Source organism: Mesorhizobium erdmanii USDA 3471 (assembly GCF_000472705.1).
Classification (GTDB): Bacteria; Pseudomonadota; Alphaproteobacteria; order Rhizobiales; family Rhizobiaceae; genus Mesorhizobium; species Mesorhizobium erdmanii.
This window is the reverse complement of the sequence record NZ_AXAE01000015.1, coordinates 54926-167950: the sequence shown is the minus strand read 5'-3', so window position 1 is coordinate 167950 and position 113025 is coordinate 54926. Positions and strand designations below refer to the sequence as shown.

The window sequence follows — 113025 nt, the reverse complement described above, 5'->3', positions numbered from 1 at the left end:
CGGCGCGTTTCATCGTCAATGTCGGCGGCCTGCGCGACGCCTATCGCGCGGTGCCGGACAATGTCTATCTCGACGCCTGGTTCCCGCAGCCCTCGGTGGTGGCGAAGTCGGACCTGTTCATTCATCACGGCGGCAACAACAGCTTTTGCGAAGCGCTGCGCTTTGGCGTGCCGTCGCTGATCATGCCCTATTGCTGGGATGGCCACGACAATGCGCGCCGTGCCGAAGAGACCGGCACCGGCGACCATATCGGCCGTGACGGCTGGACCGAAGGAGTATTGGAGAGAGCCATTCTCGGCCTGCTGGCCGACGACGCCATGCGCGCCCGTCTCAAGGATAATGCAGCCCATATGGCGCTGAACCCGGGAACGGAAATGGCCGCGCAAGCCATACTCTCTCTGATACGGACTTGAACGAAATGCTCGATAAGAACACGAATACAATCACCAACGATCCCAAGGCCTGGCTGGCCCAGCACGGCACCACGGAAGTCGAATGCCTGGTGCCGGACATGAACGGCGTGCTGCGTGGCAAGGCACTCCCGACCGCCAAATTCCTCAAGGCGCTGGAAGACCGTGCGCTCTATCTGCCGAGCAGCGCTTTCCTGGTCAGTATCGACGGCCGCTATTCCGGCTCCATCGACGAGGGTTTTGCCTATTCGGACCCGGACATGCGCATGGTGCCTGACGTCTCGACGTTGTGCCTGGCGCCGGGTGCGGGCGCCGGCAAGGCCTATGTCTTCGCCGACGCTTTCCACATGGACGGCAGGCCATGGATGGCCTCGCCGCGCCACGTGCTGCGCGCCGTGCTCGATCTCTACCGCCAGCGCGGCTGGCGGGCGGTGGTGGCGCCCGAGGTGGAGTTCTACCTAACCGCGCCCAATCCCGATCCGGACAAGCCATTGACTGCGCCGGTCAGCGCCAATGGCCGTGCCGAGGGCTCGCAGCACCCCTATGACATGGTTGCGCTCGAGGAATACGAACCAGTGATCCGGCGCATCTATGATTATGCGGCGGCGGCTGGGCTGCCGCTCGATACGCTGATCCATGAATCCGGACCGGGACAGCTGGAGATCAATCTCCTGCATGGCGAGGCGCTGCCGCTGGCCGACCAGGTGCTTCTGTTCAAGCGGCTGACCCGCCAGGCGGCGCAGCAATGCGGCATGCACGCTACCTTCATGGCCAAGCCGATCGCCGCCCAGGCCGGCAGTTCGATGCACCTGCACATGTCCGTCGTCGATGAAGGCGGCAATGCGCTGTTTGCCAGCGCTGATGACGCCGACACCGAGATGTTCGGCCACTTCATCGGCGGCCTGCAGAAATACGTGCCCGAGATCATGCCGCTGTTCGCGCCCAACGTGAATTCGTTCCGCCGCATCAGGCCGAACCACAGCGCGCCGGCCAACATCGAATGGTCGCATGACAACCGCTCCTGCGGCCTGCGCGTGCCGGCCGGTGGCCGCGCGGCGCGTCGGGTGGAGAACCGCTTGCCGGGCGCCGATTCGAACCCCTATCTGGCGATCGCGGGTTCACTGCTCGCCGGCTATCTCGGCGTCGAGCAGAAGCTGGCGCGCTCGGCCGAGGCGTCCGGCAATGCCTACAAGATCAAGAGCACGCTGCCGAAGACCATGGAGGAGGCACTCGATCGTTTCGAGGCTTGCGACCCGGTGCGCAAACTCCTCGGCGAGGATTTCTTTCAGACCTATCTGCGCGTCAAGAGTGTGGAGCTCGACCTGTTCCAGAGCGTGGTGACGAGTTGGGAACGCGACCATTTGCTGCTGAAGGTGTGATCATGGCATCTTCGACGGGTTTCAATTCCGGTCTCGATATCGGCAAATCCTACTACGTCGCCACCGCCAATCCGGCGCCGGACCATCCGGCGCTTGCCGGCAACGTCGAGGCCGATTTGGTGGTCGTCGGCGGCGGCTGCACCGGCCTGTCCGCCGCCCTTCATGCCGCCGAGCGCGGCCTGAAGGTGGTGCTGCTCGAAGGCGGCAAGATCGGCTGGGGGGCGTCGGGCCGCAATGGCGGCCAGATGATCCCGGGCCTGCGCAAGGGCGCCAAGGGGCTGGTCAAGCTCTACGGCCCGGAAGGGGCCAAGGTGCTGTTCGACCTCGCCTTCGAGGCGCGCGGCCTGGTGCTCGACATCATCGAGCGCCACGCCATCGATTGCGATCTCAGGCTCACCGGTCATCTGGTCGGTGCGGTCAACGGCTCCGATCTCAAGGATCTGGAAGGGGAGGCAAAGTGCCTCGACAGCGTGATGAAATTCCGCGACGTCGAGATCCTCTCGGCGACGGCCGCACGCGCCAAGGTCGACACGCCCTATCACGGTGCGATGTATGAGCCGCTTGGCGGCCATATGCACCCGCTGAACTACACGCTCGGTCTTGCCCGCGCGGCAGTGGCTGCCGGCGTCACCATCCACGAAAATTCAGTGGCGGTGAAACTGGAGCGCGAGCCTTCGATCCGGGTCTCGACAGCGAAGGGTTCGGTCAGGGCCAAGCATGTCGTGCTGGCGGGCGACGCGTTGCTCAATGGGCTGGAGCCGCGCGTCAATAGCCGCATCATGCCGGTCGGCAACTACATCGTCGCCACCGAGCCGCTGGAGGGCAAGCGCAATGTCATCCCGGCCAATGTCGCGGTGTCCGACACGCGCTTCGTCGTCAACTATTACCGCATGTCGGCGGATGGCCGGCTGCTGTTCGGCGGCGGCGAGCGTTACACGCCATCGCCGCCGGCCGACATTGCCGGCTTCGTGCGGCCGCATATGGAAGCGACGTTCCCGCAGCTCAAGGGTTGCCGCATCGATCATGCCTGGGGCGGGCTGGTGTCGGTGACGACATCGAGGCTGCCGCATGTCGGCCACTATGGCGAGGTCTATTTCGCGCATGGCTATTCCGGCAAGGGCGTCATCCTGTCGACGCTGTCGGGCAAGCTGTTGGCCGAAGCGATCACCGGCGATGCCTCGAGGCTCGATCTGTTCTCGACGCTGACGCCGATGCCGTTCCCGGGCGGCACGGCACTGCGCGGCCCGCTCTATGTGCTGGGCATGCTGTGGTACGCGATGCGGGATCGGATCAAGCATTGAGAGAGCTGGGCGCGGCCTAAACCACGAAGAAATCCTCGATCCGCTGCCTGGCCTCAAGCAGCGCCGGCAGGATTTCGCGTTCCATCTCCGCAACCGCAAATCGCGCCGACTGGGTCGAGACATTGATGGCCGCGACCGTGCTTCCCGAGCGGTCGCGGATCGGCACCGCGATGGAGCGCAAGCCGAGTTCCAGTTCCTCGTCGACGATGGCAAAGCCGTCCACCTTCGCCTTGCCGATGGCACCGGCCAACAGCCTGGCGTCGGTGATCGTCTTCGGCGTCCGCTTCTCGATGGTCGCCTGGTGCAGGAATTTGTCGAGTTCCTCCGGCGTCAGGTTGGCGAGCAGCATGCGCCCCATCGAGGTGCAATAGGCCGGCAGCCTGGTGCCGACGTCGAGCGATACACTGAGGATGCGCCGGCCGGGAATGCGGGCGACGTAGACGACATCGTGGCCTGACAGGATCGCGGCAGAACAGGCCTCGTTCAGCTGCGTTGCCACGGCGCGCATGATCGGCGCGGCGAAGCTCCACAGCGAGCCGCCGCCGAGCCACGTGCGGGCAACCGCCAACAGGCGCGGCGACAGCGAGAACACCCGGGCGTCCTGAGTGGCGTAGCCGGTAGCGACGAGCGTCAGCAGAAAGCGGCGCGCGCCGGCGCGGGTCAGGCCGGCCTCCTCGGCCATTTCGGTCAGCGTCATGCCCTCGGGGTGGCGGGCGAGGATTTCCATGACGGCAAGGCCGCGCTCGAGCGAGCCGACATGGTCACGGGAAGGGGCCCCTTCGTCCATCGAACCTCCATGGATGGCGCCGTCCGGATTGACTCGACAGCCTCGGCGCCGTAGAAGTATCGCATATAAAACATATGTTCGCAATGCGAACTTTTGGAGTCCCGATGATGGTGAAGTTCCTGCCGCTCAATCAGGCCGTGGCCGAGAATCTGAACGATGGCGACGCCGTCGCCTTCGAAGGCTTCACCCATCTGATCCCGACCGCCGCCGCGCATGAGGCGATCCGCCAGGGGTTTCGCGATCTGACCCTGATCCGCATGACGCCGGACCTGATCTACGACCAGATGATCGGCATGGGCATGGCGAAGAAGATCGTCTTCTCCTATGTCGGCAATCCCGGCGTCGGCCTGCTGCGGCGCGCCCGCGACGCCATCGAGAACGGTTTTCCCAGGTCGATCGAGGTCGAGGAGCACAGCCATGCCGGCATGGCCAACGCCTATGAGGCGGGCGCGGCCGGCCTGCCCTGCGCGGTGTTTCGCGGCTATCGTGGTGCCGGCCTTGCGATGGTCAACCCGAACATCAAGACGGTCTCTTGCCCGTTCACCGGCGAGGTGCTGGCGGCGGTTCCATCGATCCGGCCCGACGTCACCTTCATCCATGCGCAGAAGGCCGACAAAAAAGGCAATGTGCTGGTCGAAGGCATTATCGGCATCCAGAAGGAAGCGGTGTTGGCGGCCAAACGCGCCGTGGTGACGGTCGAGGAAGTGGTCGACAATTTCGACGATCTCCATCCGAATCTGACCGTGCTGCCGCGCTGGACGATCGCGGCGATATCGGTGGTGCCAGGCGGCTCGCATCCGTCCTATGCGCATGGCTATTATGCGCGTGACAACGCCGCCTATCTCGAATGGGATGAGATCGCCGCCGACCGGGAGAGATTCCAGGTCTGGATGCAGGCGAACGTCCTGGAGAAAAGCGCCGACGATTTCGCGGCCCGGGTCGAGCATCTGAGGAAAGCGGCATGAGCGAGTTCGGCTTTACCCCCAACGAGATGATGACCATTGCCGCCAGCCGGGCGCTGGGCAATGACGATGTCTGCTTTGTCGGCATCGGCGCCCCTTCCGCCGCCTGCAACGTGGCGCGGCTGACGCACGCGCCCGATATCACCCTGATTTATGAGAGCGGCACGATCGGCACGGCTCCCGACGTGCTGCCGCTGTCGATCGGCGATGGCGAACTGTGCGAGACCGCGGTCACCACCGTCGCGGTGCCGGAAATGTTCCGCTACTGGCTGCAGGGCGGCCGCATCTCGATCGGTTTCCTCGGTGCGGCGCAGCTCGACAAGTTCGGCAACATCAACACCACGGTCATCGGCGACTATTTCCACCCCAAGACCAGGCTTCCGGGTGGCGGTGGCGCGCCGGAGATCGCGACCTCGTCGAAGGAGGTCTACATCACCATGGCGCAGTCGAAGCGCGGCATGGTCGAAAAGATCGATTTCTTCACCTCCTTCGGTCATGGCGAAGGCGGCGATCATCGCCAGCGGCTGGGCATCGACACAGCTGGACCGACACTGCTGATCACCGACCTCGCCATCTGGAGGCCGGACCCGGCAACCAAGGAATTCACCGTCGTGTCGCTGCATCCTGGCGTGACGCGCCAGCAGGTGCAGGAGAGCTGTGGCTGGGTGGTCAAGTTCGCCGAGGCGCTTGACGAAACGCCGGCGCCAAGCGAACTCGAGCTCAAGACATTGCGCGACCTGCAGGCCCGCACCAAGGCGGCGCACGAGGGTGCCGGAAAAGGGAAAGCTGCCTGACATGGCCGAGGCCTATATTTGCGACTATATCCGCACGCCGATCGGCCGCTTTGGCGGGGCGCTGTCCTCGGTACGCGCGGACGATCTTGGCGCCATTCCGCTGAAGGCGCTGGTCGAGCGCAATGCCGGCATCGACTGGCAGGCGGTCGACGACGTCGTCTATGGCTGCGCCAACCAGGCCGGCGAGGACAACCGCAACGTGGCGCGCATGGCGCTGCTGCTGGCCGGCCTGCCCAAGGAAATCCCCGGTTCGACCGTCAATCGCCTGTGCGGCTCGGGCATGGATGCGCTGACCATCGCCGCGCGTGCCATCAAGGCCGGCGAGGCGGAATTGATGATCGCGGGCGGCGTCGAATCGATGAGCCGTGCGCCTTTCGTCATGCCCAAGGCCGACACGGCGTTTTCGCGCAATGCGGAAATCTATGACACCACCATCGGCTGGCGCTTCGTCAATCCGCTGATGAAAAAGCAATATGGCGTCGATTCGATGCCCGAGACCGGCGAGAACGTCGCCGAGGATTTTTCCGTGTCACGCGCGGACCAGGATGCCTTTGCCGCGCGCAGCCAGGACAAGGCGGTCGCGGCGCAGGCCAATGGGCGGCTGGCCAAGGAAATCACTGAGGTGACAATCCCGCAGCGCAAGGGCGATCCGATCGTCGTGTCAAAAGACGAGCATCCCCGCGCGGTAACCACGGTCGAGGCGCTGGCCAAACTGCCGACGCCGTTCCGGCAAGGCGGAACGGTGACCGCCGGCAATGCGTCGGGCGTCAATGACGGGGCGGCGGCGCTGATCGTCGCCTCGGAAGCGGCGATGAAGACATACGGCCTGACGCCGATCGCGCGCATCCTCGGTGGCGCCACTGCCGGCGTCGCGCCGCGCATCATGGGTATCGGCCCGGCGCCGGCGACGCAGAAGCTTTGCGCGCGGCTCGGCCTGACGCCGCAGCAATTCGATGTCATCGAGCTCAACGAGGCCTTTGCCTCGCAAGGCATTGCGGTGCTGCGCCAGCTTGGCATCGCCGAGGATGCAGCGCACGTCAACCCGAATGGCGGCGCCATCGCGCTCGGCCATCCGCTGGGCATGTCGGGCGCGCGCATCTCGGGCACGGCGGCGCTGGAGCTGCGTGAACGCGGCGGCCGCTACGCCCTGGCCACCATGTGCATCGGCGTCGGCCAGGGCATCGCCATCGCGCTCGAACGGGCCTGACCGCGGCTTCCGGCTGGCAGGCGAGAAACAGGGCCGAATTCGGCGTCTCGCCAAATTTGACCATGTGGACAAAAGTCCGCACCCGTTCCATAGTTCCTTGTCTTTTAGAACGGCCGGCTCGACACGGCTGTCAAACAGAGGGGTACGCGATGGAAGACCGGAAGAACAAATCCCATTCGACACGCGAAGGGCTTTCGCGGCGCAATGTGCTGGAGCTGGGCGCCCTTGGCCTTGCGGCGGTGATGCTGCCCGGTGCGGCGTTCGCCGCGGGTAAAAAACTGAAGGTGGCGGCGATCTTCGCCACGCCGATCGAGGAGCCGTGGGACAACCAGATCCATGTCGCCCTGCAGAAGGCGGAAAAGGAACTCGGCATCGAATACAAATGGTCCGAGAAGGTGCAGACCGCCGACTTCAGCCGCGTCATGCGCGAATATGCGCAGGGCGGCTACCAGCTGGTGCTAGGCGACGCCTTCGCCGCGGAGCGCGAGTCGCGCCGCACGGCCAAGCAGTTCCCGAAGACCGCCTGGCTGTTCGGTTCGGGTGCCGGACCGGCGGAACCGAATTTCGGCGTCTTCGACAACTGGATCCACGAGCCCGCTTATCTCTCCGGTATCATCGCCGGCAAGATGTCGAAATCGGGCACGGTCGGCGCCGTGGCGGCGATGGGCATTCCGGAAGTGAACCGGCTGGTCAACGCCTTCTTCGCCGGCGCCAAGGAGGTCAATCCCAACATCAAGAAGAAGGTCGCCTTCATCGGCTCCTTCTTCGATCCGCCCAAGGCCAAGGAAGCCGCGATCGCCCAGATCGATGCCGGCGTCGACGTCATCTATGCCGAGCGCTTCGGCGTCATCGAAGCGGCGGTGGAGAAAAAGGTGTTCGCCATCTCCAACATGTCCGACCAGTCGAGTCTCGGCCCCGACACGGTGATCACCGGTCCGGTCTGGGACATGTACCCGACGGTCGAACAGGCGATCAAACTGGTCAAGGCCGGCGTCTACACGGCGCAGGACTATGGCGACTTCTCGCGCATGGCCAAGGGCGGGTCGTTCCTGGCGCCCTACCACAAGTTCGACAAGACGCTGCCGGCCGAAGTCAAGGACTTGGTCGAGAAGAAGAAGGCCGAGATTCTGGAAGGCAATTTCCGGGTGGATGTCGACGAGAACACGCCGGTTTCGGATTAAGCGCTTCGTCTCGAGGTTAGCGCCAAGCCCCCCTCTCTGCCCTGCCGGGCATCTCCCCCTCAAGGGACCCTCAAGGGGGAGATTGGCGGCTTCGATCTTGGCGCTTCCTGCAATGTAGAAGATTGGCGAAAGCCTACGTGACATCTGATCTCCCCCTTTGAGGGGGAGATGGCCGGCAGGCCAGAGAGGGGGGCCTCGCGCTGCCCTCGGGATGCAAATCCAAGGAGCACTCTTGTCGCCCGCCCCACTCATCGAAATGCGCGGCATTACCAAGAGCTTTGGCGCGGTCAAGGCGAACGAGGCTGTCGACCTCAGCGTGGCACCCGGCGAAATCCTCGGGCTGCTGGGCGAGAACGGCGCAGGCAAGACGACGCTGATGAACGTGCTGTTCGGGGCCTATGCGCCGGATGCGGGCGAGATCCTGATCCAGGGCAGGCCAGTGCGGATCATCAGTTCGGCCGATGCGCTGGCCGCCGGCATCGGCATGGTGCATCAGCATTTTCATCTGGCGCCAAGGCTGACGGTGCTGGAAAACCTGCTCATCGGCATCCCGGGCAAATCGGGACGGATCGACCGCGCTGGCGGGCTGGCGCGGCTGGCCGAAATCGGCCGCCAGCACGGGCTGACGCTCGATCCAGACCTGCCGGTCTCGACGCTGTCGGTCGGCGAGCAGCAGCGGCTCGAAATCGTCAAGGCGCTGTTTCGTGGCGCCAGGCTCCTGATTCTCGACGAGCCGACGGCGGTGCTGGCGCCGAGCGAGGTCGACGGGCTGTTTTCGGCATTGCGGTCGATGGCGGCGCAGGGCCTAGGTATCATCTTCATCTCGCACAAGCTCAACGAGGTGCGGGCGCTCACCCATCGCTGCACGGTGCTGCGGCATGGCCGCGTCGCCGGGCGCGTCGACGATCCGGCCAACACCACGTCGGCCGCCATGGCGCAGCTGATGTGCGGCCACGAGATCGTGCCGCCGGCGAGGGGACCGTCGACGCCCGGTGCTGCTGTGCTGACGCTCGACGGCATTTCCACCTCGAAGCATGCGGGCACCGTGCTGCGCGATGTCTCGCTTGCCGTTCGCGCCGGCGAGATCCTCGGCATTGCCGGCGTTTCGGGCAATGGCCAGCGCGCGCTCGCCGAAGTGATCTCCGGCGTGCGCGCACCCGACGCCGGCCGGATGACGATCGCCGGCCAGAAAGTGTCGCGGTTTTCGCCGCGCGAGGTGCAGGCGCTCGGCCTTGGCCGCATCCCGGAAGACCGCATGACGACGGGTCTGGTCACCAACCTGCCGCTCGCCGATTCCATGGTGCTGCCGCGCATCGGCACGGCGGCATTCTCCGCCAAGGGCCTGCTCAAGCCTGATGCGATCCGCGCCTTCGCGGAAGAGCAGATCAAGGCCTATGATATCAGATGCCCCGGACCGATGACGCGCGCCGGCGCGCTGTCGGGCGGCAATCTGCAGAAGGCGCTGCTGGCGCGCGAGCTCGCTTTCGATCCGAAGGTTTTGATCGTCTCGCAGCCGACGCGCGGCCTCGACATCGGCGCGGCGCGGTTCATCCACGAAAAGTTCCTCGACATGCGCGCCAAGGGCTGCGGCATCATCGTCATCGGCGAGGACCTCGAAGAACTGCTCGTGCTCTGCGACCACATCGCGGTGATGTATGAGGGCCGCATCGTCGGCACGCTCGACAGCGCCGATGCCACAATCGGGCGATTGGGGCTGCTGATGACCGGAGCGGAGGGGCACGGCTGATGTTTCGCCTGGAAGTCCGCACGTCGACACCTGCCTGGTTCAATCTGGTTCTGCCGCTGCTGGCGATCGGCGCCACGCTCATCCTGTGCAGTGGCCTGATCGCGCTGGCCGGCGCCGGTGTGCTCGAATCGTACGGCGTGATGTTCACCGCGTCGCTCGGCGACAGCTACGCGATCACCGAAACGCTGGTGCGCGCCGCCCCGATGATCTTCACCGGGCTGGCGGTGGCCGTCGCCTTTCGCGCCAAATTCTGGAACATCGGTGCCGAAGGGCAATTGCTGGCCGGTGCGGTGGCGAGCTGTTTTGTCGGCGCGATCCCGATGCCGGGGCCGCTCGCCATGCTGCTGATGGCAATCGCGGGTGCTGCCGCTGGTGCCGTGGTCGCATTGGTGCCGGCGACACTGCGGGTGAAATTCAAGGTCGACGACGTCGTGAGCTCGCTGCTGCTCAACTCGGTCATCTACTACGCGCTGATGGCGCTGATCGAAGGGCCGTGGAAGGACAGTTTCAGCGGCTATCCGATCTCGCCGCCGATCGAGGATTCGGCCAATTTTCCGGTGCTGATCGAAGGCACGCGGCTGCATCTCGGCGTTATCGTGGCGCTGATCACGGCACCTTCGATCTGGTTCCTCATTGCGCGCACGACGCTCGGTTTCCGCATCAGGGTCACGGGCGAAAACCCGGAAGCGGCCAGATATGGCGGCATCCATGTCGAGCGCGTGCTGCTCTCGACCGCGCTGCTGTCAGGCGCTCTCGCGGGTCTCGCCGGCGTCGGCGAGGTCGGTGGCGTGCATTTCCAGGTGATGAGCGACATCTCGCCGGGCTATGGTTATTCCGGCATCGTCGTCGCCATGCTGGCGCGGCTCAATCCGCTTGGCGTCGTGCCGGCGGCGATCTTCCTGGCCGCCGTGATGACCGGCGCCGAGGCAATGTCGCGCGCAACCGGCGTGCCGGCCTTCCTTAGCGACGTCATCCAGGGGACCGCGCTGCTCGCCATGCTGGTGGCGCTGCTGTTCACCGCCTATCGCATCCGCCGCGTCGGAGCTTCCCGATGAGCGTGGTGCTGGAACAGATCTTTCAGGTCGGCTTTCTGGCGGCCATCATCCGCATCGCCACGCCTTTGGCCTTTGCCACGCTCGGCGAGATGTTTTCCGAGCGGGCCGGCGTGCTCAATCTCGGCATTGAAGGCATCATGCTGCTTTGCGCCATGACCGGCTTCACAGAGACAAGCCTCAGCGGCAATCTGTGGCTCGGTGTTATGGTGGCGGTGCTGACCGGCATGCTGATGGGCGCGCTGCACGCGCTGTTCACGGTGGTGCTGGGCTTGAGCCAGCACGTCTGCGGCATCGGCGTGACCTTGTTCTCGTCGGGCCTTGCCTATTTCCTCTACCGGCTGATCTTCGGGCAGCAATCGGTGCCGCCCAGCATCAAGGGTTTCCAGACGCTGCCGATCCCGGTGCTGTCAGATATTCCCGTGCTCGGGCCGGCGGTGTTCAACCAGTTCACGCTGGTCTACATGGCAATCATCGCCATACCGCTCGCCGCCTTTGTGCTCTACCGTACGCCATGGGGCCTGTCGGTGCGCATGGTCGGCGAGAACCCGCGCGCGGCCGATTCCGCCGGCGTCAGCGTCATTGCCACGCGCTTCCAGGCGGTCATTCTCGGCGGTGCGCTGATGGGGCTTGCCGGAGCCTTCCTGTCGATGGCGCAGTTCAACGCCTTCACCTTCGGCGTCGTCTCCGGGCGCGGCTGGGTGGCGATCGCGCTGGTCGTGTTCGGCCGTTGGGATCCGTGGCGCTCGGCGGGCGCGGCGCTTCTGTTTGCCTTTGTCGATGCCCTGCAACTGCGCATGCAGGCGAGCGGGCTCGGGCATATCCCCTACGAGGCGTTCCTGATGCTGCCCTTCATCTTCACCATCGTTGCCATGGCTTTCATGTCGCGCAACGCGGTGGCGCCGTCAGCGCTGCTGAAGCCGTTCCGAAGGGAAGAGCGTTAGACCTGGTTCCTCGCCGCGAAGCGGTCGGAGAGGGCGCTGCACCGTGACCGGCCTGAGCTTTTCGGCCGCGGCCTTCGCCGCAGCCTCGACCTGGGCTACGCGAACAGTTCCGAGGCCGAAGGTCCATTCGGACGCCTGCAGCGATGTGAACAGCCTTGCCGACCGGTTTGTTCCGCTGGCCGCCGCAGCAAATGGATACTAATTTTGCGCCATAAATGAGAAAATTATTCTGCCGCCAGCCGAAAAATAGCAATCGACAAAGTCTACAAGTTTTATAGATTAACCGGTGAGACGGAGGTCGATATGTCCTATATCCAGAACGCTCAGACCGACAGCAGCGGCCAGAGGCTGGCCAATGCCCAGACCTTTCGCCCGGCCTATGCCGGAGCTTTCGCCTATCTCGTCTTTGCCCTTGCATTCGTGTTCACCGGGGCCGTCGTTCTGGGACTCATTCCCTAAGTCACCGGATCGGCAGGGGCAGGTTGCCCCACTGTATCAAGTCAATCGGAGTTGAATGAACCGGATCCCGGTGCGTTTGCGCGCGGCCGTGGTTCGAATCTCACCGCATCCATGATTCCAGCGATGGAGGAGATGACAATGCCGGTCGAATTCACCCATGTCCCAGGCAAGTCCTCGGACGACGCCGTTCCCTTCTTCTACGACCTCGCCGAGACCGCCACCAAGCTCGGGCTGATCGAGGATGGCGGCTTCCGGAAGATCGTCGTCGACGATCCGGCCGGGCTCTTGACCAATATGGATATTGCCGCCCAGGTGCTGGACCGCACGGCGTCGCTGGAAGTGGTGTTGACTCACTGGGCCGGCGTGATCGAACCGACCGTGGCGGCGCGCCAGCTGGCATCGATCGATAGCAAAAGCGGCGGGCGGCTGGCGCTTCGGATGATCAGCGAGCCGCTGAATGACGACGATGCCGAGTCGCGGCCGGTCGGGCATACGGTCATCTGGCAGCGCATCGACGAATATCTGGTGCTGTTGAAGCGGCTGTGGTCGAACGAGCGGCCCTTCGACCACGAAGGCGCCTTCTACAGCATCAGGGGCGGCTATATCGAGCGCAAGGGTCCGCACGGCGCCGACCTGACCATCCGCATGGGCGGACAGTCCGGAACGGCGCTGAAGGTGGCCGGCCGGCACGCCGATGTCTTCGAACTAGCGCCGGGCTCGATCGACGAGGTCCGGCAGCTGATGGAGCGGGTGCGCGGTGCGGCCGCCGAACATGGCCGGGCCGGCAGACTGCGCTTCGCGCTTCCGGTGCGGATTCACCGGGGCGCTGCCGCCACCGGCCACAAGGCGGTCGACCTGTCCGGGCCGCCGGCACAGGTCGCCCTGTCGCTGCTTGCCTATGCCGGGCTCGGGATCGACGAATTCATGATCGTCGGCGTCGACACGCCGCGCGAGATCGCGACAGCCGGCCGGGAAACGATCGCCCTGCTGCGCAACTCGCTAGCACGCCGCGAGCATGACGCCTTCCAGCCGGGAGCCTATGCGCCTCGCGACGGGGCGGAGACGCGGGCAGCGGGCTGAGGCCCCTCGGTCGTTTCGGGCCTATCGCCAAGCCGCGACAGGCCTTCGACCACGGCGTATGAATCCGCGAGGACACCGAAGACACCGTCCTCGACCGTCACCATGTGCAACGCGGCTTCGTGGGCATATTTGTCGCCGCTGGCGCAGGCATCCGGAATCGTCAGGCACTGGAAGTTGCGGTCGCAGGCCTCGCGCAGCGTGGTGTGGACGCATACATCGGTCGTGCAGCCGGAAAACATCAGATGCGTGATGCCCCGGGCGCGCAGCACGAGCTCGAAATCCGTATAGGTGAAGGCGCTGTTGCAGGTCTTGTCGACGATGATGTCATGCGGCGCGACATCGATTTCCGGAACGATCTGGAATCCCGCGCCCGAGCGCAGCAGGACGTCGGTGCCGTCGAGACCGGAACGCTTGCGGCGCCATTTTTCGTAAGGCGTCATGTCGGCCATGTCGGCGCGATAGCCCTGCCTGGTGTGGATAATCGCGACGCCGGCTTTGCGCGCGGCCGATATCAGCCGGTTCACCGCAGGCAGGATCGCCCGCAGCGGCGAGGGGTCATATCCCTTCCTGGCGAAGTAGCCCGTCGTCGACAGGAAATCCTGCTGCAGGTCGATGACCACAAGCGCTGTGTTTCCAGCTACCAGCCTACCGTCATAGGGGAAGTCGAACGGCGTTGCCTTGATCATTGGTGGCTCCCTGCTTTCGACCAAGCATAATCGTTCAATGCGCCGACACCAGATGCTAGAGCGGTTCAGCGATTTATGGAATCGTCGAACCGCTCTAACTCTTTGTTTTTACGCAATTCCGAACGGAAAACCGTTACACACTTTTCCTGGAATTGCTCTAGACATGCGGGCGATCGCTCGCCGCCGGGCGTGTGGCGCCCGACACCAGATTGGTTGTCATCCGATGGCCGCCGCAGCCCTGTCTTGCGAATTTCGCGGCGATCCTGACGGTCACGACGATTTGTTGACTGTTGAAGTCGTCTTCAATGTTGACTAGAAATGTCATGTTTTATAATCAGCCGGGCATCGGACTGCCGAGGCCAGAAATCGGGAATCCGACGGCCGCATTGGAGAAAAAGCCGTGACCGTGGCTGGAGCCGAGACTGCCTTTCAAATCGACGCCGTGCGGTTTGCCGTCGGCGAGCGAACGCTGCTCGGTCCTGTCTCGTTCGAGCTGCGGCGTTCGCGCGTTTACGGGCTGATCGGCCACAATGGCTCCGGCAAGTCGACGCTGGTCAAGCTTTTGGCCCGCCAGCAACCGGCAAGCTCGGGCGCCATCACTTTCGCCAAACGGCCGTTGCCGCAATGGGGTGCCCGCGAACTCGCGCGAGCGCTCGCCTATCTGCCGCAGACGACGCCGGCGGCAACGGGCCTCAGCGTGCGCGAACTGGCAAGACTCGGGCGCTATCCCTGGCATGGCGCGCTTGGCCGCTTCAGCGCGGAAGACAGGCGGCATGTCGAGGAGGCGCTTGCGCTGACCGACATGGACGGCTTCGCCGACCGGCTGGTCGACGAATTGTCCGGCGGCGAACGGCAGCGCGCCTGGCTCGCCATGCTGGTAGCGCAAAATGCCGGCGTCATGTTGCTCGACGAGCCGATCTCGGCGCTCGACATCGCCCATCAGGTCGAGGTGCTGGGGCTGGTCAGGGAACTCAGCCGCAAACGCGACCTCTGCGTCGTCGTGGTGCTGCACGACCCCAACATGGCGGCGCGCTATTGCGACGAATTGATCGCGCTCAAGGACGGCAAGCTGCTGACCCGCGGCACGCCGGGCGAAATCATGCGGGGCGACGTGCTCAAGGGCATTTTCGGCGTGGAGATGGGCGTGTTCGCGCATCCGGTCACCGGCCAGCCGGTTGGCTATTTGCAATGACGATCGCGGCGGGGAGCGGCTGGCCGCTGTGACAACAAGGAAGAAGCTCTTGTCTAGACATGGTTTGTTCGCGGCGTTGGTCGCATCGGTGATCCTGGCGGGCGGCAGCGCCGTGGCCCAGGAGCAACCGGCCGGCGCCCCCCCTGCCGCGACGCCCGTGGCTCCGGCCGCACCCGCACCCATGGCACCCGCCGCACCAGCGCCCGCGACACCTAAGCTCACCACCCCTGCGGCGGCGGAACCACCGACGATGGCCCCAGCGCAGCCGGTCGCGGCGGCGCGCGCGGGGGCGATGGAGTTCACCTTGCCGCACGATTTGTCGCCATGGGGCATGTTCATGGCCGCCGATATCATCGTGAAGGCGGTGATGATCGGACTGGCCTTCGCATCGCTGGTCACCTGGACGATATGGCTCGCCAAATCGCTGGAGATCCTCGGCGGCAAGCTGCGCATCGGCCGTGCCGTGCGCGCGATCGGCGATGCCGCGACGCTGAAGCAGGCGAGCCGCGCGCTCGACCGCAGCGGCGGCCCCGGCGCGCTTCTGGTGCGGGCGGCGGAGGAAGAGACCGCACTCTCGGCCGGCGCGGTCGACCATGTCGGCGGCGACGGGCTGAAGGAAAGGGTAACCTCGCGCCTGTCGCGCATCGAGGCGGCGGCGTCGCGGCGCATGTCGCGCGGCACCGGCGTGCTGGCAACGATCGGCTCCACCGCGCCTTTCGTCGGCCTGTTAGGCACCGTCTGGGGCATCATGAACGCCTTCATCGGCATTTCGCAGGCGCAGACCACCAATCTCGCCGTGGTCGCGCCGGGCATCGCCGAGGCGCTGCTGGCCACCGCCATGGGCCTTGTCGCGGCGATACCGGCGGTCGTCATGTACAACGTCTTTGCCCGCTCGATAGCCGGCTATCGGCAGATCCTCGCCGATGCGTCGGCGGGCGTCGAACGGCTGGTCAGCCGCGACCTGGATTTCCGCTCGGTCGCGCCAGCGACGGCGAAGTAGCGGGAGCAACGCCATGGGAAGCAGGATCCGACAGACCATGGACGACGATCTCGAGGAGAGCCACGAGATCAACGTCACGCCCTTCATCGACGTCATCCTGGTGCTGCTGATCATTTTCATGGTCGCCGCGCCGCTGGCGACCGTGGACGTCAATGTCGATTTGCCGGGCTCGACGGCGACGCCCGCGCCGCGGCCCGAGACGCCGCTTTTCCTGACATTGAAGGATGATCTGACGCTGGCGATCGGCAACGACACCGTGCCGCGTCCGGCTTTCGCCGCCACGCTGGACAGCAGGACCAAGGCCGACAAGCAGACGCGCATCTTTCTGCGTGCCGACAAGGCGGTCGCCTATGGCGACCTGATGGAAGCAATGAACCTGTTGCGGGGCGCCGGCTATCTGAAGATCGCGCTCGTCGGTCTGGAGACGGCGCCCGCGGCTGACGCGCCGGCACTGGCTCCGGCGGGAACGGCCGTGCCATGACACGGTCCGCCGCCTTGCCCACGATACAGCTGTCGCGCTTCGGCTGGCGCGATCTCGGCTTGTGGACAGGTGCGGCGGTGCTGGTGCTCGGCGCCCATGTCGCGGTCGCTTATGCGGTGCAAAGCTTCGGCCCGATCGAGATGGACGGCGGGCCGCCGCCGGTCCCGGTGATCGAAATGGCGCCGATGGTGGTGACGCCGGCGGTGCCGGAACAGGCCACGATGCTGGATGCGGCGATGCCCGATCAGACCGAGCCTGTCGAGCAGACCGAAAAGGTCACCGAGGCCGAGCCCGAGAAAGTGGCCGACCAAGCCGAAGCGACCTCCGAGCAACCGGAAACGGTGCCGCCTGACGAGATCGTGCCGACCGAGATGACCGAGGCCGAACCGGTCGATCAGCCGCCACCGGATGAGGTCATTCCCGACGTCGTCCATGCGGCGACGCCGGAGGTCGTCGTTCCGCTGCCACAGCCGAAGCCCGCCGAGGAGCCCAAGGAAAAGAAACCGGTCCAGGCCAAGGCGAAAAAACCGGTCGAAAAGCCCAAGCCTAAGCCAAAGAAGGAAAAGGCCGAGCCGGCGAAGACCGTCGCCACCGCAAGCCCGGAGACAAAGCCGGCGGCCAGGGCGGCCGCGCCGAAATCGGCGGCCGGCGTTTCAGGCATCAGCCAGGCCAAGTGGGAATCACGGCTGACGGCATGGATCAATCGGCACAAGCGCTATCCCGGCGCCGCGAAATCCAGGGGCGCGCAGGGCAATGTGAACGTGACCTTCACGGTGGATTCGTCCGGCCGGGTGATGTCGGCGCGCGTGGCCCGTTCGTCAGGCGATCCCGACCTCGACCGCGCCGCCCTCGTCGTGCTGCAGGGCGCCACGGTGCCGGCGCCGCCGCCGGAACTCGGCTCGCGCGTCAGCCGCACGGCGCCGTTCGTGTTCAACTTGCGGAATTAGAGCAATTCCAGGAAAAGTGTGTAACGGTTTTCCGTCCGGAATTGCGTAAAAACAAAGAGTTAGAGCGGTTCGGCGTTTCCATCAAACGCTGAACCGCTCTAGAGCAAGGGCTCGGCCGGCCAAATACAGGTACTGTACGACCTTCGCGAGAAATCGCAGTCAGTGGCTCATCGACCGACACAGGGCTTCGACTTGCTCCAGGTAGAAGCGGCATTTCGTGCGCAGCGTCCTGAGGTTCGGATCGTCGGCGCCGTTGATCTCGATGGTCTGCATCATGAAGTCGAAATGGGCGTGAAAGGCGTCCGCCGCGCCCCACAGGCTGTCGGCCTGCCAGGTTTCGGCCATCGCCACTGAAATCAGTCGTCGGGCCTCGGCACGCGCGGCATCCGACGATGCCGGCCGGCCGGCGATCAGGGCATGGAGCCGGCTGAAGACACTGTCTCTGGCGTCGGCACTTCTGATGGGTGCGATCATGTTCATCGGCGGGTCCCCCTCAATCTCTATCTATGAATGTTCATTTTGCCGGCTGCTGGCGATCAAGGCGGGGATCGCGGCGGCGTCGGAAGGTCGGCCCCTGATGATGTTGGCGATCTCCGCGTCGGCCTGGTCGAACCAGTAGACCATATCGATGCGGCCGAGGTCGGCGGCGTTCTTTCTCAGGAGCGGCAGAAGGCCCTGCAGCGCGCAGAGCGTCTCCCATCGGTTCGGCTGCGAGCCGCCCGCCCCGCATACGGCTGACATTTGCATCGGGTTACGCTGTCCTTGGCTGCGCGCGGTTCTCCTTCGCGTGCACTTTGGCATGCATCGGATTGCCGCTGAGCTGCGCATGCCGGGTCGGCCGTGCGCCGCGCAGCACATCGAAGGCCTCGGCATAGGCCATGCCCAGCAGGTATGAAATCATGGGAAAGCGGCCTGCTTCGGCCATCTGCACCAGTTCATTGGTCATTGATGCGATATATTGAAGGCTATCGAGCTCTGATTGGCGTAAAGACTGATTTGGCACCGTGTTGCTCCTGTAGTCGAAGTGAAATTATTTGAATGGTTATTGGCTACAATGGACATAGCGGCTAGTTAATCGACTGGCCCGCCGGATGTGGGCTTGGTTGCGGGGTCGAGAGGGTCAAGCCATAGATCGGTGCATCGGTCAGGCGGTCGAGGCCAAGAAGACGCTTGATTGCCGAATGGCTGAGCGCCGCCGTGGGGCAGGCCGACAGCCTATGCCTGGTCGCCGCCAGCATCATGTTCTGGCCGATATGGCCGGCCTCGATCAGCACGACGCGGTAGGCGTTCGCGTCCTCATATTTCCACATGGTGCGGTCGAGCCTGGCGCAAAGCAGAATCAAGCAAGGCATGGCATCCGCCCATTCCTGCCCGCCGACCAATTCGGAGATCTTCGGCAGATGGTTGGCCGAGATCCTGCCAAGATCGTGATCGGCGGCGGAATAGTGATAGACACCGGGCTCCAGGCCCTCGACGCCAAGCGCAACAACATAGGCCTCGTAGGGGTTCCGAGCGCCGCCAGAAGGGGTCATGCCCAGGGGCAGGGCGCCGACGCAATTGCTGGTCTCGCCGGTAATGCCCATGCCCGCGAACAGGCAGTCGGAAAGCTGCTGCGCGGTGATGGTGGGCGCGGCCGCGGTGCGGTTGGTGCGGCGCCGTGCCATCAGGCTCAGAAGTTCGTTGTCGTCGAGTGCGTTCGGCAGCCGAATGGCGCCCGTGGCATTCTTGAGCAGAAGGTCGGGTTGCGCGACGTGACCGGCGCGTTCGATCTGGCGTGCCTCGGCCTGTTCAATGGTCATGAACTCGGCGTCCTGGACGCAGAAATGCATCAGCGCGGTCGGGATACCCCAACTCCACTGTCCGGAAAATTCTGTTTCCTGTTCGGCCAGCGGCGAGCCGGCGGCGACCAGGGCAGAAAAATCAAGCAATTGCGGGACGACGGCGTTGAGGTCTGATTTCGACCATCCGTGGGCGCGTGCGATTTCCGCCGTGGAGGCCCATTCGCCCCAGGATGCAAGAAGGCCGAGCACCTCGGGGCTGCATTCGAAGACGCTTCTGGTCAGGAAGTTGCAGGCCGTGATCTTGTTGGTCCCGTGATAGAAGACAAGGGTTTTTGCAGAGCGCATTTTCATGATGCTGAATGCTGTTTTTGTGGATGTGAGACGCCGACAGGCGAAAGCCCATCGGCGCCGAACGACTTCAGCGCTTGTTGTAGTGCATGCCCTGCGAGAAGAAGACGGTCTGCGTGCCCGCGACAACCGTCAGCTTCGGGGCGCTGTTCACTTTCTTGGCCATTCTTATCCCTTCCCCGCCCCCCCCAATGGGGGCTGTTGAAAGATCCTCACCGTGGGATCCGCAAGAAGAAAGGTAAGTTCGAAAGAGTTAATGATTTATTAAAATTGCAGTAAAGCCAACGTGATCTAAAATATCTTTCTTGGCGCTAAAGTCTAAAAAATCGATTTTGCTCAGATATGGAGTAGGCAATCGCTAGCATACGCTCTTTCGGGATATTCTTATTCTTATTTAGCGTAAGCGGTCGGCCGATGCATGTCGCCCGGACGTAGCAAGGGCCTAAGGCGCGTCACATAAATCCGTTCAAACGCGACGCGCTTCAGGCCAGCCCGTCCCGGGCGAGGCTGACGACGAGTTGATCGACGCCCGGATCGTCAAGACCGATGACATGCGCCATGCGGATCGCATGCCGTGGCCGGATACCGGACACATCCTGCCGCATGATGACCGATACGAACGCCGGTCCGGCCTCGGTCAAAAGCATGGCCTTGCCCGTCAGCACCGGTTCGGAGATTGGGGCCCATTGCACGGAGATCAACGACGGTTCGCCGGTCTGGCGACGGTTGATGCCGCTGAGATAAATCCAGTTCAGGCGCGAGATCGCCACGCCATAGTGGTTGCCGCGCGCCCGCGCCCATGTCGAGCCACGGCGTTCCGACCATCCGGTGACCCTGCGGAATGTGACCAGTTCGGCCTCGCGACGCACGAAGGTCACCGAGCGCATCAAGAGGTCGGAACGGCCCGGAATTGAAAAGTAGGTGAAATAGGTGCCGCCCGCTATCGATGGGGCGGGTGGGCGGATCATCTGGTTGAACAGGCTTTCGGAAATCGGCAGCAGGCCGGGATCCCTGGGCTCGGGAATGCCAGGGTCCTGGTACAATTCGGCTTCGTTGACGTGGAAATAGTCACAGATCAGCTTGGCAGTGGCCTTGTTGGGAACGCTCTGCCCCTGCAGGTAACGTTCGAACTGCGTACGGTTGATACCCAACTCACGGCATACCGCGCTAACGGAGGCATGGTCCTTGCAGAGCCGTCTGAGATTTGCGCCGAGATTCTCGCGAATGGACACTTTTTTGCTTTCGCAGGCGGATGCTTCATTTCGACTCGAAATCCATATAGCGCCTTCGGTCGCCCCCGCCGAAACGCCTCGCTACAACACACAGAAAAAACTGATTTGATAGCGCCAGTCTAATGAGGCAGTTTCCAAAAAAAACAGCGCCAAGCAGACAGTCGGTATCGCCATAAGTCCAATTGACAACCGCATCGCCTGCCGAATCGCGAAAATCGTGTACGGCCATTTTTGGGGAGATCGGCGCTGCACGCGCATGGCGTCGCGGCGGATGATGCCTGGACCTTGCCAGTGCCGCAAAAATGGAAGACAGATTATTCCGATGGTGGAGCTGAGGAGGATCGAACTCCTGACCTCGTCATTGCGAACGACGCGCTCTCCCAGCTGAGCTACAGCCCCGTCCAACGGATGGCGCATTTATCGGGCGCGACGGATTTCTGTCAAGGCGGCGTTTTGCCGAAATCCATGCTGCATGGCGCATGGCAGCCGGCTCTTGCCGGTTTGGCGTGCAATGGCTACATGTCGGCAACAATTGGAGACCGGCATGCTCGCCCTCATTCAAACCATCGTCATGGCGCTTGACCTCTACTGGTGGATCATCATCGCCTCGGCGATCTTTTCCTGGCTCTATGCCTTCAACGTGGTCAATTCGCGCAACCAGTTTGTCGGCAGCATCGGCAACATGCTCTACCGGCTGACCGAGCCGGCGCTGCGGCCGATCCGGCGTTTCATGCCCGATCTCGGCGGCATCGACATTTCGCCGATCATCCTGCTCTTGATCCTGTTCTTCATCAGGCAGTTCATCCTCACCACGATTGCGCCGCTGGTGCTGTGAGCCCCGCGACCGCATGAGCGCGCCGTTCCGTGTTCGCGAGAACGGCATCGAGCTGTTCGTGCGGCTGACGCCAAAATCGTCCTCGGATCGGCTCGAAGGCGTCGAAACATCGGCCGACGGGCGAAGCCATTTGAAGGCGCGTGTCCGCGCCGTGCCGGAAAACGGTGCCGCCAATCAAGCGCTGGAGAAGCTGGTCGCCAGGATGCTGGGGGTGCCGGCATCGGCTGTTTCAGTTGTTGCCGGCGGCACGGCGCGGCTGAAGACGCTGCGCGTCGTTGGCGAACCGGAAATGCTGACGAAGAGCATCGAGGCGTTCGGCGTATAGTCCATCGCCTCGCCGCGCGGCGCCCGGGTCAATCGCCTAGGGGCAGCCTTGGGTCGTCGACCTTCAGTGTGTTCACGCTCTGCTTGATGCGGCGCAAATTCTCCAGCACTTTCGGGCCGCGCGTCTCAGCCACCGATGTCACGATCATGTCGACGATCGCCAGCAGCGCGTAGCGCGACGATGTCGGCTTGTAGATGTTGCCATCCTCGAGCGGCTGCAGATGAATGACCGTGTCGGCAGCCTTGGCCAGTGCCGAATCGGGCGCGGTGATAGCGACCGTGGTGGCGCCATATTGCTGGGCGACTTGCACCGCCTCGATGACCGAGCGCGCATAGCCCGACACCGAAAAGGCGACCAGCGTGGTCTCCGGCGTGGCAACGGCAGCGTACATGCGCTGCAACTGGCCGTCGATCTGCGCCAGCACCGGCAGGCCGAGCCGGAACAGCCGGTTCTGCATTTCGGTCGCCATCATCGAGGAGATGCCGCCGGAGCCAATGCACAGCACGTTGCCCGACGTCGCCAGCCGCGCGGCGACGGCGACCAGCGTCGTCATGTCGAGGTTCTCGCTGGCGCGCTGGATGGCCGTAACGGCCGCTTCGGTGATGGCCGTGGCGATGCGCTGCTCGCGGGCGTCCCGGCTCAACGGCTCGGGTGACAGATACTGGCCGCCTATGGCAATGGCCTGCGCCAGATAGAATTTGAAATCACGCAAGCCCTCGCAGCCGAGATTGCGGCAGAAACGGGTTACCGTCGGTTCGCTGACGCCGACGCGCGCGGCAATTTCGGAGATCGCCGCCTTGGAGGCGAAATCGAGATCGGAGAGCACAAGGCCAGCCAGCCGGCGGTCCGATTTGGTGCCGTCCTGCGACATCAGCTGCAGCCGCGTGATGATGTCGGCCGGCGTCTTCATGCCCGTGTCTTCGTCATCACGTTGGTCGCTTCGTCTTCATGCCATTGCCTTCGCAGGGGTGGCGTTATAGCGGCAGGCCGGTCGCCTTGTCGAACAGATGGATGTTGCCGGGATCGACCGAGACCGGCAGCAGATCGCCTGGCCTGACCGGCACCCTGTCGCGGAACACGGCCCGCACGGTGTCGGCGCCGATGGCGCCATAGACATGGGTCTCGGAACCGGTCGGCTCCACGACATCCACCTTGAGCGCCATGGCGTCGGTCGCCTCGCCGATGACGAAATGCTCGGGCCGGATGCCTGCCTCCACGGCGCTGTCCGCCGGCACAGCCTTGCCGGCCAGGACAAGCCGGCCGCCGCCGGCCGACTCGAACCAGGTCTTTTCAGGCGTTGCCTTGAGGGCTCCGGAGACAAAGCTCATCGAGGGCGAGCCGAGGAAGCCGGCGACGAATTTGTTGGCCGGCCTGTCATAGAGCTCCAGCGGCGCGCCGACCTGCTGTATCCGGCCACGGTCCATCACGACGATGCGATCGGCCATGGTCATGGCCTCGATCTGGTCGTGGGTGACATAGACGATGGTCGATTTCAGCCGCTGGTGCAGCGCCTTGATCTCGGTGCGCATCTGCACGCGCAATTGCGCGTCGAGATTGCTGAGCGGCTCGTCGAACAGGAACACCGAGGGTTCGCGCACGATGGCACGGCCCATGGCGACGCGCTGGCGCTGGCCGCCCGAGAGCTGGCGAGGATAGCGGTCGAGATAGGAATAGAGGTTGAGGACGCCGGATGCCTTCTTGACCTTGTCGTCGATCGCGGCGCGGCTCTCACCGCGGATTTTCGGGCCGAAGCCGATATTGTCCGAGGCCTTCAGGTGCGGGAACAGCGCATAGGACTGGAATACCATGGCGATGTTGCGCTGCTGCGGCGGCAGGTCGTTGGCGCGGACGCCGCCGATCAGCAGGTCGCCGGAACTAATCGTCTCCAGCCCGGCCAGCATGCGCAGCAAGGTCGACTTGCCGCAGCCGGAGGGGCCGACCAGCACCACGAACTCGCCGCTCTTGATATCGAGGCTGATGTCCTCGAGGATCCTGTGCTGGCCGAAGGATTTCGACAGGTTGCGGAACTGGACGTCGGTCATGGTCACGCTCCCAATATGTCGTCGATGAACGGCAGGCAGCCGGCGGTCAGCCCGGCGTCGACGGGCATCACCACGCCTGTTACGCCCGACGCGCGGTCCGATGCAAGGAAGGCAACCGCTTCCGCCACTTCCGAGGCATTGACGATGCGGCCGAGCGGATAGAGCCGCTTGAGCTTGCCCAGGATCTCCGGGTCCTTGGCGAGGCGGTGGTCCCAGGCCGCGGTGCGGATCGATCCGGGACAGACGACATTCGCGCGCACGCCGCTGCGGCCAAGTTCGACGGCGACCGATTTGGCATAGGCGTTGATGCCGGCCTTGGCGGCGGCGTAGGCCGGGTTGCCGAAATGCGCGATGGCATTGACCGACGAGATGAAGACGATGCTGCCTGAACCGCGCGCGGCCATCGCCTTCGCAAGTGGGTCGGCGAAGGTCATCACCCCGGTCAGGTTGAGATCGAGCTCGTGCTCAATTCTGTCGGTGTCGAGCGCATAAATCGTCTCGGCGCGCGTCCAGCCGGCATTGTTGATCAGGATGTCGGGCACACCATCCTGGCCCAGCACGGCGGCGATCCCCGCCTCGATCGAAGCCCGGTCGAGAAGATTGAAGACATGGCGCGAGGCCAGCCGCGGGCTTGCCAGCGCCTCCTCTGTGTGGTCGCAGCCGACCACGCGTGCGCCCCTGTCTGCCAGCAATGCGACGATCGCCGAGCCAAGACCGCCACCGGCCCCGGTGACGACGGCAGTCCTGCCTTCGAATTCGGCTTTCGAAACCACGGCGCTCGCTCCTTCCGCAGATCAGGCAGATGCCCCGCAGGCTATTGAAAGGAATGTAATTAAGCAACATAATAATCCGCTTTCATGCCGCAAATTCATCGATAATGTAGGAAAGTCACATAAATCTTGTGCCAGCCCATCGGCACAGGGAGCGCAAATGCGCGGAGCAAATGGGAGAGATGAGATGAGCCTTGCCAAATCGACTGCCGGCCTGATGGCCGGAATGAGCATGCTGGCCTTCGCGGCGCAGGCGAATGCGGGTGAAGTGCGCGTCACCGTCGCCGAATACAGCGCCAAGACCGGCCCCTATTTCGAGGAAGTGAAGAAGGAATTCGAGGCGAAGAACCCCGGCATCACCGTCAAGTTCGAAGTGGTGCCGTGGGATGTGTTGTTGCAGAAGCTGACCACCGACATCACCGCCGGCACCAATGCGGATCTGTCGATCATCGGCACGCGCTGGCTGATCGATTTCGTCCAGCAGGATGTCGCCGAGCCGCTCGACGGCTACATCACGCCCGAATTCAAGGGCCGATTCATCGACACGTTCCTGTCGCCGTCGATCATGGGTGGCAAGACCTACGGCCTGCCGATCGCCGCCTCGGCGCGCGCCATGTATTACAACAAAGAGCTGTTCGAGAAGGCCGGCATCGCCAAGCCGCCGGCAACCTGGACCGAGCTGCAGGACGATGCGCGCAAGATCAAGGCGCTCGGCTCCGGCACGTTCGGTTTCGGCCTGCAGGGCAAGGAGATCGAAACCGACGTCTATTACTACTATGCGATGTGGTCGCTGGGCACCGAGATCCTCAACAAGGACGGCACGTCGGGCCTCGGCACCCCGGGCGCGCTCGAGGCCGCCAAGCTCTACAAGTCAATGATCGACGAAGGGCTGACGGAGCCGGGCGTCACCTCCAACAACCGCGAGGACGTGCAGAACCTCTTCAAGCAGGGCAAGGTCGGCATGATGATCACCGCGCCCTTCCTCTCCAACCAGATCAAGGACGAGGCGCCGAGCCTGAAATATGGCGTCGCCGCCATTCCGGCCGGCCCGACCGGCGCACGCGGCACCTATGGCGTCACCGATTCCATGATCATGTTCAAGAACTCCAAGAACAAGGATGAAGCCTGGAAGCTGATGGACTTCCTGTTCACCACGGAGCAGCGCGCCAAGTTCACGCAAGGCGAAGGCTTCCTGCCGGTGAACAAGGAAGAGGCCAAGATGGACTATTACGTCCACAACGCGGACCTCGCCGCCTTCACCGCGCTCTTGCCCGACGCACGCTTCGCGCCGGTCATCCCGGGCTGGGAAGAAGTCGCCCAGATCACGTCCGACGCGATGCAGAAGATCTATCTCGGCGGCGACCCCGAGGCAGGCCTGAAGGATGCGGCGGCCAAGGCCAACGCCGTGTTGAAGAAATAGGGGCAGTGCCGAAGACATAAGGGCGTATCTCCCTGCGCCCGTGGCGCGCCCCAGACTCAGGCGGGGCGCGCCACATCTTGCCGATGCGAATTCTGAATTCGCCAGCCAGGCCAGCCGATGCAAAATCGTTTCCTGCCCTATCTCCTGACCTTGCCCAGCCTGTTCCTGGCGGCAGTCGTCATCTTCTGGCCGGTCTGGGACCTGATCCAGATCTCGACCCATGATGTCAGCCGCTTCGGCCAGCTGCGCGACTTCAGCGGCCTGACCAATTTCGCGGCGCTCATCGGCGATCCCGACTTCGTCGCGGCACTCTGGCGCACCGGTCTATGGACCGTGCTGGTGGTCGGTGGCGCGCTGCTGCTGTCGGTGCCGGTGGCGATGATCCTCAACACCGACTTCTATGGCCGCGGCGTCGCCCGTGTCATCATCATGCTGCCCTGGGCGGTGTCGCTGACCATGACCGCCGTGGTCTGGCGCTGGGCGCTGAGCGGTGAAAGCGGCATGCTGAATTCGGCACTGCTCGGCCTCGGCCTGATCGATCACAACATCCAATGGCTGGCCCAGGCGGAAACCGCCTTCCCGATGCAGGTGATGATCGGCATATTGGTGACGGTGCCGTTCACCACGACGATCTTCCTCGGCGGCTTGTCGTCGATCCCGGACGATCTTTACGAGGCGGCGGCGCTGGAAGGGGCCACGCCGCTGCAGCAGTTCCGCGAGATCACCTTTCCGCTCTTAAAACCGTTCATCAACATCGCCATCGTGCTCAACACCATCTATGTCTTCAACTCGTTCCCGATCATCTGGGTGATGACGCAGGGCGGGCCGGCCAACTCGACCGACATCCTGGTCACCCACCTCTACAAGCTTGCCTTCCGCATCGGCAAACTGGGCGAGGCCTCGGCGGTGTCGCTGGTGATGTTCGCCATATTGCTGGTCTTCACCATGATCTATGTACGCCTCGCCATGCGGGAGCAGCGCGCATGAGCAGCAAGCTGAAGCGGACCGTTATCGCCTGGCTGCTCCTGGCACCGCTGATCGTGGTGACGTTGTTTCCCTTCGCGGTAATGTTCCTGACCGCGGTCAAGCCGCGGCAGGAAGTGCTGTCACCGACATGGTGGCCGAGCGAGTTCCGCTGGTCGAATTTCTCCGACATGTGGGTGGCGACCGGCTTCGGCCAGGCGCTGGCCAATTCGCTCTACGTGTCCGTTATCGCCACTGTCGGCGCCATCCTCATCTCGGTTCCCGCCGCCTACGCCATGTCGCGCTTTCGCTTTGCCGGCTATGGCGCCTTCCGCCAGTTCCTGCTGATCTCGCAGATGATTTCGCCGATCGTGCTGGTGCTTGGCTTGTTCCGGCTGATGGCCGCCTGGGGGCTGGTGGAATCGACCACGGCGCTTGGCTTCATCTACATGGCCTTCAACGTCGCCTTCACGGTGTGGATGCTGCAGAGTTATTTCGACACCATCCCACGCGATCTCGAGGAAGCCGCCTGGATGGAGGGCGCCGGCCGCTGGCTGACCCTGCGCAAAGTGTTCCTGCCGCTCTGCCTGCCGGCGATCGCGGTGACGGCGATCTTCACCTTCATCAACGCCTGGAACGAGTTTGTCGTGGCGCTGACCATGCTGCGCAGCCAAGAGAGCTACACGCTGCCGATCCAGGTCTTTTCCCTCGTTGCGGGCCGCTACACGATCGAGTGGCACCACGTCATGGCGGCGACGCTGCTGGCGACCTTGCCGGTGGCGATCCTGTTTATCTGGCTGCAGCGCTACCTGGTCAGGGGACTGGCGCTCGGGGCGGTCAAATAGCCGCCATTCATCACGGAGTCTACATGCGTATCTTCACCGCCTCACTGGCGACGGAAACCAACACCTTCTCGCCGGTGCCGACCGACCGGGCCTCGTTCGAGATGGCGTTTTATGCCGGGCCGGGCAAGCATCCCGAGACGCCGACACTGTGTTCCTCGCCAATCGTCGCCTTGCGCCGGCGCGCGGCGAAAGAAGGGCTGACCGTGATCGAAGGCACCGCCACCTGGGCCGAGCCCGGCGGTCTGGTGCAGCGGCAGACCTTCGAGGCGCTGCGCGACGAGATTCTTGGTCAGCTACAGGCTGCGCTGCCGGTCGATGCGGTTATCCTGGGGCTGCACGGCGCCATGGTGGCGCAGGGCTATGACGATTGCGAGGGCGACCTGCTCGAGCGCGTGCGGGCAATCGTCGGGCCTGACGTGGTGATCGCCTCGGAGTTCGATCCGCACAGCCATCTGACGCCGAAGCGCGTGGCGGCCTCCGACATCATGGCCTATTTCCTCGAATTCCCGCACACCGATTTCTACGAGCGCGGCGAGCATGTCGTCGAGCTTGGGCTGGCGGCGGCGCGGGGCGAGATCAAGCCCGTCATTTCGACCTTCGACTGCCGCATGATCCAGGTGCTGCCGACCAGCCGCGAGCCGATGCGCTCCTTCGTCGACCGCATCAAGGCGCTGCATGGCAGGGACGGCGTGCTGTCGGTCTCGGTCGTCCACGGCTTCATGGCGGCCGACGTGCCGGAAATGGGCACGCGGATCCTTGTCGTCACCGACAATGACAAGGCCAAGGGCGACGCGCTGGCGGAGCGGCTGGGGCGCGAGCTCTACGGCTTACGCGAAAAGACGGCGATGACGATGCTGAACACCGATGATGGCATCGACCGGGCGCTAGCGGTTCGCGCCGAGAATCCCGGCAAACCGGTGGTTATTGCCGACGTCTGGGACAATCCCGGCGGCGGCGTTCCCGGCGACGGCACGTTCGTGCTGCGCCGAATGCTGGCGCGTGGGCTGGACAATGTCGGCGTGGCAACGATCTGGGACCCGATCGCCGTCACCTTCTGCCTGGCCGCCGGCGAAGGCGCGCTCATCGACCTGCGTTTCGGCGGCAAGGCCGGTCCGCAGGCCGGTGAGCCGATCGACGCGCGCGTCAAGGTGCTGAAGGCCGTTGCCGAGGGCTGGCAGAGTTTCGGACCAAGCCGGGTGACGCTCGGGCCGACCGCGCTGGTCCGCATCGAAGGCACCGAGGTCGACATCATCCTCAACACCAACCGCACGCAAACCTTCGAGCCGGATATCTTCTCCAATATCGGCGTCGATCCGCTGGGCAAGGGTATCCTGCTGATCAAGTCGACCAACCATTTCTACGCCGGCTTCGAGCCGATCGCCGCCGAGATCATCTATGTCACGGCGCCGAGTTCGTATCCCAGCAACCCGGCGGTGACGGACTACAAGAAGCTGACGCGGCCGGTGTGGCCACGGGTGAAGGATCCTTGGGAGAGCCGCTGATCTCCCCCCTTGAGGGGGAGATGTCGCCGAAGGCGACAGAGGGGGTCGCCTCACGTGAAGCGCCAACCTTCATCCGCCGCAGCAGGTCGCGCCCTGTCGGACCGACCCCCTCTGGCCGCTTTGCGGCCATCTCCCCCTCGAGGGGGGTGATCGGCGCTACACCAATCCCCGCTTCACCATCATCGCTTCGGGCGACGGCATCTTGCCGCGAAACGCGGTGTAGAGTTCTTCCGGGTCCTTCGAACCGCCGGCGGCGTAGATGTTCTTGCGCAGCCGTTCGGCCAACGCCGGGTTGAAGGGATCGCCAGTCTCCTCGAAGGCGGCGAAGGCATCGGCGTCGAGCACTTCCGACCACATGTAGGAGTAGTAGCCGGCGGAGTAGCCGTCGCCCGAGAAGACATGGCCGAAATGCGGGGTGCGGTGGCGCATCGCGATCGTGTCGGGCATGTCGAGTTTTTCAAGCGTTTCGGTTTCGAAACGAAGTGGTTCCGCCGGGGCATCCGACCGCGCGTGATAGGCCATGTCCATCAAGGCGGAAGACGTGAATTCGACCGTGGCGAAGCCGGCGCCGAAGGTGCGCGTGGCCAGCATCTTGTCGAGCAGCGCTTTCGGCATCGGCTTGCCGGTCTTGACGTGCAGCGCGTGCTTTTCCAGCACCGCCGGCACCGTCAGCCAATGCTCGTAGAGCTGGGAGGGCAGTTCGACGAAATCGCGGCTGACGGAAGTGCCTGACACCGACGGCCAGGTGACGTCGGTCAGCATGCCGTGCAGCGCGTGGCCGAACTCATGGAACAGCGTTTTCGCCTCGTCGACCGACAGCAACGCCGGTTCTCCCGCAGGCGGCTTGGCGAAGTTCATGATGTTGTAGATCACCGGCTTCGAGCCGTGGCCAAGCTTGTAACCGGACTTCAGCGCACTCATCCAGGCGCCGGAACGCTTCGAGGGCCGCGCGAAATAGTCGGCGAGGAACAGGCCGCGCTCGCTGCCGTCGGCATTCTTCACGACGAAGACGCGCGCGTCCGGATGCCAGGCGACAATGCCCTTTCTCTCCTCGAAAGTGATGCCGAACAGTCTTGTCGCGACATCGAAGCAGGCGTCGATGACGCGGTCGAGCTGCAGATAAGGCTTCAGTTCCGCCTCGTCGAAGGCGAATTTTTCCGCGCGCAGCTTCTCCTGGTAGAAGCGCCAGTCCCAGGCGGCGAATTTTTCGTTGCTGCCGGCTTCCGCCGCCAGCCGTTCCAACTCCTTCTGGTCGGCTGCGGCCTTTTCCAGCGCCTTTTCCCAGACCGGGTCGAGCAGGTCGTGCACCGCCTTTGGCGTCTTGGCCATGGTGTCGTCGAGCTTCAGCGCGGCGAAGGAGGCGTAGCCGAGCAGCTTCGCCTTTTCGGCGCGCAACTTCAGCATGTCGCGTACCACGGACGTGTTGTCGGAGGCGCCGCCATTCTGGCCGCGCATGGTGAAGGCGCGGAAGGCGATCTCGCGCAGATCGCGGCGTTCCGAGAAGGTCGAGAACGGCTCGTAGATCGAGCGCGAGAGGGTGACGGCGTAGCGGCCCTTCTGGCCGCGCATCTCGGCGGCCTCGGCCATCGAACTTTTCAGGAAATCCGGCAGGCCGACGAGATCGGCCTCGTCGAGAAACAGCGCCCAGTCGCGTTCGTCGGCCAGCACGTTCTGGCCGAAAGTCGTGCCGAGCGACGACAGTTCCTCATTGATCCTGGCCAGCCGCTTCTTGCCCTCGGCATCGAGCTTGGCGCCGGAGCGGACAAAACCTTTCCAGGTCTTCTCCAGCACCCGCAGGGTTTCGGCGTCGAGGCCGAGGCTCTCGCGGCGCTGGTAGAGGTCGTCAATGCGGGCGAAAAGTTTCTCGTTCATCGAGATCGCCGAGAAATGCCTGGACATTTTCGGCGAGATGTCGCGCTCCAGCGCCTGAATAACATCGTTGGTGTGGGCGCCGGCGCGGCACCAGAAGATCGACGAGACGTGATCGAGCGCCTCGCCGCCGAGTTCCAGCGCGGCAAGCGTGTTGTCGATGGTCGCCGCATCCTTGTTGCCGGCGATCGCATCGATCTCCGCCTCATGCGCCTTCAGCGCCGCGTCGAAGACCGGGGAGAAATCGCCGTCGCCGATCTGGGCAAAATCAGGTAGGCCGAGCGGCCCTTGCCAGGCGGTCAGCGGATGGGCGGCGAGGTCGACGGCTTTCGGAGAGGGCATGGAGGGTCTTTCGCTGGCATCAAGGAGGAGGGTGTCTCGGATGTAGGGCGCGGCCCACGAGCCCGCAATATGGCAGCTGGCCGGTCCGGCTCAATAGCCCTCGCAGTTTTCGGCGATGGCCGCTTGCGAGCTGGCGGTGATGTGGTTGTCGGTCACCGCGAAGGTTTCCCGCGTCAACACGTCATTGTCGGGGAAGTCGTAGCAGGCGATCACCGTTGTGACGCCGCCTTCGCTCTTTGCGATCCGATGGCGGATCGCGGCGCCCGCGACGGCACCCTTCCATTCATCGAGCGCGGCAATGAATTCCTGCTTGCTCTGAACGATGCCAAGGTCGTCAAGTTTGATCCGGACGTCGTCGGCAAGCAGGTCGGCGAGTTCGGTGCGGTCTGCGACCAGCAGCGCCGAATACCAGCGGCTGATGATGGCGCCGTCATCGGCGCGCGCGGCAATAATCGCTATAAGCAATGCGACGAAAGTGAAAACGGCCGAGCGCACATTCGTCACCCGCCGTGCCGTGCCGGTCATTACAGCACCGGCCGCTCGAAGTCGCCGGTTTCCTTGTTCATCACCCAGAGCTCGCCAGTCGAAATGTCGAACCAGGCCCCGTGCAGCGACAGCCGCCCCTTGCCTTCGAGGATCGAGACACAGGGAAAAGTCCTGAGGTTGGCGATGGAATAGCGGATCGAGATGCGTTCGAGCGCGGTCTGGCGCTCGGTCGCCGTCATCAACGTGCTGGAAGCGACGGTCTCGGCGGCCGGCGCGATCAGGCTCATCCATTTGCCGATGAAGTCGCCTGGAGACAGCGGCGCCGATGTGGTGTCGAGCGCGGCGCGGATGCCGCCGCAGCGGCCGTGACCCATGACGACGATGTTCTTGACCTTGAGGCTCTGCACAGCGAATTCGAGCGCGGCCGAGGTCGAATGGAACTCGCCGTCCGGCTCGTAAGGCGGCACCAGATTGCCGACATTGCGCAGCACGAAGAGTTCACCCGGCCCGGCATCGAAGATCGCTTCGGGGGCGGAGCGGGAATCGCAGCAGGCGACGATCATCGTCTCGGGGGCCTGTCCCTCACGCGCGAGGTCGCGATAGCGGCCGCTCTCGGTGAGGTAGCGGCCATTCATGAAATTGCGGTAGCCGGCGACGAGGTGGTCAGGAAGATGAGGCATGGGCGGCTAAGGCCTTTCCGGGGTTGGAGGCGGCAGCTCTGCTATTGTGCTTTACTCATGGTGCGATCGTGAAAGGCTCTAACGGCAAAAGCCCGTCACGAGCAATGCAGAATTGTGGGGGCTGGGCAGAAATGCGATGCGTCAAAGCGCGACATCCGCCGATACTGTCACGCCCAGATGGCGACCGGTATGCCAAAACCGTCAGAGTGTGGCGGGTCAGGCAGCGGCCTGGCCGTGCCGCCGGCGATGCGGCCGGCGATCAGCATCATGACGGCGGCATCGAGAAAATCATCGGCTGCCGCACCGCGCGGCGGCAGGCGGTCGAGGAAGTCCATGGCATAGCCGTGTCGGCAGAGCAGCGCCTTGCGCTCCGCCATGCCGGCCGGATTGACGCTGCCCTTGATCTTCTTCGGCAATTGCATGGCCTCACCGCCATTCAGGCGACGGAAGGCGACTTCCGGATGCGATTCGAAGATGCGGCCACGCAGATCGGGCCGTGCGATCAGCAAGGTGTCGATCTCGCGGATTTTCGAGAAGATGCCGAAGGCCTGGATGGAAACGCCGCGTGGCGGGTCGGATGTGGCCCTTGCCACCTCGCTTGCCCTGCGATGCGCGGCGTACCAGGCTTCGACGGTGGTGAAATCGCTGGTGTCGGCATAGAGCGCCGACCGCGAAGGGATCGAAAACACGCTGGATTGGCGTGGCCCGAGCAGCGGCCGCACCAGCGCCTCCGGTCCACGCCCGCCTTTGCCCGAAAACTCCGGCAGGCCGATCGGCATGTCGACGGCGACCACCGCGTCGTCGGGAACTGCCTTGAGCAACGCGCTGAAGCTGGCGAAGACATTGACCGAAGGTGCCATGCCGGGCTCGCGCCGCACGGCGATCCAGCCGGCCTTGCAGCCATCGGCGCCGACAAGCACAACCTCCGTCGAAGTCACGCCCGGCGGTCCCGACCCGGATGCGTGAGGTGGCGCAGCTGCACCATGGCCATCGGGTGCGACAGGCTTTGCGCATCGGTTTCGAGCTGCAATTCGTCGCCGCCGCGTTTTGAGGTGCGCGCCAGGATTTCGTAGACCGCCGCCGTGGTCGATTGCAGCGCCCTGATCGGCGGCTGGCCGGAGAGGATGCGGGCGAGGTACACGGCCGCCGTCAGGTCCCCCGGGCCGTTTGGCGGCTTGTCGATCAGGCGGTGTTCGGCGAGCAGTGCCTGGGTGCCGTCGAGCAGCAGGTTGCCGGTGCCGCCTGAAATCATCGACTGTGCCGAGGTGACCAGCATGGTCGACGGTCCGGCGTGAAGTGCGGCCGAGATCACCGATTTTAAATCAGGCAGCGGCGCGCCGGCCATCCATTCCAGTTCGAAACGGTTGGGGGTGGCGATGTCGGCGATCGGCATCAGCCGGTCGCGCATGGCGGCGGCGGTGGGCTCGGGCACATAAAGGCCGCCGGAATCGCCCATCACCGGGTCGCAGATATAGACGGCGTCAGGCGTCCTGGCCTTGACCGCGGCAACCAGCGAGGCGACGGCCTCGGCCTGGCCGGCTTCGCCCAGATAGCCTGACAGCACGGCGCCGACCTCGCCCAGCCATGGCGCGCGCTCGAGATCAGCCATCAGCGCCTTGAACTGGTCGAGAGGTGGAACGATGCGCGTCGCCCGGCCGTGGCCTGGATGCCAGGGCAGAATAATGGTCGGCACCGCCCAGACCGGAAAGCCCAGCGTCTCCAGCGCGAAGACGGCGGCACGGTTGCCGACCGAACCGCGGGCGACATGGCTCGAAATGACGATAACCGCACGCGGCGCGTCGGGTTTTTCGGCGCTCATTGTTTTTTGATCCTAGCTGCCCCGGGTGAGGAAAAGCACGAGCCAGACCATCAGGCCCAGCGCCAGAAGCAGGCCGAGTATCCTGCCAATGCGCGTGCCCCAGACTTCGATCGGATCGGTGCGGTCGGCGTCGGTGGCGGCGACATGGTCGCGCATGCCTTTCGTCGTCCGCGCCACGAAGGAGGTGCCGGCCGGATCGGTCTCTTGCGCGACGCGCTCGAGGATACGGCGCGCTTCCCTGTCGCTGTCCTGGCGTTGCGCCATCATGATATCCCGTTTTGACCGGACCTTATCGCGTTCGCGCGGCCAATCACAGGGCCTTGCGAGGCGTGGAGCGTTCCGGGCCGGGAGTAGCGGCCGGTGGCCGTTTTCTTGCGCGCCGATTGTGGTAATGCTTCGCATGCAACTTCTACCGAGGGAACCATCATGCTTGCCCAGCGCCTTGCTCGACCATCGACATTCCGTACGCTGCCCGCCTTCCTGATGATGGCAATCGTGCTGCCGCTGCTTGCCGGCTGCGGTTACAATACGATCCCGACGGCGGAGGAAAACGCCAAGGCGGCCTGGAGCGAGGTGCTGAACCAGTATCAGCGCCGCGCGGACCTCATTCCCAACCTGGTCGAAACGGTCAAAGGCTATGCCTCGCATGAAAAGGACACGCTCGACGCAGTTGTCGAAGCGCGCGCCAAGGCAACGCAGATCACGGTGACGCCGGAAACGCTGAAGGATCCAGAGGCCCTCAAGAAGTTCCAGGACGCACAAGCCGGGCTGACCAGCGCGCTGTCGCGGCTGATCGCGGTGTCGGAGGCGTATCCCGATCTCAAGGCCAACCAGAATTTCCTCGCTCTGCAGGCGCAGCTCGAAGGCACCGAGAACCGTATCGCGGTGGCGCGGCGCGACTACATCCAGGCGGTCAGGGACTATAATCTGACACTGAAGACCTTCCCGTCGGTGCTTTGGGCGACTTTCTGGTTCCGCGGCAATGAGCCCTTCGCCAATTTCACCGTCGACGAAGACAAGATGCAGCCGCCGAAGGTCGATTTCGGCACCAAGCAGGGCGGCTGAGCGGCGGCTGTCATTGGAATAAATTCCGCGAAAACGACGGACCGCTGGCGTGCAACCACCCCCCTCTGCCCTGCCGGACATCTCCCCCTCAACGGGGGGGATTAGCGTTGGGGCGCCTCGCAGTTACATCGCTATTCTTGGGTTTCTTCTCGGGTTCCTTCTCTTTCCCCTGACCGCCTTTGCCGCCGACCTGCCGGCGCTCACCGGCCGCGTCGTCGACAATGCCGGCATCATCGATGCCGGCACAAAGGCGGCGTTGTCGCAGAAGCTGGCCGACTTCGAGACCAAGGGTTCCGACCAGATCGTCGTCGCCACCATTTCCAGCCTCGCCGGCGAGGAGATCGAACCCTACGCCAACCGGCTGTTCCGCTTCTGGAAGCTCGGCCAGGCCAAGGAGAACAATGGCGTGCTGCTGCTAGTCGCGCCGAACGACCGCAAGATGCGCATCGAGGTCGGCTATGGGCTGGAAGGCACGCTGACGGATCTGCACACCAAGCTGATCATCGAGAACGACATGGTACCGGCTTTCCGCGCCGGTGATTTCTCCGGCGGCATATCCAAGGCCGTCGACGACATAGTCATGGTGCTGGAGGGCAATCCCGAAGAGCTGGTAGCGCGCGGCAAGCGCAACGAGCAAGCGCCGTTCAATACCGATAATCTGTTCTTTGCCGTCTTCGTCAGCATCTGGCTGATCATCGTGTTCGGCAGCATCGCGGCATCGATCCTGCCGCCGATCTTCGGCCAGAAGCTCGGACCCGGCCGTTATCGCTGGCTCGGCATGACGTTCGAGCCTGGACGGCGCTCCTCATCCGGGGGTGGCTGGTCCTCGGGCAGTTCCGGTGGTGGCTGGTCTTCGGGTGGGGGTGGCTTTTCCGGCGGCGGCGGCTCGTCTGGCGGTGGCGGCTCTTCGGGAAGCTGGTGAGGGCGTGATGACACCCACCATCAGCCTGCCGCAGCCTGGCCATTCCAATCCGGCCATCCGTACTCTCACGGTCGCGCTGGCTCTGCTTTTGTCCTGCTTCGCTGGTTTTGCCGGTGAGTTGCCGGCGCTCACCGGCCGCGTCGTCGACAATGCCGGCATCATCGATGCCGGCACAAAGGCGGCGTTGACGCGGAAGCTGGCCGACTTCGAGACCAAGGGTTCCGACCAGATCGTCGTCGCCACCATTCCCAGCCTCGCTGGCGAGGAGATCGAACCCTACGCCAACCGGCTGTTCCGCTTCTGGAAGCTCGGCCAGGCCAAGGAGAACAATGGCGTGCTGCTGCTGGTCGCGCCGAACGACCGCAAGATGCGCATCGAGGTCGGCTATGGGCTGGAAGGCACGCTGACGGACCTGCACACCAAGCTGATCATCGAAAACGACATGGTGCCGGCTTTCCGCGCCGGTGATTTCTCCGGCGGCATATCCAAGGCCGTCGACGACATGATCATGGTGCTGGAGGGCAATCCCGAGGAGCTGGTAGCGCGCGGCAAGCGTAATCCCGCCGACAGCAGCACGCCCATCGACCCGATCGTCGCGGTGTTCCTGATCCTGTGGGCGACGATGTTCTTCGGCGGCCTGGCGATGGCATTCCTGCCGCCGATGTTCGGCACCAAGCTGTCGCCGGGCGTGTATAGATGGCTGGGCATGACATTTCGCTACGGCCGTGGGCCAAGCGGATCGTCCTCGGGCTCCAGCGGCTGGACAACGGGCTCGTCGGGCGGCGGCTGGTCGTCCGGGTCAAGCAGCAGTGGCGGCGGATTTTCGGGCGGCGGCGGCTCGTCCGGTGGTGGCGGTTCTTCAGGAAGCTGGTGAGACAATGGCAACACGACCGATCAGCCCCCAGGATCATGAGCGCATCGCCGACGCGATCCGCGCTGCCGAGGCCAAAACCGATGGCGAGATCTACTGCGTCGTCGCGCATGACAGCGACGGCTATTTCGCTCCCGCCGCCGTGATGGCGACGCTTGGCATGCTGGTCATGAGCCTCGCCGTTGCCTATGGGCTGGAGGCCTGGTGGCTCACAATCCGGCTGCCGCATTTCGTCATCGCTCAATTGCTGGCGCTGGCCTGTGTGCTGGCCTTGTTGGGGGCGGTGCCCGGCCTGCGCATCCATATGGTGCCACGGCGGCTGCGCTATCAGGCGGCGCACGCCAATGCGATCAAGCAGTTCCTCGCCCGCAACGTCCACCGCACCGCGGCGCGCACCGGCGTGCTGGTCTTCGTCTCGATCGCAGAACGCTATGCCGAGGTGGTCGCCGATTCGGGTATCGACGCCAAGGTCGGCCAGCATGTCTGGGACGGCGTGGTGCGCGATCTCACGGCGCACGCCGGCGACGACCGGCTCGCCGACGGTTTCGTCAAGGCGATCGAGCAGGTGGGGGCGGTGCTGGCCGAGCATTTCCCGGTCACGGCGGGCGACGCCAACGAGCTTGATGACCATCTGGTCGAAATCTGAAAGCCTTCGGGTAGCACCACTTTACTCATCCGGCCTGTTTTCGGACGGGCTTTTGCCCCCTGCCGGTAATGTCAGGCCCGGCTGTGAGAAAGCGGTATGCGGGCCGCCCGGACTCTTGCAATCGGCCGATGCGGGTTTATGGTTAACAAATCATGAATACGCTGACGATCGACATCCGGAAAGCCGACCCGCGCGATGCAGGCGCCATCGCCGAAGTGCACCTGGAAGCCTGGCGCGGCGCCTATTCCGGCATCATTCCGCACCGCACACTGACATCGATGATCAACCGGCGCGGCGCCGACTGGTGGGCGAACGCGATTCGCCGCGCCGCGACCGTTCTGGTCGTGGAAATCGGCGGCACCATCGCCGGCTATGCGACGATCGGCAAGAACCGCGCCCGGGAGCTCAAACAGCAAGGCGAGATCTACGAATTGTATCTGCGTCCCGAATATCAGGGCATCGGTCTCGGCCGGCGCCTGTTTTCGGCAGCCAAAGCGCGTCTTGCCGACCACGGCTTGAAGGGCATGGTGGTGTGGGCACTGGAAGACAATCAGAATGCGCTTGCCTTCTATGCCGGCGCCGGCGGTCGCGATGTCGCCGAGGGTGTCGAGATCTTCGAACAAAAAGCGCTGAAGAAGGTCGCCTTCGTCTGGGAATGACCGACGGGGACTGATCGCCGAGAGCAAAGCCGGCATGTCCGAGCATATCCCCGTGAAATCACGACGCTGAAACATCCTGTGCCGATGATTGAACGCGTCTGCTACCATCGGGTCTCGACTGACGCCGTTGAATGCGATTCGCCGCATTGCACCATTCCGCGCCGCCCGCTATCTCCTCCCCAACCGAGAGAGGGACAAAGCCATGCGCATCGAAGCCATCGCCACCGGAAAGAATCCGCCTGAGGACATCAACGTCATCATCGAAGTGCCGATCGGCGGCGAGCCGATCAAGTACGAGATGGACAAGGAGGCTGGCACGCTGTTCGTCGACCGCTTCCTGCACACCTCGATGCGTTATCCCGGCAATTACGGCTTCGTGCCGCACACGCTGTCGGGGGATGGCGATCCGATCGACGTGCTGGTCTGCAACACGCGCGCGCTGGTGCCGGGCTGCGTCATCAATGTCAGGCCGATCGGCGTGCTGATCATGGAAGACAATGCCGGCCAGGACGAGAAGATTATCGCCGTGCCGTCGCCCAAGCTGACGCTGCGCTACGAAAACGTCACCGAATACACGCATCTGCCCGAGATCACGCGCCAGCAGGTGCAACACTTCTTCGAGCACTACAAGGATCTCGAACCCGGCAAATGGGTCAAGATCGAAGGCTGGCACGATTCCAAATATGCCAAGAAGATGATCGTCGACGCGATCGCGCGGGCGAAGGCAGCCAAGTAGGCGCCGCGCCTGTGCGTGCCCTTCACCTCGCTGGCGAAGGGCACGGCGGAACGGAATTCCGCACCGTTGCGGCAACGTTGAGATCGCGGCATGGATCCCTGGGTCTGCGCCGCGTCGCTTCGCTCCTTGCTCCGCCCAAGGATGACAAATTACGGGCGTTCCAGCGAACGGCCAACGTTGTCAGTTATCCACCCGCCCAAAAGCCGGCACGTCGCCGATGACGGTGTGCCGGTCCTTGCCGCAGGCGAAGGTGCGCGCCTTCTCGTCGGCGAGTTTTCGCGCCTGGTCGTTTGCCTGTGGATTGCCGGTCGCCAGCACGAGGCCGACGGTACAGCTGTCGCGGCCGTCCATCTGGCCGACCTTGGCGACGAGCAGCACGTCCGTCGACTTGGTCCCGTCCTCGCCATTACTGATCGTGCGGCGGTGGATGACCGCGAAGGGCACGGCCTTGTCGCCTGTGGTTTCGATGCGCCATTCGACCTTGGCTCCCGACGAATTGAAACCGGAAAAACTTTCCCAGGCCGACGTCATGTCGCCGCCCGGCGGAAAACCGTAGAACAGCGATTCGCGGGCATCGTCATAGGCGATCAGCACGGGATAGCCGCGATAGCCGGAGCAGGCGAGATCGGCCCAGTCGCCTTCCCCTTCTCCAGCTTGCGCGTAGGTTACGCAATCCTTCTTCCAGTCGAGGTCGGTGTAGGCGCTGGAAATGTCGCCGGCATGGGCCGCCTGGCAGAGACCGGCGAAGGCAAGCGGGATCAGAACGGCACGCATGACGGACACCTCCGGTTCGGGCCGGGGCAGCGTACCGCCAATCGCTATTTCTTCAAGCTCGCTTCGATCAGCAGGTCGGCGTTGCGGGCGACCGACTGCGCCGGCCCGCCGAGGCCGAATAGCTGGCCGCTGATATAGGCCCCTTCGATCAGAAGCAGCAGTCCATCGCCAAGCGTGTCGGCATCCTGCGCACCCATGGCGGCGGCCATGGCGCGCAGCCGGCGGCGCAGTTCCTGCTTGTTGGCTTCGCTGACCACACGGGCCGGATGGCTGTGATCGGGATACTCGACGGCCGCGTTGGTCATGCCGCAGCCACGATATTCCGCCACTTGCGTGCGCTTGCCGATGCGGGTCAGGAAAGCCTTGATCTGCGCTCGCGGGTCGCCGGGATGGGCTTCGACCGCTTCGTCGAAACGCTCCCAGTATTCAAGATCGTACTGCCTGAGATAGGAGGCCGCGAGCTCATCCTTGGAGGGGAAGCTGCGGTAGAGGCTGGGCTTGGTGACACCGGCGCGCCTGACGATCTCGTCGACACCGATCGCGCGGATGCCGCGCCGGTAGAACAGGTCGTAGGCGACGTCGAGTATCTTCTTAGCGGCCTTGGGTGGTGCCGACGCATGATCGTCGCTGATGGCAAGTTCAATATTTTTGTCGGCTGGCATCATGCGGCTCGATTGACAATGTTACTGATCGGTACGTATACATGATCGTGTCTGCAACGTACCGGTCAGTAACATGATAATTCAATCCCGTCCGTTTGGCCAGCGCTACGCTTTCGTGGTGGTCGGCGTCATCTTCCTCTGCCTGCTGGTCGCGGCCGGGCTTCGCTCCGCACCCTCGGTGATGATGCTGCCGCTCGAAAACAGCTTCGGCTGGCGGCGCGACGTGATCTCGCTGGCCGCCGGCGTCGGCATCCTGCTCTACGGTCTGACCGGTCCGTTCGCCGCCGCGCTGATGGAGAAGATCGGGTTGCGCCGCACGCTGCTTGCCTCGCTGGTGATCATGTCAGGCTCGACCGCGCTCAGCCTGCTGATGACCAAGCCATGGCATCTCTTCATCACCTGGGGCGTCTTCTCCGGCATCGGTTCGGGCGCTGTCGCCAGTGTGCTTGGCGCCACCATCGTCAATCGCTGGTTCAAGACCAATCGCGGTCTCGTCATGGGGCTGATGTCGGCCTCCAGCGCGTCAGGCATGCTGGTGTTCCTGCCGCTGATCGCCGCCTTGGCGCAATCGGGTGGCTGGCAGCCGGTTGTCATCGCGGTCGCTGTCGCGACGGCGGCCATGATACCGCTGGTCTGGCTGCTGGTGCCGGAGCGTCCGGCCTCGATCGGCATGGTGCGTTTTGGCGCCGAGGCCGACGACGTGCCGCCGGTATCGCCGGCATCGCAAGGCAATTTCCTGGCGCATACGCTCAATACGCTGCGCCGCGCCGCCGGCACCCGGGTGTTCTGGTACCTGTTCGCCACCTTCTTCGTCTGCGGCTTCACCACCAACGGGCTGGTCGGCACCCATCTCATCGCCTTCTGCGGCGACATGGGCATCGGCGAGGTGCAGGCCGCCGGCCTGTTGTCGATGATGGGCATTTTCGACCTCATCGGCACGACGCTGTCGGGCTGGCTCACCGACCGCTTCGATCCGCGCAAGTTGCTCGGCGTCTACTATGCGGTGCGTGGCCTGTCGCTGATCTACCTGCCCTATTCCGGTTTCTCGGCAATCAGCCTGATCATCTTCGCCGTGCTCTACGGCCTCGACTGGATCGCCACCGTGCCGCCGACGCTCAGGCTTGCCAACGAGGCGTTCGGCGACCGCAGCGGCCCGATCGTGTTCGGCTGGATAGTCGCCGGGCATCAGGTTGGCGCCGCCACGGCAGCGGCCTTCGGCGGCACCATGCGCGAGCTGCAGGGCAATTACGAACTGGCGTTCCTGATCGCCGGCATGACCGCGATTGCCGCAGCCTGTATCTCGCTGCTGATCAACACCAGCAAGCCGGCGTTCGATCCGGAACCGCAGCCAGCTTGAGGTGTGAGCTCTGTAATCTCCCCCCTCGAGGGGGAGATGTCGCCGAAGGCGACAGAGGGGGTCCTCGCGCGTGAAGCGCTGGCGTCCGGCGCCTGCGATAATGAGTTTAGCCCGGTCGAACCGACCCCCTCTGGCCTGCCGGCCATCTCCCCCTCGAGGAGGGAGATTAGCAGCTTCGCCCTCTAATCCGGGTAGCAAACCATCGGAATGTTTGGCCACACCGCGCTGTCGCAGTTGGCGGCGGCCTGGCGCTGCTTGAAGGCGGCGCTGACCGGGCCGGTGACCACGGGATCGACTCCATCGGGCGCGTCGGCGAAGATCTGTTCGGCCGGCGCATTGGACGGCAGCGCCGGGGCCGTCTCTTTCAGTGTCGCGGCCGACTGCGCGGCGTTGGCCGCCAGCAGCATGGCAAAGGCCACGGAGGCGATGAGGGGCCAAAATCGGTTGAGTTTGTCGGTCATGATGGTCGAACTGCCCGGGCCTGAAAAGGTTCCCGCCTTGGTTAACGAAATCATTTCGCACGCAGATGCTTAAGATTTGATGAGTATTTGGTGTCGCGCTTCCCCTTTCGCAACTGCGAAAAACCCTGTATGAGCCGCGCAACCGAAAGAGGCAGCGCCTTTGGCCTGCTGCCTGCAACGCTTCCGAGACCAGAACATGAAACTCCGTAATATCGCGATCATCGCGCACGTCGACCATGGAAAGACCACCCTAGTCGACCAGCTTTTGAAGCAGTCCGGCTCGTTCCGCGACAACCAGCGCGTCGCCGAGCGCGCCATGGATTCCAACGACCTCGAAAAGGAACGCGGCATCACCATCCTGGCCAAGGCGACCTCGGTCGACTGGAAGGATACGCGCATCAACATCGTCGATACCCCCGGCCACGCCGATTTCGGCGGTGAGGTCGAGCGCATCCTGTCGATGGTGGATTCGGCCATCGTGCTGGTAGACGCCGCCGAAGGCCCGATGCCGCAGACCAAGTTCGTCGTCGGTAAGGCGCTCAAGGTCGGCCTGAAGCCGATCGTCGTCATCAACAAGATCGACCGGCCGGACGCCAGGCATGTCGAGGTGGTCAACGAGGTGTTCGACCTGTTCGCCGCGCTCGACGCCACCGACGAGCAGCTCGATTTCCCGATCCTCTACGGTTCGGGCCGTGACGGCTGGGTTTCGGAAAATCCGGAAGGCCCGAAGGACCAGCAGCTGGCGCCGCTGTTCGACCTCATCGTCAGGCATGTGCCGGCGCCGACGGTTCATCCCGGCCCGTTCCGCATGATCGGCACCATCCTGGAAGCCAACCCCTTCCTCGGCCGCATCATCACCGGCCGTATCGAATCCGGCACGCTGAAGGCCAACCAGGCGGTCAAGGTGCTGCACCATGACGGCACCCAGATCGAAACCGGCCGCATCTCGAAGATCCTGGCTTTCCGTGGCCTCGAGCGCCAGCCGATCGAGGAGGCCCAGGCGGGCGACATCGTTGCCATCGCCGGGCTGTCGAAGGGTACCGTCGCCGACACGTTCTGCGACCTGGCGGTAACCGAGGCGCTGCATGCGCAGCCGATCGATCCGCCGACCGTGACCATGTCGTTCCTGGTCAATGACAGCCCGCTCGCCGGCACCGAAGGCGACAAGGTGACCAGCCGCGTCATCCGCGACCGCCTGCTGCGCGAGGCCGAAGGCAATGTCGCGCTGAAGATCGAGGAATCGCCGGACAAGGATTCCTTCTTCGTCTCCGGCCGTGGCGAATTGCAGCTCGCCGTGCTGATCGAGACGATGCGCCGCGAAGGCTTCGAAATCGCCGTGTCGCGTCCGCGCGTCGTCATGCAGAAGGGCGAGAACGGCGAATTGCTCGAACCGGTCGAGGAAGTCGTCATCGACGTCGACGAGGAGCATGCCGGCGTCGTCGTGCAGAAAATGTCGGAGCGCAAGGCCGAGATGGTCGAACTGCGCCCATCCGGCGGCAACCGCCAGCGCATCGTTTTCCATGCGCCGACGCGCGGCCTGATCGGCTACCAGTCGGAACTTCTGACCGATACGCGCGGCACCGCCGTGATGAACCGGCTGTTCCATGCCTACGAGCCCTACAAGGGCGAACTGCCGGGCCGCACCAATGGCGTGCTGATCTCCAACGAGCAGGGCGAATCGGTCGCCTACGCCATGTGGAACCTGGAAGACCGCGGCCCGATGGTCATCGACCCGGGCGTCAAGGTCTATCAGGGCATGATCATCGGCATCCATAGCCGTGACAACGACCTCGAAGTGAACGTGCTGAAGGGCAAGAAGCTGACCAACATCCGCGCCGCCGGCAAGGACGAGGCGGTCAAGCTCACCCCGCCGATCCGCATGACGCTGGAACGCGCGCTTGCCTGGATCCAGGACGACGAACTGGTCGAGGTGACGCCGAAGACCATCCGTCTGCGCAAGCTCTATCTCGATCCGAACGAGCGCAAGCGTTTCGAGAAGTCGGCCAAGGCGGTCGGCGCGGCGTAATTTTCTTACTTCTGACTATTCACAAGAGGGGCGAAGCATCGGTGCTTCGCCCCTCTCTCGTTCAGCCGCCGGCCGCGCGGATGATGGCTTCCCGATCCGGCTCGCCGGCAAGGTCGATCCGGATCGTCATTCCCTGACGGGCCGGCTTACGCAAGGCCTTGGCTCCGTCCGGATCGACGGCCAGCAGGCGCCGTTCCTCCAGCACCTGTAGCCGCGAGCGCGAAATGCCGAGTTCGTTGGCAAGCAGACGGTCGAGCCGGAGCGATGTCGGCATGTCCAGCCCAAGCTGGAGTTCCAGGGCGGCCGCGCTTTCCCTGGCGCCGCCGACCAACCGCTTATGCACGGCGACATCGGCAAACGGCTCGACACGCCCCACCTGGTTGCGCAAGGCGACGATGTCGAAGGCATGGCGCCGGGCAAGCGCCGGGTCGTTGCTTTCGAGGGCCCGCAGCAGCGCGGGGTCGATGTCGCGGCGATTGCGGCGTTCGAAAATGCTGAAATTCCAGGAATTGTCGCAGTCGACGCAGCGATAGACCAGCCAGACGTCGATGCGCTTGCCGTTGGCGTTGACGCGGAATTTTCCGCTGCTGCGATAGGCCTTCACGTCGCCGCAGCGGTTGCAGTTGATCAGCGGTTGGGGTGCGATTGCAGGCGTGATCGCCCAGTGGATGCGCAGAGTCGAAAACATGCCGATAAGGCCTTCCCGTCGGGAAGTTCATCAGGTCGGCAATGTCGAGATGCCCATGCGGGCGCGGCGTGGCGGTAGGCTGCGGAGATGGTGAAGTCAGGTGTCGCCGGCGGAAAGCGCGCGACAGCGGTTCAGCAGTGCCAAACCGGTCTCGAACCGCCGCCTGAGGAACACTTGAAAATGAAGCGGACACCGCTGACGCGGCGCCCTGCCAAGCGTGATCAGGGGAGTTGGCGAGACCGGCGGTTACTGAGGCAAAATGAAGCTCGAAATTGTTTCGCGGCGGGTCTTCTAGCGGCCTGCAAGGGACTTCGCAACCCAGGCATTGGTATGTCAGCGCCAATGGTCGGTATCGGGGTTGCCTTTGCCAGAGCCGCGGCTGTCGAGTACTTATGGTCGATCGAGCCCTGACGCGGAGATCCTCGCCATGCATCTCGCCTCGTTGCTGATTTTCGCCGCCGCCTTGTTCGTTGCAGCCGGGTCGCCTGGTCCGTCGATCGCGGCCCTCGTCGCACGCGTCATCTCGAAGGGCTTTCGGGACGTGTTTCCGTTCCTGCTCGCCATGTGGATCGGCGAGGGCATCTGGCTGTCGCTGGCGGTATTCGGGCTGGCCGTGGTGGCGCAGACCTTCCACTTTGCGTTTGTCGTGGTGAAGTGGGTGGGCGTCGCCTATCTCGCTTACCTTGCCTGGAAGATGTGGACGGCGCCGGTCGATGCCAAAGAGGGCGAGATGCCGCGCGAGGATTCCCCGGCGAAACTGTTCTTCGCCGGCATGGCGGTGACGCTCGGCAACCCCAAGATCATGATGTTCTACCTGGCGCTGCTGCCGACCATCATCGACCTCGCGTCGGTGAGCATCGTCGGCTGGGTCGAGCTGACGGCGACCATGGCGGTGGTGCTGATCGCCATCGATCTCGCCTGGGTGCTCGCCGCCTCGCAGGCGCGCAAGCTGTTGAAGAGCAAGCGCGCCATGAAGATCGCCAACCGTATCAGCGCCACGACGATGGCCGGTGCCGCGGCCGCGATCGCGGCACGTTCCTGAGGCGAGGCGTCAGCCCATCATATTGATGATGGGTGCGATCTCGACATTGCAGTTCGGCATGGCCAGCATCGGGCAGCCCTTGGCCTTCTCGGCGGCATCGTCGATATCCCTGGCCTCGATGATCGAGTAGCCGCCGGTCGGGTTGCTGCCACCGTTGTTTTCTATCTTGCCACCGGGCATTACCGTCTTCGACATGCCGACCGGATTGCCTGGGTCGACAACAGCCGAACCGAGTTTTCCAAACCAGCCTGTCCAGGCGTCGGTCATCGCCTTTCGCTCGGCGTCGCTCGTCGGCATCTTGCCGGAGCCGTGATAGACGTAGAGAAACTTCGCCATGTTCTCCTCTCTTGATGAGCGGCATCGAACCGGCATGCGGTCATGCCGCCTGCCGATCATCGGACCAAACCGGCGAACAAGCAATTGGAATGAGCAATGTCTAATATTAGGCGCGGTTGGCCTCCTGCCGCGCCTCACCGCGCCATGGCATGGTATTCGTGGTTCGGCCGCATGTCGATTGCGGCGGCCACCCGGTTCGACATGTTGAAGAACGCCGCCGTCGAGGCGATGTCCCAGATGTCGCGATCGGTGAAGCCGGCCTGGCGCAACGCAACCCGATCGGCCTCGACGATCCTTGCCGGCTCCTCGGTCAGCTTGACGGCGAATTCAAGCATGGCGGCCTGCCTCGGCGACAACGCGGCGGCGCGGAAATTCATGACCATCATTTCGCCCAGCGCCGGGTCGCCGGACAGCTGGCGCACCGCCGCGCCATGCGCGGTCAGACAATAATAGCAATGGTTGATCGAGGAGACGGCGACCGCGATCATCTCGCGCTCAAGCTTCGACAGGCCCGACTCGCCCAGCATCAAATCGTTGTACATGTCGGTGAAGGCGCGCAGCTTCTTGTCATCGAAGGCATAGGCCTTGAGCACGTTGGGAACCAGGCCGAGCTTTTCCTGGCATTTGGCGAAATAGGCTTTCGTCGCCTCGCTCAGCTCTCCTGAAGCCAGATCAAGCGCCGATATTTTGCCGGTCATGAGTCATTTTCTCCTCTTGGATGATGGCTTGCCGCCGAATTCGGATAATTCTTGGCAAGCCGTCAAACCTTTGTCGCCAAACAGCGGTCATCTGCTACGATAGTCGTAAAAGCATTCGACGGGAGGGAATAGCGTCATGGCCAGCGTGAAATCCGCAGCGAAGCCGAAGAAAAAACCAACATCGGCGGCCAAGACCGAGGAAAGGCCAGCCCGGCTCGCCGATTACCTGCTCGCGCGCGCGCCGGCCGAAGACATCGCCGCCTATGACGCGGCCGACCTCGAACGCGCCGCCGACCTCGCAGGCCAGGCGGTTGCCGGCCACAAGAAGGGCGCGTGCGTCGTCGCCGTCGAGGCCGATTCGGGCGTTGTTCGCGAAGGCCGGCCGGTGACGGTCATCACCGTCGTCAACGACAACATGCCGTTCCTGTTCGATTCCATCCTCGGCGAGATCACCGAGACATCAGGCGAACCGACGCTCGTCACCCATCCGGTCATCACCGTTCGCCACGGCAAGCGCGGGGTCGAGGAAATCCTCGGCGACGGCAATTTCGCCAAGGACGATGGCAATCACGACCGGCTGAGCGTCATCCACGTCCATATACCGCGGTTGACGGCGGAGGCGGCAAACGGCTTGACCGAACGGCTGCGCAAGATGCTCGGCCAGGTGCATGCCGCCGTCAACGACTGGCGGCCGATGCTGGCCCGGCTCGACCAGGCGATCTCGGAATTCCGCTATTCGGCGGTGCCGCTCGACAAGAAGAGCGTCGCCGAGGCGATCGCTTTCCTGGAGTGGCTGCGCGACGACAATTTCACCTTCCTAGGCATGCGCGAGTTCAAATACACCGGTGGCGAGGAAAGCGGCAATCTGGAGCGCGCCGACAAGCCCGGCCTCGGCATCCTCAGCGATCCCGACGTGCTGGTGCTGCGGCGCGGCACCGAAGCGGTGACGACGACGCCCGAAATCCGCGCGTTCCTGCATGGGCCGGAGCCGCTGATCGTCACCAAGGCCAATGCCAAGTCGTCCGTGCACCGGCGCATCTATCTCGACTATATCGGCATCAAGACCTACACCGCCAAGGGCGCGCTTTCAGGTGAACTGCGCATCGTCGGCCTGTTCACCTCGACCGCCTACACGCGTTCGGTGATGAAGATCCCGTATCTGCGGTCCAAGGCCGAAACCATCATCGCCAAGTCCGGTTTTGACCGGCACGACCATTCCGGCAAGGCGCTGATCAACGTGCTGGAAAGCTATCCGCGCGACGAATTGTTCCAGGTGCCGGTGCCGATCCTGAGGAAGCATGCCGCAGCCATTCTCGGCCTCATCGAGCGGCCGCGGGTACGGGCGCTGGTGCGCGCCGACCAGTTCGACCGCTTCGTCTCGATTCTCGTCTTCGTGCCGCGCGACCGCTACGACAGCGTCGTGCGCGAGAAGATCGGCGCCTATCTGAAAACCGTGTTCGAAGGCCGGCTGTCGGCCTATTACCCGGCCTTCCCCGAAGGCGGGCTGGCGCGCGTGCATTTCATCATCGGCCGCTCCGGCGGCAAGACGCCGAAGATCGAGCCGGCGACGATCGAGGCGGCGATCCGCGACATCGTACGGACCTGGGAAGACGCGCTTTCGGACGCGGCGGATGCCGATGGCGGCGACCAGGCATTGAAGGCCATCGCCGCGAGGCTGCCGGAAAGCTACCGCGACTCGTTCAGCGCCGCGGTGGCGCTGGTCGACGCCGGACGCATCGCCAAGATCAGTGCCGATAATCCGATCGCCATCGACTATTACCGTCATGCCGAGCAGAAGCCGCAGCAGGCGGCGCTGAAAATCTATCATCATGGCAGCCCGGTGGCGCTGTCGCGGCGGGTGCCGGTGCTTGAAAACATCGGCTTCCGGGTCATCAGCGAGCGCACTTTCGAGGTCGGCGACGAGCAATCCGGGATGGTCTTCATCCACGACATGGAGTTGGAGAACAGCTACGGCAAGCCGATCGATCTCGCCGATGGCGGTGCGCTGTTCGAGGATGCGTTCCTGTCGGTGTGGCGCGGCGACGTCGACAATGACGGCTATAACGGCCTCGCGCAGACCGCCGGCCTGTGGTCCGGCGAAATCACCATCCTGCGTGCCTATGGCCGCTATCTGCAGCAGGTCGGCATTCCGCAAAGCCAGGATTTCATCGCTGCGGCACTGAACCGTTATCCCGAGATCGCGCGCGGCCTGCATGACCTGTTCGTCGCCCGGCTTGGGCCGACGGCCGAGGGCGAAGGCGTGGTGGCGGCAAAGCATCTCAAGGCAAAAATCAAGGATGCGCTGGAGGATGTGCCCAACATCGATGACGACACCATCATCCGTCGCTACCTCAATCTGATCGAAGCCTCGCTGCGCACCAATCATTTCGTTGCCGATACGAAGCAGAAGGGTCAGTCGCTGGCGATCAAGCTCGAATCGCAGGCGGTCGAGGGACTGCCGGCACCACGGCCGTGGCGCGAGATTTTCGTCTACGGCTCAGAGGTCGAAGGCCTGCATTTGCGCTTCGGCCCGGTGGCGCGTGGCGGCCTGCGCTGGTCGGACCGCGCCCAGGACTACCGCACCGAGGTGCTCGGCCTGGTCAAGGCGCAACAGGTCAAGAACGCCGTCATCGTGCCGGTCGGCGCCAAGGGCGGCTTCTTCCCCAAGCGCCTGCCGGCCGGCGGCAGCCGCGACGCGATCTTCGAGGCCGGCACCTCGGCCTACAAGAACTTCGTCTCCAGCCTGCTGTCCATCACCGACAATATCGGGCTGGACGGTGTCATCCCGCCCGCCGGCGTCATCAGGCGCGACCAGGACGATCCCTATTTCGTCGTCGCCGCCGACAAGGGCACGGCGACCTTCTCCGACACCGCCAACGCCATCTCCGAGAAGCATGGCTTCTGGCTCGACGACGCCTTCGCCAGCGGCGGCTCGGCCGGCTATGACCACAAGAAGATGGGCATCACCGCCAAAGGCGCCTGGGAAGCGGTGAAGCGACATTTCCGCGAGATCAACCGCGACATCCAGACCTCGCCCTTCACCGTGGTCGGTGTCGGCGACATGTCGGGCGACGTGTTCGGCAACGGGATGTTGCTGTCGCCGAAGACCAGGCTGATCGCCGCCTTCGACCATCGCGACATCTTCATCGATCCAGATCCGGACATGGCGGCGTCGATGGCGGAGCGCGAGCGCATGTTCGCTCTCGCCCGTTCGAGCTGGCAGGACTACGACAAGTCGAAGCTGTCGGAAGGCGGCGTCATCGTCTTGCGCAGCCAGAAGTCGATCACACTGCCGGCGGCGGCGGCGGCGGCGATCGGCCTCGGCAAGACCACTGCAACGCCCGTCGAGATCATGACCGCCATCCTCAAGGCGCCGGTCGACCTTCTGTGGTTCGGCGGTATCGGCACTTATCTGAGGGCGTCCGCCGAAACCAATGCCGAGGTCGGAGACCGCGCCAATGACGCCATCCGCATCACCGCGCTCGACGTGCGTGCCAAGGTGATCGGCGAGGGCGCCAATCTCGGCGTCACGCAGCGGGCGCGCATCGAGTTCGGCATGAATGGCGGCCGCTGCAATTCCGACGCCATCGACAATTCGGGCGGCGTCAACTGCTCCGACGTCGAGGTCAACATCAAGATCGCGCTGGCATCGGCGATGCGCAAGGGATCGCTGACGCGCCCGGCCCGCAACAAACTGCTGGCCGAGATGACCGCCGAGGTCGGCGCTCTGGTGCTGTCCAACAACTACCAGCAGACGCTGGCGCTTTCGATCGCCCGCAAGCGCGGCCTTGCCGACATCGCGCACCAGGCCCGCTTCATGTCGGCCCTCGAAGCGCGCGGCCTGCTCGACCGCGTCGTCGAAACACTGCCGTCGCCGGCGGCGCTTGCCGAGCGCGAGGCGCGCGGCGAGCCACTGACCAGGGCTGAACTCGGCGTGCTGCTCGCCTATGCCAAGATCGTGCTGTTTTCCGATATCGTCGCCAGCGATGTGCCTGATGACGCGCATTTCGACCGCGACCTGATGGGCTATTTCCCCGACCGGATGGCGAAGAAATACGGCTCGGAAATCCATGGCCACAGGCTGCGCCGCGAGATCATCGCCCGCGTCGTCGCCAACGACCTGGTCAATCGCGGCGGCCCGTCCTTCGTCAACCGGCTGCAGGAAGCCACCGGGCGCGCGGCCGCCGATGTGGTGCGCACCTTCGCCGTGGTGCGTGACGGCTTTGCCCTGCCGGAGCTCTATCGCGAGATCGACGCGCTCGACAACCAGATCGACGGCCAGGTGCAGCTCGATCTCTACCAGATGGTGAGCCGGCTGATCTACGTGACCAGCGGCTGGTATCTCAAGAACGATACCGGCACGGCGCCGCTCAGCCAGCGCATCGCCGAACTGCAGGAAGCGCGAAAGGCGCTGGAGCCGAAGCTCGTTCCGCTGCTGCCGGCCTTTTCGCGCGAGCGGATCGAGGAGAAGCGGCACGGGCTGTTCAAGGCTGGTGCGCCGGAAAAGCTGGCCGAACAGCTGGCGCTGAGCGAGGTGGCGGAGCTGATCCCCGACATCGCGCTGACGGCGCGCACGGCCGGCGCCGACATCGTCGCCGCGGCAAGGGCGTTCTTTGCGGTGAGCGATGCCTTCCGTATTCCGCGGGTCGAGGACGCCGCGCGCTCGATCACGCCTTCGGACTATTATGACCAACTCGCCCTATCGCGCGCCACCGACACGATCGGCGCTGCACGGCGCGGCATCGCGGTCGCGGCACTCACCAGTCATGCCAAGGCGGCCGACCCCGTGACGGCCTGGCTGGAGGCTGGCGGCGAACGCGTCGCACGCATCCGCGAGCGGCTGCAGGCGTTGACCGAAGGCGGTGACATCACCGTGTCGCGGCTGTCGGTGGCATCGGGGCTGATGAGCGACCTGACGGGGATGTGAGTGCGATTTTGAGGGTTGGCGCTCTCGCCGATCCGGCCGCTGATGGAACGAATTGAGGATCGCCGCACGCATCAGCTGATGTGTGCGGCGCTTTTTCCAGCGCTATCCGCGCGTGGCGTTCAGCATGCTCACCAGGAGTATTTGAGCGTGCTGACGACCTTCAGCCGGTCGCCGTAAAATTCGGTCCCGTAATAGCTGGTTGTCACATATTTCCGGTCGAACAGGTTGGTTGCGTTCACGGCTAACGTCACGTCCTTCGTCACCTTGTAGTCTATGGCGGCGTCAACGACCGCGTAGCCGCCAACCGAAACCGTGTTCGCGTCATCGCCATAGGTCTGTCCAATATAGCGCAGCCCGCCGCCAATGGTCAGGTCGCCACGCCGTCCTTCCCCGCGAAGCGTATAGTCGAGCCAGGCCGATGCCAGATGGCGAGGAACGCGCTGCGGCCGGTTGCCGATGTTCCCGCCAATGCCGTTCTCCAGGATTTCGGCATCCCAGTAGGAATAGGCAAGTGTCAAATTGAGGTCGTCCGTGACGGCGGCCTTGCCTTCGAGTTCGATGCCGCGGACGCCGACCTTGCCGATTTGCTGCTGGATCACGGGCGTGACATAGGTCGGCACATTGGTTTGGGTCAGGTCGAAGATCGCGGCCGTGAACAGACCCTCAAAGCCGTCGGGCTTGTACTTGATGCCCGCCTCATACTGCTTGCCCTCCTGAGGCTTCAGCGAACCCGAGACCGCGTATCCGTTGGCGCTTGGGGCCACGAGCGGCTGGAAACTTTCCGAATAGTTGGCGTAGACCGCGAGATTCGGCGTGAACTTGTAGGTCAGGCCGGCACGCTTGGTGAAGGCGGATGCCGTATCGTCGTCCTGCGTTCCCGAGTCGAGATAGTCGGCGATCGTATGGACACGGTCCCAGCGCCCGCCGAGGGTGACGATCCAGCGGTCGTCAAAGGTCAATTGCTCCTGGGCATAGATGCCCACCGCCTGCTGCTTGACCCGCCAGTTCACGTAGGGGCCAAGATTGATGCAGGACAGACCGCAATAGGTCGGATTGTCGATGTCGATGGGACCGGCGGTGCCGAACAGGATCTTTTCACGGGTGTTGTCGTCGGCGTAGTCGAGGCCGACGAGCGTCTTGCTGTCGATCCCGTCCCAGCCTGTATCGTATTGCAGCTGATTGTCGGCGGCAAAGCGGTTGGACATGCCGTCGACGGAAAATGACGTGCGGTCCGCGGTGGGATCAAGCGACGCGCCGTAGACCTCGGCATAGTCGAGGCTCAAATGCGTGTAGCGGGCATTGGAGCGGAATGTCAGGTTCTCGTTGAACTCATGCTCGAACTGGTAGCCGAGATCGGCCTGCTCGGTGTTGAAGCGGTTGAAATCCGGCTCGCCCATGAATGTGTTGATGTCGATATTGGCACCGGTCGGAAAGCCGCGTGCGCCTGTGCCGTCTCGCTTGTAGTAGTCGGTCAGGATGGTGAGCGACGTTCCTTCCTCGGGTTTGATGGTCAAGGCAGGCGCGATGTAAAGTCGATCATCGTTGGAATAATCCCATCCCTGATCGCCATCCTTGGCTAGTCCGGTGAGCCGATAGGTCCACACACCATCGGGATCGATCGGCCCGCCAAAATCGACACCCACCTCTTTGGTGCCGTCACCATAAGATGTGTAAATCTCCCCCTGCTTCTGATCCGGCGGCCGCTTGGTGATTGCATTGACCAGTCCGCCAGGGCCGTTCAGACCAAAAAGCGTCGATGTCGATCCCTTCAGAACCTCGACGCGCTGAAGCCCATAGGGTTCGAGCCGGCTGGCGGTGAACCAGGCAGGAATGCGCGCCGCCAAACCATCACGATAGGTACCGAGTGATGTCTGGTCGAAACCGCGGATACGAATATAGTCGTACCGGTCGTCGCTGCCGAATTCGTCGGTGAGGACGCTGGACGTGTAGGCCACCGCCTGCTGAAGGCTTTCCACATGGCGCGCCTCCAGCTCCTTCTGGGTGACAACTGAAACCGAGGCGGGAACATCGACAATTGGGGTGTCGGTCTTGGTGCCGGTCGCGGTGTCCCTGGCGACGATGGTCGGATCAGGCCCGACAACACGATCCGACTTGCCGTCGATGATGATCGTTTGCAATTCGGTCGCATCGCCTGTCGAATTGTCCTGGGCCCAGCCGGTTCCCGCCAAGCCAAACGACACCGTCAGCAGTGCGCTGCTTGTAATCAATAATCTTGCCCGCGTGTGCAAAAATGCTTGCCGACCAACTGTCATCTCTTATCCCCTGTCAGACCAAAATCGAGCGGCTTGACGGACCTCCCTTCCGGTTCCGCTCGAACGCAATTAGTCAAACTGGATAAAAATAGTCAACTTAATAATCAGGAATTCGTGGCGATCCCGTCATTGATGGCCAGGACCTGAAACGCGCCGCATCTGAAGGGCGCCCGTGCTCTCGTCCACGCGGAAATGAAGGTGCCAAAGCGATGAACGGCGGCTCAAGCGCCTGTCCGTTTGCACGGTCATGAAAAACATGCAGACATGGCGCCGGTCGCGGGCGGAGCCGAGGAATCAGCATGGCGGTAGAGACAGTGCAGCGGGCGTCCGGGCGTGGCATCTGGGGGTGGATGTTCTTCGACTGGGCGGCGCAGCCGTTCTTCACGGTCGTCACCACCTTCATCTTCGGCCCCTATTTCGTTTCGCGCATGGCAGGCGATCCCAATACCGGCCAGGCGGTCTGGGGCTATGGCATCGCCGCCGCCGGGCTGGTCATCGCCGTGCTGTCGCCGATCCTCGGCTCGATCGCCGACCAGACCGGGCCGCGCAAGCCGTGGATCGCCTTCTTCGCGGCGATCAAGATCACCAGCCTCACCCTGCTCTGGTTCGCGGCGCCCGGCTCGAACCTGTTCCTGATCGTGGCGCTGTTTTCGCTGGCCTCGGTGGCGGCGGAGTTCTCCACCGTGTTCAACGATTCGATGATGCCGCGGCTGGTGCCGAAGAGCGAGATAGGCCGTATCTCCAACATGGCCTGGGGCCTTGGCTATCTCGGCGGCATGATCGCGCTGATCTTCGTCGTCACTTGCCTCGCCGGCTCGCCGGAGACCGGCAAGACCATCATCGGCATCACCCCGCTGTTCGGGCTCGATCCGCAGTTGGGCGAGGATGCGCGCGCCACCGGGCCGCTGTCGGCCGGCTGGTACTTCCTGTTCATCCTGCCGATGTTCTTCTTCACCCCGGACGCCATCAAGGGCATTCCGATCGGGCCGGCGGTGCGGGAAGGCCTGTCGGAACTGAAATCCACACTGGCCGAGGTGCGCAAGCGCGGCGGCATCTTCCGCTTCCTCGTCGCCCGCATGATCTACCAGGATGGCGTCAACGCCCTGCTGGCGCTCGGCGGCACCTTCGCGGCGGGCATGTTCCACTGGTCGATCACCGAGATCGGCATGTTCGGCATCATCCTCAATGTCGTCGCCATCTTCGGCTGCTGGATCGCCGCCCGCCTCGACACCGCGCTCGGCTCCAAGGCGGTGGTGATGATTTCGCTGGTCATGCTGTCCGTCGCCACCGTCGGCGTCGTCTCGACCGGCCCAGGCTTCACGCTGCTCGGCCTGATCCAGCTTTCGACCACCGATTCAGGCGGGCTGTTCGGCACGGCGGCCGAGAAGGCCTACATCCTGTACGGCCTGCTGATCGGCCTGGCTTTCGGCCCCGTGCAGGCGTCGTCGCGCTCCTACATGGCGCGCAGCGTCACGGCGGCGGAATCCGGCCGCTATTTCGGAATCTATGCGCTGGCCGGCCGCGCGACCAGCTTCCTGGCGCCGTTCATGGTGGCAACCATCACCGCGACCAGCGGCTCGGCACGGCTCGGCATGGCGGCGATTATTCTGTTCCTAGGCATCGGCATGGCGATTTTGGTCAGGACGCCATATCCGGCGGACCGGCCGGTGGAGTAGCGTTTCTGCCTTCTCCCACAACGGGAGAAGGCAAGAGATGCTCAGTGCCGGAAATGCCTGACGCCCGTAAACACCATGGCGATGCCATGCTCGTCGGCCGCAGCGATGACGTCCTTGTCGTTCATCGAACCGCCGGGCTGGATCACGGCGGTGGCGCCGGCCGCGACGGCGGCTAGCAGGCCGTCGGCGAAGGGGAAGAAGGCGTCGGAGGCAACCACCGAGCCCTTGGTCAGTGGCTCCGCCATGCCGGCCGCTTCCGCCGCGTCGAGCGCCTTGCGGGCGGCGATGCGTGAGGAATCGACCCGGCTCATCTGGCCGGCGCCGATGCCGACGGTGGCGCCGTCCCTTGCGTAGACGATGGCGTTCGACTTGACGTGCTTGGCGACGCGGAAAGCGAATTTGAGATCGGCCATCTCCTGCGGCGTCGGCGCGCGCTTGGTCACCACCTTCAGTTCGAGGTCGTCGATGACGGCGTTGTCGCGGCCTTGGACAAGCAGCCCGCCGGCAACCGACTTGACCGTCGTGCCTGGCGAACGCGGATCCGGCAGGCCGCCGGCGATCAGCAGACGCAGGTTCTTCTTCGCCGCGACGATTGCCGCCGCCTCGTCGGTCGCGTCGGGCGCGATGATGACCTCGGTGAAGGTTTTCACGATGTCCTCCGCCGCGTCGGCGTCGAGGGTGCGGTTCACTGCGACGATGCCGCCGAAGGCCGAGACCGGGTCGCAGGCGAGCGCCTTGGCATAGGCTGCTTTAAGCGAGGTGCCCTCGGCGACGCCGCAGGGGTTGGCGTGTTTGATGATGGCGACGGCGGCCGAGCGGGCAGGATCGAACTCGCCGGCCAGTTCGAAGGCGGCGTCGGTGTCGTTGATGTTGTTGTAGGACAGCTGCTTGCCCTGCAGTTGCCGTGCTGTCGCGACGCCCGGGCGCTTGTCGCCATTGACGTAGAAGCCGGCGCCCTGGTGCGGGTTTTCTCCGTAGCGCATCACCTCGGTCAGCCTGCCGCCGAAGGCGCGCCAGGTCGGATGCTCGATCTCCAGCGCCTCGGCGAACCAGCCGGAAATCGCCGCGTCGTAGCTCGCGGTGCGGGCGAAGGCCTTTGCGGCCAGCTTCTTGCGGAAGTCCAGCGACAGCGAGCCGATGTTCATCTCCAGCGCGTTCAGCACCGAGGCGTAGTCGCTCGGGTCGGTGACGATGGCGACATAGGCGTGGTTCTTGGCCGAGGCGCGGATCATCGCCGGGCCGCCAATGTCGATGTTTTCGACGATCGCGGCATAGTCGGCGCCGGAGCGGCGGACTTCCTCGAACGGATAGAGGTTGGAGACGAGCAGATCGATCGGTTCGATGCGGTGTTTCCGCATCGCCGCCGCATGCTCAGGGTCGTCACGCACGCCAAGTAGCGCGCCGTGCACGGACGGATGCAGCGTCTTGACGCGGCCATCCATGATCTCGGGAAAGTCGGTGAGCTCGGAGACGTCGCGCACCGGCAGGCCAGCCTCGGCGATCGCCTTGGCTGTGCCGCCGGTCGAGACCAGTTCGACGCCGGCGGCGGCCAAGCCCTTGGCGAAGTCGATGAGGCCGGTCTTGTCGAAAACGGAGAGCAAGGCACGGCGGACGGGAACTAGGTCCGGTGCGGGAATGTTCTTGGCGGCGACGGCCATGGCTGGCGGCCTTTCACGGCTGGAGGGGCAAGCCCGCGCCGTAGCACATGACATCGGGAAATCAAACCGGAAGCGCCGCCGCGGCCGATACGATCAGTTGTTTTCCGGATAGCCCGCGACTTTGGTGCGTGTCAGTTGCCAATGGACCTCCGACACATCCGAGGCCTTGAAGGCCAGCACGATCTGCCGGCTGCGGCGTGGGCCGCCGAGACCGGCGAAATAGATCGATTCCTCCACCTCGGGCACCACTTCATTCGCCGTGAACACCCAGCTGTCGGCCTGGTCGGCGGTCAGCACCAGGCGGTCGTGTTCATCCTGCAAAAGATCGATGTCAGGGTGAAGGTGGAAGCGCACGGTGATGAAGTCCCGGCCATTGTTGCGGATCGCGGCATTGCCGGGGCGCAGGAAGCGGTCCCTGCCGGCCAGCACGTTGCCGTTCGTCGACAGTTTCAGTTCGCGCTCATGCAGGAAGCCGAAGCGCGGGACATAGCCATCATGGCGGGCGATGAAGCCGTGAACGCCCTTCTGGTCGATGCGTTTGCACTGAACATGCTGCGGGCCGCCGATCAGCGGCGAGCCAAGCAGGTCGTTGACCCGTATCGAATGGCTGAAGCGTGCCGAGGACGTGTCGTTGATGGTGGCGGTCGAGTGCGCGGCGGTGGCGCGGGCGAGGGGCCGGAATTCGGCGGCGCCATAGGTGTCGATGCCGGCGTTGACGATATAGTGCTGGCGGCCGGACGACAGTTCGAAGGCGAGGCAGCCGGCATGCGCGGCGTTGGAAACGTCGATCGGCGGCGGCAGGCCGGTGTCGGCAATGACGGTGACCCCACCCATCGACAGCCGCTCATAACCCGAATGCGGCGCGTGCAGCAGCGGCGCGCCGGCGGTGTCGTCATGGCGCAATATGGTGGCGATGCGGTCATGGATGGTGGCGCCCATGCCGTTGAAGCGGGCGAGGCTGCCGTCCTGATGGCGGAAGAAGCGCAGCGCCGGCAACATGCGGTCGATGGCACCGATCAGCGCCTGCGGCGGGGTTTCCGCCTGGTTGGCATAGGTCTGTCGCAGCGGCAAAAGGTCGGCGAGGATTTCCAGCACCGCCATCGGATTGCGTGAGATATGGCCGCCATCGGCAAGGATCTGACGGTTGAGTTCCTCGGCGAGATTGCGGGTGGCGCCGCGTAGCGCCGAAGCCGGCGCCGGCAGGGAGAGCGCGGCGAAGGCCAGCGCGATGCGGGCGCGCAGCCTGTCCTTGCCGTCGGGCATTTCGCGCGCCATCGACCTGAGGTAGCGGATCTGGACGGCCAGTGACTTCAGGAAGGCGCGATAGAAAGGGAATTCGGCGCCCTGCAGCACCACCGAGGAATGCTGCAGCCAGGCAATGATGCGCTTTGCCGTCGTCCCGGGTTCCCAGGCGATACCGGCAATGTTGTTTCCGTGCATGGTGATCCAGTCGGACACAAGCGCGCGGGCGTTGGCGGCGGCAAGTTCGGTGCCGGCGGCGCGCATGTGGCGCAGCCAGCGAAAACCATGCAGCGTCTTCTGCCAGCCACGATTGGGGACGTTGATCTGGAACGGCGACTTGCCACCGGTTTCGACCAGATGTCCTGACAAGGGATAGCGGCCGTAATAGATCTCGAGCGCGATCTGCGGGTCGGCGAGGCGCAGGTCCGGTGGCGCGATCAGCACGCGTTCGGGCGTACGGCCGGAATAGCGCCAGCGATAGATCGGACCGGCACGCAGGCGCCGGCGCGTCTTGCGCCAGAACTCCTTCGCGACCAGCGTCCACAGACGCGTCGTGTTGCTGGCAGCCAGTGCCAAAAGCCCTCCTGGTCGTCCTCTACCCCGGCGCGGAGTTTACATGATTGAACGAGTCGTGCGAAGGCGAATTCCTGGGAATGGGTCCGATGCCCCATACCCTCCCTAAAAAAGTCAGCAAATTCTGCCGGTTAAGTCAAATGGCGCCGCACCGGCCGGTCGGATGCGACGCGATTTGTTTTTGCTCTATACAGGTCGTTATCCCCAAAACCGCTACACACTTTTGGGCGACATGCATTAGCCGGCTCGCCGCATGCGCGCCGCGAAGAAGCCGTCCAGGCCCGAGCGTTGCGGTGCACCGAGGTCAAGATCGGCGGGCGTGGTGCGCAGCGTGCCTTGCGCCGTGAGGAACGAATCGATGCCGGCAACCTCGCCTTGTCTCAACGGATCATCGATGACATCAGGCGTCCCTTCGAGGAAAGCGCGATAAAGATCCTCGCCTTCGCGAGGGTCGAGCGAACAGTTGGAAAAGACGATCCGGCCGCCGGGCTTGACCAGCGTGACGGCGCGGGCAAGCAATCGCCTTTGCAGGTCGGCGAGTTTTTCGACATCGGCCGCCGTCTTGGTCCATGGCACATCGGGATGCCGGCGTACCGTGCCGGTCGACGAGCACGGCGCGTCGAGAAGCACGGCGTCGAACAGCTCTTCCGGCTGGTATTTGAGGAGGTCGGCGTGGACGATGTCGGCCGACAAGCCGAGACGGCCGAGATTCTGCGCCAGCCGTGCCAGCCGGTTCTTCGAGGTGTCGACGGCGGTAACCCTGGCACCGGCGAGAATGAGCTGCGCGGTCTTGCCGCCGGGCGCGGCGCAGAGATCGGCGATGCGCATTCCGCCGACATCGCCGAACAGCCGTGCCGGCAAGCTGGCCGCCGCATCCTGAACCCACCAGGCACCTTCCGCGAAGCCGGGCAATTCGGTGACGGCCCCGACAAGGTTTTCCACGCGCACCGTGCCGGTCGGCAGCACGATGCCGCCGAGCTTTTCGGCCCAGAGCTCGGGATCGGCCTTGACCGAAAAGTCCACCGGCACTTCGTAACGGTGCGCGGCGAGGATTTGCCTGGCTTTATCCTCGCCATAGGCCGTCTTCAGCCGGTCGGAAAACCATTTTGGCGCTTCGTCGGTGGCGGCAAGGGCGGCCGGCAATTCGGTTTCCTTGGCCCGCGCCAGCGTGCGCAGCACGCCGTTGACGAGACCTGAAAAACGCTGGGTGCGGGGATCGGACTTGGCGTGCGTCACCGCGAGGTCTACGGCGGCGCTGTCGGGAATGTCTAGGAACAGGATCTGTGCGGCCGCCACATGCAGTATGTGCGACAAAGCGGTGGCGTTGGGCGGCAGCGGCTTTTCCAGACGCCGCGCCAAAAGCCCGGTGATGGTCATGCGGAAGCGCAGCGCGGTGACCAGGATGGCGCGCACCAGGCCACGGTCACGCAAATCGAGCGCCTTGTATTGCGGGTGGCCGTTCTCGTGGTCGGTCAGGCCGTCGAGCGGCGTCCTTGCATCGATGACGGCGGCAAGCAGGCGTGCCGCCGCCTTGCGCGCGGCGAGGCCGGCAACGAATTCGTGTTCCTGATCGCCCGAGGCTGGACGTCTTGGTGCCGCCACGCTCACGACCACCGGCCCTTGGGCCCGGTCGGGTTGCGACCCCACGGATTGGATTTGGGTTCGGCCGGCTGATCGGGTGGCGAGGCCTCGCCCCACGGGCCCGAGGGCCGCTGCTCCTCGTCCGTCTGCTGGAGCGTCGTGTTCCGAGTGGGGGCGGGCCTGACGTCACCCTCACCCATCTGCCGTGCCATCTCCTGCAAGGCGGCAATGCGGTTGTCGGTGCTCGGGTGGGTGGAGAAGAGGCTGTCCATGCGCTCGCCGTGCAAGGGATTGATGATGAAGAGATGCGCCATTGCGGGATTGCGCTCGGCATCAGGGTTGGGAATGCGTTCTGCCCCGCGTGCGATCTTGTCAAGGGCGGATGCCAGCCAAAGGGGGTGTCCACAGATTTCGGCGCCGCGCCGGTCGGCCTCGTATTCGCGGGTGCGGCTGACCGCCATCTGCACGATCATGGCGGCAAAAGGCGCCACGATCATCGCCGCCAGCACGCCGACAAAGCCGAACGGGCTGTTGTTGTTACGGTTGCCGCCCAGGAAAAAGGCGAAATTACCGAGCATCGAAATAGCGCCGGCAAAGGTAGCGACGATGGTCATGGTCAGCGTATCGCGGTGCTGGACGTGGGCGAGCTCGTGCGCCATCACGGCCGCGACCTCTTCATGTGTCAGCCGCTGCAGCAGGCCGGTGGAGGCGGCGACCGCCGCGTTCTGCGGGTTGCGGCCGGTGGCGAAGGCATTCGGCTGCGGGTTGTCGATCAGATAGGTCCTGGGCATCGGCAGGCCGGCCTGCTTGGCCAGCGCCTGGACGATGGCGTAGTATTCCGGCGCATTCTTCTCGTCGACCTCGACGGCGCGGTTCATCGACAGCACCATCTTGTCGGCGTTCCAGTAGCTGAACAGGTTGGTGCCGGCGGCGATCACCAGCGCGATCATCATGCCGCCCGAACCGCCGATCAGGAAGCCAACGCCCATGAACAGCGCCGTCATCGCGGCCAGAAGCATGGCGGTGCGCAATGTGTTCATCGTCTGCTCCTGTCCAGATCGCGGTGAAAGGGGGTCGATCGTCTCGGGTTCATGGCTATATGATGGGAAACGCTCGCCCCTGTTTCAATCTTCGGGGAACATCGCATGACCGACGAACTCAATAAAACGCCTGCCGAAACTGATGGCGACACCTCGCCGAAGGAGCTTCCGCCCGCCGCCCGCCGCGCGCTGGCCGAGGCGGACGCACGGCGGACCGAGTATAGCAAGTCGGAGGCCGCCCTGCCGAAAGAGATCGGCGGGCGCGGCGGCAAGGAACCCGGCCGCTATGGCGACTGGGAGGTCAAAGGCCTGACCACCGACTTTTAGGGTGCGTCGATGGAAGCCACCATTTTCTGCTCGGCCTGACCTGAACCTCGGTACCCTGGCCAGTGCTGCTCAGGCGGCGTTGCGCTGTGGCTCGATCGCTAGCCAGCCGCGCTCGTCGAGGGTGATGCCGACATTTTCATAGCCGGCAATCGCAACATGCGGCGTTTGCATCGGGTGCGCGTGGGTTGCGTTGATGACCATGACCGATGCCTGCGCCGCCTCGGCCGCGGCGATACCGGCCGGAGCGTCCTCGAACACCAGGCAGTCGCGCGCGTCGAAGCCCAGGCGTGTTGCGCCAAGCTGAAAACAGTCGGGCGCGGGCTTGCCACGGGAAACGTCTTCCGCGGCGACGATGACCGCAGGGACAGGAATGCCTGCGGCCTTCATGCGTGCAAGCGCCAACGAACGTGGCGCCGAGGTGACGATCGCCCAGCTTTCGCCTGGCAGCGCCTCGAGAAACGCGACGGCGCCGGGGATCGGGAGAATGCCATCCAGATCGGCGGCCTCGGCCTTCAACAGCAAGTCAGCCTCATGCGCCGGGTCGACGCCTGGAAGCGCGAGGTTGGTGATGGTTTCGATCGCTCGTACGCCGTGGATCGTCGGCAGGAAGGCGGCGACGTCCAGGCCGTGGCGGCGCGCCCAATCGCTCCACACCCGCTCCGCCGAGGCGATGGAATTGATGAGGGTGCCGTCCATATCGAAAAGGAAGGCGGCGAATTTTCTGCCAACAAACATGATTTTCCTTGGAATCCGGGGAGCGTGTCGAGGGAGGGTGCAACCGTAACGTCAAGGCGCGGACATGGAAAGGCGCAGGGCGTATTTTGCGGCGATACAGGGAACCACCGCCACCTTGCGACGTTTGACCGGACCACCCCAATCCCATGAACCAAGGGACGCCGCCAATGCTGATCCGCCTCGGCTACGAAATCGCCATTGAATGTACCGAGGCCACTCCGGTGATCTCGCTGCTCGAGATCCACAAGGACAGGCAGGCCGATATCAAGCGCCAGACTCGTGTTCTCACATCGCCTTCGGTGCCGACCAAGCTCTACCATGACCTGCACGGCAATGGCTGCCGCCGCTTCACCGCGCCTGCCGGTACCTTTCGCATCCTCTACGACGCTGTCGTCGAGGACAGCGGCGAGACGGACGAGGTCAATACGCTGGCCAGGGAAATGCCGGTGGCGGAATTGCCGGACGAGGTGCTCGGCTATCTCCTCGGCAGCCGCTACTGCGAGACGGATCATCTCAGCAGTCTCGCCTGGCAGCTGTTCGGCCATCTTCCGTCCGGCTGGGCGCGGGTGCAGGCAATCGTCGATTACGTCCACAACCGGCTGTCGTTCGGCTACGGCTATGCCCGTTCGACCCGCACGGCGGCACAGGCGCATGAAGAAAGGGTCGGCGTCTGCCGGGACTTCGCCCATCTGGCGATCACGCTGTGCCGCTGCATGAACATCCCGGCTCGCTATGTGAACGGCTATCTCGGCGACATCGGCGTGCCGGCAGATCCGGCGCCGATGGACTTCTCCGCCTGGATGGAGGTGTTCCTCGACGGCAAGTGGTACACGTTCGATCCACGCCACAACACGCCCAGAATAGGCCGTGTCGTCATCGCGCGCGGCCGCGACGCCACCGACGTGCCCCTTCTGCACAGTTTCGGCCCGCATAGGCTCGCCCTGTTCAAGGTGTGGACCTATGAACAGGAAGGCCGGGTGTTCAATCCGCCCCATCACGGCATCGACAGGACGGTCAGTGCACAGATGCTGGCTTGATGCATGTCGCCCAAAAGCGATCTCGGTTTCGGGGGAACGACATGCATAAGAAGGCTGTGCCGATATTAGAGTGAGAAGATTCTGGCCAGGAGCTGGATCGGCACTCACAGAAGCAAATCCTGCTTCGCTCTGGCACAGGTTGCGATGTGCCGTCCCGGGACGTGTCGCGTATCCTGTGCCGCAGGACGCGACGTCTTGGTAAGTGCTTCGTAAACGACAGACTCGCATTGTGACGGCATTTACCGATCGTTCACCTTCCGAAGACAAGAAAATAAAGCAAAAACAATAGTTTGATGTTTTGTGGCCAATCAGCCATCGCATCCGGCTGGAATCCTGCATTGCCCTCATCGCGGCGACGTGGCCGAGGCGAGCGGAGGCTGTAGGATGCGAAATTATGGGGGTCTTGTTCATGCGTTCGGCGGATTCGCCAGACACAGCGGTGGAAATTTCGCGGTCCTGTTCGGCTTTGCTGCCTCGGTCTTGGCGCTAGCCGCTGGCATCTCGGTCAACATCTCGCAGCTCTACAACGCCAGATCGAGCCTGCAGGGCATCGTCGACGCCGCGGTGACATCGACGGCGCGTGACCTGACGACCGGGGTCATCAAGGAAGCCGATGCCAACAAGGCGGTGCAGGCCTTTCTCGTGGCCAACGAGACTGCCGGAATCCTGCTGCCGGGCCAGATCGTGCTCGACAAGCTCACCGTCGACAGGACCGCGAACACCGTGCAGGCGGACGTGCATGTCGATGTCAGCCTTTATTTTCCGCTGTTCAGCACCAGCGACATGCGGCGCGTCGGTGCTTCCACCACAGCACTCTATTCGGACAAGCAGGTCGAGGTCGCCATGATGCTCGACATCACGGGATCGATGGCGAAACGAGGCAATGTCGACAAGATCGGCGATCTGAAGGCAGCTGCGAGAAACGCCGTCCAGACGATGCTCCAGATCCAGGATCCGAAGAACCCCCGCATCCGGGTCGCGATTGTGCCTTACGCATCCGGCGTGAACGCCGGCAAGTTGGCGGAAAATGTCTACGCCGAGAAACAGGGGAGCTCTGATCTGCCACCGGTCGCCGGCAGTTCGCTACTCGTCGCAAAGACGGGCAAGACGACATTACCCTCCTTCAGCGACTACATATCAATTATTGGTGCGGCAATGCCAAAGCCCGACAATTGCACGACCGAAAGGAAGGACAAGAACGGCAATGCGGATTTGAGTGCCGACGGCCCGGACACGGTTCGCACCGACAAGAACGGCAAGAATTACTATGCCTTGGTCAACCGGGACGATCATCTGGGTGTTGGGAGCATGAACAGATGCCCTGACGCGGAGGTGATCCCGCTGACGGCTGATTCTGGCGCATTGCTTGATTCGATCGATGTCTTCCGGGCCAATGGTTATACGGCCGGCGCGATCGCCATCCAGTGGACCTATTATATGCTGTCGCCGCAATGGCGGGCTGCGATCAAGAATGCCGGTCTCGGCAACGGCGCCTCGGATACCAATGCGAAGAAGATTGCCAAGGTCGCGATCCTGATGACTGATGGCCAGTTCAATACCGCCTTCGCCGGAGCCGGGGGGAACTACAACAGCCAGGGCAACCTTGCACGTGGCAACGCCGAAACGCTGTGCGGCAACATGAAAAGTGACGGCATCGAGATTTTCACCATCGGCTTCGATCTGAACGACAAGGACATGTCGCCGACCGAGCGGGACCAGGCAAAGGCGGTGCTGAAGGGCTGTTCGTCGAAAGACGCCTCCGCTTCGGAGAGGCATTATTTCGAGGTGTCCACCGGAGTGGAATTGGACGCCGCCTTCCAGGAAATCATCCGCAACACCGAAAAGGTCGCACTGACCCAGTAATTCGCCAAAAGGAAAAGGCCGCCGCTTCTTTCGAAGCCGGCGGCCTTCCGTGTTTCCGTCCATGGCGCGGCCTGTGGCGGCAACCCCTTCGGGTTACCTACCGCGCATCTCGCGCCTTAACGGGAAGACTGCTTCCCGAAAGTGCAATCCGCTGAGGCCACGTTCTGGAAAACGAAATCACTCGACATCGGATCACCTCCTTTCGATTTGTTGAACACATCCTCATGATGGGGTGCGTCGCAGCAAATGACAAGGTGCCGTGCTGAAAAAGGCAACTGCGCCGGAAAATGCGGTCCAGCCGGAATCGCCCGCACGACTTGCGATCCACGGCTCAACCGGACAAGATCGTCGCATCGGGCCGTGGGGGAACGAGCATGGATGCCACCGAGAGAGCCGCACGCATCGTTCGCACCGTGATCGGAGCGCTGAAGCCGGGCTTTGCCGTCCGGCTGTGGACCGGGGAACGGATCGGTCCCGCCAGCGGTCCCGTGCTTGCCATCAACGATCAGGACATCGTCTGGCAACTGGCCCGCCGGCCGAATTTCTCGACGCTGCTCGAAATGTGGATTTCCAGGACGATCGACGTCGAGGACGGGTCGCTGTTCGACCTCTACGCCCTGCCGTCGCAGGGCAAGCTGAGGCTTAAGGCGCTGCCGAAGCTGGCGATCCTGCGCGACCTCCCCGCCGTCCTGTTCTCGCGGCGACAGATGACGAAACGGGCCGATCTTGCCGGCCGCAACCCCTTCGTCAGCGGCTCGAACAAGCAGGCGATCGAACATCACTACGATATCTCGAACGCCTTCTACCGGCTCTTCCTAGATGAGCGCATGGTCTACACCTGCGCCTATTTCACCGATTTCGCCAATGGCATCGACCAGGCGCAGAAAGACAAGCTCGACCATATCTGCCGCAAGCTCCGGCTGAAGCCGGGCGACCGGCTGCTCGACATAGGCTGCGGCTGGGGAGCGATGCTGATCCATGCCGCCAAGCATTATGGCGCCATCGGTCACGGCGTCTCGCTTTCCGAGGAGCAGACCCGGCTGGCGCGTGAGCGCATCCGCACTGAGGGGCTGGAGGACAAGATCACCATCGACATCAAATCCTACACCGAGCTCGACGGCAGCTATGACAAGATCTCGTCGATCGGCATGTTCGAGGCGGTCGGTCTCGCCAACCACGCCACCTATTTCTCGACCGTCCACCGGCTGTTGAAGCCTGGCGGCATCTATCTGCACCATGCCATCACCAGGCGGGGCAAGGGCGGCACGCGCAAGACGCTGCGCAAGGGCGCCGAATACAAGGCGCTGATCAAATACATCTTCCCCGGCGGCGAGGTCGACACGATCGGCATGACGCTGGGCAATCTCGAGGCGCACGGCTTTCTCGTCGCCGACGTCGAGAACCTGCGCGAGCATTATGCCCGCACCTGCAGGCTGTGGGCCGAGCGCCTGCAGGCCCGCTTCGACGAGGCCATCGCCGAAGTCGGCGAGCCCAAGGCACGGCTGTGGCTGCTTTACCTCACCGGCTGCTCGATCACCTTCGATCGCGGTTCAGCGCAGATCTTCCAGACCGTCGCCACCAAGCGCGCGCGCGGGCCGAGCGGCCTGCCGCCAACTCGGGCGGACCTTTACCGGTAGCTACAGCAAACGCATCGAGTCGCCGACCTTGATGCCGGCCGGGTGGTCGACCGTACAGTAGACACCGAGGTTGTGCGCGTTGTGGCGGACCAGATTGCGCAGGATAGCGGGATCGTGCGCGAAGCCGTCCTGGCCGATGATGGTGAAGCCGCAGCGGCGGCATGGTTCGGAAATCGTCAGCAGCAATTCGCCGATGGCGAGCTTGCGGCCGATCCATTCCGTCTCCGGAAACGAGCCTTCGACCTCAGCGATGTCGACCACGATGCTGGGGCGGAAGCGGCGCGGGTCGGCCGCCCCATCCGGATGCAGCGCCTTCAGACGTGTCAGCGATGCCGTGGTCAACAGATGGATCGGCGCCTTGCTGTAGCGGGCGGCGGTGACCGGGCCGGCATAGGCCGGCGGCGCGTTCTCCCGGCCGAACGGCCGGATCGAGGCCGCGAAGCCAAGATAGGCCGATAGGGCGCGATCGCATTCGGCGCCGGGTGCGCTCAGCCAGTCGCCGTCAGGGACGGCGACCTCAAGGTCGCGATCATTGGTCAGCCGGGTGCGAATGCGCGGCACCTTGTGCCATTTCGCCTCGCGGTCGGGCCGCGCGATCTCGTTGTCGCAGATGTCGACGAGGCCGAACATGCGGTCGCCTTCGATGCCCGCCGGTCCGACCAGGATGGCGTCCTGGCGCTCGCCGGCGAGCGAACTCGCCGGATAGCGCCAGAGCTGGCTGACGGTGCCCAATGCCGTGTCGTCCCGCATCAGCCCTTCTTGTTCTGCCGGTTGGCGATGAGGTCGTCGACGACGGCCGGATCCGCGAGTGTCGAGGTGTCGCCGAGGGCGGCAAAATCGTCCTCGGCGATCTTGCGCAGGATGCGGCGCATGATCTTGCCGGAACGGGTCTTGGGCAAGCCCGGCGCGAACTGGATCTTGTCGGGCGAGGCGATGGCGCCGATCTCCTTGCGGACATGGGCGATGAGTTCCTTGCGCAGTTCCTCGGTCGGCTCGTGGCCCTTCATCAAGGTGACGTAGCTATAGATGCCCTGGCCCTTGATGTCGTGGGGATAGCCGACGACGGCGGCCTCGGAAACCTTCTCGTGGCTGACCAGCGCCGATTCGACTTCGGCCGTGCCCATGCGATGGCCGGAGACGTTGATGACGTCGTCGACGCGGCCGGTGATCCAGTAATAGCCGTCGGCGTCGCGGCGGCAGCCGTCACCGGTGAAGTACTTGCCCTTGTAGGTCGAAAAATAGGTCTGCACGAAGCGGTCGTGATCGCCATAGACGGTGCGCATCTGGCCTGGCCAGGAATCGGTGATGCAGAGATTGCCGTCCGCCGCCCCTTCCAGCACCTTGCCCTCACCGTCGACCAGCTGCGGCTGGACGCCGAAGAAGGGCCGCGTCGCCGAACCCGCTTTGAGGTCGGTGGCGCCCGGCAGCGGCGTGATCAGGATGCCGCCTGTCTCGGTCTGCCACCAGGTGTCGACGATCGGCACCTTGCCATTGCCGACGACGTTGAAATACCACTCCCAGGCTTCCGGATTGATCGGCTCGCCGACCGAACCCAGCACGCGCAGCGACTTGCGGGACGTCTTCTTCACGGGATCATTGCCGGCGCCCATCAGCGCGCGCAATGCAGTCGGCGCGGTATAGAAGATGTTGACCTTGTGCTTGTCGATGACTTCCCAGAAGCGCGACTGCGACGGGTAGTTCGGCACGCCCTCGAACATCAGCGTGGTGGCGCCGTTGGCGAGCGGCCCGTAGACGATGTAGCTGTGGCCGGTGACCCAGCCGACATCGGCGGTGCACCAGTAGATGTCGCCGTCATGGTAGTCGAAGACATATTGGTGGGTCATCGAGGCGTAGACGAGATAGCCGGCGGTGGTGTGCAGCACGCCCTTCGGCTTGCCGGTCGAGCCCGAGGTGTAAAGGATGAACAGCGGATCCTCCGCCTTCATCTTCTCCGGCTTGCACTCGGCCTTAACCGTCGCGACCTCGTCGTGGTACCAGAGATCGCGGCCAGGCGCCCAGCCGATCTTGCCGCCGGTGCGACGCACGACGACGACATTCTTGACCATGACGTGGTGCCTGGCGGCGATATCGATGGCCTTGTCGGTGTTTTCCTTAAGCGGGATCGGCTTGCCGCCGCGCAGGCCCTCGTCAGCGGTGATGACGAAGGTCGATTCGCAGTCGACGATGCGGCCGGCCAGCGCGTCCGGCGAAAAGCCGCCGAAGACGATCGAATGGATGGCGCCGATACGCGTGCAGGCGAGCATCGCATAGGCGGCTTCCGGGATCATCGGCATGTAGATGGTGACGCGGTCGCCCTTCTTGACGCCGTGCTTCTTCATCACATTGGCGAGCCGGCAGACTTGCTCGTGGAGCTCGTTATAGGTGATCTTCTTGTCGTCGTAGGGGTTGTCGCCTTCCCAGATGATGGCGGTCTGGTCGCCGCGCTTCTTCAGGTGGCGGTCGATGCAGTTGTAGGAAACGTTGGTCAGCCCGTCCTCGAACCACCTGATCGAGACCTTGCCGTCGAAAGAGGTGTTCTTGACCTTGCTGAAAGGCTTGAACCAGTCGATGCGCTTGCCGTGCTTGCCCCAGAACTTGTCTGGGTTCTTGATGCTGTCGGCATACCATTTCAGGTAGGTGTCATTGTCGATCAGCGCATTCTTCTTCCACGCCGGCTGGACGCGATGGACATGAACCTCGGACATTCCTGATTTTCCTCCCGAAGAAATCCGCAGGCTTGAAACGCCGGCGGGATCGCGGCGAAGCGGCCGCGAATTCGGCGGCATTATTACCAGTTCCGGCGTGACGGCAACATTAGACGTTGGATTCGCGCGGCGGGATGCCGCAGGGAGCTAATCCACGGCTGTCAGCACTCGAATGGGTTCGCTGCTAAGCGCATGTTTTCTCATGCTAAAGCCGGTTTTGATGAAGAAAAAATCAATAGACGGTTAATCAACGGCGCGCACAATAACCCATGGGAGGAAAGGAGAATCAACCGAGGGACCGCCAAGGGGACCGCAATGCGCGACCATGCCGAAATGGACCTGATGCTTAAGGGCTATGGCTTGACCACGGCCAAGATTCTTTATCATTTCCCCGACCATCCGCATCTCCTGCAGAGCTTCATCTGGCAGGACTACGATATCGCTCCGAAGTTTCCGGTGCTGATCAAATTCATCGAATTCTGGAAAGCCAAGCTCGACGGGCCGCTGCACTCGGTCTGCTACACGCATCAGAAGCTGATCGCGCCGAATGAATGGCGCAAGGTCGATGGAGAGTTCGTGCTGCATTAAATGCCGGTTGTTGACAGCCTGTTTCCATTCTCTGGCGAAGACAGGCGCGTCCGCGTCGACTAGCTTTTGAGGTACGACGTTGGCGAGGCAATGGGCCAGAAGCCGCGTCCGATCTGGAGACCGGTGATGACCTCGTTCGACTATGCCGCACTGCTGCTTCGTCTCAGTGTCGGTGGATTGTTTCTTGCGCACGCCTACCTGAAATACTTCGTCTTCACGCCCAAGGGCACCACCGACTATTTCCAGTCGCTCGGCGTGCCCGGTTATTTCGGATTGATCGCCATTGCCGCCGAAACGGCGGGAGGGCTTGGCCTGATCTTCGGCGTCGCCACGCGTCTGGCGGCCATCCTGCTCATTCCTCTCATGGCCGGCACGATCGTGCTCGTTCATGGCAAGAACGGGTTCTGGTTCACAAATGCGGGCGGTGGCTGGGAATATCCGGCGCTGTGGATCGTCTGCCTTGTCGCCATCGCCCTGATCGGCAGCGGCTCGGCGGCGCTTTGGCCGATCTGGGGATAGATCCTCAGGTTGGCAGGAATGCTCAGGCCGCGAAGGCACGGCCTGAGCTGGGTGGCAATCACACGGCCGGCGGGTTGAGCCGGGCGAAGCCTTCCTGGCGACGATAGGGGAAATACGGATAGGGCGCGGTGACCTCGCTTGCCGCGTCGAGTTTTTTCACCTGATCCGGCGTCAGTGACCAGCCGACGGCACCGAGGTTCTGGCGCAACTGTTCCTCGTTGCGGGCACCGATGATGACAGAGGAAACGGTCGGGCGCTGCAACAGCCAGTTGATGGCGATCTGCGGCACGGTCTTGCCGGTTTCCTGCGCCACCACGTCCAGCGCATCCATCACCCGGTAGAGATGTTCGTCCTCGACCGGCGGACCGAAGCTTGCGGTGTCATGCAACCGGCTCTTTTCCGGCAGAGGCTGGCCGCGGCGGATCTTGCCGGTCAGCCGGCCCCAGCCGAGCGGGCTCCACACCAGCGCGCCGACACCCTGGTCGAGGCCGAGCGGCATCAACTCCCATTCATAGTCGCGGCCGACCAGCGAATAGTAGACCTGATGGGCGGCGTAGCGCGGATAGCCATGCTTGTCGGCCTCGGCCAGCGACTTCATCACTTGCCAGCCGGAGAAGTTGGATACGCCGACATAGCGCAGCTTGCCCGCGCGGATAAGATCGTCCAGCGTCGACAGCACCTCCTCGATCGGCGTGCCTGCGTCGAAGGCGTGCAGTTGCAAAAGGTCGATGTAATCGGTGCCGAGGCGCTTCAGCGCGGCGTCCACGGACTTGATCAGCCGCGAGCGCGAAGAACCGTAATCGGCTGGTGCGTCGCCCATCGGCAAGGACGTCTTGGTCGAGATCAGCACCGCGTCGCGGCGGCCCTTGATGGCTTCACCGAGCACTTCTTCCGAAGCGCCGTTCGAATAGACATCCGCCGTGTCGAACAGATTGACGCCGGCTTCGAGGCAGATGTCGACCAGCCGGCGCGCCTCTTGCGCGTCGCTGTTGCCCCATGCGCCGAACAGTGGCCCGGAACCGCCAAAGGTTCCCGCTCCAAACGAAAGTGCGGGAACTTTCAGGCCCGATGCGCCGAGACGCCGATAGTCCATTCTTCTTCTCCTTAATGATGTGGAAAGCGGAGTTGCGAGTGATGCCTACGACTGGACGCAAGCCGGCGTATCGAGCACCGGGGTGCGATCGAGGCGCAGTGCCAATCCAGCCACGCCGAGCGCCGCGACCGGCAGCAGAGCGGCGACCCAGGTGAGGGAGCCGAGGCCGAGGCCATGGGCAATGACGGCGCCGCCGAGCCAGGCGCCGGCGGCGTTGCCGAGGTTGAAGGCGGCGATGTTGAAGGACGAGGCAAGGCTCTGGCCGGCGCCTTGCGCCTTGTCCAGCACCCACATCTGCAGCGGCGCCACGGTGGCGAAGGCGGCGGCGCCGAGCAGGCCGACATAGATCACGGCCATGACCTGGCTGTGGAGGGCGAAGCTCATGGTGGCGAGCACAAGGGCGAGCACCGCGAGACTGCCGAGCACGGCCGGCACCAGCCAGCGGTCGGCCACCTTGCCGCCGGCGAGATTGCCGGCGATGAGACCGCCGCCGAAGACGAGCAGGATCGGCGACACGGCCGCTTCCTTGAAACCGCTGATTTCGGTCAGCAGGGGCGCGATGTAGGTGAAGACGGCGAAGACGCCGGCATAGCCGAGCACGGTGATGGCGAGGCCGAGCAGGACGGGCGTGCGGCGCAGCACGGCAAGATCGGCGCGCAGGTCGCTTTTTTCGGGAGCGGCCTGGCCGCGCGGTACCAGAGCCAGGATGACGGCGAAGGCGGCAAGGCCGACAGCGGTCACCGCCCAGAAGGTCGCGCGCCAGCCGAAGGCCTGGCCGAGCCAGGTGCCGAAGGGCACGCCGAGGATGTTGGCGATGGTGAGCCCGGTGAACATCAAGGCGATCGCCGAGGCCTTCTTGTTGGGCGCGACAAGGCCGGTGGCGACCACCGAGCCGACACCGAAGAAGGTGCCATGGGCGAAGGCCGTGACGATGCGGGCGCCCATCAGCGTCCAGTAGTCGGGCGCCAGCGCACAGGCGAGATTGCCGATCGTGAAGATCGCCATCAATGCCAGCAGCACGGTCTTGCGCGGCCAGTTGCCGGTGGCGATGGTCAACAAGGGAGCGCCGACGACGACGCCGAGCGCATAGCCCGAAATGAGCTGGCCGGTGGCCGAGATCGAGACGCCGAGGTCCTTGCTGACATCGATGAGCAGACCCATGATGACGAATTCGGTGACACCGATGCCGAAGGCACCGGCGGCGAGGGCGTAGAGAGCAAGAGGCATGGCGGCGGTCCGATCGGTTGATGAAGGGACGCTCCAGTCCCCCGTCACTTTGTGTTGTTGGGGCATGATCTCTTCCGAAAACCGGTTTCCACTTTTCGGGATCATGCCCCGACCCGCAAGATCGTCATCCCCTGACCTGTGAACCAGACTTGCAGTAGGCACATTTTCTGTGAAATAAATTCACGAATGGCGCGACCCGAGATCAACCGTTCCGGCGAAATAGAAGTGTTCCTGCGTGTCGTCGAGGCTGGCAGCTTCTCATCCGCGGCGCGGCGGCTCAGAATGACGCCGTCGGCGGTCAGCAAGCTGATCGCCCGCCTGGAGACGCGACTTGGCGCGCGGCTGCTCGCCCGCTCGACGCGCAAGCTGCAATTGACGCCGGAAGGTGCGGCTTTCCATGACAGCGGCACGCGCATTCTCGCCGACCTCGATGCGGCGGAGCGCGAAGCGGCGGCAGGGGCGACGCCACGCGGCAGGTTGAGGGTCAACAGCTATGTGCCTTTCGGCCAGCACCGGCTGATGCCGCTCCTGCCGCGTTTCCTGGAGCGCTATCCCGAGATTTCCATCGAGGCGGTGCTGACGGACAACGTGATCGATCTCCTGGAGGAACGCGCCGATGTCGCCATACGCGCTGGGCCGCTGCGCGAATCACGACTGGTGGCGCGCAAGCTGGGCGAAGGCCGGATGGTGCTGATCGCGGCACCGTCCTACCTCGAAGCGCGCGGCACGCCGCATACGCTGGCCGATCTTGCGGGCCACAACATGCTGGCCTTTGGGTTCGCGCGGCACATTGACGGCTGGCCCTTTGTCGACGCGGCGGGCGCGCCGATCATCGTCCCGATCGTCGGAAACCTGATGCTGACCGATGGCGAGGCGATGCGCCTGGCAGCGATTGCTGGAGCCGGCATTGCCAGGCTGGCGCATTGGCATGTCGAGGCGGACATCGCCGCCGGTCGCCTGGTTCCGTTGCTGGAGGCGTTCAACCCCCGCGATCTGGAACCGACACACGCCGTTTATGTCGGTCAGGGCAAGCATCTGCCGGCCCGGGTGCGCGCCTTTCTCGATTTTCTCGCGGAAACCGTCCGCCTCTGAACGAAGTCAAAAAGCCGCACGCCGTTTGGCGCGCGGCTTTTGAGGTCAGGTGCGAAGGGGATTACGCCTTCGGCGTGAACGGCGCCGGGCGCCGGCCGGCGGCCTGACGCTCCAGCATCCAGCCGGGGTATTCGGCGGGCAGTGCGCTGACTTCGTCGAGACGGGTAAGATCGTCGCTATCGAGCTTCAGCTGGGTGGCGGCAAGGTTCTGTTCGAGCTGGTCCATGCGGCTGGCACCGATGATGACGCTCATCACGAAGGGCTTGGCCAGGACATAGCCGAGCGCCACCGTAGCGACGCTGACATCGTGCTTCTTGGCGACTTCGCGCATGATGGCGACGGCCGCCCAGGCACGGTCCTCGTTGACCGGCGGGAAGTTGAAGGAGGCGCGGCGGCCCTCGCCATTGCCGGGGGCGCCGGGGCCGTATTTACCCGACAGCAGGCCGCCGGCCATCGGCGACCACACCATCAGGCCGAGTTTCTCCTCGTTGATGAGCGGCACGATCTCGCGTTCGAGATCGCGGCCGGCGATGGAATAATAGGACTGGATGGTTTCGAAACGGGCAAAGCCCTTGCGGTCGGCGATGCCGAGCGCCTTGGCGATGCGCCAGGCTGCCCAGTTCGACACGCCGACATAGCGGACCTTGCCGCTGGCGACGAGATCGTCGAGTGCCCGCAGCGTCTCGTCGATCGGCGTTACCGCATCGGTGCCGTGCAGCTGATAGAGATCAATATGGTCGACCTGCAGCCGTTCGAGGCTGGCATCGACCGAATCCATGATGTGGCCGCGCGACGAGCCGCGGTCGTTCGGTCCGTTGCCCATGGCGCCATGGACTTTGGTGGCGATGACGACGTCCGAACGTTTGACGCTGAGGTCCTTGAGGGACTGGCCGAGCAGCCGCTCGGACTCACCGAAGGAGTAGACGTCGGCCGTGTCGAAGAAGGTGACGCCGGCGGCGATCGAACGGCCGACGATCTCGTTGACGCCCTTCTGGTCGAGGCTGGCAATCAGGCCCCATTGGGCATTCTGGCCGGCTGCGCCGAAGGTCATGGTGCCGAGGCACAGTTCGGAGACGAATAGGCCGGTATTTCCAAGCTGGTTGTAACGCATGGCGAAGGCTCCAGGAAAATGTGTGGTGGCACAAAGCAAATAGGAACGGAACGTTTCGTTTCCAGCGTTGGCATAATGGCCCTTTCAAGGTGGACCATCCTCGGTCGACCGTCGCTACTGCCGCGAAAACTTATTAGAGATCGACCAGTCGTTCATAGGCCTCGACGGCCAGCACGACGGCAACTGGCTTTCCCCGCGTGGTGATGGTTTGCGGCCCTTTTTTGCGCGACTGACTTACCAGCTTCGAGAGATTGTTCTTTGCGCTCTGAATATCCCAGTTCATGAGGCTGCTCGGTGAATGGTTTGGCAAGCATATACCAGACGCTGCAGAGGCCTAACGACTGCCGAAAATCGCCGAACCGACCCGAACGCTGGTGGCGCCAAAGGCGATCGCTGTCTCGTAGTCGCCGGACATGCCCATCGAGAGCTTTTCGACACCTGCCTCGCGGCCGAGCTTTTCCAGCAGGGCGAAGTGCGGGCCGGGGTTCTCCTCGGCCGGCGGAATGCACATCAGGCCTTCAATGGCGAGGCCGTGGACATCGCGGCAGTGGGCGATGAAGGCCACGGCGTCGCGGGGCTCGATGCCGGCCTTCTGCGGCTCGGAGCCGGTGTTGACTTGGACATAGAGTTTTGGCGCCCGGCCTTGCCTGGCGATTTCCTTCGCCAATTCGGCGGCGATCTTGTCGCGGTCGACCGTTTCGATGACGTCGAACAGCGCCACCGCCTCCTTGGCCTTGTTCGATTGCAACGGACCGATCAAATGCAATTCGATATCCGCGAAAGCCTGCTTCAGCGCGGGCCATTTGCCTTGCGCTTCCTGGACGCGGTTTTCGCCGAAGACGCGCTGGCCGGCCTCGATGACGGGTTGGATGTCGGCGGCCTCAAAAGTCTTGGAGACAGCCACCAAGGTCACGGCACCCGCCTTGCGGTCGGCCTCCTGCTCGGCGGCGGCGATCTTCGCCTTGACCGCGAAAAACTGCTGAACGGTGTCACCCATATGCAAATCCCGCTGTTTTGACCCGCGTTTTTAGCCGCCGCGATGCCCATATGGTTGACGGGTTTGCCAAACCATGGTGAACACCCGGACCACATTCCCTGAACCGCCGGACCAGTCATCGGCGGTTCGTGCCTGCTTTTAAGTGAAAAACGTCCCATGGCAACCGAACGATACAATCCGCGCGCGTCAGAGCCCAAATGGCAGAAGGCCTGGGCCGAAAAGAAGCTGTTCGAAGCGCACAATGACGATCCGAAGCCGAAATACTACGTGCTGGAAATGTTTCCCTATCCGTCGGGGCGCATCCATATCGGCCACACCCGCAATTATACGATGGGCGACGTGGTGGCGCGCTACAAGCGGGCCAAGGGTTTCAACGTGCTGCATCCGATGGGCTGGGACGCCTTCGGCATGCCGGCCGAGAACGCGGCGATGCAGAACAAGGTCCACCCCAAGGAATGGACCTACCAGAACATCGCCACCATGCGCGAGCAGCTCAAGGTCATGGGCCTGTCGCTGGATTGGGCACGTGAATTCGCCACCTGCGACGTCGACTACTACCACCGCCAGCAGATGCTGTTCCTCGATTTCGTCGAGAAGGGGCTGGTGACGCGCAAATCCTCCAAGGTCAACTGGGACCCGGAGGACATGACCGTGCTTGCCAACGAGCAGGTCATCGACGGGCGCGGCTGGCGCTCTGGCGCGCTGGTCGAACAGCGCGAACTGACGCAGTGGTTCTTCAAGATCACCGATTTCGCGCAGGACCTGCTGGATTCGCTCGACGGGCTCGACGAATGGCCTGAAAAAGTGAAGCTGATGCAGCAGAACTGGATCGGCCGTTCGGAAGGCCTGCTGATCCGCTGGCCGCTGGCCTCCGACGTTGCCGGTGAACACGAGCTGGAAGTCTATACGACGCGGCCCGACACTATTTTCGGTGCCTCGTTCATGGCCGTCGCCGCCGACCATCCGCTGGCGAAGAAAGCCGCCGAGACCAATCCGGCGCTGGCGAAGTTCATCGACGAAGTGCGCCATATGGGCACTTCGGTGGCAGCGCTGGAGACAGCCGAGAAAAAGGGCTTCGACACCGGCATCCGCGTCGTCCATCCCTTCGACGACAACTGGACGCTGCCGGTCTATGTCGCCAATTTCGTGCTGATGGAATACGGAACCGGCGCCATCTTCGGCTGCCCGTCCGGCGACCAGCGCGACCTCGACTTCGCCAACAAATACGGACTGCCGGTCATCCCGGTGGTGATGCCGGAAGGCGCCGACGCGAAAACCTTCCAGGTCATCGAAGAGGCCTATGTCGATGACGGTGTGATGATCAATTCGCGCTTCCTCGACGGCATGAAGCCGGACCGCGCCTTCGACGAGGTGGCGAACCTCCTGGAGCAGAAGACGATCGGCAACCGGCCGATGGCCGAGCGCAAGGTGAATTTCCGCCTGCGCGACTGGGGCATTTCGCGCCAGCGCTACTGGGGCTGCCCGATCCCGATGATCCATTGCGAGGATTGCGGCGTGGTGCCGGTGCCGAAGGCCGACCTGCCGGTCAAGCTGCCCGACGATGTCGATTTCGACCGGCCAGGCAATCCGCTCGACCGGCATCCGACCTGGCGGCATGTGAAGTGCCCGCAATGCGGCAAGGACGCGCGCCGCGAGACCGACACGATGGACACGTTCGTCGATTCGTCGTGGTATTTTGCCCGCTTCACCGCGCCCTGGGCGCATGAACCGACCGATCCCAAGGCGGCCAATCAATGGCTGCCGGTGGACCAGTATATCGGCGGCATCGAGCACGCGATCCTGCATCTGCTCTATTCGCGCTTCTTCACACGCGCGATGCGCGAGACCGGCCATGTCGATCTGGCCGAGCCGTTCAAGGGCCTCTTCACGCAAGGCATGGTGGTGCACGAGACATACCGCGTCGGTTCGGCGTCGAACGGCCGCTGGCTGGCGCCGACAGAGGTGCGGCTGGAGGGCGTCGACGGCGAGCGCCGCGCCTTCGACATCGCCACCGGCGAGGCTGTCACCATCGGCCCGCTGGAGAAGATGTCGAAGTCGAAGAAGAACACGGTCAGCCCGGAAGACATCACCGACGGCTACGGCGCCGACACGGCGCGCTGGTTCATGCTGTCGGATTCGCCGCCCGAGCGCGATGTCGAGTGGACCGACGACGGCGCCGCCGGTGCGCATCGCTTCATGCAGCGCATCTGGCGGCTGGTGTCGACGGCGGCCGAGACGCTGGCGGGAATCAAGCCCGCCGCCGCCGATGCCGGCGAGGCCGGAGCGGTTTCCAAGGCCGCGCACAAGATCCTGAAAGCGGTCGGCGAGGACATCGAGAAGCTCGGCTTCAACCGCGCCATCGCCCGCATCTATGAACTGGCTAATGCGCTGACCGGCCCGCTCAACGAAGTGGCGGAAGGCAAGGCCGATCCGGCACTGCAAGGGGCCTGCCGCCAGGCGGTGGAGATCCTGGTGCATCTGATCGCGCCAGTCATGCCGCATCTGGCCGAGGAGTGCTGGGAGACGCTGGGCGGCACAGATCTGGTCGCCGAACGGCCATGGCCGGTCTTCGATCCGGCACTGGTCGTCGACAATGAAGTGACCTATCCGGTGCAGGTCAACGGCAAGAAGCGGGGGGATTTGACAATTGCCCGCGACGCGGACCAAGGTGCGGTCGAAAAAGCGGTATTGGCTCTCGACTTCGTGCAGAAAGCACTCGAAGGTAAGGCTCCGCGCAAGGTGATCATCGTGCCGCAGAGGATCGTCAATGTCGTTGCCTGATCGGGAAAAGACAGAGCTGAGCCGTTTGCTGCGCCGCGTAGCGCTTGCCGGCCTTGTCGGCTCGCTGGCGCTGGTTTCGGCCTGCACGGTGCGGCCGCTCTATTCCAACGCGCCGTTGTCGACGGGCGCGAGTGCCAATGCCGAACTGGCGTCGATCGCCGTCAAGCCGGTCAAGACGCGCTATGCCCAGCAGGTGCGCAACAATCTGATCTTCGGCTTTGGGCGCGGGGCCGGTGAACCGGCCTCGCCGCTTTATTCGCTCGATCTCACTGTGACCGAGGCCGTGGAATCCTCGGCCCTCGTGCAGGTCCAAACCGATCAGGACGAGCCGACCGCCGGTTCGGTGACGCTGACCGCCAGCTATACGCTGACCGATATGAAGACCGGTGCCGTCATCACGGTCGGCAAGCGCGCGATCACCTCGTCCTTCGACCGGCCGCGGCAGGAATTTGCCTCGTACCGGGCGCAGATCGACGCCGAGAACCGCGCCGCGCGCGAACTGGCCGAGGCCCTGCAGCTGTCCATCGCCCAGGATCTGGCCCGGCACGGCAAGGCAGCTGCATAGCCATCGCAACAATGGCTTCCAGCGGCCTGGCAGCGGCCGGGCGCACCATCGTTTCACCTCATCTTCTTAGCTCGACGCCTTGGCTGCGCGGGTGTTCGCCGAATGACGATCGGCTGCCCGAATCCGGATCCCGCGCGTCGCTGCGAAAATACATTTCGATCGCTCCAACGGTGCCGACGGGAAGCAACTGTTAACCACTCGCTCCCTATTGCTCAGCAGACGTTTCAGAGTGAGTCTTGAGCATGGAATCCAAGCGTTTTCCTCGGGTCAATTCATTGAATGCAGCTTCACCCGATGATCCCGAGGGAAAGCGTTTCAACCGCATCGGCGGCAAGGTGGATGGCCGGCAGCCCGGTGCGGTCAGGGCCGGCAATTCCCCGCCACCGGTGGATCTCGGCGGCAATGAGAGCCCCGCCTGGCAAGACTATTTCTTCCTGGCGCCCAATGTGCGGTTCACGCGCACGCCGGATTACGAGGCCAACGCGCGCCGTCCGGAGCGCGACCAGGTCGCTGTCGAGCAAAGTCAGCCACTGACGCCACCAGCGCCACAGGCAATCGCACGATCCAGCGAGGCTTCGGCAGCGCCGATGAGAAGCCGGCATCCTGCCCTGGAGGCGGCCCGGCCACTCGCAGGTAACAGGGCCCCCACGCATGAAAGGCAGCCTGCCTCTCCCACACCATCCGCCTCAGCCGGGAATGCCGGAGAACAGGCGCGGATTGTCGCACCGGCAGGGGCGAGGACAGCCGTGACCGCAAGTGCATCCGCCTCAACGACGCCGGTTCAGGGAATGGCTGCACCGGTCAGGAAAGGTCGCGAAACCGCGCGCTGGCCCTATCTGTCGGATCACGTCTTCTTCGAACTCATGGCGCCCTACATGATCGAAGCGCCGTCACCGGCGCCACGAGCGGTACCGATTGTGCGCGCGGCCGGGCCTGTCGGTATCCAATTGGTCGATATTCGTGACGCGTCCGCGTCCGATCCCACTGCGTTGTTCCGTGTCATCGACTGTCTTCCAGGCCTGCAGGCCCCGCCCGTCCTGCCGGATGTCCGTCCAGCCAACTCGAATGAGGCCGCGGCTCAGCCGGCGGCGAAAAGCACACGGCAAAGGGTCCAGCCGGCGGCTGCTGCAATTCCCGCTGTTGCCAGCAACGCCGCTTCGGCGCGGGTCGCGCAAGGCACGGAGGAGAGCGGGCAGGCTCCGGCTGGGCGCGTGTCCGCGCCGCTGCCCATGGCGGGCAAGATCGTGCCGGCCACGACAGGCGAGGCCTACGAACTTCCCTCGGAAGAGCTGCTGCAGCAGCCGCCGGAAGGACAGGGCTTCTACATGTCGCAGGAACGGCTGGAGCAGAATGCCGATCTTCTGGAAAGCGTGCTCGAGGATTTCGGCGTGCGCGGCGAGATCATCCACGTCCGCCCCGGTCCGGTCGTCACCCTCTATGAGTTCGAGCCGGCGCCCGGCGTCAAATCGTCCCGGGTCATCGGCCTTGCCGATGACATCGCCCGCTCCATGTCGGCAATTTCGGCGCGCGTCGCCGTGGTGCCGGGCCGCAACGTCATCGGCATCGAGCTGCCGAACGAGACCCGCGAGACCGTCTATTTCCGCGAGCTGATCGAATCGCAGGGTTTCCGCAAGACCAGCTGCAAGCTGGCGCTTTGCCTCGGCAAGACGATCGGCGGCGAACCTGTCATCGCTGAGCTGGCGAAGATGCCGCATCTGCTGGTCGCCGGCACCACGGGCTCAGGCAAGTCGGTCGCCATCAACACGATGATCCTGTCGCTGCTCTACCGGCTGAAGCCGGAAGAGTGCCGGCTGATCATGGTCGATCCGAAGATGCTGGAACTCTCCGTCTATGACGGCATCCCGCATCTTCTGACGCCCGTCGTCACCGATCCCAAGAAAGCGGTCACCGCGCTCAAATGGGCGGTGCGCGAGATGGAGGACCGCTATCGCAAGATGGCGCGGCTCGGCGTGCGCAACATCGATGGCTACAATGAGCGCGCCGCCCAAGCCCGCGACAAGGGCGAGGCCGTCGTCATGACGGTGCAAACCGGCTTCGAAAAAGGCACCGGTGAGCCGCTGTTCGAGCAGCAGGAAATCGATCTGGCGCCGATGCCATACATCGTCGTCATCGTCGACGAGATGGCCGACCTGATGATGGTCGCCGGCAAGGAGATCGAAGGTGCCATCCAGCGCCTGGCGCAGATGGCCCGCGCGGCCGGCATCCATCTGATCATGGCCACGCAGCGCCCTTCGGTCGACGTCATCACCGGCACGATCAAGGCCAACTTCCCGACCCGCATCTCCTTCCAGGTCACCTCCAAGATCGACAGCCGCACCATTCTGGGCGAACAGGGCGCCGAACAACTGCTCGGCCAGGGCGACATGCTGCACATGATGGGTGGAGGACGCATTTCACGTGTGCACGGCCCCTTTGTCTCCGATGCGGAAGTCGAACATGTCGTGGCGCATCTGAAGGCGCAGGGCCGGCCGGAATATCTGGAAACCGTGACCGCCGACGAGGATGACGAAGAGATTGACGGCGACCAGGGCGCCGTCTTCGACAAGGGATCCGTCGCGGCCGAGGATGGCGATGCCAGCTATGACGAAGCGGTCAAGGTGGTCGTGCGCGACAAGAAGTGTTCGACGTCCTACATCCAGCGCCGCCTCGGGATCGGCTACAACCGCGCCGCATCGCTGGTCGAACGGATGGAAAAGGAAGGGCTGGTCGGCGCGCCCAACCATGTCGGCAAGCGCGAGATCATCATGGGCCGGCGCCCGCCGGTAGCCACGCCTGACGAAGACGGCGCGGAATGATTGGCGACCGCTTCGGCGATCGGGCTTCGTCGGACGCATAACAAAAAAGGCCGGTTGCCCGGCCTTTTTTCATTGAAGCAGCGCGACCTCAGCCGATCTTCTGGCCGGTCTTTGCCCAATCGGCGGCGAACTGGTCCAGGCCCTTGTCGGTCAGCGGGTGCTTGACCAGCGCCTTCAGCGTCGCCGGCGGTGCGGTCACGACGTCGGCGCCGATGAGGGCGGCCTGCTTGACGTGGTTCACCGTGCGCACCGAGGCGACGAGGATCTCGGTCTGGAAATCGTAATTGTCGTAGATCTGCCGGATCTCCTGGATCAGCTCCATGCCGTCCGAGCCGGTGTCATCGACGCGGCCGACGAAGGGCGAGATGAAGGACGCGCCGGCCTTGGCGGCGAGCAGCGCCTGGTTGGCCGAGAAGCACAGCGTGACGTTGACCATGCGGTTCATCTGGGTGCGAATGGTCTTGCAGGCCCTCAGGCCGTCCAGCGTCAGCGGCACCTTGATGCAGACATTGGGCGCGATCTTGGCCAGCACTTCCGCCTCCGCCAGCATGTCCTTGTACTCGCTCGCCACGACTTCGGCCGAGACCGGGCCGGCGACGATATCGCAAATCTGCTTGGTGACGTCGGCGATCTTGCCGCCGGATTTGAGAATCAGCGACGGATTGGTGGTGACGCCGTCGAGCAGCCCCAGATCGTTGAGTTCACGGATATCCTTGATGTCGGCGGTGTCGACGAAAAATTTCATGGTGGGTCTCCTGACGAATTCGTCGTGCTTGGGAAGGCACGTTCAGCGTTGCTCTTTGATCTAGACCAAAGTCGGGGCAAGGTCACGCCTCATGATCGAAGATTCGCCCTTTGTCGCGGCCGCACCGGTGCTGGTGCCGATGCCTGCCGAACGCCCCTACACCTATGCCGTGCCGGCCGGCATGCGCGTCGTGCCGGGGTCGATCGTGCGCGTGCCGCTCGGGCCGCGCCAGGTGGCCGGCATCGTCTGGGACGGTGCGGTCGAGACTGTCGACGCGAAAAAACTGCGCCCGATCGAACAGGTTTTCGACTGTCCGCCGATCGACCGCGCCATGCGCCGGTTCGTCGACTGGGTGGCGCAATACACGCTGTCGGCGCCGGGCATGGTGGCGCGCATGCTCCTCAGAGCGCCGGAGGCCTTTGACCCGGAACCCTGGATCGAGGGGCTGCAGCGGACGCTTGTCATGCCCGATCGAATGACCGATGCGCGATCGCGCGTGCTGGAGACGGCCGAGGGCGGCCTAGCCTGGACACGCTCGGGTCTCGCCCACGCGGCAGGCGTGTCGTCGACGGTGATCGAGGGGCTCAAGGCGCAAGGTGTGTTCGAGAGGGTGATGATCCCGCCGCGGCCGGTCGTGGCCGCGCCCGACCCGAGCTATGCCGTGCCGGAATTGATGCCGGATCAGAATGACGCCGCATCGATGCTGCGGGGCAATGTCGCGGCCGGCGCTTTCAACGTCGCGCTGCTCGATGGCGTCACCGGTTCGGGCAAGACGGAAGTCTATTTCGAGGCGGTGGCGGCAGCACTCGACCAGGGCAAGCAGGTGCTGATCCTGCTTCCGGAAATCGCGCTGACCCATGCTTTCCTCGAACGCTTCCAGCAGCGCTTCGGCGCCAAGCCGGGCGAATGGCATTCCGACCTGCCGCCAAGGATGCGCGAAAAGGTTTGGCGGCAAGTGGCGGAAGGCGGCGTGCGCGTCGTCGCCGGCGCCCGTTCGGCGCTGTTCCTGCCGTTCAGGGAGCTCGGCCTGATCGTCGTCGACGAGGAGCATGACCCCGCCTACAAGCAGGAGGACCGCGTCTTCTACAATGCGCGCGACATGGCGGTGGTGCGCGGCCATATCGGCGGCTTCCCGGTGGTGCTGGCGTCGGCGACGCCCTCGGTCGAAAGCCGGGTCAATGCGAGCCAGGGCAAATACAACAGGGCCATTCTCTCCGCCCGTTTCGCCGAGGCGGCGCTGCCTTTGCTGAAGTCGATCGACATGCGCCGCGCGCCGCCGGCGCGCGGCGGCTTCCTGTCGCCAGTGCTGATCGACCATATGCGCAAGACGCTGGAGAAGAAGGAGCAGTCGCTCTTGTTCCTCAACCGGCGCGGTTATGCGCCGCTGACGCTGTGCCGGGTCTGCGGCCATCGCTTCGGCTGCCCGGTGTGCTCGGCATGGCTGGTCGAGCATCGTTTTCGCGGCCAGTTGGTCTGCCATCATTGCGGGCACAATGAACGCCGCCCCGAGGCCTGCCCCGAATGCGGCACGCTCGACCATCTGGTCGCCTGCGGGCCAGGCGTCGAGCGCATCGCCGAGGAGGTCGTCACGCATTTTCCCGACGCGCGCACCATCGTATTGTCGTCCGACCTGATGGGCGGTGTGCGGCGGCTGCGGCTGGAACTGGAGGCGATCGCCGATGGCGAGGCCGACATCGTCATCGGCACGCAGTTGGTCGCCAAGGGGCACAATTTTCCCAACATGACGCTGGTCGGCGTCGTCGATGCAGACCTTGGCCTCGCCAATGGCGATCCGCGCGCCGCCGAGCGTACTTTCCAGCTGCTCAGCCAGGTGACCGGCCGCGCCGGCCGCACCGGCAAGAAGAGCCTCGGCCTGCTGCAGACTTTCCAGCCTGACCATCCGGTGATGCGGGCGATCGTCTCCGGCGATGCCGAGGCTTTTTATGAGCGCGAGATCGCCGAGCGCGAGCGGGCGGCCTTGCCGCCCTTCGGCCGGCTGGCCGGCGTCATCGTCAGCGCGGTGACGCGGGCCGAGGCCGAAGGCCATGCACGCGGCCTGCGTCGCGCCGCGCCCGAGGCCAGCGATCTGTTCGTGCTCGGGCCCGCCGAAGCGCCGCTGTCGCTGCTCGGCGGCCGCCACCGCTTCCGCCTGCTGATCCAGGGCGAACGGCGCGCCGACATGCAAGGTTTTATCAGGGCCATGCTGGCCAATGGGCCGAAACAGCGCGGTTCGGTGAGGGTCCAGGTGGATATCGATCCGCAGAGCTTTTTGTGACTTGGTGCTGCCAGCGATAGGCTGAGTCCAGCGAGAAACGGAAGATCACATGAAAACCCTTGGCCTCATCGGCGGCATGAGCTGGGAATCGAGCGCCATCTATTATCGCCTGCTCAACGAGATCGTACGCGAGCGGCTTGGCGGGCTGCACTCGGCGAAACTGCTGCTGTGGTCGTTCGACTTTGCCGAGATCGCCGAGCGGCAGCATCATGGCGATTGGGACGGTGCCGGCGTGCTCCTCGTCGAAGCGGCGCGAAAGCTCGAGGCGGGCGGCGCGGAAGGGCTGCTTTTGTGCACCAACACCATGCACAAACTTGCCGATCAGGTGCAGGCGTCCGTATCGATCCCGCTGATCCATATCGCCGATGCCACGGCGGCCGCGATCAAGCGCGCCGGCATGCAGCGCCCGGCGCTACTGGCGACCCGCTTCACCATGGAGCAGGACTTCTACAAGGGACGGCTCACCGGCAGATACGGACTGTCGCCCGTGGTGCCCGATGCCGCCGGGCGCGACATGGTGCATCGCGTCATCTATGACGAGCTCTGCCAGGGCATCGTCACCGACGCCTCGAAAAGGGCCTATATTGAAGAGGCCGAACGTCTGCGCCGTGAAGAGGCCGTCGACAGTATCATCATGGGTTGTACCGAGATCACCATGCTGATCGGACAGCGCGACTTCGACGTTCCGGTCTTCGATACGACGCGTATCCATGCCGAGGCGGCGGTGGAATTCGCGCTCGGTTGATGCGCTTGCGCTAAACTGCCGCGCGCCATCTGGCGCAGCGCTTTTCCTCCGCTAGAATGCCTGCAATTCAAAAACAGGCATTTCGAGGGGATACTATGGATTATGCGCTTCCCTGGCCGACGAGCCAGGGCGAATGGCTTGCGTGGTCGAGCGCCGTGGTCACCGTGCTGCTCGGCCTGTTGTTCTTCCTGGCGCCGGGCCTCGCTTTTCGCATCCTGCGCCTACAGGCCAGGCCGGAGAAGGCAGCGGCGATCGCCGAGGGGCGGGGCAGGATGTCGGGCTTCTATCTCGGCGTCGGCCTGTGCTGTATCCTCCTGGCGCAGCCGCTGGTCTACATGGCGCTCGGCTTCTCCTGGCTGTTCACCGCCTTCGGCCGATTGCTGTCGATGATGTCGGATGGCGCCAACACACCTTTCAATTGGGTTTCCATTGTGGTGGAATTGGCTTTGGCGGCGTTACCGCTCGCCTTTGCCTTCGGCTTTGTCCCATGAATCCGGGGGTATTGCGGCGCACGGGACGCTGATCTTTCGCCAGATGCGACAATAGTGCCTGAAAAGCATGCGGAACGACGCATTGCGGTCTTAAAATGCCTGTGCTAGACGGCAATCGACTTTCGGCCGGGGATAGCGGAAGCCGCGCCTCCGTGCTTGAAAAAATGCAGTAAGGTCAAAGATTTAGCCAGAGTTTTTGCTCGCGCCAACAATCTGCGGCCTGTCAGACAAGAGAAAAGACGGTCCGTGGCTCAATCGTCATCGCCAATCTCAGGTGTCGCAGAACGCTATGCGGGTTCGCTGTTTGAACTCGCCCTGCAGGCAAATTCCGTGGCCAAGGTCGAGGCCGACCTCACCCGTTTCGAGGCGATGCTCGCGGGCAGCGCCGACCTGACCCGGCTGATCAACAGCCCGGTCTTCACCAGTGAGGACCAGGCCAAGGCCATCGCGGCGGTCGCCGACAAGGCAGGCATCACCGGTCTCGCCGGTAATTTCCTGCGCGTCGTCGCCCAGAACCGTCGGTTGTTCGCCGTTCCCGGCATGATCAAGGCGTTCCGCCAGATCGCGGCCGAAGCCCGGGGCGAGACCGCTGCCGAGGTGACGTCGGCTCACGAGCTGACGGCTGCCCAGCAGGCCGAACTCAAGGCGGCGCTGAAAAGCGTTGCCGGCAAGGACGTGGCCATCTCCGTCACCGTCGATCCGTCGTTGCTCGGCGGGCTGGTGGTCAAGATGGGCTCGCGCCAGATCGATACGTCGCTCAAAACCAAACTCAATTCGCTCAAGCTTGCACTGAAAGAGGTCGGCTGATGGACATCCGCGCCGCGGAAATTTCCGCAATTCTGAAAGACCAGATCAAGAATTTCGGCAAGGAGGCCGAGGTCTCCGAAGTCGGACAGGTGCTGTCCGTCGGTGACGGTATCGCCCGCGTCTATGGGCTCGACAATGTCCAGGCCGGCGAGATGGTCGAGTTCCCCGGCGGTATCCGCGGCATGGCGCTCAACCTCGAAGCCGACAATGTCGGCGTCGTCATCTTCGGCGCCGACCGCGACATCAAGGAAGGCGACATCGTCAAGCGCACAGGCGCCATCGTCGACGTTCCGGTCGGTCCGGGCCTGCTCGGCCGCGTCGTCGACGCGCTCGGCAATCCGATCGACGGCAAGGGCCCGATCAAGGCGACCGAACGCAAGCGCGTCGACGTCAAGGCGCCCGGCATCATTCCGCGCAAATCGGTGAACGAGCCGATGTCGACCGGCCTCAAGGCCATCGATGCGCTGATCCCGGTCGGCCGCGGCCAGCGCGAGCTGGTCATCGGCGATCGCCAGACCGGCAAGACGGCCATCATCCTCGACACGATGCTCAACCAGAAGTCGGTGCACGACAACGGTCCCGAGAAGGAAAAGCTGTACTGCGTCTACGTCGCCGTCGGCCAGAAGCGCTCGACCGTCGCGCAGTTCGTCAAGGTTCTGGAAGAGCGCGGCGCGCTCGAATATTCGATCATCGTCGCCGCAACTGCCTCCGATCCGGCGCCGATGCAGTTCCTGGCGCCGTTCGCCGGCGCCACCATGGGCGAATATTTCCGCGACAACGGCATGCACGCGCTGATCAGCTACGACGATCTGTCGAAGCAGGCCGTCGCCTATCGCCAGATGTCGCTGCTGTTGCGCCGCCCGCCGGGCCGCGAAGCCTATCCGGGCGACGTGTTCTATCTGCACTCGCGCCTGCTCGAGCGCGCCGCCAAGCTCAACGACGATCTGGGCGGCGGCTCGCTGACCGCGCTGCCGGTCATCGAGACGCAGGCCAACGACGTGTCGGCCTACATCCCGACCAACGTGATCTCGATCACCGACGGCCAGATCTTCCTCGAAACCAACCTGTTCTTCCAGGGCATCCGTCCGGCCGTCAACGTCGGCCTGTCGGTGTCGCGCGTCGGTTCGGCTGCGCAGATCAAGGCGATGAAGCAGGTTGCCGGCTCGATCAAGGGCGAGCTCGCGCAGTACCGCGAAATGGCTGCTTTCGCGCAGTTCGGCTCGGATCTCGATGCCGCCACGCAGCGCCTGCTCAACCGCGGTTCGCGCCTGACCGAGCTCCTGAAGCAGCCGCAGTTCTCGCCGCTGAAGACGGAAGAGCAGGTCGCGGTGATCTTCGCCGGCGTCAATGGCTATCTCGACAAGCTGCCGGTCAACCAGGTCGGCAAGTTCGAGCAGGGTCTGCTCAGCCACATGCGTGCGGCGGGCAAGGACGTTCTCGACGCCATCCGCAAGGAAAAGGCGCTGTCGGACGATCTGCGCGCCAAGCTGAAGGCCGAGATCGACGCTTTCGCCAAGACCTTCGCCTGAGCGAAGCGACAAGACGGGATCAGGTTTGAAGCATGCCTTCATTAAAAGACCTTCGTAACCGTATCGCCTCGGTCAAGGCGACGCAGAAGATCACCAAGGCGATGCAGATGGTCGCCGCGGCGAAGCTGCGCCGTGCGCAAGAGGCCGCGGAAGCGGCGCGTCCTTATTCGGAGCGCATGGGTTCCGTCCTGGCCAACATCACCCAGGCGATCGGCGGCGGCGGCGATGCCCCGGCGCTGATGACCGGCACCGGCAAGGACAACGTGCATCTGCTCGTCGTCTGCACCGCCGAGCGCGGCCTGTGCGGCGGCTTCAATTCGCAGATCGCCCGTCATGCCCGCGACCATATCCGCCGGCTTCTGGCCGACGGCAAGCAGGTCAAGATCATCTGCGTCGGCAAGAAGGGTTTCGACATACTGCGCCGCGACTATGCATCGATGATCCTCGATCGTGTCGACCTGCGCGAGGTCAAGACGCTCGGCTTCGCCAATGCCGATGCCATCGCCCGCAAGGTCATCCATCTGTTCAACGAGGGTGCCTTCGACGTCTGCACGCTGTTCTATTCACAGTTCAAGTCGGTGATCAGCCAGGTTCCGACCGCGCAGCAGATCATTCCGGCAGCGGTCGCTTCGTCTGCTCCGGCAGCGTCGGCGGATGGCGCCAGCGCGGTCTATGAATACGAGCCGGAGCCGGGCGAGATTCTCTCCGACCTCATCCCGCGCAACATCTCGGTGCAGGTTTTCCGGGCGCTGCTCGAAAACGCGGCCGGCGAAATGGGCGCCAAGATGAGCGCCATGGACAATGCGACGCGCAACGCAGGCGAGATGATCAACAAGCTGTCGATCACCTACAACCGCCAGCGGCAGGCGCAGATCACCAAGGAACTGATCGAAATCATTTCGGGCGCCGAGGCGCTCTAGGCGCGGTCCGCGGGTCAATCTGCCCGCGACCGGACCGCGTTAGAAACAAAGGACGAAAAGGGTAAAGACGATGGCGAAAGCAGCGACCCCCAAGACGGCGGCCCCCAAGGCAGCAGCGCCCGCGAAGGCGGCAAAGGCACCGGCAGCAGCAGCCAAGGCGGCTCCGGCCAAAGCGGCGGCAGCCCCCGCAAAGGCAGCAGCGGCCAAGACATCGGCAGTGGCCACCAAGGCAACGGGCGTAGTCGGCAAGGTCCGCCAGGTCATCGGCGCCGTCGTCGACGTGCAGTTCGGCGATCATCTGCCGCCAATCCTGAATGCGATCGAGACCACCAATGTCGGGAACCGCCTGGTGCTCGAAGTTGCCCAGCACCTGGGCGAAAACACCGTGCGCTGCATCGCCATGGACTCGACCGAAGGTCTGGTGCGTGGCCAGGAAGTGCGCGACACCGGCGCGCCGATCACCGTGCCGGTCGGCCCGGGCATGCTCGGCCGCATCATCAACGTCATCGGCGAGCCGGTCGACGAAGAAGGCCCGGTCGACGCGATCGAAATGCGCTCCATCCACCAGCCGGCTCCGACCTATGTCGAGCAGTCGACGGAAGCGCAGATCCTGATCACCGGCATCAAGGTGCTCGATCTGCTCGCACCCTACGCCAAGGGCGGCAAGATCGGCCTGTTCGGCGGCGCCGGCGTCGGCAAGACCGTGCTGATCCAGGAACTGATCAACAACATCGCCAAGGCGCATGGCGGCTATTCGGTGTTCGCCGGCGTCGGCGAGCGCACCCGCGAAGGCAACGATCTCTATCACGAGTTCATCGAATCCGGCGTCAACAAGAAGGGCGGCGGCGAAGGCTCCAAGGCGGCCCTCGTCTATGGCCAGATGAACGAGCCGCCGGGCGCGCGCGCCCGCGTCGGCCTGACCGGCCTGACGGTTGCTGAATATTTCCGCGACCAGGGCCAGGACGTGCTGTTCTTCGTCGACAACATCTTCCGCTTCACGCAGGCGGGTTCGGAAGTGTCGGCTCTGCTCGGCCGTATCCCGTCGGCCGTGGGTTACCAGCCGACGCTCGCCACCGACATGGGCGCGTTGCAGGAACGCATCACCACCACCACCAAGGGTTCGATCACGTCGGTGCAGGCGATCTACGTGCCGGCCGACGACTTGACCGACCCGGCACCGGCGACCTCGTTCGCCCACCTTGACGCGACGACGACGCTCAACCGCGCCATCGCCGAAAAGGGCATCTACCCGGCGGTCGATCCGCTGGACTCGACCTCGCGCATGCTCGACCCGCTGGTCGTCGGCGACGAGCACTATGGCGTCGCGCGCCAGGTGCAGTCGATCCTCCAGCGCTACAAGTCGCTGCAGGACATCATCGCCATCCTGGGCATGGACGAGCTGTCGGAAGAGGACAAGCAGACGGTGGCTCGCGCCCGCAAGATCGAGCGCTTCCTGTCGCAGCCCTTCTTTGTCGCCGAAGTGTTCACCGGCGCGCCGGGCAAGCTGGTCGACCTCGCCGACACCATCAAGGGCTTCAAGGGCCTCTGCAACGGCGACTACGATCACCTGCCCGAGGCTGCCTTCTACATGGTCGGCGGCATCGACGAGGCAGTCGAGAAGGCACAGCGCCTCGCGGCTGAAGCGGCGTAAACAAGCGAATAGCGAATAGGGAGTAGCGAATAGGGATCAGTGGGCCGGCCGAGTTTCTTTATTACTCGCTACTCGCTATTCCCTACTCGCTAGGTTGACATGGCTGAAGCTTTCAAATTCGAACTGGTCTCGCCGGAGCGCTTGCTGGTTTCCGAGCAGGTCGAATCCGTCGTCATCCCCGGCGCCGAAGGCGAGATGACGGTGATGGCGCACCACGCGCCGGTGATGACCACGATCAAGCCCGGTGTCGTCACGGTGAAGAACGCCTCGGGCGGCGAAGAACGCTATGTCGTGTTCGGCGGTTTCGCCGATATCGTCCCGGCCGGCTGCACGCTGCTGGCGGAATCGGCTGTCGCGGTCAAGGATGTCGACCGTGCGGATCTCGCCCGCCGTATCCAGGAAGCCAAGGAAGATGCCGCTGATGCGAAAGACGATCAGTCGCGCAGCAAGGCCGAGCAGTTCCTCAGCCAGCTCACCACGCTGGAAGGCGCATTGCTGCCAGCCTGAGGTCGTTTCCCGATAGACGGATTGCGAAAGCGGGGCATTGCCCCGCTTTTTTGTTTAGATGCCCAAGGCGGCGAAGGCCAGTGTCGGACCATCCCGCCGCAGGTGGACGAGATGCACCGCCACAAGCTCGATCAACGTCTGGCGCTCGGCATGATCCCCGGCAAAACCGGCCAGGTCGAACACGGCCGTCACGGTCTCGTTCGCGGGCAGCTCTTGGCTCAAAAGCGCCGTCAGTGCCGCGTCGAGCGGATCGGTGAAATGGTTCTCAGGCAAGGTCTTCCCGCGCGCGGCGCAGGCAGCGATCCAGGCCGCCACGACCAGCGTCAGATGCACGAACTCGGTACCGGCTTCGAGGCACTCGATGGCGGACGCGATGATGCGCTGCGGCAGTTTCTGCGAGCCGTCATTGGCGATCTGCGCCGTGCGGTGGGCGAGCGCGGTGTTGGAGAAGCGCTCGGCGAGCTCGGCCGTATAGGCCGATGTATCGAGCCCGGCGTCCTCCGGCAATGTCGGAATGGCCTCCTGCCAGAGCGCGTCGACGAATTGCCGGATCGCCGGATCGGCGAAGGCGCGGTCGACGGTAGCATGACCGCTGAGCAGGCCGAGATAGGCGATGCCCGAATGCGCGCCGTTGAGGAGCCTCAGCTTCATGTCCTCGAACGGGCCGACATCCCTGACCATGGTGACGCCGAATTTCTCCCACGCCGGCCTGCCTCCGGGAAAATCGTCTTCGATGACCCACTGGCAGAACGGTTCGGTCATGACGGGCCAGGCATCCTCGACGCCAAGCTCGGTGGCAATCCGCGCCCGATCGGCGTCCGTGGTCGCCGGCACGATACGGTCGACCATGCTGGAGGCAAAGGCGACCTGGTCTGCGATGTGGTTGGCAATTCCGATGCTGCCGGCCGTGGCATCGCGCAACGCGGCGAATTCGGTCAGCAGCCGGTGCAGGGTGGCGCCGTTGGCCGGCAGATTGTCACAACACAGCACTGTGAAAGTCGCCGTGCCGGCGGCGCGTCGCCGGGCAAGGGCTTCGGTCAGGAAGCCATGCGCCGTCCTTGGCATCTGTGGATTTGCCAGATCGTGGACAATGTCGGGGTGGGCGGTGTCGAGCCCGCCGCCGGCAGCCCTGAGATAGGCCTTCTCGGTGATGGTCAGCGTGACGATGCGGGTGTGTGGATCGGTCAATGCGGCCAGTACCGCGCCTGGGTCTTCCGGCGCCACCAGCATCGAGCCGATGGAGCCGATGACGCGAAGCTGTTCCCCGCCGCTGCTGCGGATCGCCAGCGTGTAGAGCCCGTCCTGCGGCGCCAGTGCGTCGCGCGTGTCGGGGCTGCGCAGCGAGACGCCTGTTATGCCCCACTCCGTTTCGCCCGCCGCCAGGCACTCGTCGACATAGGCGGCCTGGTGGGCGCGGTGGAAGGCGCCGACGCCCAGATGCACGATGCCCGGTATGACCTTGCCGCGATCATAGGCGGGGAACCTGGTCCCGGCGGGCAGCGTCTGGAGCGTGGAGTTGGATAGATGGCTTCTGGTCATCACCATACCGGGGCTGGGGAGGCGGTGGATCACAGGCGGCGTAACACCTGTTCGCGCCTGCCGCAAGGATGCCGCTTTGCCAGCGCACGTTGACATCGCCTTTGTCCAAACGTACCGGTTTATCCAGACTGGGAGGAGCCGCTTTCCCATGGTCGCGCTGACCGATCCGGACCTGCTGTTTCCGTCCGAAGCGCATTCGCGCTCACTGGCCCGCGACCTCTACGCCGGCATCAAGGCCCTGCCCATCGTCAGCCCGCACGGCCACACCGATCCGCGCTGGTATGCGCAAAACGAGCCTTTCCCGGATCCGGCGCAACTGCTCATCGTGCCCGACCACTACATTTTCCGCATGCTGTTCAGCCAGGGCGTGCCGCTGGAGGATCTCGGCGTGCCGACGCTCGATGGCGCCCCGGTCGAGAGCGACGGCAGGATGATCTGGCGGCGCTTTGCCGAGCATTACTATCTGTTTCGCGGCACGCCGACGCGGCTGTGGCTCGACCATGTGCTGGCGCATCTGTTCGGCATCGAGGAGCCACTGAACGCCGAGACGGCCGACCGCCACTACGACACGATCGCGACGCTGCTGCAGTGGGAGAATTTCCGCCCCCGCGCTCTGTTCGAGCGCTTTAACATCGAGGTCATCGCCACGACCGAAGGCGCGCTCGACGATCTCAAATGGCACAAGATGATCCGCGACAGCGGCTGGGAGGGCCGTGTCGTCACCACCTATCGGCCGGACGCCGTCGTCGATCCCGATTTCGAAGGGTTTTCAACCAATCTCGACCGGCTCGGCGAGATCACCGGCTGCGATACCGGCAACTGGGCAGGCTATCTCGACGCGCACCGCCAGCGGCGTGCCTTCTTCAAGAGCTTTGGCGCGACCGCGTCCGACCACGGCCATCCGACGGCCGAGACCGCCAATCTTTCCGACGCAGCGGCGCAGGAGCTGTTCAATCGCATCCGCCATGGCTCGGAGGACGAACGCGAGCGCAAGTTGTTCCGCGCCCAGATGCTGACCGAGATGGCCAAGATGAGCCGGGATGACGGGCTGGTGCTGCAGATCCATCCCGGCTCCTGGCGCAATCATTCACCTGGTATTTTCCAGAGATTCGGTCGCGACAAGGGCTTCGATATTCCAACGCGCACCGACTATGTGACGGCGCTGAAACCCTTGCTCGACTGTGTCGGCCTGGAACGCGACCTGTCCGTCATCGTCTTTACGCTCGACGAGAGCAGCTATGCGCGCGAACTGGCGCCGCTGGCCGGCGTCTATCCGGCGCTCAGGCTCGGGCCGGCCTGGTGGTTCCATGACAGTCCGGAAGGCATGCGCCGCTTCCGCGAGATGACGACGGAAACGGCCGGCTTCTACAACACGGTCGGCTTCAATGACGACACACGCGCCTTTCCCTCGATCCCGGCCCGGCACGATATAGCGCGGCGGGTCGACTGCGCCTTCCTGGCACGGCTCGTTTGCGAGCATCGCCTGCGCGAAGACGAGGCGCATGAACTGGCCAAGGACCTTGCCTATACGCTTGCCAAGAAAGCGTACCGGCTCTGAACCAGGGCGGTGCGGTGAGCGTTGGCCAGGTATCCGCGATGGGGGAGCAGACGATGAGTAAGCCGAAGATTTTCGCGCATGCCGGTGAGGCCGCGTGGACGCCGACACCCGACGGCAACAGGCGGCGCGTCCTCCTCCATACCGACCAGTTGATGATGGTCGAATTCGGCTTCGACAAGGGCGGTGTCGGCGTCCTGCATTCGCATCCGCATGTCCAGGCAAGCTACGTCGCCGAAGGGCGCTTCGAGGTGACCATAGACGGCCAAACCGAAATCATCGGGATGGGCGGCAGCTTCATCGTGCCATCCGGCCTGGTGCATGGCGTCAAGGCGCTGGAAGCGGGGCGGCTGGTCGACAGTTTTACCCCGCACCGGGCTGATTTCCTCGCCTGAGGCAATTTCGCGACCATCTCCGCGCCGCCGCCCGCCTCTTCATTCGGCACTGAAGCCGCGAATTTGGTCAGGTTATGTGCCGGAGCAGGCCGAAAAGCCGGTCGAACGTCTTGCCATAGGGCGGGCGCAGCATGGCGCCGGCGCTCAGGCGCGACTGCAGGAAGACCGGCTTCTCCTTGCTGAAGGCACGGAACCCCCATTCGCCGTGATAGGCGCCCATGCCGCTGGCACCGACACCGCCGAAAGGCTGGTTCTCCTGCACCAGATGCAGCATGCAGTCGTTGATGGTGACGCCTCCGGCGATGGTCTCGCGCAGGATGCGCTGGCGGTTGCCGCTGTCGTTGCCGAACCAGTAGAGCGCCAGTGGTCGGTCGGCCTGGTTCACATGGCTGATCGCCTCGTCGACGGTGGCGTATTCGACGATCGGCAGCACCGGGCCGAAAATCTCTTCGCGCATCAGCCGCAGATCGGGGCCGGCATTGCTGACCAGGGTCGGCAAAAGCTTGCGGCTCGTGGTGCCGAACTCTTCGCCGGCCGGATTGATTTCGACAATTTCGGCGCCGGCATCGCGGGCTTCCGCGATCATGGCGCGCAGGCGCTGAAAGTGCCGGTCGCTGATGATGGCGGTATAGTCGGGGTTGTCGCGCAGCGTGGGGTAGAGCCGCGCCACCGCGTCCGCGAATTTGGCTGCGACGGTGCCGGCCTGTCCCTTCGGCACCAGCAGATAGTCCGGCGCGATGCAGGTCTGCCCGGCATTGAGCAGTTTGCCATAGGCGATGCTGGCCGTTGCCGCATCAAGATCGCAGGAGGGGTCGAAAATCGCCGGCGACTTGCCGCCGAGTTCGAGCGTGACCGGGGTCAGGTTGGCGGCAGCGGCGACCGCGACCTGGCGGCCGACCGCCGTCGAGCCGGTGAACAGCAAATGATCGAACGGCATCGACACGAAGGCCTTGCCCATCTCGGCATCGCCGGTGATGACGCTCAACTCGTCGGGCGAAAAATGCTCGCCGGCGAGTTTTGCAAGCAGTTCCGAGAAAGCCGGTGTCAGTTCGGATGGCTTGACCAGCACACGGTTGCCGGCGGCAAGCGCCGCCGTGACCGGCGCGACGGCAAGCTGGAACGGGTAATTCCAGGGCGAGACGATGCCGACGACACCGAGCGGCTGCGGCAAGAGACGATTTTTGCCCGGCAGGAACGGCAAGGTGGTGGCGACGCGCCGCTCGCGCATCCAGCCTTTCAGATGTGACAGCGTGTGGCGGATGCCTGCGCGCACGACGAACAGCTCGGCAAGGCGCGTTTCATGCATTGAGCGGCCGCCAAAGTCGGCATCGATCGCGGCGCAAATCTCAGCCTCGTGCCGCTCGGTCAGGGCCAGCAGGCGCTTCAGCCGGTCTTTCCGCACGCCGAGGTCCGGAAAGGGCTGCTTCTCGAAGGCGGCGCGTTGCAAGCTGAACCGTTCGCCGAGGACGCCCTGTCTCACCTGCAGCATCGCGCCCTCCCTGGCTTGGCTGGCCAAGCTTACATCCTGGCGCGGAGGAATCCAGCAGGGGTGCGGATGTCGCTGGGGAAGGCACTCTGGCCTGCGCCTCCGATCGCCAACCAGTTGTGATTGGAGGGCAGCTGCGCTACTCCAGTGCGTCACGCGGAGAGTCTCTTTGATCGGTTTCCACATCCTCTCCAATCCCCGAAAAATCGCCTCCAATCCGGTGTCCGACTGATGTCGGCACAGGCGGCGGGTATCCGGGCCGAGGATCCCAAGCGGCGCGTCCTCAAGGACGTGTTCGGTTTCGACGATTTCCGCCCCGGCCAGGCCGACATCATGGAGGCGCTGCTCAGCGGGCGCCATGTGCTGGCCGTGATGCCGACGGGTGCGGGCAAATCGCTCTGCTACCAGGTGCCGGCGCTGGTTATGGGCGGCCTCACCCTCGTCGTGTCCCCGCTGGTGGCGCTGATGCAGGACCAGGTCGCCGCCTTGCGGCTGGCGGGCGTCGGCGCCGATACGATCAATTCCTCGCTGGACCGCGAAGCCAATGTCGCCGCCTGGCGCCGTGTCGCCTCCGGCCAGACACGGCTGCTCTATCTGGCGCCGGAGCGGCTGATGACCGAGCGCATGCTCGATGCGCTTTCGAGGCTCGACGTCAGCCTGATCGCCATCGACGAGGCGCATTGCATCTCGCAATGGGGACCGGCGTTCCGGCCCGAATATGAGGACCTGTCGCGGTTGCGGCACATTTTCCCCAACGTGCCGATCATCGCGGTGACGGCGACGGCCGACGAGAGCACGCGCAGCGATATCGAGGCACGGCTGTTTGCCGAGCGGGTCGAGACCCTGGTGCTTGGCTTCGACCGGCCCAACATCAAGCTGGCGATTGAATCCAAGCAGGACAGCAAGCGGCAATTGCTGCGGTTCATCGAGCGTCACCCAGGCAAGAGCGGCATCGTCTACTGCCTGTCGCGCAAGAAGACGGAAGAGATGGCGGCCTTTCTCGAGAAGAACGGCGTCACCGCGCTCGCCTATCATGCGGGCATGAGCAAGGACGCGCGCGAGGCCAATCAGAACGCCTTCATGACGCTGTCCGGCGTCGTCATGGTGGCGACCATCGCTTTCGGCATGGGTATAGACAAGCCCGACGTCGCCTATGTCTTCCACACCGACATGCCCGGCAGCCTGGAGGCCTACTACCAGGAGATCGGCCGCGCCGGCCGTGACGGGCGCAAGGCCGAGGCGCACATGCTCTACGGGCTTGGCGATATCCGCATGCGCAGGCTGTTCATCGATGACGAGGACGCATCGGTGGAGCACAAGAGGCGCGCCCATCGCCGGCTCGATACGCTGATCGGCTATTGCGAGACGGCGCAGTGCCGGCGCCAGGTGCTGCTCGGCTATTTCGGCGAGCAAGCCGAGCCTTGCGGCAATTGCGACAATTGCGTCGACCAGGTGCCGCGCGCTGATGGCGCTGCCGAGGCGCGCCTCATCCTGACAGTGGTCGCGCAGAGCGGCCAGCGTTTCGGCGCCGCCCATGTCATCGATATCCTGACCGGCCATGAGACCGAAAAGGTGCAGGCCAGGGGCCATCACAGGCTCACCAGCTTCGGCAGCGGCGCGGCGCACAAGAAGACGGTGTGGTTGTCGCTGATCCGGCAACTGGTCGCCGGCGGCTTCCTGATGCCGGATCCCGATGGCCATGGCGGCCTCGCCATTTCGGACAGCGGCGGCGCGCTCGCCCGTGGCGAGGTTGCGTTCCACTACCGCGTCGAGAACCGGGACCCACTCGCGCGCGGGCGGAAGCGTGCCGCGCAAGGCTCCGGCATGGGCGGCGAAGGCGTCGATGCCTCGCTGCTGGCCACGCTCAAATCGCTGCGACTGCGTCTGGCCAAGGAGCGTCAGGTGCCGGCCTATGTGGTGTTCTCCGACCGCACGCTGATCGACATGGCCGAGCGCCGTCCGCGCGACCTCGACGCCTTCGCCGAGGTGAATGGCGTGGGAGGGGCGAAGCTCAAGGAATTCGGGGAGATTTTTGTCAAGGCGATTGCCGGACACGGGTCCGACAGGTCGGTCTGAAAACCCTCACGAGATCAGGCAAACCGTGAGGGCCACTAGCAGGAGCGCAACCGCGACTGGAATAATCGGCCGCCGCACAAACCGGCGTGGTGCTTTGACTAGTTGAGCAAGCAACCAACCCTTCCGCCGCTCGTTGACCTAAGCTGGGATGATCCCTAGCCACCTTTGGCCCGCCCTTGATCCCCATTCCGGGCGGGCTCTTTTTGCCTGTCAGGCGGCAGCATCTCGATGCCGAGCAAGACGTATCCTCGGCCTGCGTTGCTTTTTTCGAGGAAGGTCGCCGCCGTGCAGTTGCCGGGGCTGGACCTGATACCGTCGCCGAAACCGCTCGACCTTGCGTCGCAATAGAAGTTTCGGAACTATTTTAGTATATGCTAATTTAAGTGCGATTGTCTCGGTCGGGCCATGCGTTTATCGACACAAGATTTCGGGAGGTTAAGATGAGCGGCAAGCCCGGTGATCCACCAATTGAACGACGCTCGCTTCCTCGGGCGGTCGTTCTAAAGGATGGAACCATTATCACCGAGAATATGACAATCGCTTGCTCCGTCAGAAATCAACACGCTCATGGTGCGGAGCTACGGGTGGAGCCGGGCGTGATCGTTCCCGAGCGGTTCGTCCTGCACGTTCCCGCGGATGGTGTCGAATATCGTGCGGTGGTGCGATGGAGGAAGAACGAGCGGCTTGGGGTACAGATCCATTGAAGCAGCACGCCATCAAGCAACTGGCCGAATTATCGCGCCAAGAGCACTCGCGGAGTGCGCGATCCTCGAGGGATTGGTGATTGGATGGCGGAGAGGGAGACCGCCGTAGTCGAGATGTCAGGGGGTGACATGCCTCGCCAAATTGACGAAAAATCCTATCATTTACAGCTATTTGCCTATTTTCATCGAGCCGCGCGCTGACATATACTCACACCCGATGACACCCTTGAGGTGCAAGGAAAGGTGCAAGAGATATGGCGCGCCCTATCAACAAACTCTCCGCTTTGGAGGTAAAGTCCGAAACGAAACCGGGACGCCACAGCGACGGCGGCGGCCTCTACCTGCAGGTTGAGCCGAGCGGATCGAAATCGTGGGTCTTCATGTGGAAGCGTGATGGCAAGCGCACAGCGATGGGAATGGGAGCATTTCCTGCCGTTGGCCTCGCTGCTGCGCGGGAAAAGGCGGAAGCGGCTCGCAAAAACCTCTCTGCGGGCCGCGATCCTCTGCTGCATGCTCGTCATGAGGCGGAACGCGAGGAGGCCGAGCCGACATTCTCCGAGGCTGCGGAGGCCTTCCTCGACGAGGACAGAATGGCCTCGTGGAAGAATGCTAAGCACCGGGCTCAGTGGCAGATGACCCTCGGCGACGCCTATTGCAAATACCTCGGCCAGATGAAGGTTTCGGCAATCGAAACCGCTGACGTTCTTAAGGTGCTGAAGCCCATATGGTCAGCCAAGCCCGAGACAGCCTCGCGACTTCGCGGCCGCATTGAACGGGTGCTCAGCTTTGCCAAGATGCGTGGCTGGCGGTCCGGCGAGAACCCGGCCATGTGGCGTGGTCATCTCGATGCGATCCTGCCAAAGCCTGAAAAGCTGAAGCGACGCGGCCATCATCGTGCGATGGTCTATCAGAACGTGCCGGCATTCATGCAGCGACTGCGCGAGGCCAGCGGCATGGACGCGAAGGTCCTTGAGTTTACGATACTCACCGCCGCACGGTCGGGCGAGACCGTCAACGCGACATGGGACGAGATCGATTTCGAGCAGAAGGTCTGGACGGTCCCGGCAAACCGCATGAAGGCCGGGCGCAAGCACGAGGTGCCACTTTCGCCTCGTGCCATTGCGCTTATCCGCTCACTGCCGAGGCGCAGTGATAACCCGTATGTCTTCTCGGGCTTGCGCAAGGGTAGATCGATCTCTGCGGCCTCGATGGAGATGTTATTGCGCCGATGGGAACTCAAGGACCAAACGACTATCCATGGCTTTAGGTCCTGTTTCCGCGACTGGACTGGCGATTGCACCAATTTTCCGCGTGAGGTGGCAGAGGCTGCGCTGGCGCATGTCGTCGGCGACAAAGCCGAACAGGCATATCGACGCGGAACGGCATTGGAGCGTCGTCGCAAGCTAATGACAGCGTGGGCCGATTTTCTCGCCAGCGCTGGTGGCAAGGGCAAAGTGATCCCGCTTGCCGGGCGGCGCAAGCTGGCCGCAGAGTAGTCGCAATGGACAAAGGGCCCGACAGCGCGAAGGCCATCCGCGCCGCTTATTTGAAGGCAATGGCAGACGAAGCCGACGAGACCGGCGTCTTCGCCCATATCGTTCGGATGCTCTGGAGGTCCGACGACCCTGAGCAGCGCATGGCAGCCCGGCTCTTGCTCGGGTACTGCAGGACGGGCCGCTTCTCTGAAGCAGCAAAGGCGACAATCGGCAGGCCGACTGGTTCGGTCAAATGCATACGGACCCCGACAGGTGAGCGCAACGCGTGCGAAGTTCCTCGCAACGAGATCGCGCTTTCGGTCTTTCTTCGGCTTGGGCCCGACCCCAAGCCTCCCACGTTCGCGCTGGCAGCAATCTTCGACGCGGACGAACGCGGGCGCTCGTTGCGCCGACGCAAGCTGGGGAAGGCCGTCGCCGACACGGCTCTGTTCTTCGGCATCAGCGAGAAGGTGGTGCGAGACTGTTTCGACGGGCACTGCGACGAACTTCTCCTGTTTGGCAACGTGATCACATGGTCATGACGAAAAGTGCGCCGGATCGACCATCTTTATCGTTATGAAATAGCCAAATCGTTGTTTTGCCACGCACTTTCATTAGTGCTGTCATGGGCTGACCATCCCTCTCAAGGATTGCCTGCCATGAACACGACTGCAGGGGTTGAGCGTACCGATCCCATAGCGAACCTCCTTTCGAAGGTGCCTGACAACCGGCTTACCTATTCGATCAAGGAGGTCGCCGCCATGACGGGCCTGAGCCAGCGGACGGTTCTACGCCGCATCGCCGACGGCAGCCTCCCGGCGGTCCGCAGCCACGGCAGAACGCTGATCCCGAAGCAAGGTGGCTACGAGGCAGCCTAAACCCGCCGAGCAGGGTACCTGCCGGCGGGTCAAGGCTGTTTTCGGGCTGGTGAGAAGGTCCAAAACTACCCTCCGTTTGCAGTCCAGGTCAACTGCCCGGCCCCTTACCATGTGAGGGCCGATGCCTGAACAACTACCCGTAAAACTTCGCCCGGACCTCAGGCCGGATAATTTCGACCTGGTGGAAGCCGTGAGGCTGGTGCAATTGGCGCGCAATGCTCTGCAGGCATCGACGCTGAAGCTCGATGACGCCGGGTACGTCTGCGAGGCGCTCGGCAACCTCTACGCCGACTGTGCTGGGCTTATCGCCGATTGGGCCGGCCGCACACCCAAATCCATTCCCGATTACATCGTCCGCGCGGCCGTCGAGTATCGACACCGGCACGGCAGGAGCTATTGATGGACGCCTTCCCCAACAAGCGCCGCCGCAAGCCGACCGATGACGCTGTAACCGTCACGGAAGATGGTGCGGCGCTTGGCTTTGCGACCCATTTTTCAGAAGAACTTCGCTACGACCATGACGCCAGGATGTGGTTCGAGTGGACAGGTTCTCGTTGGCAGCCGGACAAGACGAAAATCGCGTTCCATCTGATACGTGAATTTGCGAGGGAACTGGCCGCGAGCACCACCGGCAAGGAGACGGCCGCTGTGCGGAAGACCAGCTTCGTGGCTGGCGTCGAACGCTTTGCGCAGGCCGATCCGCATTTCGCCGTCACATCCGACATCTGGAATGCGGACCCGTTCCTGCTTGGAACGCCGGGCGGCACCGTCAACCTTCGCGACGGCTCGCTGTTCGAGGCCCGTCCTCGTGACCACATCTCCAAGCTCACGGCGGTTGCGCCTTCATCGACGGCCGACTGCCCGCTGTGGCTGCGCTTCCTCGGCGAGGCGACCGGTGGGGATGCTGGAATGGTTCGTTTCCTGCAGCAGTGGTGCGGCTACTGCCTCACCGGCGACATCAGAGAACATGCGCTTGTGTTCGTGCATGGCGACGGCGGCAACGGCAAAAGCGTGTTTATGAACACCATCGTCGGCATCATGGCCGACTACGCCACGACTGCGCCAATGGACACGTTCACCGCTTCGATAGGCGACCGGCACCCGACTGAGATTGCCATGCTCAGGGGCGCACGTCTGGTGACGGCTTCCGAGACGGATGATGGCAAGGCATGGGCCGAAGGCCGTATCAAGAGCCTTACGGGCGGTGACGCCATTACCGCCCGCTTTATGCGCGGCGACTTCTTCACCTACAGGCCGGCATTCAAGCTCATGATCGCCGGCAACCATCAGCCACAGCTTAGGAACGTCGACGATGCGGCGCGTCGACGCTTCAACATCGTTCCGTTCACACGCAAGCCCGCTGCGCCGGACCAGGAGCTTGAAGCGAAGCTCAAAGGCGAATGGACGGCGATCCTGCGCTGGATGATCGACGGCTACCTTGACTGGCAGACGAACGGCCTTGTACGGCCCGACAGCGTCGTCGACGCGACGGCCGGCTATTTCGCCGATCAGGACCTGTTCGCCCAATGGCTGGCCGACGAATGCGATTGCGATCCCGGCAACCATTACAAATGGGAACCCACGAAGAGGCTTTTTGATAGTTGGGCTGCCTATGCCAAGGCGGCCGGCGAACTTCCCGGATCGATCCGGACCTTCAAGCCGACCATGCTTCGCCACGGATTGACGGAACGGAGAACGGCAGGCGCGCGCGGTATTGAAGGCATAAGGCTGAAGCCGAACCTGCGGCCGGAATGACCAATGACAGATAATGACCAGTTTTCCCGTATCGTCCTTTAAGCGCGTGCGCACGAGCGCGGCGATTATATCGAAATGACGGTCACTATCTGTCATCTGTCACCTGTCGTTGCTCATGTTTTTCTACTGCACACAGCCCACCCCATGGCACGATCTCCAAGATCGCGGTAATATGACACCACAATGCCAAACGACAAATTGAACATACGGCAGGAGCGTTTCTGCCTTGGCCTCGCCGAGGGCCTTCCACAGTCTCGCGCATATGTTGACGCTGGCTATGCTGCGCGTGGCAATGCCGCTGAGGTCGCAGCCGCGCGCCTGTTCAGAAATGTTCAGGTGCAATCACGGATCGCCGAGTTGCAGGCTGGGGCTGCAAGGCGTTCAGAGATCACGGTCGATGATTTGATTGCTGAACTCGACAGCATGCGCAAGCTTGCCATTGCTTGCAAGAACCCGGCTGCAGGCGTGTCGGCAATCATGGGCAAAGCCAAGCTGCTTGGGCTGATCGTTGACAAAGCCGAAGTCGCCACCACGCTGCGAAAGCCCTTCCGTGAGCCCTGCGATATAGAGCGGCTGAGCCTTGAAGAGTGGACGGCTAAGTTCGCACCGAGGCGGTTGGCTTCCTAGGGCCTGGCGACAATTCGAAGGTTTTGCATCTCCCGGTAGTTCAAAGGTCTGGTCAGGCCTGATATTGCTCGCGCTATTCAAATGGGGGGTGGCAAACGAGAAATGAGCAAAAAAACCAAAACACCAAAGCGAACCAAGACTGCGAAGAAGGCAACATATCGTGTCCTGGCAAGGCAGCCGTTATCAATCGATGTTGCCGCTAAACAGATCGACTTATCGATACAGGGAGTGCCATCCAGTATCGCGATCAGGCCTGCGCACTCAGCACCGGCTCGTCAAAAAGAGGTCGGCGGATCAATTTTGGCTATCGAGTTCGAGGGAGAGCACGATACCGATCTCATGGCTGCGGCAAGGGACGGGTTTGAACTAATCGAAGACTTTCTGTCTGCCGTTTCATTGGTATCTGGTTCAACTTTTGGGCCGAGCACGCTTGACCAAGTGGCCCGCCTTGGTGCCGGGAAGGAAGAGAACTGCGAGTTTGTGCAGTTCTTGCAACTCCCCAACCACCATTGGCCTGAAGCAATATCCGAACCGATGATCAAGTCGGTGAGGGGTCTGCTTGCTCATTGGGATGGGTTGGAGAGCGGCAAGCGGCTTCGACGCGCTGCTCGCCGATACCGAGAAGCTGCAGGGCGTCTAGATGACATTGCTGCCTTTCAAGGAGCTTACATAGGGTTGGAGGCGATGGAACCTCCATTAGCAAAGATGGTCGGTCTCACGCCCGGCACCGAACTAATGAAGGGGAAATGTGAGCACTGCGGTGGGGAATACGCGCGCAAAAAGAACACACTGGTGGGTGTGCGCGCCTTCGTCTTGGACGGCCTGGACCCTGGTAGTGCCGACCCACGGCGCAAAGGCGACTGGAAGCTAATAAATACGCTTCGCAATGATCTAATGCATGGCCTCGCCGATGAGGGTGAACTCAGGAGCCGCCCTTTTGACGCGCTTATAGCGTCTATGCATTACCTCCATGACGCCATATCAATTTGCTCGCACGCATCCGATCAGTACAGCGAGAAATATCGACTGGCTCGCGCATTTCCGTGGGTTCTTGCCGGTTCATATACTACGAGATCGTGGAAAGACCTGAGTGAATGGGACCGGATTATAGAAACCTCTGAGTTCAAATGGGTCAGTCATGAAGGGCATGGTCTTGTCCCGGAAATCCACATCGTAAACCATGGAAAGAAGGACCTGGGAGGAGTTTTCGCTCGGTTAGGCAAGCCAATTTCATTCGCCACGATGTCGGATGTTCAGCCGTTATCCAACATGCTGATGGACTGACATCGCACTGAAGTGTCCGCTACATGTCGAAACCCGGCAGTCGAAAGGGCTTGGCTCGAACGGATTGTGAGTATTGTAAACGAACATATATAGTCCTTACACGACGTACGGAGCGTTCATGCAGCCGGTCATTTCCTATCTTCGCGTGTCGACCAACGGCCAGGGCAAAAGTGGCCTGGGCATTGAGGCGCAACGTCAGGCCATAGCTCATTTTGCCGAGGCCGAGGGGTTAGAAATGACTGCCGAGTTCGTCGAGATCGAGACCGGCAAGGGTGCCGATGCACTGTCCCGTCGTCCGAAACTGGCTAAGGCTCTTGCAGTCGCGAAGAAGGCCGGCTGCTCAATAGTCGTTGCCAAGCTGGACAGGCTTTCACGTGATGTTGCCTTCATTTCCGGTCTGATGGCGAAGCGCGTGCCGTTTATCGTCGCCGAGCTGGGGCCGAACGTCGATCCCTTTGTGCTGCACCTCTTTGCCGCCGTCGCCGAGCACGAAAGAGCTGTGATCTCGAAACGCACCCGTGCCGCCCTGGCCGCTGCCAAAGACCGTGGTGTCAAACTTGGCGGTCCGAAGCTTGCTGAAGCGCAGCGAAGATCGATGGAGGTTCGTATGGCGCAAGCCGACGCTTTCGCCGCCAACATCTTGCCGATCATCCGCGAAATCCAAGCGAGGGGGGTTACATCGTTGCGTCAGGTTGCCCTTGCGCTTAATGCGCGCGGCATTGCCTCGGCGCGCGGCGGGACGTGGACTGCGGTTCAGGTGACCGACATCATCAATCGCGAAGAGCGCTTGAAATCCAATCTGCCCGAGCCCGACGCTGAGCCGAATGAGATGGCTAAAGGTGGCGAGCCAGTATCGCGTACACCGCTTGGGTCCCGTTGGTGACAAGGCGACAGCGAGAAGGGACGATAAACCGTGACACAGATAGTCTTTCAGCCGGGCGGCGACTGTCTTCAGGCGTTCAACAATGATGCGATAATCGTTGCCGGCATCCTTGGCCTCGTGGTGATGCGGGCACCGGAGGACGACGCCGATATGGTCGGCGTACCCATCCACGCACAAGCCGAGACCTTCGGGGCTCTGCAAGTCGCTGGCTATAAACCGCATCTGATCGAGAAGCCCGAGGCGTTCGACGAGGTCTGGCGGCGCACCCATGCCGACTTCAGGGGCCTCGTCGACGGCAGGCGGACGTTGATGGTGTTTCGCCACGACGGCCCGGCACTCGTTTCGCTCGACGATCTCACGCCGGCCGAGATCGCGCGGCTGTATCCCAGGAACGAACTGTGAAGAGCCCGGCACCCGGCACGCCGGCATTTGTCGGCGGGCGGGGTAGGGGGTGCTTGTGGGGCCCCTGGTCCCGGCGGACGTTCGGCTTTTCACCATGTTCTCCGCTGCAGTACCATCCAAACCAGGGTGCTGGTGGACTAACTTACCCCTACTCGATCTTAAGAATTTCTGAGAGAGAACCCTGCAAGTGCGCAAAATTCCTAGACTCGGTGTTATTGGTCGAGCACAGACGAAAAAAGCCAGCCGGCAGGCCTTTGTTTGATGCCGGGTTCCATGCTTTCTGATGCAGTCAGTAACTTCCGATTCTAATCAGCAGGCAGCGGCTTTGAAGACTGAAGCTTCGGCGCAAGATCGCGTGATCTCATTGGGCGGCGGTTTGGCGGCGATTCCCGAACGCTTACTGCTTGCCCACGCGCGTGGTGAGGTTCTCTTCATTTGTGGTGCAGGCATTTCGAGGCCCGTAGGGTTGCCAGATTTCCGCGATCTTGTAGTCGACGTTTACGGCGTTCTCGATGCCAGTGTGTATCCCATCCTTAACGATTTGCCGCGCGGCACATGCAACCAGTGGGAAGTTGATGTGTCGACCCTCAATGATGCGCAGAGGGCTGAGGTCAAACGGTTCATCGCGGGCGACTACGATGTCGTCCTTGGAATGTTGGAGAGGCGGCTCGACGACCAAACACGCGGAGATAGTCGCGTTCGACGCGCTGTAGCCAACCGCCTGCGGGCCGGCGGGAACCAGCCGGCGGACATCCATCATGCACTTATGGGCCTCGCGGATCGCGGAGGTGCTAGCACAATCGTTACCACGAACTTCGATCTACTTCTTGAGCGAGCAGCGAAGCGGCGGAGCTCATCAGTTCAGACCTATTCGCTCGGATCGATCCCCAGACCAACTCGACAGGCAGATTTCGCCGGAGTGCTTCATATCCATGGCGCGCTCGATCCAAATCCAGACAGGCTTTCTGAGTTGGTCCTTTCGGATCAAGATTTCGGCGAATTTTACCTTCGTCGCAGAGTGGTGCCAGATTTCATCTATGACGCGGCCCGTTTGTTCCATTTGGTCTTGGTTGGCTATAGTGCGAGCGATCCCCCGATGCGCTATCTATTAAATGCAGTTGCGGCTGACGGAACTCGTTTCGACGATCTGAAGGAGCGTTTCACCTTCTTTGGGACAAATGCGCCTGACCCGGTTGCACTTGAGGACTGGAAGGGGCGCGGCATCACGCCCATCCACTACGACTCTCGGAACGGTCATTCCGCATTACGTACAACGCTTGAGCGGTGGGCAGAACTTTCAGCAATCAACGGAAGGCGAAATCGAGTTGATGCTGAAATGCGTCGGATCGTGAAAGCCCCTAGACAGAGCGCAGCCGAAGAGGATCGCGATCTGTTCGATCATTTAATCAGGCGAAGCAATACCAGTGAGCGTGTCAGATTATCCGCTTTGGCGTCAGACGCGAAGGCTGACTTAGGGTGGTTAGATTCAATTGTCGGGATTGGCGCTGAAAGAGAGCGGGAGCGTCGATCATGATCCCGGCTTGGTCATATCTCGACGACCGGGATCGGGCAGTATTGCGAGAAACGGTCGCGTTTCTGAACAAGCGTTTGGCGGAGTCGGCGACAATCGATTGGGCGCTTCGCTTGAAACCCGCCCAGCGTATAGAGCGCCTCGCTGTCGAAGATCTGCTGAATGGTCCCGGTACACGCGTTCTCGTTGAACCTTGGGCTACTGCGTGGCGATTAATCGAAGAAAGCTGGTCGACCTCCGCCGCTGAAGAAGGTCCATCGACAGCGATATACGGCATTCAAGAAAGACTTCGGGCGGGGGACCGTTCGGGGGCAATTATCTCGAAGATTGTTAGCCTTGTTGCGCCGCGTTTAAAGGTCGAACCAATCGATTCCTGGCGCTGGCAATTCATGAGGAAGCCGCGTCGCCCCAGATCATTCGAGGACCTGCTCTCCGCGAAGCTGACCAGTGGTGGTCTTGTCGATTTGAATTTGCTCGAACTTGGAAACATCACTGACGTCGAATTTCTGAAGGCCCTAGCAAATACGCTGGAATGCGCTGTCACCCAAGGCCTTGAAATAGCTAGGAGGCTGGGATGGGATGGGCAACGGCGGTTATGGCAGCTTGGTGGTTTGGGGCGCGTTTACTACACGACCAGCGTGCCGAACGCGGACGTCGAAAATGAGTCTGAGCGCGACCCTGACGCCTACAACGAAGGTATCGCGCCCTCGATCAAATTACTCCACGCCGTAGTTTCACGCATTGTCGTACTAAACGCCCCAGACGCACTGCAATTCGTCCAGCGATGGAGGCTGGCTCAATCGCCCCTTCACGTACGACTGTGGGCAGCAATGGCTCAAAACGCTGAACTGGTCTTGGCCGAGGAAGTGGGGGCATTCCTCCTTGGTGTCGATGACGATCAGTTCTGGGACCTAAACGTCTTTCCCGAAATCGCCGAACTTCGGGCCCTGCGTTTTAGCGATCTGAATGCTCAAGACCAGAAAGCGATTGCGAGACGCTTGCGCAAAGGCCCCGCGACTTCTGCGCCCAAGAAGGCGCGGCTTTATTGGACCGTTCGCGAACTGAAGCGGATCGAAGTCGGTGGAGGGGTTTTGCCGCCGAAAGAGCGCGCTTGGAAGGACGCCAAAATCGGCCAGTTTGCTGATCTGGTCGCGATGAACGTTGGCGAAGGATTTCCAGAAGCGTCCCAGGCGTATGATCTCTCCCCTGGTCCAGACTCGAAGTATGATGCGCTGAATGGCGTTGCACGCCTGCGCGCATTAGAAGTCGCGCTTTCAACCAGTCGCGGTGGTTGGAATGATGATCCCGCCGAACGGGCCAATGACTGGCTCCAGCAAATCGAGAATGCCTTGCTCGTTCTCGACGATCTGGAGGCAACGGGAAATGGCGGAGACGCGTTCCCGCGTGTTTGGAACCGTTTCGGCTGGGCGCATTCGCCGAAGAACCAAAGTACTCGGTCCGACGTGCAGCGAAATCTTGAAGCGGAAGCCAACCGCGTGCTCGCCCTTCTGAATGTTCTCGCGGACGCAACTTTGTCAGCTGCAATCGAGGGAATCAGCGCGTGGATGGACACATGGAATAAGCGAGTCGTCGCTGCTGAATTGGGTTTGCCTGTCTGGATGCGAATTTGGCCGATTGCCGTCGAAGCGACCAATACGAAATCAGACAACGCAGACGATGCTGATCTCAGCGTTGTGGCGCGTGTTGTCGGCGATGATCGCGAACCCATGGACCTGGATACGCTGAATACGCCCGCAGGAAAGCTTACGGGGGTTTTCCTGGCAGCTTGTCCGCGACTCACGGCCGAATCGCCGAACCCATTCCATGCGGGCAGCAATGCGCGCCAAATGCTAGACACGGTAATCAGCGCAACCGGCCGCAGCGGTTTGATCGTTCGGCACCGGCTCATCGAAGCTTTGCCGTATTTTCTACGGGCTGACCGTAGCTGGACCGAGCAACACCTGATTGCGCCCTTACTGAACGACACCGGATCATCGCTAGCCCTTTGGCGAGCTATCGCACGACGAACACACTTCACCGAGGTCTTGAAGGTTATTGGAGGCGCGATGGCTGAAAGGGCCACCGACCGCCGCCTGGGGCGCGAAACACGTCGGAGGCTAGTGTTCAGCCTGATCATAGAAAGTCTGCACGCCTTCCGAGAGCAGCGCGAACCGGCTGTGCCCAACTCGCGCATTCAACAAATGCTTCGAACCCTTGATGACGAGGTCCGCGCCTCCGCCGCAAACGCCATCCAGCAGTTCGTCCGAGAACTATCCGCCAAGGATCGGTCTGGGGTCTTGGAAGCACCCGGTCCTGCCGACTTATTCCGGTCGGCTGCCATGCCTTTTCTTCAACAGGTCTGGCCGCAAGAGCGTTCGCTGGCTACGCCCGGCGTCAGTGGCGCATTTGCTGATCTTCCGGCAACATCGGGTGAGGCATTTGCCGAGGCTGTCGATGCCATCGAACGTTTCCTTGTTCCCTTCGAATGCTGGTCGCTGCTTGATTATGGCCTATACGGCGAGGACGGCGGAGAAAAGAAGCTCGCGATTATAAATAGCGAAGCCAAAGCAAAGGCTCTACTTCGCCTGCTCGATCTGACTATTGGCACCTCCGAGGGTGCGGTTATTCCTCATGGGCTTACCGAGGCGTTGGATCAAATCCGATACGCAGCGCCTGAACTTGCAAAGGACCCGATCTACCGACGGCTGTCGACAGCAGCCAGACGCTAGGTACGCGATGATGCGGAGCATAGAGAGCCCTCTTTTCGGAAGGGTTCTAGCCTTGCGGCAGGCTTTTGCGGGTCGGCCAGTCTTGACAGGCCAAGCGCCGTGTTAGATGCAGCCAAAGGTGCAGGCGCAAGAAAGTCGTCTAAAAACAACGCAACGAAATCA

The 113025-nt window shown here is 63.3% G+C and carries 104 protein-coding genes and 1 tRNA gene (1 of these 105 running past the window's edge); 66 read left to right on the top strand and 39 right to left on the bottom strand.

Annotated features, from left to right (window positions below; genetic code table 11):
• The 3 genes in view from A3AU_RS0112600 to A3AU_RS0112590 are tightly spaced (at most 5 nt apart) and all read left to right on the top strand, a layout consistent with a single transcriptional unit that may run on beyond the window.
• Positions 1-413, top strand: the final stretch of a protein-coding gene (locus A3AU_RS0112600) for a nucleotide disphospho-sugar-binding domain-containing protein (protein ID WP_027053150.1). It extends 871 nt beyond the left edge of the window; only the last 413 of its 1284 coding nucleotides appear in the window; its start codon lies beyond the left edge, outside the window; its stop codon occupies positions 411-413.
• Between the two features lie 5 nt (positions 414-418).
• On the top strand, positions 419-1789 hold the full coding sequence (locus A3AU_RS0112595) for a glutamine synthetase family protein (RefSeq protein ID WP_027053149.1): 1371 nt from the start codon (positions 419-421) through the stop codon (positions 1787-1789).
• A 2-nt stretch (positions 1790-1791) separates the two neighbouring features.
• A complete protein-coding gene (locus A3AU_RS0112590) occupies positions 1792-3090 on the top strand; it encodes an NAD(P)/FAD-dependent oxidoreductase (RefSeq protein ID WP_027053148.1) in 1299 nt (432 codons plus the stop codon).
• Positions 3091-3106: 16 nt separating this feature from the next.
• On the opposite strand, the gene A3AU_RS0112585 is transcribed toward A3AU_RS0112590, so the two are convergent.
• Positions 3107-3877 (bottom strand): IclR family transcriptional regulator domain-containing protein, encoded by a 771-nt coding sequence (locus A3AU_RS0112585; RefSeq protein WP_027053147.1) that lies wholly within the window; start codon positions 3875-3877, stop codon positions 3107-3109.
• 107 nt (positions 3878-3984) lie between these two features.
• On the opposite strand from A3AU_RS0112585, the gene A3AU_RS0112580 reads away from it, so the two are divergent.
• The 9 genes from A3AU_RS0112580 to A3AU_RS0112535 all read left to right on the top strand — a co-directional run bounded on the left by A3AU_RS0112580 (position 3985) and on the right by A3AU_RS0112535 (position 13303).
• Entirely contained in the window at positions 3985-4842 is an 858-nt protein-coding gene (locus tag A3AU_RS0112580) for a CoA transferase subunit A (protein WP_027053146.1), read from the top strand.
• On the top strand, positions 4839-5633 hold the full coding sequence (locus A3AU_RS0112575; protein WP_027053145.1) for a CoA-transferase subunit beta: 795 nt from the start codon (positions 4839-4841) through the stop codon (positions 5631-5633). Before A3AU_RS0112580 ends, A3AU_RS0112575 begins: the two co-directional genes overlap by 4 nt.
• Before the next feature lies 1 nt (position 5634).
• Positions 5635-6840, top strand: a complete 1206-nt coding sequence (gene pcaF / locus A3AU_RS0112570) for a 3-oxoadipyl-CoA thiolase (RefSeq protein WP_027053144.1) — start codon at positions 5635-5637, stop codon at positions 6838-6840.
• 149 nt (positions 6841-6989) lie between these two features.
• Positions 6990-8021 (top strand): BMP family protein, encoded by a 1032-nt coding sequence (locus A3AU_RS0112565; protein ID WP_027053143.1) that lies wholly within the window; start codon positions 6990-6992, stop codon positions 8019-8021.
• 256 nt (positions 8022-8277) lie between these two features.
• Positions 8278-9768: an ABC transporter ATP-binding protein gene (locus A3AU_RS0112560; protein ID WP_027053142.1), complete on the top strand. Its 1491-nt coding sequence runs from the start codon at positions 8278-8280 to the stop codon at positions 9766-9768.
• Positions 9768-10823 (top strand): ABC transporter permease, encoded by a 1056-nt coding sequence (locus A3AU_RS0112555; protein WP_027053141.1) that lies wholly within the window; start codon positions 9768-9770, stop codon positions 10821-10823. Before A3AU_RS0112560 ends, A3AU_RS0112555 begins: the two co-directional genes overlap by 1 nt.
• Positions 10820-11764 carry an ABC transporter permease gene (locus A3AU_RS0112550; protein ID WP_027053140.1) on the top strand — a complete coding sequence of 315 codons (945 nt, stop codon included), beginning with the start codon at positions 10820-10822 and terminating at the stop codon, positions 11762-11764. Before A3AU_RS0112555 ends, A3AU_RS0112550 begins: the two co-directional genes overlap by 4 nt.
• 303 nt (positions 11765-12067) lie before the next feature.
• Complete coding sequence (locus A3AU_RS1000000139820; protein ID WP_010912229.1) at positions 12068-12223, top strand: hypothetical protein; 156 nt, start codon at positions 12068-12070, stop codon at positions 12221-12223.
• Positions 12224-12361: 138 nt separating this feature from the next.
• Positions 12362-13303, top strand: a complete 942-nt coding sequence (locus A3AU_RS0112535) for an LLM class flavin-dependent oxidoreductase (protein WP_027053139.1) — start codon at positions 12362-12364, stop codon at positions 13301-13303.
• Here the strand turns inward: A3AU_RS0112535 and A3AU_RS0112530 are convergent.
• Positions 13261-13989, bottom strand: coding sequence for a cysteine hydrolase family protein (locus A3AU_RS0112530; RefSeq protein ID WP_027053138.1), 729 nt, complete (start codon positions 13987-13989; stop codon positions 13261-13263). The genes A3AU_RS0112535 and A3AU_RS0112530 overlap by 43 nt on opposite strands.
• A 406-nt stretch (positions 13990-14395) precedes the next feature.
• On the opposite strand from A3AU_RS0112530, the gene A3AU_RS0112520 reads away from it, so the two are divergent.
• From A3AU_RS0112520 to A3AU_RS0112505, 4 genes are read left to right on the top strand one after another with little or no spacing between them, the layout of a single operon-like run.
• Positions 14396-15181, top strand: a complete 786-nt coding sequence (locus A3AU_RS0112520; RefSeq protein WP_027053137.1) for an ATP-binding cassette domain-containing protein — start codon at positions 14396-14398, stop codon at positions 15179-15181.
• A gap of 49 nt (positions 15182-15230) precedes the next feature.
• Positions 15231-16181, top strand: a complete 951-nt coding sequence (gene exbB, locus A3AU_RS0112515) for a tonB-system energizer ExbB (protein ID WP_027053136.1) — start codon at positions 15231-15233, stop codon at positions 16179-16181.
• A 13-nt stretch (positions 16182-16194) separates the two neighbouring features.
• Entirely contained in the window at positions 16195-16662 is a 468-nt protein-coding gene (gene exbD / locus A3AU_RS0112510; RefSeq protein WP_027053135.1) for a TonB system transport protein ExbD, read from the top strand.
• Positions 16659-17609 (top strand): energy transducer TonB family protein, encoded by a 951-nt coding sequence (locus A3AU_RS0112505; RefSeq protein WP_027053134.1) that lies wholly within the window; start codon positions 16659-16661, stop codon positions 17607-17609. The genes exbD and A3AU_RS0112505 overlap by 4 nt, the downstream gene beginning before the upstream one ends.
• Before the next feature lie 159 nt (positions 17610-17768).
• Here the strand turns inward: A3AU_RS0112505 and A3AU_RS0112500 are convergent, their stop codons facing one another.
• From A3AU_RS0112500 to A3AU_RS0112465, 6 genes are all read right to left on the bottom strand, one after another.
• Positions 17769-18089 (bottom strand): hypothetical protein, encoded by a 321-nt coding sequence (locus A3AU_RS0112500; RefSeq protein WP_027053133.1) that lies wholly within the window; start codon positions 18087-18089, stop codon positions 17769-17771.
• A gap of 24 nt (positions 18090-18113) precedes the next feature.
• Complete coding sequence (locus A3AU_RS0112495) at positions 18114-18356, bottom strand: hypothetical protein (RefSeq protein WP_154674578.1); 243 nt, start codon at positions 18354-18356, stop codon at positions 18114-18116.
• Positions 18357-18360: 4 nt separating this feature from the next.
• Positions 18361-18612 carry a hypothetical protein gene (locus A3AU_RS0112490; protein WP_027053131.1) on the bottom strand — a complete coding sequence of 84 codons (252 nt, stop codon included), beginning with the start codon at positions 18610-18612 and terminating at the stop codon, positions 18361-18363.
• A 64-nt stretch (positions 18613-18676) separates the two neighbouring features.
• The gene (locus A3AU_RS0112485; RefSeq protein WP_245235467.1) at positions 18677-19735 is read right to left on the bottom strand and encodes a SagB/ThcOx family dehydrogenase; all 1059 of its coding nucleotides are present in this window, start codon (positions 19733-19735) and stop codon (positions 18677-18679) included.
• 485 nt (positions 19736-20220) lie between these two features.
• On the bottom strand, positions 20221-20970 hold the full coding sequence (locus tag A3AU_RS0112475; RefSeq protein WP_027053129.1) for a helix-turn-helix domain-containing protein: 750 nt from the start codon (positions 20968-20970) through the stop codon (positions 20221-20223).
• A 323-nt stretch (positions 20971-21293) separates the two neighbouring features.
• A tRNA-Ala gene (locus A3AU_RS0112465) sits at positions 21294-21369 on the bottom strand.
• Between the two features lie 145 nt (positions 21370-21514).
• On the opposite strand from A3AU_RS0112465, the gene A3AU_RS0112460 reads away from it, so the two are divergent.
• Complete coding sequence (locus A3AU_RS0112460; protein ID WP_027053128.1) at positions 21515-21805, top strand: YggT family protein; 291 nt, start codon at positions 21515-21517, stop codon at positions 21803-21805.
• Between the two features lie 13 nt (positions 21806-21818).
• Positions 21819-22130 carry a DUF167 family protein gene (locus A3AU_RS0112455; RefSeq protein ID WP_027053127.1) on the top strand — a complete coding sequence of 104 codons (312 nt, stop codon included), beginning with the start codon at positions 21819-21821 and terminating at the stop codon, positions 22128-22130.
• Positions 22131-22158: 28 nt separating this feature from the next.
• Here the strand turns inward: A3AU_RS0112455 and A3AU_RS0112450 are convergent, their stop codons facing one another.
• The 3 genes from A3AU_RS0112450 to A3AU_RS0112440 form a co-directional block, all read right to left on the bottom strand.
• On the bottom strand, positions 22159-23040 hold the full coding sequence (locus A3AU_RS0112450; protein WP_027053126.1) for a MurR/RpiR family transcriptional regulator: 882 nt from the start codon (positions 23038-23040) through the stop codon (positions 22159-22161).
• A gap of 64 nt (positions 23041-23104) precedes the next feature.
• Positions 23105-24172, bottom strand: a complete 1068-nt coding sequence (locus A3AU_RS0112445; RefSeq protein ID WP_027053125.1) for an ABC transporter ATP-binding protein — start codon at positions 24170-24172, stop codon at positions 23105-23107.
• A gap of 2 nt (positions 24173-24174) precedes the next feature.
• Positions 24175-24945: an SDR family NAD(P)-dependent oxidoreductase gene (locus A3AU_RS0112440; RefSeq protein WP_027053124.1), complete on the bottom strand. Its 771-nt coding sequence runs from the start codon at positions 24943-24945 to the stop codon at positions 24175-24177.
• A gap of 184 nt (positions 24946-25129) precedes the next feature.
• Here A3AU_RS0112440 and A3AU_RS0112435 point away from each other — a divergent pair, with 184 nt between their 5' ends.
• The 4 genes from A3AU_RS0112435 to A3AU_RS0112420 all read left to right on the top strand — a co-directional run bounded on the left by A3AU_RS0112435 (position 25130) and on the right by A3AU_RS0112420 (position 29672).
• Entirely contained in the window at positions 25130-26362 is a 1233-nt protein-coding gene (locus tag A3AU_RS0112435) for an ABC transporter substrate-binding protein (RefSeq protein ID WP_027053123.1), read from the top strand.
• Positions 26363-26479: 117 nt separating this feature from the next.
• Positions 26480-27349 (top strand): carbohydrate ABC transporter permease, encoded by an 870-nt coding sequence (locus A3AU_RS0112430; RefSeq protein WP_027053122.1) that lies wholly within the window; start codon positions 26480-26482, stop codon positions 27347-27349.
• Positions 27346-28170, top strand: coding sequence for a carbohydrate ABC transporter permease (locus A3AU_RS0112425; protein ID WP_027053121.1), 825 nt, complete (start codon positions 27346-27348; stop codon positions 28168-28170). The genes A3AU_RS0112430 and A3AU_RS0112425 overlap by 4 nt, the downstream gene beginning before the upstream one ends.
• 23 nt (positions 28171-28193) lie before the next feature.
• Entirely contained in the window at positions 28194-29672 is a 1479-nt protein-coding gene (locus A3AU_RS0112420; RefSeq protein WP_027053120.1) for a M81 family metallopeptidase, read from the top strand.
• A 156-nt stretch (positions 29673-29828) separates the two neighbouring features.
• Here A3AU_RS0112420 and A3AU_RS0112415 read toward each other — a convergent pair whose 3' ends face one another.
• The 6 genes from A3AU_RS0112415 to A3AU_RS0112390 form a co-directional block, all read right to left on the bottom strand.
• Positions 29829-31883, bottom strand: a complete 2055-nt coding sequence (locus A3AU_RS0112415) for a M3 family metallopeptidase (RefSeq protein ID WP_027053119.1) — start codon at positions 31881-31883, stop codon at positions 29829-29831.
• A gap of 90 nt (positions 31884-31973) precedes the next feature.
• Complete coding sequence (locus A3AU_RS0112410) at positions 31974-32408, bottom strand: hypothetical protein (protein ID WP_027053118.1); 435 nt, start codon at positions 32406-32408, stop codon at positions 31974-31976.
• Positions 32408-33049 carry a carbonic anhydrase gene (locus tag A3AU_RS0112405; RefSeq protein ID WP_027053117.1) on the bottom strand — a complete coding sequence of 214 codons (642 nt, stop codon included), beginning with the start codon at positions 33047-33049 and terminating at the stop codon, positions 32408-32410. Before A3AU_RS0112405 ends, A3AU_RS0112410 begins: the two co-directional genes overlap by 1 nt.
• Positions 33050-33216: 167 nt before the next feature.
• The gene (locus tag A3AU_RS0112400) at positions 33217-33987 is read right to left on the bottom strand and encodes a DUF429 domain-containing protein (protein WP_027053116.1); all 771 of its coding nucleotides are present in this window, start codon (positions 33985-33987) and stop codon (positions 33217-33219) included.
• Positions 33984-34868 carry a pyridoxal kinase PdxY gene (pdxY, locus tag A3AU_RS0112395; RefSeq protein ID WP_027053115.1) on the bottom strand — a complete coding sequence of 295 codons (885 nt, stop codon included), beginning with the start codon at positions 34866-34868 and terminating at the stop codon, positions 33984-33986. The genes A3AU_RS0112400 and pdxY overlap by 4 nt, the downstream gene beginning before the upstream one ends.
• A gap of 12 nt (positions 34869-34880) precedes the next feature.
• Positions 34881-35132, bottom strand: a complete 252-nt coding sequence (locus tag A3AU_RS0112390) for a hypothetical protein (protein WP_027053114.1) — start codon at positions 35130-35132, stop codon at positions 34881-34883.
• Positions 35133-35294: 162 nt separating this feature from the next.
• Here A3AU_RS0112390 and A3AU_RS0112385 point away from each other — a divergent pair, with 162 nt between their 5' ends.
• The 6 genes from A3AU_RS0112385 to ppa all read left to right on the top strand — a co-directional run bounded on the left by A3AU_RS0112385 (position 35295) and on the right by ppa (position 39767).
• The gene (locus A3AU_RS0112385; protein ID WP_027053113.1) at positions 35295-35933 is read left to right on the top strand and encodes a LemA family protein; all 639 of its coding nucleotides are present in this window, start codon (positions 35295-35297) and stop codon (positions 35931-35933) included.
• A 127-nt stretch (positions 35934-36060) separates the two neighbouring features.
• Entirely contained in the window at positions 36061-36855 is a 795-nt protein-coding gene (locus A3AU_RS0112380; protein WP_245235470.1) for a TPM domain-containing protein, read from the top strand.
• A gap of 7 nt (positions 36856-36862) precedes the next feature.
• Complete coding sequence (locus tag A3AU_RS0112375; RefSeq protein WP_027053111.1) at positions 36863-37729, top strand: TPM domain-containing protein; 867 nt, start codon at positions 36863-36865, stop codon at positions 37727-37729.
• A 4-nt stretch (positions 37730-37733) separates the two neighbouring features.
• Positions 37734-38372, top strand: a complete 639-nt coding sequence (locus A3AU_RS0112370; RefSeq protein WP_027053110.1) for a TPM domain-containing protein — start codon at positions 37734-37736, stop codon at positions 38370-38372.
• 152 nt (positions 38373-38524) lie between these two features.
• Positions 38525-39031: a GNAT family N-acetyltransferase gene (locus A3AU_RS0112365; RefSeq protein ID WP_027053109.1), complete on the top strand. Its 507-nt coding sequence runs from the start codon at positions 38525-38527 to the stop codon at positions 39029-39031.
• Positions 39032-39233: 202 nt separating this feature from the next.
• On the top strand, positions 39234-39767 hold the full coding sequence (ppa, locus tag A3AU_RS0112360; protein WP_027053108.1) for an inorganic diphosphatase: 534 nt from the start codon (positions 39234-39236) through the stop codon (positions 39765-39767).
• Between the two features lie 180 nt (positions 39768-39947).
• Here the strand turns inward: ppa and A3AU_RS0112355 are convergent, their stop codons facing one another.
• Complete coding sequence (locus A3AU_RS0112355; RefSeq protein ID WP_027053107.1) at positions 39948-40541, bottom strand: hypothetical protein; 594 nt, start codon at positions 40539-40541, stop codon at positions 39948-39950.
• A gap of 44 nt (positions 40542-40585) precedes the next feature.
• Positions 40586-41203 (bottom strand): TetR/AcrR family transcriptional regulator, encoded by a 618-nt coding sequence (locus A3AU_RS0112350; RefSeq protein ID WP_027053106.1) that lies wholly within the window; start codon positions 41201-41203, stop codon positions 40586-40588.
• A 73-nt stretch (positions 41204-41276) separates the two neighbouring features.
• Between A3AU_RS0112350 and A3AU_RS0112345 the strand changes: the two genes are divergently transcribed.
• A complete protein-coding gene (locus tag A3AU_RS0112345; protein ID WP_027053105.1) occupies positions 41277-42560 on the top strand; it encodes an MFS transporter in 1284 nt (427 codons plus the stop codon).
• A 182-nt stretch (positions 42561-42742) separates the two neighbouring features.
• Here the strand turns inward: A3AU_RS0112345 and A3AU_RS0112335 are convergent, their stop codons facing one another.
• Positions 42743-43021 carry a hypothetical protein gene (locus A3AU_RS0112335; protein WP_245235466.1) on the bottom strand — a complete coding sequence of 93 codons (279 nt, stop codon included), beginning with the start codon at positions 43019-43021 and terminating at the stop codon, positions 42743-42745.
• A 196-nt stretch (positions 43022-43217) separates the two neighbouring features.
• Between A3AU_RS0112335 and typA the strand changes: the two genes are divergently transcribed.
• Positions 43218-45047 carry a translational GTPase TypA gene (typA, locus tag A3AU_RS0112330; RefSeq protein ID WP_027053102.1) on the top strand — a complete coding sequence of 610 codons (1830 nt, stop codon included), beginning with the start codon at positions 43218-43220 and terminating at the stop codon, positions 45045-45047.
• Positions 45048-45108: 61 nt separating this feature from the next.
• Here typA and A3AU_RS0112325 read toward each other — a convergent pair whose 3' ends face one another.
• On the bottom strand, positions 45109-45735 hold the full coding sequence (locus A3AU_RS0112325) for a DUF1062 domain-containing protein (protein ID WP_027053101.1): 627 nt from the start codon (positions 45733-45735) through the stop codon (positions 45109-45111).
• A gap of 427 nt (positions 45736-46162) precedes the next feature.
• Here A3AU_RS0112325 and A3AU_RS0112320 point away from each other — a divergent pair, with 427 nt between their 5' ends.
• A complete protein-coding gene (locus A3AU_RS0112320) occupies positions 46163-46777 on the top strand; it encodes a LysE family translocator (protein WP_027053100.1) in 615 nt (204 codons plus the stop codon).
• Between the two features lie 9 nt (positions 46778-46786).
• Here A3AU_RS0112320 and A3AU_RS0112315 read toward each other — a convergent pair whose 3' ends face one another.
• Together A3AU_RS0112315 and A3AU_RS0112310 are read right to left on the bottom strand one after the other, a co-directional pair.
• Complete coding sequence (locus tag A3AU_RS0112315; protein WP_027053099.1) at positions 46787-47113, bottom strand: YciI family protein; 327 nt, start codon at positions 47111-47113, stop codon at positions 46787-46789.
• A gap of 134 nt (positions 47114-47247) precedes the next feature.
• The gene (locus A3AU_RS0112310; protein WP_027053098.1) at positions 47248-47811 is read right to left on the bottom strand and encodes a peroxidase-related enzyme; all 564 of its coding nucleotides are present in this window, start codon (positions 47809-47811) and stop codon (positions 47248-47250) included.
• A 136-nt stretch (positions 47812-47947) separates the two neighbouring features.
• On the opposite strand from A3AU_RS0112310, the gene A3AU_RS0112305 reads away from it, so the two are divergent.
• Positions 47948-52738: an NAD-glutamate dehydrogenase gene (locus A3AU_RS0112305; RefSeq protein WP_027053097.1), complete on the top strand. Its 4791-nt coding sequence runs from the start codon at positions 47948-47950 to the stop codon at positions 52736-52738.
• 128 nt (positions 52739-52866) lie between these two features.
• Here A3AU_RS0112305 and A3AU_RS0112300 read toward each other — a convergent pair whose 3' ends face one another.
• Complete coding sequence (locus A3AU_RS0112300) at positions 52867-55011, bottom strand: TonB-dependent siderophore receptor (RefSeq protein WP_027053096.1); 2145 nt, start codon at positions 55009-55011, stop codon at positions 52867-52869.
• 299 nt (positions 55012-55310) lie between these two features.
• Between A3AU_RS0112300 and A3AU_RS0112295 the strand changes: the two genes are divergently transcribed.
• Positions 55311-56687, top strand: a complete 1377-nt coding sequence (locus A3AU_RS0112295) for an MFS transporter (RefSeq protein ID WP_027053095.1) — start codon at positions 55311-55313, stop codon at positions 56685-56687.
• A 41-nt stretch (positions 56688-56728) separates the two neighbouring features.
• Here A3AU_RS0112295 and purH read toward each other — a convergent pair whose 3' ends face one another.
• The 4 genes from purH to htpX all read right to left on the bottom strand — a co-directional run bounded on the left by purH (position 56729) and on the right by htpX (position 62781).
• Positions 56729-58345 (bottom strand): bifunctional phosphoribosylaminoimidazolecarboxamide formyltransferase/IMP cyclohydrolase, encoded by a 1617-nt coding sequence (gene purH / locus A3AU_RS0112290; protein ID WP_027053094.1) that lies wholly within the window; start codon positions 58343-58345, stop codon positions 56729-56731.
• Between the two features lie 93 nt (positions 58346-58438).
• Positions 58439-60163 carry a heparinase II/III family protein gene (locus tag A3AU_RS0112285; protein ID WP_027053093.1) on the bottom strand — a complete coding sequence of 575 codons (1725 nt, stop codon included), beginning with the start codon at positions 60161-60163 and terminating at the stop codon, positions 58439-58441.
• Positions 60164-60397: 234 nt separating this feature from the next.
• Positions 60398-61774 carry an RsmB/NOP family class I SAM-dependent RNA methyltransferase gene (locus A3AU_RS0112280; protein WP_027053092.1) on the bottom strand — a complete coding sequence of 459 codons (1377 nt, stop codon included), beginning with the start codon at positions 61772-61774 and terminating at the stop codon, positions 60398-60400.
• Positions 61765-62781, bottom strand: a complete 1017-nt coding sequence (gene htpX, locus A3AU_RS0112275; RefSeq protein WP_027053091.1) for a zinc metalloprotease HtpX — start codon at positions 62779-62781, stop codon at positions 61765-61767. The genes A3AU_RS0112280 and htpX overlap by 10 nt, the downstream gene beginning before the upstream one ends.
• Before the next feature lie 105 nt (positions 62782-62886).
• On the opposite strand from htpX, the gene A3AU_RS0112270 reads away from it, so the two are divergent.
• Entirely contained in the window at positions 62887-63108 is a 222-nt protein-coding gene (locus A3AU_RS0112270) for a DUF1674 domain-containing protein (RefSeq protein WP_027053090.1), read from the top strand.
• A 69-nt stretch (positions 63109-63177) separates the two neighbouring features.
• On the opposite strand, the gene A3AU_RS0112265 is transcribed toward A3AU_RS0112270, so the two are convergent.
• Positions 63178-63843 (bottom strand): HAD-IA family hydrolase, encoded by a 666-nt coding sequence (locus A3AU_RS0112265; RefSeq protein WP_027053089.1) that lies wholly within the window; start codon positions 63841-63843, stop codon positions 63178-63180.
• A 167-nt stretch (positions 63844-64010) separates the two neighbouring features.
• Here A3AU_RS0112265 and A3AU_RS0112260 point away from each other — a divergent pair, with 167 nt between their 5' ends.
• The 3 genes from A3AU_RS0112260 (at position 64011) to A3AU_RS0112250 (ending at position 68380) form a co-directional block, all read left to right on the top strand.
• Positions 64011-64880, top strand: a complete 870-nt coding sequence (locus tag A3AU_RS0112260) for a transglutaminase-like domain-containing protein (RefSeq protein WP_027053088.1) — start codon at positions 64011-64013, stop codon at positions 64878-64880.
• 384 nt (positions 64881-65264) lie between these two features.
• On the top strand, positions 65265-66743 hold the full coding sequence (locus A3AU_RS0112255) for a TadE/TadG family type IV pilus assembly protein (RefSeq protein WP_027053087.1): 1479 nt from the start codon (positions 65265-65267) through the stop codon (positions 66741-66743).
• A 374-nt stretch (positions 66744-67117) separates the two neighbouring features.
• A complete protein-coding gene (locus A3AU_RS0112250) occupies positions 67118-68380 on the top strand; it encodes an SAM-dependent methyltransferase (RefSeq protein ID WP_027053086.1) in 1263 nt (420 codons plus the stop codon).
• On the opposite strand, the gene A3AU_RS0112245 is transcribed toward A3AU_RS0112250, so the two are convergent.
• Together A3AU_RS0112245 and acs are read right to left on the bottom strand one after the other, a co-directional pair.
• The gene (locus tag A3AU_RS0112245) at positions 68381-69130 is read right to left on the bottom strand and encodes an MOSC domain-containing protein (RefSeq protein ID WP_027053085.1); all 750 of its coding nucleotides are present in this window, start codon (positions 69128-69130) and stop codon (positions 68381-68383) included.
• Positions 69130-71085 carry an acetate--CoA ligase gene (gene acs / locus A3AU_RS0112240; RefSeq protein ID WP_027053084.1) on the bottom strand — a complete coding sequence of 652 codons (1956 nt, stop codon included), beginning with the start codon at positions 71083-71085 and terminating at the stop codon, positions 69130-69132. The genes A3AU_RS0112245 and acs overlap by 1 nt, the downstream gene beginning before the upstream one ends.
• Before the next feature lie 315 nt (positions 71086-71400).
• On the opposite strand from acs, the gene A3AU_RS0112235 reads away from it, so the two are divergent.
• Both A3AU_RS0112235 and A3AU_RS0112230 read left to right on the top strand, forming a co-directional pair.
• Positions 71401-71673 (top strand): usg protein, encoded by a 273-nt coding sequence (locus tag A3AU_RS0112235; protein WP_027053083.1) that lies wholly within the window; start codon positions 71401-71403, stop codon positions 71671-71673.
• Positions 71674-71799: 126 nt separating this feature from the next.
• Positions 71800-72192, top strand: a complete 393-nt coding sequence (locus tag A3AU_RS0112230) for a DoxX family protein (RefSeq protein WP_027053082.1) — start codon at positions 71800-71802, stop codon at positions 72190-72192.
• 58 nt (positions 72193-72250) lie between these two features.
• Here the strand turns inward: A3AU_RS0112230 and A3AU_RS0112225 are convergent, their stop codons facing one another.
• Together A3AU_RS0112225 and A3AU_RS0112220 are read right to left on the bottom strand one after the other, a co-directional pair.
• On the bottom strand, positions 72251-73285 hold the full coding sequence (locus A3AU_RS0112225) for an aldo/keto reductase (protein ID WP_027053081.1): 1035 nt from the start codon (positions 73283-73285) through the stop codon (positions 72251-72253).
• Positions 73286-73330: 45 nt separating this feature from the next.
• Positions 73331-74512: an MFS transporter gene (locus A3AU_RS0112220; protein WP_027053080.1), complete on the bottom strand. Its 1182-nt coding sequence runs from the start codon at positions 74510-74512 to the stop codon at positions 73331-73333.
• A 186-nt stretch (positions 74513-74698) separates the two neighbouring features.
• Between A3AU_RS0112220 and A3AU_RS0112215 the strand changes: the two genes are divergently transcribed.
• Positions 74699-75604: a LysR family transcriptional regulator gene (locus A3AU_RS0112215; RefSeq protein WP_027053079.1), complete on the top strand. Its 906-nt coding sequence runs from the start codon at positions 74699-74701 to the stop codon at positions 75602-75604.
• Between the two features lie 61 nt (positions 75605-75665).
• Here A3AU_RS0112215 and A3AU_RS0112210 read toward each other — a convergent pair whose 3' ends face one another.
• The 3 genes from A3AU_RS0112210 to A3AU_RS0112200 all read right to left on the bottom strand — a co-directional run bounded on the left by A3AU_RS0112210 (position 75666) and on the right by A3AU_RS0112200 (position 77712).
• Complete coding sequence (locus A3AU_RS0112210; protein WP_027053078.1) at positions 75666-76715, bottom strand: aldo/keto reductase; 1050 nt, start codon at positions 76713-76715, stop codon at positions 75666-75668.
• Between the two features lie 133 nt (positions 76716-76848).
• Complete coding sequence (locus A3AU_RS1000000137810; protein ID WP_081709507.1) at positions 76849-76998, bottom strand: type II toxin-antitoxin system prevent-host-death family antitoxin; 150 nt, start codon at positions 76996-76998, stop codon at positions 76849-76851.
• A gap of 51 nt (positions 76999-77049) precedes the next feature.
• A complete protein-coding gene (locus tag A3AU_RS0112200) occupies positions 77050-77712 on the bottom strand; it encodes a YggS family pyridoxal phosphate-dependent enzyme (protein ID WP_027053077.1) in 663 nt (220 codons plus the stop codon).
• Between the two features lie 156 nt (positions 77713-77868).
• On the opposite strand from A3AU_RS0112200, the gene leuS reads away from it, so the two are divergent.
• The 3 genes from leuS to A3AU_RS0112185 all read left to right on the top strand — a co-directional run bounded on the left by leuS (position 77869) and on the right by A3AU_RS0112185 (position 83874).
• Positions 77869-80493 (top strand): leucine--tRNA ligase, encoded by a 2625-nt coding sequence (leuS, locus tag A3AU_RS0112195; RefSeq protein ID WP_027053076.1) that lies wholly within the window; start codon positions 77869-77871, stop codon positions 80491-80493.
• Positions 80480-81058, top strand: coding sequence for an LPS assembly lipoprotein LptE (locus A3AU_RS0112190; RefSeq protein ID WP_027053075.1), 579 nt, complete (start codon positions 80480-80482; stop codon positions 81056-81058). The genes leuS and A3AU_RS0112190 overlap by 14 nt, the downstream gene beginning before the upstream one ends.
• Before the next feature lie 242 nt (positions 81059-81300).
• On the top strand, positions 81301-83874 hold the full coding sequence (locus A3AU_RS0112185; protein WP_027053074.1) for a DNA translocase FtsK: 2574 nt from the start codon (positions 81301-81303) through the stop codon (positions 83872-83874).
• 88 nt (positions 83875-83962) lie between these two features.
• On the opposite strand, the gene fsa is transcribed toward A3AU_RS0112185, so the two are convergent.
• On the bottom strand, positions 83963-84619 hold the full coding sequence (gene fsa, locus A3AU_RS0112180) for a fructose-6-phosphate aldolase (protein WP_027053073.1): 657 nt from the start codon (positions 84617-84619) through the stop codon (positions 83963-83965).
• Positions 84620-84710: 91 nt separating this feature from the next.
• Here fsa and A3AU_RS0112175 point away from each other — a divergent pair, with 91 nt between their 5' ends.
• The 8 genes from A3AU_RS0112175 (at position 84711) to A3AU_RS0112140 (ending at position 93544) form a co-directional block, all read left to right on the top strand.
• On the top strand, positions 84711-86894 hold the full coding sequence (locus A3AU_RS0112175) for a primosomal protein N' (RefSeq protein ID WP_027053072.1): 2184 nt from the start codon (positions 84711-84713) through the stop codon (positions 86892-86894).
• Between the two features lie 49 nt (positions 86895-86943).
• Positions 86944-87639 (top strand): aspartate/glutamate racemase family protein, encoded by a 696-nt coding sequence (locus tag A3AU_RS0112170; RefSeq protein WP_027053071.1) that lies wholly within the window; start codon positions 86944-86946, stop codon positions 87637-87639.
• 95 nt (positions 87640-87734) lie between these two features.
• Positions 87735-88130, top strand: a complete 396-nt coding sequence (locus tag A3AU_RS0112165) for an AGROH133_08824 family phage infection protein (RefSeq protein ID WP_027053070.1) — start codon at positions 87735-87737, stop codon at positions 88128-88130.
• A 246-nt stretch (positions 88131-88376) separates the two neighbouring features.
• Entirely contained in the window at positions 88377-88937 is a 561-nt protein-coding gene (locus A3AU_RS0112160) for a F0F1 ATP synthase subunit delta (protein WP_027053069.1), read from the top strand.
• On the top strand, positions 88937-90466 hold the full coding sequence (gene atpA / locus A3AU_RS0112155) for a F0F1 ATP synthase subunit alpha (protein WP_027053068.1): 1530 nt from the start codon (positions 88937-88939) through the stop codon (positions 90464-90466). The genes A3AU_RS0112160 and atpA overlap by 1 nt, the downstream gene beginning before the upstream one ends.
• Before the next feature lie 32 nt (positions 90467-90498).
• Entirely contained in the window at positions 90499-91386 is an 888-nt protein-coding gene (locus A3AU_RS0112150; RefSeq protein ID WP_027053067.1) for a F0F1 ATP synthase subunit gamma, read from the top strand.
• A gap of 70 nt (positions 91387-91456) precedes the next feature.
• The gene (gene atpD / locus A3AU_RS0112145; protein ID WP_027053066.1) at positions 91457-93037 is read left to right on the top strand and encodes a F0F1 ATP synthase subunit beta; all 1581 of its coding nucleotides are present in this window, start codon (positions 91457-91459) and stop codon (positions 93035-93037) included.
• Positions 93038-93136: 99 nt separating this feature from the next.
• Complete coding sequence (locus tag A3AU_RS0112140; RefSeq protein WP_027053065.1) at positions 93137-93544, top strand: F0F1 ATP synthase subunit epsilon; 408 nt, start codon at positions 93137-93139, stop codon at positions 93542-93544.
• Between the two features lie 54 nt (positions 93545-93598).
• Here the strand turns inward: A3AU_RS0112140 and A3AU_RS0112135 are convergent, their stop codons facing one another.
• The gene (locus tag A3AU_RS0112135) at positions 93599-95089 is read right to left on the bottom strand and encodes a mannitol dehydrogenase family protein (protein WP_027053064.1); all 1491 of its coding nucleotides are present in this window, start codon (positions 95087-95089) and stop codon (positions 93599-93601) included.
• Between the two features lie 142 nt (positions 95090-95231).
• On the opposite strand from A3AU_RS0112135, the gene uxaC reads away from it, so the two are divergent.
• Positions 95232-96641, top strand: coding sequence for a glucuronate isomerase (gene uxaC, locus A3AU_RS0112130; RefSeq protein ID WP_027053063.1), 1410 nt, complete (start codon positions 95232-95234; stop codon positions 96639-96641).
• A gap of 53 nt (positions 96642-96694) precedes the next feature.
• Positions 96695-97033, top strand: a complete 339-nt coding sequence (locus tag A3AU_RS0112125; RefSeq protein WP_027053062.1) for a cupin domain-containing protein — start codon at positions 96695-96697, stop codon at positions 97031-97033.
• Positions 97034-97100: 67 nt separating this feature from the next.
• Here the strand turns inward: A3AU_RS0112125 and A3AU_RS0112120 are convergent, their stop codons facing one another.
• Positions 97101-98522, bottom strand: a complete 1422-nt coding sequence (locus tag A3AU_RS0112120) for a coniferyl aldehyde dehydrogenase (RefSeq protein WP_027053061.1) — start codon at positions 98520-98522, stop codon at positions 97101-97103.
• Positions 98523-98750: 228 nt separating this feature from the next.
• On the opposite strand from A3AU_RS0112120, the gene recQ reads away from it, so the two are divergent.
• The 13 genes from recQ (at position 98751) to A3AU_RS0112050 (ending at position 112863) form a co-directional block, all read left to right on the top strand.
• A complete protein-coding gene (recQ, locus tag A3AU_RS0112115; RefSeq protein WP_027053060.1) occupies positions 98751-100595 on the top strand; it encodes a DNA helicase RecQ in 1845 nt (614 codons plus the stop codon).
• 440 nt (positions 100596-101035) lie between these two features.
• Positions 101036-101299 (top strand): PilZ domain-containing protein, encoded by a 264-nt coding sequence (locus A3AU_RS1000000137800; protein ID WP_081294238.1) that lies wholly within the window; start codon positions 101036-101038, stop codon positions 101297-101299.
• Positions 101300-101553: 254 nt separating this feature from the next.
• Entirely contained in the window at positions 101554-102795 is a 1242-nt protein-coding gene (locus A3AU_RS0112110; protein WP_027053059.1) for a tyrosine-type recombinase/integrase, read from the top strand.
• 5 nt (positions 102796-102800) lie between these two features.
• Positions 102801-103316, top strand: coding sequence for a hypothetical protein (locus tag A3AU_RS0112105; protein ID WP_027053058.1), 516 nt, complete (start codon positions 102801-102803; stop codon positions 103314-103316).
• 117 nt (positions 103317-103433) lie between these two features.
• Entirely contained in the window at positions 103434-103652 is a 219-nt protein-coding gene (locus tag A3AU_RS0112100; protein ID WP_027053057.1) for a helix-turn-helix domain-containing protein, read from the top strand.
• A 121-nt stretch (positions 103653-103773) separates the two neighbouring features.
• Positions 103774-104052: a hypothetical protein gene (locus A3AU_RS0112095; protein WP_154674577.1), complete on the top strand. Its 279-nt coding sequence runs from the start codon at positions 103774-103776 to the stop codon at positions 104050-104052.
• Positions 104052-105407 (top strand): phage/plasmid primase, P4 family, encoded by a 1356-nt coding sequence (locus tag A3AU_RS01000000135335; protein WP_051355346.1) that lies wholly within the window; start codon positions 104052-104054, stop codon positions 105405-105407. The genes A3AU_RS0112095 and A3AU_RS01000000135335 overlap by 1 nt, the downstream gene beginning before the upstream one ends.
• 183 nt (positions 105408-105590) lie before the next feature.
• Positions 105591-106034, top strand: coding sequence for a terminase small subunit (locus tag A3AU_RS01000000135330; RefSeq protein WP_051355345.1), 444 nt, complete (start codon positions 105591-105593; stop codon positions 106032-106034).
• 102 nt (positions 106035-106136) lie between these two features.
• Positions 106137-107318, top strand: a complete 1182-nt coding sequence (locus A3AU_RS0112080; protein ID WP_027053055.1) for a hypothetical protein — start codon at positions 106137-106139, stop codon at positions 107316-107318.
• Positions 107319-107436: 118 nt separating this feature from the next.
• Positions 107437-108201 (top strand): recombinase family protein, encoded by a 765-nt coding sequence (locus A3AU_RS0112075; RefSeq protein ID WP_027053054.1) that lies wholly within the window; start codon positions 107437-107439, stop codon positions 108199-108201.
• A gap of 30 nt (positions 108202-108231) precedes the next feature.
• Positions 108232-108603 (top strand): MutS N-terminal domain-containing protein, encoded by a 372-nt coding sequence (locus A3AU_RS0112070; RefSeq protein WP_027053053.1) that lies wholly within the window; start codon positions 108232-108234, stop codon positions 108601-108603.
• 283 nt (positions 108604-108886) lie between these two features.
• A complete protein-coding gene (locus tag A3AU_RS1000000137795) occupies positions 108887-110137 on the top strand; it encodes an SIR2 family protein (RefSeq protein ID WP_081709504.1) in 1251 nt (416 codons plus the stop codon).
• Positions 110134-112863 (top strand): hypothetical protein, encoded by a 2730-nt coding sequence (locus A3AU_RS0112050; protein ID WP_027053050.1) that lies wholly within the window; start codon positions 110134-110136, stop codon positions 112861-112863. Before A3AU_RS1000000137795 ends, A3AU_RS0112050 begins: the two co-directional genes overlap by 4 nt.
• The last annotated feature ends 162 nt before the right edge of the window (positions 112864-113025 follow it).

What these genes read in the sequence shown, in the direction of transcription:
- ppa (WP_027053108.1), top strand. Translation starts at nt 39,234, where the DNA reads ATGCGCATCGAAGCCATCGCCACCGGAAAGAATCCGCCTGAGGACATC.
- A3AU_RS0112265 (WP_027053089.1), bottom strand. Translation starts at nt 63,843, where the DNA reads ATGTTTGTTGGCAGAAAATTCGCCGCCTTCCTTTTCGATATGGACGGC.
- A3AU_RS0112075 (WP_027053054.1), top strand. Translation starts at nt 107,437, where the DNA reads ATGCAGCCGGTCATTTCCTATCTTCGCGTGTCGACCAACGGCCAGGGC.
- A3AU_RS0112530 (WP_027053138.1), bottom strand. Translation starts at nt 13,989, where the DNA reads ATGATCAAGGCAACGCCGTTCGACTTCCCCTATGACGGTAGGCTGGTA.
- A3AU_RS0112390 (WP_027053114.1), bottom strand. Translation starts at nt 35,132, where the DNA reads ATGGCGCAACGCCAGGACAGCGACAGGGAAGCGCGCCGTATCCTCGAG.
- A3AU_RS0112505 (WP_027053134.1), top strand. Translation starts at nt 16,659, where the DNA reads ATGACACGGTCCGCCGCCTTGCCCACGATACAGCTGTCGCGCTTCGGC.
- typA (WP_027053102.1), top strand. Translation starts at nt 43,218, where the DNA reads ATGAAACTCCGTAATATCGCGATCATCGCGCACGTCGACCATGGAAAG.
- A3AU_RS0112110 (WP_027053059.1), top strand. Translation starts at nt 101,554, where the DNA reads ATGGCGCGCCCTATCAACAAACTCTCCGCTTTGGAGGTAAAGTCCGAA.
- A3AU_RS0112260 (WP_027053088.1), top strand. Translation starts at nt 64,011, where the DNA reads ATGCTGATCCGCCTCGGCTACGAAATCGCCATTGAATGTACCGAGGCC.
- A3AU_RS0112175 (WP_027053072.1), top strand. Translation starts at nt 84,711, where the DNA reads ATGATCGAAGATTCGCCCTTTGTCGCGGCCGCACCGGTGCTGGTGCCG.
- A3AU_RS0112350 (WP_027053106.1), bottom strand. Translation starts at nt 41,203, where the DNA reads ATGCCAGCCGACAAAAATATTGAACTTGCCATCAGCGACGATCATGCG.
- A3AU_RS0112425 (WP_027053121.1), top strand. Translation starts at nt 27,346, where the DNA reads ATGAGCAGCAAGCTGAAGCGGACCGTTATCGCCTGGCTGCTCCTGGCA.
- A3AU_RS0112200 (WP_027053077.1), bottom strand. Translation starts at nt 77,712, where the DNA reads ATGGGTGACACCGTTCAGCAGTTTTTCGCGGTCAAGGCGAAGATCGCC.
- htpX (WP_027053091.1), bottom strand. Translation starts at nt 62,781, where the DNA reads ATGAACACATTGCGCACCGCCATGCTTCTGGCCGCGATGACGGCGCTG.
- A3AU_RS0112430 (WP_027053122.1), top strand. Translation starts at nt 26,480, where the DNA reads ATGCAAAATCGTTTCCTGCCCTATCTCCTGACCTTGCCCAGCCTGTTC.
- A3AU_RS0112535 (WP_027053139.1), top strand. Translation starts at nt 12,362, where the DNA reads ATGCCGGTCGAATTCACCCATGTCCCAGGCAAGTCCTCGGACGACGCC.
- A3AU_RS0112300 (WP_027053096.1), bottom strand. Translation starts at nt 55,011, where the DNA reads ATGACAGTTGGTCGGCAAGCATTTTTGCACACGCGGGCAAGATTATTG.
- A3AU_RS0112250 (WP_027053086.1), top strand. Translation starts at nt 67,118, where the DNA reads ATGGATGCCACCGAGAGAGCCGCACGCATCGTTCGCACCGTGATCGGA.
- recQ (WP_027053060.1), top strand. Translation starts at nt 98,751, where the DNA reads ATGTCGGCACAGGCGGCGGGTATCCGGGCCGAGGATCCCAAGCGGCGC.
- pdxY (WP_027053115.1), bottom strand. Translation starts at nt 34,868, where the DNA reads ATGAGCGCCGAAAAACCCGACGCGCCGCGTGCGGTTATCGTCATTTCG.
- A3AU_RS0112560 (WP_027053142.1), top strand. Translation starts at nt 8,278, where the DNA reads ATGCGCGGCATTACCAAGAGCTTTGGCGCGGTCAAGGCGAACGAGGCT.
- A3AU_RS0112150 (WP_027053067.1), top strand. Translation starts at nt 90,499, where the DNA reads ATGCCTTCATTAAAAGACCTTCGTAACCGTATCGCCTCGGTCAAGGCG.
- A3AU_RS0112325 (WP_027053101.1), bottom strand. Translation starts at nt 45,735, where the DNA reads ATGTTTTCGACTCTGCGCATCCACTGGGCGATCACGCCTGCAATCGCA.
- A3AU_RS0112050 (WP_027053050.1), top strand. Translation starts at nt 110,134, where the DNA reads ATGATCCCGGCTTGGTCATATCTCGACGACCGGGATCGGGCAGTATTG.
- A3AU_RS0112455 (WP_027053127.1), top strand. Translation starts at nt 21,819, where the DNA reads ATGAGCGCGCCGTTCCGTGTTCGCGAGAACGGCATCGAGCTGTTCGTG.
- A3AU_RS0112310 (WP_027053098.1), bottom strand. Translation starts at nt 47,811, where the DNA reads ATGACCGGCAAAATATCGGCGCTTGATCTGGCTTCAGGAGAGCTGAGC.
- A3AU_RS0112500 (WP_027053133.1), bottom strand. Translation starts at nt 18,089, where the DNA reads ATGAACATGATCGCACCCATCAGAAGTGCCGACGCCAGAGACAGTGTC.
- A3AU_RS1000000137800 (WP_081294238.1), top strand. Translation starts at nt 101,036, where the DNA reads ATGAGCGGCAAGCCCGGTGATCCACCAATTGAACGACGCTCGCTTCCT.
- A3AU_RS0112165 (WP_027053070.1), top strand. Translation starts at nt 87,735, where the DNA reads ATGGATTATGCGCTTCCCTGGCCGACGAGCCAGGGCGAATGGCTTGCG.
- A3AU_RS0112495 (WP_154674578.1), bottom strand. Translation starts at nt 18,356, where the DNA reads ATGCAAATGTCAGCCGTATGCGGGGCGGGCGGCTCGCAGCCGAACCGA.
- A3AU_RS01000000135335 (WP_051355346.1), top strand. Translation starts at nt 104,052, where the DNA reads ATGGACGCCTTCCCCAACAAGCGCCGCCGCAAGCCGACCGATGACGCT.
- A3AU_RS0112270 (WP_027053090.1), top strand. Translation starts at nt 62,887, where the DNA reads ATGACCGACGAACTCAATAAAACGCCTGCCGAAACTGATGGCGACACC.
- A3AU_RS0112335 (WP_245235466.1), bottom strand. Translation starts at nt 43,021, where the DNA reads ATGACCGACAAACTCAACCGATTTTGGCCCCTCATCGCCTCCGTGGCC.
- uxaC (WP_027053063.1), top strand. Translation starts at nt 95,232, where the DNA reads ATGGTCGCGCTGACCGATCCGGACCTGCTGTTTCCGTCCGAAGCGCAT.
- A3AU_RS0112405 (WP_027053117.1), bottom strand. Translation starts at nt 33,049, where the DNA reads ATGCCTCATCTTCCTGACCACCTCGTCGCCGGCTACCGCAATTTCATG.
- A3AU_RS0112305 (WP_027053097.1), top strand. Translation starts at nt 47,948, where the DNA reads ATGGCCAGCGTGAAATCCGCAGCGAAGCCGAAGAAAAAACCAACATCG.
- A3AU_RS0112215 (WP_027053079.1), top strand. Translation starts at nt 74,699, where the DNA reads ATGGCGCGACCCGAGATCAACCGTTCCGGCGAAATAGAAGTGTTCCTG.
- A3AU_RS0112255 (WP_027053087.1), top strand. Translation starts at nt 65,265, where the DNA reads ATGCGAAATTATGGGGGTCTTGTTCATGCGTTCGGCGGATTCGCCAGA.
- A3AU_RS0112170 (WP_027053071.1), top strand. Translation starts at nt 86,944, where the DNA reads ATGAAAACCCTTGGCCTCATCGGCGGCATGAGCTGGGAATCGAGCGCC.
- A3AU_RS0112435 (WP_027053123.1), top strand. Translation starts at nt 25,130, where the DNA reads ATGAGCCTTGCCAAATCGACTGCCGGCCTGATGGCCGGAATGAGCATG.
- A3AU_RS01000000135330 (WP_051355345.1), top strand. Translation starts at nt 105,591, where the DNA reads ATGCCAAACGACAAATTGAACATACGGCAGGAGCGTTTCTGCCTTGGC.
- A3AU_RS0112590 (WP_027053148.1), top strand. Translation starts at nt 1,792, where the DNA reads ATGGCATCTTCGACGGGTTTCAATTCCGGTCTCGATATCGGCAAATCC.
- exbD (WP_027053135.1), top strand. Translation starts at nt 16,195, where the DNA reads ATGGGAAGCAGGATCCGACAGACCATGGACGACGATCTCGAGGAGAGC.
- A3AU_RS0112355 (WP_027053107.1), bottom strand. Translation starts at nt 40,541, where the DNA reads ATGCGTGCCGTTCTGATCCCGCTTGCCTTCGCCGGTCTCTGCCAGGCG.
- acs (WP_027053084.1), bottom strand. Translation starts at nt 71,085, where the DNA reads ATGTCCGAGGTTCATGTCCATCGCGTCCAGCCGGCGTGGAAGAAGAAT.
- A3AU_RS1000000137795 (WP_081709504.1), top strand. Translation starts at nt 108,887, where the DNA reads ATGCAGTCAGTAACTTCCGATTCTAATCAGCAGGCAGCGGCTTTGAAG.
- atpD (WP_027053066.1), top strand. Translation starts at nt 91,457, where the DNA reads ATGGCGAAAGCAGCGACCCCCAAGACGGCGGCCCCCAAGGCAGCAGCG.
- A3AU_RS0112485 (WP_245235467.1), bottom strand. Translation starts at nt 19,735, where the DNA reads ATGCGCTCTGCAAAAACCCTTGTCTTCTATCACGGGACCAACAAGATC.
- A3AU_RS0112295 (WP_027053095.1), top strand. Translation starts at nt 55,311, where the DNA reads ATGGCGGTAGAGACAGTGCAGCGGGCGTCCGGGCGTGGCATCTGGGGG.
- A3AU_RS0112595 (WP_027053149.1), top strand. Translation starts at nt 419, where the DNA reads ATGCTCGATAAGAACACGAATACAATCACCAACGATCCCAAGGCCTGG.
- A3AU_RS0112080 (WP_027053055.1), top strand. Translation starts at nt 106,137, where the DNA reads ATGAGCAAAAAAACCAAAACACCAAAGCGAACCAAGACTGCGAAGAAG.
- A3AU_RS0112190 (WP_027053075.1), top strand. Translation starts at nt 80,480, where the DNA reads ATGTCGTTGCCTGATCGGGAAAAGACAGAGCTGAGCCGTTTGCTGCGC.
- A3AU_RS0112225 (WP_027053081.1), bottom strand. Translation starts at nt 73,285, where the DNA reads ATGGACTATCGGCGTCTCGGCGCATCGGGCCTGAAAGTTCCCGCACTT.
- A3AU_RS0112375 (WP_027053111.1), top strand. Translation starts at nt 36,863, where the DNA reads ATGACACCCACCATCAGCCTGCCGCAGCCTGGCCATTCCAATCCGGCC.
- A3AU_RS0112245 (WP_027053085.1), bottom strand. Translation starts at nt 69,130, where the DNA reads ATGCGGGACGACACGGCATTGGGCACCGTCAGCCAGCTCTGGCGCTAT.
- A3AU_RS0112580 (WP_027053146.1), top strand. Translation starts at nt 3,985, where the DNA reads ATGGTGAAGTTCCTGCCGCTCAATCAGGCCGTGGCCGAGAATCTGAAC.
- A3AU_RS0112460 (WP_027053128.1), top strand. Translation starts at nt 21,515, where the DNA reads ATGCTCGCCCTCATTCAAACCATCGTCATGGCGCTTGACCTCTACTGG.
- A3AU_RS0112420 (WP_027053120.1), top strand. Translation starts at nt 28,194, where the DNA reads ATGCGTATCTTCACCGCCTCACTGGCGACGGAAACCAACACCTTCTCG.
- A3AU_RS0112235 (WP_027053083.1), top strand. Translation starts at nt 71,401, where the DNA reads ATGCGCGACCATGCCGAAATGGACCTGATGCTTAAGGGCTATGGCTTG.
- A3AU_RS0112100 (WP_027053057.1), top strand. Translation starts at nt 103,434, where the DNA reads ATGAACACGACTGCAGGGGTTGAGCGTACCGATCCCATAGCGAACCTC.
- A3AU_RS0112135 (WP_027053064.1), bottom strand. Translation starts at nt 95,089, where the DNA reads ATGGTGATGACCAGAAGCCATCTATCCAACTCCACGCTCCAGACGCTG.
- A3AU_RS0112385 (WP_027053113.1), top strand. Translation starts at nt 35,295, where the DNA reads ATGCTTGCCCAGCGCCTTGCTCGACCATCGACATTCCGTACGCTGCCC.
- A3AU_RS0112410 (WP_027053118.1), bottom strand. Translation starts at nt 32,408, where the DNA reads ATGACCGGCACGGCACGGCGGGTGACGAATGTGCGCTCGGCCGTTTTC.
- A3AU_RS0112125 (WP_027053062.1), top strand. Translation starts at nt 96,695, where the DNA reads ATGAGTAAGCCGAAGATTTTCGCGCATGCCGGTGAGGCCGCGTGGACG.
- A3AU_RS0112370 (WP_027053110.1), top strand. Translation starts at nt 37,734, where the DNA reads ATGGCAACACGACCGATCAGCCCCCAGGATCATGAGCGCATCGCCGAC.
- A3AU_RS0112210 (WP_027053078.1), bottom strand. Translation starts at nt 76,715, where the DNA reads ATGCGTTACAACCAGCTTGGAAATACCGGCCTATTCGTCTCCGAACTG.
- fsa (WP_027053073.1), bottom strand. Translation starts at nt 84,619, where the DNA reads ATGAAATTTTTCGTCGACACCGCCGACATCAAGGATATCCGTGAACTC.
- A3AU_RS1000000139820 (WP_010912229.1), top strand. Translation starts at nt 12,068, where the DNA reads ATGTCCTATATCCAGAACGCTCAGACCGACAGCAGCGGCCAGAGGCTG.
- A3AU_RS0112230 (WP_027053082.1), top strand. Translation starts at nt 71,800, where the DNA reads ATGACCTCGTTCGACTATGCCGCACTGCTGCTTCGTCTCAGTGTCGGT.
- A3AU_RS0112120 (WP_027053061.1), bottom strand. Translation starts at nt 98,522, where the DNA reads ATGCTGCAGGTGAGACAGGGCGTCCTCGGCGAACGGTTCAGCTTGCAA.
- A3AU_RS0112555 (WP_027053141.1), top strand. Translation starts at nt 9,768, where the DNA reads ATGTTTCGCCTGGAAGTCCGCACGTCGACACCTGCCTGGTTCAATCTG.
- A3AU_RS0112585 (WP_027053147.1), bottom strand. Translation starts at nt 3,877, where the DNA reads ATGGACGAAGGGGCCCCTTCCCGTGACCATGTCGGCTCGCTCGAGCGC.
- A3AU_RS0112320 (WP_027053100.1), top strand. Translation starts at nt 46,163, where the DNA reads ATGCATCTCGCCTCGTTGCTGATTTTCGCCGCCGCCTTGTTCGTTGCA.
- A3AU_RS0112365 (WP_027053109.1), top strand. Translation starts at nt 38,525, where the DNA reads ATGAATACGCTGACGATCGACATCCGGAAAGCCGACCCGCGCGATGCA.
- A3AU_RS0112105 (WP_027053058.1), top strand. Translation starts at nt 102,801, where the DNA reads ATGGACAAAGGGCCCGACAGCGCGAAGGCCATCCGCGCCGCTTATTTG.
- A3AU_RS0112565 (WP_027053143.1), top strand. Translation starts at nt 6,990, where the DNA reads ATGGAAGACCGGAAGAACAAATCCCATTCGACACGCGAAGGGCTTTCG.
- A3AU_RS0112345 (WP_027053105.1), top strand. Translation starts at nt 41,277, where the DNA reads ATGATAATTCAATCCCGTCCGTTTGGCCAGCGCTACGCTTTCGTGGTG.
- A3AU_RS0112095 (WP_154674577.1), top strand. Translation starts at nt 103,774, where the DNA reads ATGCCTGAACAACTACCCGTAAAACTTCGCCCGGACCTCAGGCCGGAT.
- A3AU_RS0112550 (WP_027053140.1), top strand. Translation starts at nt 10,820, where the DNA reads ATGAGCGTGGTGCTGGAACAGATCTTTCAGGTCGGCTTTCTGGCGGCC.
- A3AU_RS0112220 (WP_027053080.1), bottom strand. Translation starts at nt 74,512, where the DNA reads ATGCCTCTTGCTCTCTACGCCCTCGCCGCCGGTGCCTTCGGCATCGGT.
- purH (WP_027053094.1), bottom strand. Translation starts at nt 58,345, where the DNA reads ATGGCCGTCGCCGCCAAGAACATTCCCGCACCGGACCTAGTTCCCGTC.
- pcaF (WP_027053144.1), top strand. Translation starts at nt 5,635, where the DNA reads ATGGCCGAGGCCTATATTTGCGACTATATCCGCACGCCGATCGGCCGC.
- A3AU_RS0112450 (WP_027053126.1), bottom strand. Translation starts at nt 23,040, where the DNA reads ATGAAGACGCCGGCCGACATCATCACGCGGCTGCAGCTGATGTCGCAG.
- leuS (WP_027053076.1), top strand. Translation starts at nt 77,869, where the DNA reads ATGGCAACCGAACGATACAATCCGCGCGCGTCAGAGCCCAAATGGCAG.
- A3AU_RS0112185 (WP_027053074.1), top strand. Translation starts at nt 81,301, where the DNA reads ATGGAATCCAAGCGTTTTCCTCGGGTCAATTCATTGAATGCAGCTTCA.
- A3AU_RS1000000137810 (WP_081709507.1), bottom strand. Translation starts at nt 76,998, where the DNA reads ATGAACTGGGATATTCAGAGCGCAAAGAACAATCTCTCGAAGCTGGTA.
- A3AU_RS0112445 (WP_027053125.1), bottom strand. Translation starts at nt 24,172, where the DNA reads ATGACCGACGTCCAGTTCCGCAACCTGTCGAAATCCTTCGGCCAGCAC.
- A3AU_RS0112575 (WP_027053145.1), top strand. Translation starts at nt 4,839, where the DNA reads ATGAGCGAGTTCGGCTTTACCCCCAACGAGATGATGACCATTGCCGCC.
- A3AU_RS0112140 (WP_027053065.1), top strand. Translation starts at nt 93,137, where the DNA reads ATGGCTGAAGCTTTCAAATTCGAACTGGTCTCGCCGGAGCGCTTGCTG.
- A3AU_RS0112415 (WP_027053119.1), bottom strand. Translation starts at nt 31,883, where the DNA reads ATGCCCTCTCCGAAAGCCGTCGACCTCGCCGCCCATCCGCTGACCGCC.
- atpA (WP_027053068.1), top strand. Translation starts at nt 88,937, where the DNA reads ATGGACATCCGCGCCGCGGAAATTTCCGCAATTCTGAAAGACCAGATC.
- A3AU_RS0112315 (WP_027053099.1), bottom strand. Translation starts at nt 47,113, where the DNA reads ATGGCGAAGTTTCTCTACGTCTATCACGGCTCCGGCAAGATGCCGACG.